This window comes from Rhizobium sp. TBD182 (assembly GCF_001950375.1).
Taxonomy (GTDB): domain Bacteria; phylum Pseudomonadota; class Alphaproteobacteria; order Rhizobiales; family Rhizobiaceae; genus Agrobacterium; species Agrobacterium tumefaciens.
Map to the genome: position 1 here is coordinate 165,963 of NZ_BDLN01000005.1, position 82,826 is coordinate 248,788.

An 82,826-nucleotide genomic window follows, 5' to 3' on the forward strand; every position below is an offset into this window, starting at 1 on the left:
CGCCCTTTTGAACCGCCCGGCCTTTGGCCCCTATATGCAGCTGCTTGGCGCCAACCGCGCCTATGAACCGGCTGCACTTGCCGTGATCTCCTTCGGCATCACCTGGGGTTGCCTTGGGTTGATCCAACTCGTTTCACGCTACCAGAAGGGCGCGCCTCCCAAGGCCTGAGGACAAGATTTTCATGAGCTTTTTGACACTTAGCAATATCAAGAAATCCTTCGGCTCCGTACAGGTCGTCCATGATTTCAACATGGCCATCGAAAAGGGCGAGTTCGTCTCCTTTCTAGGCCCGTCGGGCTGCGGCAAGACCACCGTGCTGCGCATGATCGCCGGTTTCGAAATCCCGACCGGCGGATCGATCGTCATCAACGGCAAGGACCAGACGACGCTCAGGCCCAACCAGCGCAATATCGGCATGGTGTTTCAGGCCTATGCGCTGTTCCCCAACATGAACGTCTACGAAAATGTCGCCTTCGGGCTCAAAGTCGCCGGCAAGCCGAAAGCCGAGATCGATGCACGCGTGAAGGAAATGCTCCAGCTCATCCATCTGGAGCATTTGGCGGATCGTTACCCCTACCAGATGTCAGGCGGCCAGCAGCAGCGCGTGGCGCTTGCCCGCGCATTGGCCCCGAAGCCGGAAGTGCTTCTGCTGGACGAGCCGCTTTCCGCGCTCGATGCCAAGATCCGCGTATCGCTGCGCGAAGAAATCCGCCAGATCCAGAGAAAGCTCGGCATCACCACAATTTTCGTGACCCACGATCAGGAAGAGGCCCTGTCGATCTCCGACCGTATCGTTGTCATGAATTCCGGCCGCGCCGACCAGATCGGTTCGCCCTTCGATATCTACAACAAGCCCGCGACCCGGTTTGTCGCCTCCTTCGTCGGCACGCTGAACCTGATCGACGCAACCGTCGTCGATTCCTCTACCAGCACGATCCGTGTCGGGGAGCAGAACGTGACGCTCCACAAGCCGGTCGATGTTGCAAACGGTGAAAAAATCACCCTGGCCTTGCGCCCGGAAGCAGGAGCTCTCGGGGCTGACGCAAAGGGAGACGTCGCTATTTCCGGTATCGTCACCTCAAGCCAGTTCCTGGGTTCGGTCATCCGAACCCGTCTTGATCTTGGCGGTTCGACCTTGTCTTTCGACATGTTCAACGATCCCGGCACCGCACCGCCCGCCCTTGGCGAACAAGTAACGCTTAAATTCGCGGCTGGTGATCTTATGGTGATCAAAGATTAAATGGCTTTTCTCCAGCGTCGGAAGCAGATAGAGCAGGTATAATTCAAATCTGCTTACCGACGATGTGAGGCCAGGATGCGCGCGCTTTTTTACGAACTGTTCGGCGAGACCCCGATTGTGGCATCCCTGCCTGATCCGGAACCGACCGATGGCGGCGTGGTCATCGAAGTGAAGGCGACGGGCCTCTGCCGCAGCGACTGGCATGGCTGGATGGGCCACGATACGGATATTCGCCTGCCGCATGTCCCCGGCCACGAATTCGCCGGCGTTATCGCTGCGGTCGGAAAGAACGTTACCAGGTTCAAGACAGGCGACCGTGTCACCGTTCCCTTCGTTTCCGGCTGCGGCCGTTGCCATGAATGCCGCTCCGGCAATCAACAGGTGTGTGAAACGCAGTTCCAGCCCGGCTTCACCCATTGGGGTTCTTTCGCCGAATATGTCGCCATCGATTACGCGGACCAGAACCTTGTTCATCTGCCTGATACGATGAGCTACGCCACTGCCGCCGGTCTCGGCTGCCGTTTCGCCACGTCCTTCCGGGCTGTGACGGACCAGGGTCGCCTGAAAGGCGGCGAGTGGCTGGCGGTACATGGCTGCGGCGGCGTCGGCCTCTCCGCCATCATGATTGGCGCAGGCCTCGGCGCTCAGGTCGTCGCCATCGACATTGCGGAAGACAAGCTCGAACTTGCCCGCCAACTCGGCGCAACCGCCACCATCAACAGCCGCTCGGTTGCCGACGTCACGGAGGCGGTGCGCGGTGTGACCGGCGGCGGCGCGCATGTCTCTATCGACGCGCTTGGCCACCCGCAGACCTGCTGCAATTCCATCAGCAACCTGCGCCGGCGCGGGCGCCACGTTCAGGTAGGGCTGATGCTGGCCGATCACGCCATGCCAGCCATCCCCATGGCCCGGGTGATTGCCCACGAGCTGGAGATTTACGGCAGCCACGGCATGCAGGCATGGCGCTACGAAGACATGCTGGCGATGATCGAGAGCGGTAAGCTCGCGCCCGAAAAACTGATCGGCCGCCACATCACCCTTTCCGATGCCATCACCGCCCTTCCCGCCATGGACCGTTTCCAGGAAAGTGGCATCAGCATCATCGACCGGTTCGAATAACAGTCACAGCCGGAACGTCCCGGAAAATGCCGTTTGTCTAGACGGCATCAGGCATTCCTGCGTCCGAACGGCCGGACTGCCATCCCCGCGCGATTTGGCGCGGCCTCCGGTCTTCTGGTCGGCGGTGCAACCTCATTGAGAGCGGGCGTATAATCCTGGGTAACTGGAGCACGTTGCTGACGTATGGTCGGCGGACGGGGTTCCGGTAATTCGACGACCTCCTCGATATCTTCACGCTCGAGACGAGCGTTTCTGCTACCCGACCGATAGTACCAGCGAATGCCCCTGCGCAGGAGCACGAACAGGCCCACGAGCAGCACAAACCCACCTATCAGTCTCCCTATAGGCTTAGCCGCCTCCGAAGCCGCCGCACGTTTTTTGCGGTCCTCGACGGTAGGGTCAAATCCAAGCATACTGGAAATGCCCTTAAGGCCCACCTCGTCCAACTTCACGTATTGGTCGCCATTATAAAGAACATAAGCGTCGCCACTACTGCTGTTCAGATAGCCGAGGTCAAAGAACTTCCCTTCCACCACGAAAGTCGTTTGATTGGGCAAGTCGTAGACCCTGTCGATCGTCTCACCGCGACTGAAGCCAGGCACCGCAAAAAACCGAAAACGCTTGGCATCGGCATCCACAGCAGACGCGAACAAAAATATCATGGCGACGTAAACCAGCGCAATCTGATTCATATCTCCCCCGCAATACAAAAATATCGGGATATATTTCTACAATCGCCTTAATATAAAATTTAATCGATGACTATTCATTTAATTACTTTGAAAATACACAGATGTAATTTTGATACTTATAATATACACCAATATAATATACTCCTCTTCCGCCGCAAACGGACGCACAGAAAAAGAAGCATCGATAAAGAGGATTGAAAATGCTGTTTCTCGACAGCGTGACCATGAAGGAAACTCCGGACCGAAGGGACGAATACCCCTTTACCGTTCCGGCGCTGCGCCAGCTGGAACGCCTCGAATTCAAGACGCCGATCACCTTTTTCGCCGGCAATAACGGCTCCGGCAAATCCACGCTGCTGGAAGGGCTGGCGGCCGGAATGACGGCCTATGCCATCGGCAATCATGGACAGGTTGCCGGCGACCTCTATCTTCAGCATGCGGAAACCGTGGCCAAGGCATTCTATTTCGCCCGCAAGAAATACCCGAAAATCCGCATGTTCATGCGCGCAGAAGACGTGCTTGGCTACATCCGCAAGCAGAATGAAGAAACCCTGGATGACTTTCGCTGGGAGCGGGAAAAAGCCCTGAAAAGAGGCGAAGATTTTCCCGAGGAAACACCGGACACTTTCAGGCATATCGTTAGAAGCAACGTCATAGACCGGCGTTCGCATGGCGAGGGATTTCTCGATATCATGCAGCAGCGCCTGCACGGCGCCGGCCTTTATTTTCTCGATGAACCGGAAAGCCCTCTTTCACCGCAAAAGCAGCTGGAGCTTGCAGCCCTCGTCCGTCACACGGCAGATAGTGGCGGGCAGTTGATCATCGCAACCCATTCGCCGGTACTCTTGGCCATTCCCGAAGCGACGATTTATTACTTCGACGAGAGCGGCATCACCGAGCGTCTTTATGATGAGCTGGAAAACATCAGTTTCCTGCGGCGCTTTCTTGATCGTCCATCAAAATTCCTGAGCGATTAGGAGCTGATAAGGCTTGAAATCGCGCATCGCTTGCCGCATGCCCATTAGCAACATGTGAATTAGAAAAAGAAGCAGGCTTATGTCTCCCACCACCACACCGGCAGCTGCCCGGCCCCTGAACAGGCAGGACTACAGAACTCTCGGCCTTTCGGCCCTCGGCGGCGCGCTGGAGTTCTACGATTTCATCATTTTCGTGTTTTTCGCCACCGTCATCGGCCATCTGTTCTTCCCGCCGGAAATGCCCGATTGGCTGGTGATGATCCAGACCTTCGGCATCTTCGCCGCCGGTTATCTGGTGCGGCCGCTGGGCGGCATCGTTCTCGCGCATTATGGCGATCGTTATGGCCGCAAACGCGTCTTCGCCTTCTCCATCCTGCTCATGGCGCTTTCGACGCTCGGCATGGCGCTGATGCCGACCTATGCCACCATCGGCGTTGCGGCCCCCATCCTGCTCATCGTCCTGCGCATGCTGCAGGGTGCGGCCATCGGCGGCGAAGTGCCGGGTGCCTGGACCTTCGTTGCGGAGCACGTGCCCTTTCGCCGCGTCGGGCTCGCCTGCGGTTTTCTGACGTCCGGCCTCTCTTTCGGCATCATGCTCGGTTCGCTGATTGCCTTTGCCATCAATTCCCTCTTCTCGGCAGAAGATGTGGCGGCCTATGCATGGCGCATTCCCTTCCTGCTCGGCGGCATATTCGGCCTGATTGCCGTCTATCTGCGCCGCTGGCTGGAAGAGACTCCGATCTTCATGGAGATGAAAAAGTCGAAGTCGCTGACGGACAAGCTTCCGCTTGGCCTCGTGCTGAAGCACCATATGCGCGGCGTGATCATTTCCGCGCTGCTGACCTGGGTTCTGTCCGCAGCCATCGTCGTTACCACGCTGATGACGGCAACCTTCCTGCAGAAGCTCTATGGCTACACACCGACGCAGGCGCTGGCAGGCACCAGCTTCGGCACGCTGTTCCTCATCTTCGGCGTCATCATCGCCGGCGCATTGATCGATCGTGTCGGCTCCGGCATTTTCTTCATGGCCGCCAGCATCTTCTTCGGCATCGCCACCTTCACTTTCTACAGCTATGCCGGCACATCGCTAGAAACCATGTTCGTGCTTTACGGCGTGATGGGCCTGTCGGTTGGCATGGCGGGTGCGGTGCCCTATGTCATGGTGCGCGCCTTCCCGGCCTCGGTCCGCTTCTCGGGCCTCTCCTTCGCCTACAACGTCTCCTATGCCATCTTCGGCGGGCTGACACCGATTGGCGTAACGATGGCGCTAGCCGTCAATCCAATGGCGCATGCGTGGTATCTGGTGTTCATCGCCGCCCTCGCCTTCTGCATCGGCGTTTACCTCTATCTGCGCGGCAGCGAAATCGAAAGCCATGTCGGCATAGAGGAACTGGCGGCCTTAAGGTCGTAAGCCCACCGACGACACAAAAAAGCGCGGGCAGGACCCGCGCTTTTTATTGCAAAAACGGTGGCCGAAACGTCAGGCCGCGCTGTCGATCTCCTCGGCACCGTTTACCGGTACGTAGTTGAGCACGGGTCCGAGCCAGCGCTCTACCTCTACCAACGGCATGTCCTTACGACGCGCATAGTCCAGCACCTGATCGCGTTCCACCTTGGCAACACCGAAATAGTAGCTCTCGGGATGGCCGATATAGAGGCCGGAGACGGAGGAGCCGGGCCACATGGCGTAACTCTCCGTCAGCTCCACGCCCGCCGCGTTGGTAGCGTCGAGCAGGGAGAACAGGGTTTTCTTTTCGGTATGATCAGGCTGGGCCGGATAACCGGGCGCAGGGCGGATACCGGCATAGGCCTCGCCGATCAGCTCATCGCCGGCAAGAGCTTCTTCGGGCGCATAACCCCAGAATTCCTTGCGCACCCGCTCATGCATACGTTCGGCAAAGGCTTCCGCAAAACGGTCGGCCAGCGCCTTGACGAGAATCGACGAATAATCGTCATTGGCCCGCTCGAAGCGTTCAGCAATCGCCACCTCCTCGATACCCGCCGTCACGACGAAGCCGCCGACATAATCGGCAACGCCGCTATCGACAGGCGCGACGAAATCGGAAAGCGCCACATTGGGGCGTCCGTCACGCTTGGAAAGCTGCTGGCGCAGCGTGAAGAAGGTCGCCAGTTCTTCGGAGCGGTTTTCATCCGTGAACAGCCTGATGTCGTCGCCCACCGCATTGGCGGGCCAGAAGCCGATAACAGCCCGCGGCCGGAACCATTTTTCCTCGATGATCTTCTTCAGCATCGCCTGCGCATCGGCATAAAGCTGCCGCGCAGCCTCACCCTGCTTCTCGTCTTCAAGGATAGCGGGATAACGACCCTTCAGCTCCCAGGTCTGGAAGAACGGCGTCCAGTCGATGTAACGGGACAGCTCCTCAAGGTCATAGGTCTCGAACACCTTGGTGCCGAAGAATTGCGGCTTCACGACACTATAGGTCGACCAGTCGATCTTGTGCGCATTCTCGCGGGCGCGGGAAAGCGGCAGACGCTGCTTTTCGCGCTCATTGCGGGCGTGCGCCTCCGCCACCTTGGCATATTCAGCCCGGATGCCGTCGATATAGGCTGGCTTCTGCTCGGCGGAGAGAAGTGCGGAGACGACGCCCACCGCACGCGAGGCATCGGTGACATAGATCGCCTGGCCCTGTTCGTAACGCGGATGGATTTTCACCGCCGTATGCACGCGGCTCGTCGTTGCGCCGCCGATCAGCAGCGGGATGTTGAAACCCTGCCGCTCCATTTCCGCCGCCACATGCACCATTTCATCAAGCGATGGCGTGATGAGACCGGAAAGACCGATCACATCGACCTTTTCGGCAATGGCCGTCTCAAGGATCTTCGTCGTCGGCACCATGACACCGAGATCGATGATCTCGTAATTGTTGCAGGCAAGAACAACACCGACGATGTTCTTGCCGATATCGTGCACGTCACCCTTCACGGTCGCCATCAGCACCTTGCCGGCGGCCTTGTTCTGCTCACCGCCATTCAGGCGCTTTTCCTCTTCCATGTAAGGAAGCAGCACGGCGACGGCCTGCTTCATCACGCGGGCGGATTTCACCACCTGCGGCAGAAACATCTTGCCAGAGCCGAACAGGTCACCGACCACGTTCATGCCCGCCATCAGCGGCCCCTCGATAACGTGCAGCGGGCGGGCGGCCTGCTGGCGCGCCTCTTCCGTATCGGCCTCGATGAATTCGGTAATACCGTTGACCAGCGCGTGTTGCAGCCGCTTTTCGACGGAAAGCTCGCGCCAGGAAAGATCCTGCACCTTCGCCTGTTTTTCACCCGTGCCGCGGAAACGCTCCGCCACGTCAAGCAGCCGCTCCGTCGCGTCGTCGCGGCGGTTCAGCACCACATCTTCGCAGGCCTCGCGCAGTTCCGCATCGATGTTGTCGTAAACCGCAAGCTGCCCGGCATTGACGATGCCCATATCCATGCCGACCTGGATGGCGTGGTAGAGGAACACGGCATGCATCGCCTCACGCACCGGCTCATTGCCGCGGAAGGAGAAGGACAGGTTGGAAACGCCACCGGAAATATGCGTCAGCGGCATGGTTTCGCGGATGGTCTTGGTGGCTTCAATGAAGTCCACGCCGTAATTATTGTGCTCCTCGATACCCGTGGCTACCGCAAACACGTTCGGATCAAAGATGATGTCTTCCGGCGACAGGCCCGCCTTTTCGGTCAAAAGCTTGTAGGCGCGCGTGCAGATCTCCACCTTGCGCTGATAGGTATCCGCCTGCCCGACCTCGTCAAATGCCATGACCACGACCGCAGCACCGTAATTGTGGACGAGCCGCGCCTGCTGGAGAAACTTCTCCTCGCCTTCCTTCAGCGAAATAGAATTGACGATCGATTTGCCCTGCACGCATTTCAGACCGGCTTCGATGATTTCGAACTTGGATGAGTCGATCATCACAGGCACGCGGGCAATATCAGGCTCGGCGGCAATGAGGTTCAGGAACTCCACCATCGCCTTTTGCGAGTCGATCAGGCCCTCATCCATGTTGATGTCGATGATCTGCGCACCGTTTTCCACCTGATCGCGGGCGACAGCCAGCGCCGCCGTGTAATCGCCGGCGGTGATCAGCTTTCGGAAGCGGGCCGAGCCGGTGACGTTGGTACGTTCGCCCACGTTGACGAAAGGAATGTCCTTGGTCAGCACGAAGGGTTCGAGACCCGAAAGCGACATGAAGGGCTTGTGCTCGGGAATCGGGCGCGGCTTGTAATCCTTGACGGCTTCGGCAATCGCCCGGATATGCTCGGGCGTCGAGCCGCAGCAACCGCCGACGATGTTGACAAGACCGTCGCGGGCAAAACCCTGCACCTGGCGCGCCATCATTTCGGGTGTTTCGTCATATTGCCCGAATTCGTTCGGCAGGCCGGCATTCGGATAGGCGCAGACGAAGGTGTCGGCCACATCCGAAAGCTCCTGCAGATGCGGACGCATGGCATCTGCACCAAGAGCGCAGTTGAGGCCGATGGTGAAGGGGTTGGCGTGTCGCACCGAGTTCCAGAAAGCAGACGGCGTCTGGCCGGAAAGCGTGCGGCCGGAAAGGTCCGTGATCGTGCCTGATATCATCACCGGCAGACGGATGCCCTTGGCCTCGAAGCGCTCCTCACAGGCGAAGATTGCTGCCTTGGCGTTCAGCGTATCGAAGATCGTCTCGATGAGGATGATATCCGCGCCGCCATCGATCAGACCGTCGATCTGCTCGCCATAGGCGATGCGCAGATCGTCGAAACTGACGGCACGGTAACCAGGATTGTTGACATCAGGCGAAATCGAGGCGGTGCGGTTGGTCGGGCCGATAGCGCCCGCAACGAAACGGCGGCGGCCATCTTCGCGCTCAGCCCGCTGGGCAGCACGGCGGACGATCTGCGCCCCTTCGCGGTTGAGATCGTAGACGGCATTTTCCATCTCGTAGTCCGCCTGCGCGATGCGCGTCGACGAAAACGTGTTGGTTTCGAGAATATCCGCGCCCGCCATCGCATAGCGATAATGGATTTCTTCGATGGCATCAGGCTGGGTCAGGATCAGAAGGTCGTTATTGCCCTGCTGGTGACAGGCGCAGCCGATAAAACGATCACCGCGAAAATGATCTTCATCAAACCCCAGCCCTTGAATCTGCGTGCCCATTGCGCCGTCGAGAATGAGGATACGTTCGCTGGCGGCCTGGCGCAGCGCGCGCAAAATTTCCGCGCCGTCGCGCTTTGCCCCTTTAGGGCCGAACAGATCGTCAAACACGGGCGCACTCCTCATTTCGATTTGCAAGATCGCAAGCCGTCAAGTCACATAAAGATATGTTTATGTCAATATATCTTCAAGGTATAGGTATGGCTTTGCGTCGTTGCGGCAGACTACGAAATTTCACTGACAGATGACAGGTTTATGCAGCAAGGATATAAGCCGAAGCAGCAAACCGTATGGAGGACGAAATGCCCGAGGACGACCACAACAACCGGAACTGGAACACCTTGCCATGGCATCGCCAGTGGCTGGTCAAACAGGCCGATGGGCTTTTCGACTTCTTCCAGTACCGCGCCATCAATCCCGCCGGCGGCTTCTTCGATCTCGACGCCAAGGGTGCGCCGCTGCAGAAAAACGACCCCGTGCGCGGCATCCATGCCTCGGCACGCATGGTGCATTGCTTCTCCATCGGCCACCTGCTCGGACGGCCGGGCTGCGGCGATATCGTCGACCACGGCATGACCTACCTCTGGAACAATCATCGTGACAGCGAGCACGGCGGTTATTTCTGGCAGGTCAACGATGGCGGCCCGGTGGACGCCACCAAACAGGGTTATGGCCACGCCTTCGTGCTTCTGGCCGCTTCCTCCGCCAAAACTGTCGGCCACCCGCTTGCTGACAAGATGCTGGCCGACATCACCGAGGTTCTGGAAACGCGTTTCTGGGAAGAAAAACACGGCGCTATCGCCGAGGAATTTAACCGCGACTGGTCACCCATCGACAATTATCGCGGCCAGAATTCCAACATGCATCTGACCGAAGCGCTGATGGCCGCCTACGAGGCGACCGGCGACAGCCATTACCTGACAAAGGCCGAACGCATCGCCGATCTCGTCATTCGCCGCCGCGCCGGTGAGCTGGATTTCCGCGTGCCGGAGCATTTTGACGAGAACTGGACGCTCGACAAGGAGTATCGTGGCAACGAAATGTTCCGCCCCTCCGGCTCCACTCCCGGCCACTGGCTGGAATGGGCGCGCCTCATACTGCAATTGTGGGTGCTGGGCGAACGCCGCCATGACTGGATGCCGGTGGCGGCAAAATCGCTCTTCGTGCAATCCATGGCGCTTGGCTGGGACCGCGAAAAAGGCGGCTTCTTTTATACGCTCGACTGGCACGACAATCCCGACAAGACGGCAAAGCTCTGGTGGCCCATGTGCGAGGCGGCGGGTGCAGCCCACTTCCTCAACGAAAATCTGCCGGCGGACGAATTCTACGAAGACAGCTACCGCCGCATCTGGAGCACGATCGCCAACAATTTCATCGACCACGACAATGGCGGCTGGCACGAGGAGCTGACGGAAAATCTGATTCCAGCCAACACGCTTTTCCCCGGCAAGGGCGACATCTACCACGCGCTTCAGGCCTGCCTGATCCCGCTATTTCCGGCAACGGGAAGTTTGACGAAAGTGATCAAGGAAGGCGGCGGCTCCTATTGAGGCCGCTGCAAGAATGAAGCATCTGACACGCTCCGTCATACCGGACGTGATCATGCTGACACCCCGGATCAAATCCGGGGTGTCGGCATATCGAGGCGCCTCAAAATCCGATAGTTTCCTCGAAATCATCCCAGGACTGGTACATTTCATAACGGCCGATACCCGGGATCGGCACATGTCCGTAATAGGGTGAAAGCTGGAACTCGGCGGCAGCCTCGCTTTTGCCGGCAACGGCGCTCACATAGATCGCGGAGGCGAGCCCGGTTCGGTTGGCGCCGTGTTCGCAATGGATGAGGATCGGTTTTTCAGCGTTGCGCAGCACGGCGACGAGCGTTTCCGCTTCCTCCACCGAGACCTTCTCGCTTGAACTCAGCGGATAATCGACAAGCCGGACACCGTTGTTTTTCGCTGCCTGGCTTTCGGCGTCATACCAGCCTTCACGCTTTTCATCGCGCAGATTGATGATCGTCTTGATGCCGTAGGCCTTGGCATAGGCCGTGATGTCCTTACCGCTCGGCTGGGCCGAACGATAAAGTTCGCCGGGGATGACCTCGTGAAAATTTCCGGTCAGCTGGCCAATGCCCATATGCGCGCCGGCCAGAACCGGCAGAGCCACCAGGCCAATGGCGGCAATTTTCAGAAACTTCAGAACTATACGCAAAACCTAAACCCGCAACATTCATCGGACGGGTGGGCAGGTGGCATTGCAAATCGGCGAAAACAAGTCCCGCAACGGCGAAAGCGGCCTCGGCGTGGCCGGCAACGACGCGGGCACCTTTACGAACCCCTTGCGAAACAAGGGGTTCAGGCGACAGCACGAAAATGTTCAAGAAACCGTGAGGGTCGGAAGCAGCGACAGCCGTTCAATCGAATTCTGCAGAAACGATGGTGACGCGCCATTCCAGCCGTTGCGGATCTACCGTTTCATTGTTGCGCAGTCGGAAAGAGCGGCAAGCGGCAAAGGTCTCTCCAGCCTCGATCCGCCTTTCACTCACCTGATAGGGATCGAAGGCGACGGAGGCGCGGAAGGCAGGCTCGAACCCTTCAAGCGTATAGGTCAGGCGCTGCACGGCAACATTATTGTCGTTGCGGAAGCTGACGCGGATCGGCAATGCCGCATCCGTGCACGCCGCATCGAAGCTAGCCGTCGCAATGACATGGTCGAGCCGCTGGCTGCCGCGCTGCCAGTCGTAAATGACAAAGGCGGCGGTGGTTCCCCAGATCAACAGCAGGCAGATGACGACCGGTTTGAGGTGCCGCGGAAACGCGATGAGGGTGAGAAGAAGAATGGCACTGAGAACGGCTCCGACAATCACGTCGCCCCTCCCCCATGAAAACTAACCCGCATGCGATCCTGTCCTCCCTTGCCCATTCCTGCCCGCAACATCAGCCCTATCCAGGTGCCGAAACACCGGCATTGCCGCAGACCGGCACAACTCTATGGTCGTGCCCCTCGCTGTCAAGACAACCAAGCGTGACCCCGCTTCCGTCGCTTTGACAAGGCGGCGAAAGGAACCAAACGCCGTTGAAGGCGTTCGCCGCATCAGAACAGCATGACGGGGCGGTAAAAAACGTCGCGATTTGGGCAAGGAAGGCCGGCAACTCAAGGGAACAGTCTGCCCCTTGGAACCGCCGATCTCCAACCCATATTAAATGCACCTAATATATGTTATAGAAGTCAATCAGCTCAGGGAGAAAAACGATGAAAACGCTGATCGTAACGTCACTCTTGGCCCTGTCCGCCAGCACCGCGATGGCTGCGGATGCCGTCTACGAAACCCCGGCGCCTCCGGTCGCGCAGGAAACCCTGCCGGTATTTACCTGGTCTGGTCCGTATCTTGGTATTCAAGGCGGCGCAGGCTGGGCGAACGGCGATTTTTCGGCTGGCGGCCCCGTCGCGTCGGATAGTTTCGATGGCGGCATTCTGGGCGCTTTTGCCGGTTACAATTACCAGTTCGACAATAATTTCGTCCTCGGTATCGAAGGCGATGTCGATTATAACTGGAACGACAATGACTATGCCGGCGTGAACATCGGCACCGACTGGCAGGGCTCTGTTCGTGGTCGTGTCGGTTACGCTTTCGACCGTGCCTTGATCTATGGTACCGCCGGCTGGACAGCGACGCGCGGTTTCATAGAAACGCCTGGCGCCGGCAAGGATAGCACCACGTTCAACGGTTACACCGTCGGCGCTGGCCTGGACTATGCCTTCACCGACAATGTGTTCGGCAGGATTGAATATCGCTACAATGACTATGGCGACAAGGACATCTTCGGCGTCAACACCGATTTCGACCAGAGCACCGTCAAGGTCGGCCTTGGTGTGAAGTTCTGATAGCGTCGACAAACGTCAGCAAAAGAGCCCGGCCAAGTGCCGGGCTTTTTCTTTGTCGGAACGCCGCACCAGCTTCGCCCTGAGACTCTAAAAACGTGGAAATGTGAACATCGCAAAAATGAGATATTCACGGACCGTTCAGCCGGCCCGTGCCATCATGCGGGCATAATGAGCCTCTATCTCCCGAAGCAGGCTTATGGAGTAGCCCTCGATGAAAAAGATCATTCTTACAACCCTTGCCGCGCTGGTTGCCACCGGCAGCGTCTTCGCGTCCTACGGCACCGCTGCCGCGCAGGACTATCCCTATCGTCCGCGCTACGACCGTGGCGGCCCGCCCCCACCGCCCTATCGCGAACACCGCCGCCACAATGATGGTGCTGCGATTGCCGGCGGACTGGCTGCAGGCGTTATCGGCGGCCTGATCGGCGGCGCAATCGCTAACGGCGGCAACAGCGGTCCCCGCTACTACGAGCCACCGCCGCCGCCCCGCCCACGCTGCTGGTTCGAAGACCGCCGCGTTCCCAATTCCTATGATGGCGGCTGGCACACCGAAAGCATGCGGGTCTGCGACTGACCCCATAGCTGAAAGTCCGTAATGAACAATCCGATCAGTCTAAATGGCTGGTCGGATTTTTTGTTCGATGAGCAAAAACCAAGGAATGCGCAATGATCGATGACGTGTCGACTTGCTATACGGAATCGCACCAACTCGTTCAAAATATAAGAAAAATGGTGGGCCCGGAGAGACTCGAACTCCCAACCAAGCGGTTATGAGCCGCCGGCTCTAACCATTGAGCTACAGGCCCTTTCGGAAAAATTATCCGAAACACCGGCTTCGCAATGGTTCGAATCCGGTGGGTCACGCTCTAACGTAATTTTTACGGCCCGACAAGCCATTGATGCTATCGCAAGCTGCCGTTGCCGTATTAGCTTCACAATCTAAGGCAATACCCTGCAAAGGGACACAATCAACGAGGAAACACCATGACGACGACAAAGGCCCGCCTTTTCGCACTTAGTGCATTGACCGCAGCAGCAATGATGCCGCTTGCCGGTAATGCTCTTGCGCAGGATGCCACCCCGCGCGAAGCAACCATCAGTGTTTCCGGCGAAGGCCAGTCGGCAATCGCGCCCGATATGGCGATCCTGTCATTCAGTGTCGTCAAGCAGGCGGAAACGGCGGCTGCGGCTCTGACAGAGAATTCCAAGGCGCTCGCCGAGGTTCTGAAATCGCTGAAGGCGTCCGCCATCGAAGACCGCGACCTGCAGACGAGCAATTTCTCCGTGCAGCCGCTTTACAAGCATTATGAGCCGAAAGACGGCGTTTACGTTGCACCGGAAATTACCGGCTATCAAGTTTCCAACGGACTGACCGTGCGCGTACGCGACCTGAAGAAGCTGGGCGAGATACTCGATACCTCCGTCAAGCTCGGTATCAACCAGGGCGGCGATATTACCTTTACCAATGACAAGCCGGAAGCAACCGTGACCGAGGCCCGCAAGCAGGCGGTTGCCGATGCGCTGGCCAAAGCGAAAACGCTGACGGAAGCGGCGGGCGTGAAGCTTGGACGCGTGATCCAGATCAGCGAGAACATGCAGCGCCCCATGCCGGTGCCGCAGACCATGATGCGCGCTTCGATGGCGAAGGAGGCCGACAGCGTGCCGATCGCTTCGGGTGAGAACAGCTACAGCGTGGTGGTCAACGTCACCTTCGCCCTGGGCGAATAAAACAGTCGGAGCGGCGGCACTGCCCGCCGCCCGCATTTGCCGAACGGCTGCGCGTAACCGCCACCCGAGAGGCCACAAAAAGAAACGCCCCCCGCCTGTCATAACAAGCGAGGGGCATTTTTTTTGATCCGCGCGAAGGGCGGGGGATTTCCGCGGATCAATATCAGCCGTTTAGCGACGGATCACCGGGCAACCACGCTCATTGGCGAAGAAGATGCGGTCAGGGCCGCGACGGTCGAAGCCTGCAACCACGACACGGCGCGGCGATACATCGACAACGCGCGCGCGGCGAAGACCCATGCGGCTAGCCTTTTCCTCCGCAAGCCGCGGCGAGCAACCATAACGCGGGCGGTCAGGACGGCCCCAGCCCGGACCAGGACGATCGGGACGACCCCAGCCCGGGCCGCGGCCTCTGTCATGACCGTATCCATCCTGAACCTGAACTCTGAGCTGAACATCCGGGCCAGCCGAAGCAGCTGGAGCGGTGACGGAAATTCCGCCAAGGGCGATGAGGGCAGCCAGGCCGGCTTTTGCGAAGGTGCTGAACATGAACTCACTCCGTTTGTTTCTGCGCCGGCAGGGACGTCCCCCGGCGATTGACGAGACCCTAGACCCGCCCGCCTGAACGCCGACAGAACCGCATGTTCAGCAGACGTTCAGAGACATTAACGGGAAAACGAAAGGAAAAGGCAGGGCTTTTGACGGGAATCATGGGGAGATATGCAGAACGATTTCACGGCGGTGCGGCCGGTCGCGATGTTCGAAAAGATAAAGGCCCTGCCATGTGCCAAGGGTAAGCCTGCCATCGCTGATCGGTACTCCGATGGAAACCGCGGTCAGGGCCGATTTGATGTGAGCAGGCATGTCATCAGGGCCTTCGAGCGTGTGGACGACCCAGCGCATGGAGACATCGTCGGAAGGTGGCACGAGGCGGGAAAAAAATATCGCCAGATCGCGCCGGACATCCGGATCGGCATTTTCCTGGATAAGTAGGGAGCAGGATGTGTGTCTGACGAAGACGGTCAAAAGGCCTTCGTCCACGCCTGCCTCCTTCACAAAGCGCTCGGCCTCGGACGTAAATTCGTAGAGCCCCTGCCCGTGGGTGGTGGTAATGGTCATTTTCTTCTGCGGCACGTTATTTCCTTTAGAAAATTCGGAACAAATTAGGCACTGCAAACGTTGGACCATGTCGAATTGTAACTGATGGCGAAAAGGCGTGCTTCCATGACATGGCGGCTGCCTTTAATAGAACGGAATACCGGCGTCACGGTTGCAAAAAACGGGGAAGGATTGGCACTATCAGAATGAACCATTCAGGCTTTCCCGTCTGCGGACGACTAAACTATTTTCAGTGCAAGACAGGCAGAGGGTGCGAGAGATAGATTCATGGCATCCACTGATTATAATGTCGACCTGACAAATTGCGACCGCGAACCCATCCACATTCCAGGTTATATTCAATCGCACGGCTGCCTGATCGCTTGCGACAACGCCATGCGCATGGTCCTGCGGCATTCGGAAAACTGTCGCGAGATTTTGCGCGTCGATGGCGATATCAACGGCAGGACCGCCGAAGAGGTGCTTGGTAAAAATCTCGTCCATGACCTTCGCAACGCACTCACGGTAACCGGCAGGACTACCCGCCCTGCCATGCTGCCCAATATGGAACTGCGCGATGGTCGCAGCTTCGATATTGCGCTCCACCGCTATAAATCCACGACGATCATCGAATTCGAACCGTCAGGGAGCGAGACCCAGCCGCTTGGTACCGCACGCAAGATGGTGGACCGCATTCGCGAGGCGGACACGGTCGAAAGCCTGATTTCGAGAACAACCCGCCTGGTAAAGGCGACCTTGGGTTACGACCGGGTGATGATCTACCGTTTCGAGGATGACGGTGCAGGCAAGGTCGTGTCGGAGGCAAAGCAGCCGGAACTGGAAAGCTTTCTCGGACAATATTTTCCGGCAAGCGACATACCGCAGCAGGCCCGCACGCTCTATCTTAAAAACACACTGCGCATCATCTCCGACGCCAGCGGAATACGAGTTCCCGTATTGCCCGCCATCGATGTGTCTGGTGAACCGCTTGATCTGTCATTCGCGCATTTGCGCAGCGTTTCTCCCATCCATTGCGAATATCTTCGCAATATGGGCGTTGGTGCCTCCATGTCGATTTCGGTGATCGTCGATGGCGCCCTGTGGGGTCTTATCGCCTGCCACCATTATTCGCCACGCGTTCTGACGATGTCAGTCAGGATCGCCGCAGAAATGTTTGGAGAGTTTTTCTCCATGCATTTGCAGGTCCTTAAGCAGAAGCGCAAACTCGATACCGTCAACCACGCCCATGCCGCTCTAGACCGCTTCCTGCGGCTCGCCGCCCATCACGCGCACATCGAGGAACTGCTGATCGACAGTTTCCAGGATTTTGCCGATCTGATGCCATGCGACGGCGTCGGGCTTTGGGTGGACAACAACTGGCACGGCCACGGCGCAACGCCGCCCGCGGATGCCATTCCAAGGCTGGCGCGCTTCGTAACCTCTGTCAGTGAGGGAAGGGTCTGGGCAACCCATGCCGTCTCGCAAGCCATACCGGAAGCGGAGATTTATGCAGATATCGCAGCCGGAATGCTCGCCATTCCGCTGTCACAGGTCAAAAACGACTATCTGCTGTTTTTCCGCAGGGAGATCGTGCAGAACCTGAACTGGGCCGGCAACCCGGAAAAATCCTATGAGACCGGTCCGCTCGGCGATCGGCTCACCCCGCGCAAGAGCTTCGCGATCTGGAAAGAGACCGTGCGCCTGCAGGCGCAGCCATGGTCCGATGCGGACCGGGAAATTGCCGAAGCCGCAAGAATAGCGTTGGTCGAGGTCGCATTCCATCACAGCGAGCTGATGGCGGGCGAAAGGGAGCGCGCGGAAGTGCGCCAGCGCATGCTGAACGAGGAACTCAACCACCGCGTCAAGAACGTTCTGGCCATTATTAAATCGCTGGTCGGCAATCCCTCGCAAGAGGGTAAAACGCTGCAGGAATATGTCGGTGCGCTGAAGGGTCGTATCCAGGCATTGTCTTTTGCCCATGACCAGATCATTCGCGGTGAAGGCGGCGGGTCATTGCGCGACCTGCTGGACGCCGAATTGTCGCCGCACCGTTCAGCCGAGGCTATTGTTGATCTCGCCGGACCACAGGTCACGCTCGATTCGCGCGCATTTTCCGTCATGGCTCTCGTACTGCATGAACTGGCGACGAATGCTGCCAAATACGGCGCGCTTGCTCAGACCGGCGGAAAACTGGATCTGCGCTGGGAAGTCGACGAAAACCGCGATTGCCTGATACATTGGCGCGAAACTCTGCCTACCAAGCTGCCCACACCATCACGCTCTGGGTTCGGCACGGCGCTCATCAGCCGCAGCATCCCCTACGATCTGGGTGGACGCAGCACCATTCGGTATTTGCCTGATGGGCTGGAGGCGGAAATTCTCCTGCCCTCCCGCCATATCTCAGCAGTCATGACAGCTTCCGAGATGAAGACGGAGGATGACACCGTACCACAACCCAGACGGTCCAACCGGGAGGAAACGTTGAAAATATTGCTCGTAGAAGACCAGATGCTGATCGCCATGGATGTGGAAAACATGCTGGAAGACAACGGCATCAAGACAATCGAAACCGCGACCTCCTCGGCAATGGCCATCGAGAAACTGAAGAGCTACGTTCCGGATGTGGCTATCCTCGACATCAATCTCGGTTCCGACACCTCCATCGCCGTCGCACGCGAGCTTCACCGCCGCGGCATCCCCTTCCTGTTCGCCACCGGCTATGCCGATGCCAGCATGGTGCCTGACGACTTCGGCAACGTGCCTGTTATCAGGAAGCCTTACGACGAAGATGCGCTGATGGCGGGTATCGGGCTGTTGGTCGGTGATACGGAGAGGGTGTAAGCTCCCAGCCCTGCTGACCGACACATGTCCAGACTGGACGTCATCCTTGGGCTTGTCCCAAGGATTTAAACACGTCTACGAAATCAGTCGGTTGCATGTCCTCGGGACAAGCCCGAGGAAGACGGAGTGGCGGACGGAAACCTTCGTCAGCAAACCAAAAGTTTAAAAAACTAGCCTTCATTGAAATCGAGTGAAGCCCCGCTTTTTCGCCTCATCCGGTGTTAAGGCGTTCCCAATCTTAAACCGGAATGCCGTTACGGCGTAGTTATCCAGATCGACTTCGCACTGAAAAGACACATCGTGCCAGCTATTGCCGGTATTGAATGCGCCGCCGGAAGCATCAATCGAATTCCCCGATATCCTCCCGCCCGTATCCGAATAGGGTATCATGCCACGGGCGGCAAAACCCGCGCCCTGAATTTGCGCCAGAGCCTCCGTGCTGCAAAGCTGAACAATGCGGCGGCGGGGCGGCAGATCACCAAACATCTGGCGTCTTTGGGCCGGAGAAAGCAGCGACGAAGACAATAATTGTTTCGCGGCCGGAAGTTTCGCGGGCTTCTCCTTTGCCACCTCGGCAGGTTTTTCGTCAGCCGGTTTCTCCTGCGGCACAGGCGCTTTTTCCGGCTCAGCCTCTTGCTTGACGGGTGAAACCGCAATTTCTCCCTGTTCGGCGGACGCCTTGAGATCGCCGTTGGCGGCAGATGGCGCGGGCTTGTCCTCAGCCGTCTTTTCAGGCTGGCTTTCAGGCTCCTTGGAAGGCTCGGTCTTGTCCGCTTCCTCCGCCTTACCTGGCTTGTCTTCTGGGTCCGCCTGCGTCTCCTCCGGCCGCATGGCGATCGCCGGCAGCGTCGCCTGCAAGGGCGGCGAAGGTTTCGGCTCCTCTGCCGGCGGAGCGGGCGGCGGCGGTGGAGGCTGCGGCTTTTCTTGCTTTGCCTGCTCGGCGGCGGGAGGCTTGGCTTCCTCCGGCTTCTTTTCCTCAGGCGGCGGCACCAGATCGACGCTGATGCTTTCCGGCTCCTGCGGTTCGGCTATGCGTTCGGGCAGTTCGAAAAGAAAGATCGCGACCACAGCCAGATGCAGCAACACGGAGACGGGCACCGCCCATCCCTTCCCTCGCCATCTGCTTGCCGAAACCTGTTGCATGTTATCGAGCCAAATCGAACCTGAGCATTTCCGAAAAAGCGGAACGCTTTGTTTTCACACATAAGGCTTGTCGCAGAGATCGCCAGTGCAGGAAACAAAAAACCCGGCCAGAGGTGACTGACCGGGTTCAATTTTAATGCAGGCAAAGGCTTAGCTGTCGAGGAAGCTTCTGAGCTTTCTGGAGCGGCTCGGATGCTTCAGCTTGCGCAGTGCCTTCGCCTCGATCTGACGAATACGTTCGCGCGTGACCGAGAACTGCTGGCCGACTTCTTCCAGCGTATGGTCGGTGTTCATGCCGATGCCGAAACGCATGCGCAGAACACGTTCTTCACGCGGCGTCAGCGAGGCGAGAACGCGGGTCGTCGTCTCGCGCAAGTTGGCCTGAATGGCGGCGTCGATAGGCAGCAGCGCGTTCTTGTCCTCGATGAAGTCGCCGAGATGCGAATCCTCTTCGTCACCCACAGGGGTTTCGAGCGAAATAGGCTCCTTGGCGATTTTCAGAACCTTGCGCACCTTTTCAAGCGGCATGGCCAGCTTTTCCGCCAGCTCTTCCGGGGTCGGCTCGCGGCCGATCTCGTGCAGCATCTGGCGCGAGGTGCGAACGATCTTGTTGATCGTCTCGATCATGTGAACCGGAATACGGATCGTGCGCGCCTGGTCGGCGATCGAACGGGTGATCGCCTGTCTGATCCACCATGTCGCATAGGTCGAGAACTTGTAACCACGGCGATATTCGAACTTGTCCACCGCCTTCATCAGGCCAATATTGCCTTCCTGAATGAGATCGAGGAACTGCAGGCCGCGGTTGGTGTATTTCTTGGCGATGGAGATCACGAGACGCAGGTTGGCCTCGACCATCTCCTTCTTGGCGATACGCGCTTCGCGCTCACCCTTCTGTACCATGGAAACGATACGGCGGAATTCGGCGATGGAAATACCGGTTTCCGTCGACAGATTCTGGATTTCCTGACGGATCTCGCGGATCGTGTTGCTTTCCTCGCGGGCGAATTCCTTCCAGCCGCGGGCGGCCAGATTGGCAATCGACTTCATCCAGTTCGGATCGAGTTCCGCACCGTGATACTGCTCGAGGAAGCTGTCGCGCTTTACGCCATAGGATTCGGCAAGGCGCAGCAGCCGGCCTTCGTTCTGCATCAGACGCTTGGAAATATCGTAAAGCTGCTCGACAAGGCTGTCGACACGGTTCTGGTTCAGCGACAGCGACTTCACAGCCGTGATCAACTGGTCCTTGAGATCCTTGTAGCGGCGCTCCTGACCGGAGGACAGGGTCCCCGTGCAGGCAAGGCGAGCCTCGACCTGCTGGTCCTGAAGCTTGCGCAGCTTCTTATAGGTGTCGGCAATGGTGTCGAGCGTTTCCATGACCTGCGGACGCAGCTCGGCTTCCATCGCGGCAAGCGAAAGGTTGGACTCGTCGTCGTCCTCTTCTTCCTCTTCCGGCGGCAGGCCATCGCCACCCACGTCAGTCACATCCTCGTCACCGGAGGGCGCACGCAGTCTGCGGGTCTTTTCCTTCTCTTCGGCGGCCTTGCGGTCCGCCTCGATCTTTTCCGGGCTCTGGAACTGCGGGGCAGCCTTGGCTTCCGGGCCGGAATAGGTGGTTTCGAGATCGATAATCTCGCGCAGAAGCGTCGTGCCTTCGTTGAGTTCGTCGCGCCAGATGATCAGTGCCTGGAACGTCAACGGGCTTTCGCAAAGGCCGGAGATCATCGTTTCGCGGCCGGCCTCGATGCGCTTGGCGATGGCGATTTCGCCTTCGCGCGACAGAAGCTCTACGGAACCCATTTCGCGCAGATACATGCGCACAGGATCGTCGGTACGGTCGGTCGGTTCTTTTTTCTTCGCGGTCGCAAGCGCGGTACCGCCGGAAGGTGCCAGTTCGCCGCCTTCGGACTCTTCGTTATCGGAATCGTCGCTTTCGGCTTCGCCCGGTGCTTCCTCGGCATCCTCGTCCTCGATAACGTTGATGCCCATATCGGACAGCATCGCCATCGTGTCTTCGATCTGCTCGGACGTCACTTCTTCGGACGGCAGGACGGAATTCAGCTCGTCCATCGTCACATAGCCGCGCTTCTTGGCGGCCTTGATCATCTTTTTGACCGCGTCATCCGAAAGATCGAGAAGCGGACCGTCCGTCGCACCGTCGCGTTCGTTTTCTGCTTCTTCGTTTTCTTTGACTTTGGTTGCCATCTATCTCGTCGCTTTCCCTGACGCTAACACCTGTTCCGCCGCATCGCCGTTCGCCTTGAGAGCATCCGGCTGATAACAGCGAATCACTGTCAGACACCTAACGGAGTGATCTTTAATTGCCGATTAACCACGGCAGCCTCAGGCAGAATGCAAAGACAGTGCACCCGAAAATGCTTGCTCATGCAATTTCTATCCGCCAAGGCTCATTCCACCTTACTATTCCTGAATTGGTGATTCCCGCTATTTCCCGCCCCGTCAAGCCTTTGAGGGCGAGACAGCCACGGAAATTCATAAAAAGGGCCGCATTTTGCGAGTTATCACCAGACTACCCCCTATTTAGGGCGCTTGCAGCAAAAGGCAACCCCACACGTCTTTCTATTCTTGGCCGCAGTCCTCAGCCATGGCCGACAGCCGGACCCTTTACCCGGCCGGACATGACGCCGAAACCATCGATGATCGCTTCCTGATTTTCCATTCGGCCGATTTCCAGCTGAACTTCGGCCAGCGCCCGCACCAGAAGCGTGCCGCGTTCGTCGTCCGTCGCCTCGCCTATTTCCCGTTCCAGCTCGCGCTTCTGCCAGAGCAGGGATTTCGTCCTCTTGTGCAGGGAAAGCGCCTGCACATATCCCTCACGCGCATCTTCCAGCGCCGCCTGTTCCGTGGCCGTCCACAGGCGCGCATTGCGCACCTGCTGGTCCATGGTTTTCAAAAGCACCTCGAAACCCTGCTGCGACAGGCGCTCGATCAGCCCTGCCCGCGAAATCTCGGCCGCACTTTCCGCAGCAAAGGTCAGCACAGTCGACCACAGGCGTTGCAGATCGCGGTTTTCGTAATCGATCGCGGCGATCTCGTCATATTCCTCAAGGAGCAGTTCGGGATGGTTGACGATGGTGATTGCGAGAACGCTTTCGCGAAGTGAAGGCTTGGTCTGGTGCCCCCTGACCAGACCCGACTGGGTAAGCCGGTCGGAAATGTTGCTGGCCGGCGCAGCCATGGCTCCACCCCGTCCGGAAGCGTTCCTCTGGAACCCGCGCCCATTACCCTGCTGGCCATCGCGGCGGAAATTTCCACCCTGCGAACCGCCCTGCTGAAAACGAGGCTGGAAGAAGGCATTCAGCCTGTCGCGCATATCCTGCTGGTAAAAACGCCGCACGGCCTCGTCGCCGATCACGGCAACGATCTGCCGCAGCCGGCTTTCAAGCTGGGCACGCTTTTCAGGCGTATCGAAAGTCACCGAAGACGTCTCGCGGCTCCAGATCATCGCCGCGAGCGGTTTTGCCTCGGAAAGCACACGGTCAAAAGGCGCACGCCCCTCCAGCCGCACGAGATCATCAGGGTCTTTTCCGTCGGGCAAAAGCGCAAAGCTCACCGAACGATCAGGCTTGATATGCGGCAAGGCGAGATCGGCTGCACGGTTGGCGGCACGAATACCGGCGCCGTCGCCATCAAAGCAGAGGATCGGCTGCGGCGACATTTTCCACAGGAGATCAAGCTGGCTTTCCGTCAGCGCCGTGCCAAGCGGGGCGACAGCATTTTCGACACCCGCCTGATAAAGCGCAATGACATCCATATAACCTTCGACGGCAATGACGGTGCCGCCGGAAGCCTGCGAGGCGCGCCGCGCGCGGGCGAAATTGTAGAGAACATTGCCCTTGTGAAAAAGCTCGGTCTCGTTGGAGTTCAGATATTTGGCCACTGCATCCGCCGCCATGGCGCGGCCGCCGAAAGCGATCACCTTTTCGCGCGACGACAGGATCGGGAACATGATGCGGTCGCGGAAGCGGTCATAGGAAACCGGCACGTTTTCATGCACAACCAGCCCGCAGGCTTCCATCTGTTCGCGCGCCACACCCTTGCTCGCCAGATGCTCCTTCAGCGCATTGCGGCTATCTGGTGCAAAACCGAGCCTGAATGTCTCGATGGTGCGCCCAGTCAGTCCGCGATCGCGCAGGTAAGCCCGCGCCCGCGCACCAAGCGCGGTCTGCAACTGATCCTGAAAGAACAGCGTCGCCATTTCCATGACGTCCTGCAACGAGGTGCGCTCGCGCTCGCGCTTCTCAGCCTGCGGATCGGGCTGCGGCATGGAGATGCCGGCCATGTCGGCGATCTGCTGAACGGCTTCGGGGAAACTCAACCCCTCGAGATCGGTGAGAAACCGGAAATGATCGCCGGAAACACCGCAACCGAAACAATGGTATCGCCCCTTGCGATCCTCGCAATGAAAACTCGGGCTTTTTTCGCCATGGAACGGGCAGCAGGCCCAATAATCGCCCCGCGGCGTATTGGTCTTCTTCTTATCCCAGGACACACGTCTGCCGATCACATCGGAGATGTTCACGCGGTCGCGTATCTCATCGAGAAAAGAATTGGAAAATCGCATGGGTTACCTGTTCGAGGCCAGTCTTTCATATAAGCGCAGAAAGGGGTCAGTACCAAACCCAAAGAACCGGAATACCCGATATTCACAGGCCATCGCACTAAAACCGCATCGCCGCTGTCGCCCGCTTCGGGCAAATTTATGGCAGCGCATCATCACAAAAAATTATGTTTTTGTAATTTGAGCCAACCGTCGCCGAGGTATAAAACATATTCAAAGGCAGCGCCCGGACATTCTCATAAAGCTGCTGACGCCCGCAGGCACGTCCCCCGAAAAACGCCTGCGCGTGACCGCATTTTGATCCGCCGAAATGCGCCTTCGTCGGCAGCAAAAAGGCAGGGCAGCCATGGCTGCCCTGCCTTTACTTTTTCCGAACGGGCGAAACCTACTTCAGCAAATCCTTGACGACGCCGGAGGCTTTCGCGAAGTCGATCTGGCCGGGATAGCGCTCCTTGAGCGCATTCATGCACTTGCCCATGTCACGCAGGCCGGAGGCGCCGGTTTCGCTGATGACGGCCTGGCACAATTCGCGCACCTTTTCGGCCGGAATTTCTTCCGGCATGAATTCCTTGATGATGACGATTTCCTCGCGCTCCTGAGCGGCAAGCTCGGCGCGACCGGCACCATCATAGATGCTGGCGGACTCTTCCCGCTGCTTCACCATCTTGGTCAGGATCTGCATGATCTCGTCGTCGGTGACGGGGTCCTTGCCCACGCCGCGATTGGCAATATCGCGATCCTTGATGGCCGCCTGGATGAGACGCACGGTCGATGTACGCCGGGCGTCACGAGCCTTCAGCGCGTCTTTCAGAGTATTAGCGAACGTGTCGCGCATCATTTCTTCTTCTCCTTGGGAAAGTGCATTCCGCAGCTTCTCGACACGGAAACTTTCCACCTTATTTTTCGAAACGACATAACCGAGCAAACCCGCTCAAGCAAATCAAATGCATAAGCCTTTGAATGTGCGAAGGTTTAATTCCGCGTAAATCTCGAGCCTGCGGTTGACCGTTTAAGCAGCTTTCGTTATTTTCCGGCACCTGCACGAGATTTTAACGAAGGGTCAAAACGCGAGTTTTTCGCGCGCCCCTTTATGTCACGAAGCCTGCGACAAAAAATGGCCCCTCTCCCCCTGCCTTTCAAGAGGCGGGGTGCGAAGCGGCAGAAACGGAACGAGATGACCGAGACAGCGCCCTGGACTACCCGCAAACCGACCGCAATGCTTGTTCTTGCCGATGGCACAGTGATCGAGGGAACGGGGATCGGCGCAACCGGCAAGGTACAGGCCGAAGTCTGCTTCAACACCGCACTGACCGGTTACGAAGAAATCCTGACCGATCCGTCCTATCTCGGCCAGATCGTCACCTTCACCTTCCCGCACATCGGCAATGTCGGCACCAATGAGGAAGACATCGAAGACCTGACGCCAGCCGCCCGCCGGGGCGCAGTCGGCGTCATCTTCAAGGCCGACATCACCGACCCTTCGAACTTCCGCGCCGCCAAGCATCTGGATGCCTGGCTGAAAGCCCGCGGCGTCATCGGCCTTTGCGGCATCGACACGCGCGCGCTGACGGCATGGATACGCGAAAACGGTGCACCGAACGCGGTGATCGCCCATGATCCCAACGGCGTGTTCGACATCGAGGCGCTAAAGGCGGAAGCCAAGGCATGGAGCGGTCTCGTCGGCCTCGACCTCGCCATCGAAGCCACATCCGGCCAATCCTCCACCTGGACGGAAACGCCTTGGGTTTGGAACGAGGGTTACGGCACGCTGAATGAAGCCGATGCGAAGTACCATGTCGTCTGCGTGGATTTCGGCGTCAAGCGCAACATCCTGCGCCTCTTCGCCGGTCTCGATTGCAAGGTCACGGTGGTTCCGGCCCAGACATCCGCCGAAGACATTCTGGCATTGAAGCCGGATGGCGTTTTCCTTTCCAACGGTCCGGGAGATCCGGCCGCGACAGGCGAATATGCCGTACCGGTCATTCAGAACCTCATCAACAGCGACCTGCCGATCTTCGGCATCTGCCTCGGCCACCAGATGCTTGGCCTGGCCGTCGGCGCCAAGACTGAAAAGATGCACCAGGGCCACCACGGCGCCAACCATCCGGTCAAGGACTTCACCACCGGCAAGGTGGAAATCGTGTCCATGAACCATGGTTTTGCGGTTGACGCCAAGTCGCTGCCTGATGGCGTCGAAGAAACCCACACGTCGCTGTTCGACGGCACCAATTGCGGCCTGCGCATCGTCGGCAAGCCGGTCTTCTCCGTCCAGCACCATCCGGAAGCATCGCCCGGCCCGCAGGACAGCCACTATCTCTTCCGCCGCTTCGTCAACCTGCTGCGCGAGAGACAAGGTGAGGCAGCGCTCGCCGAGCGCTGAGACATCTTCGGAAAATCAGGAAAAATATACGGCCCGCTTTCAGCGGGCCGTTTTCATTTCACGCTTCACCAGAATGACGAAACGTATAGTCAGGAGAACGGCCGCCGTCGAAAGGCCGATCACGAAACCGAACCAGACGCCGCGTCCGCCAAAGCCGAGCGGAAAGGCCATGGTCCAGGCCAGCGCCAGCCCGATCGGCCAATAGGAAATCAGCGCCAGCATCGCCGGAATGCGCGCATCCTTCAATCCGCGCAGCAAACCTGCTGTCACGGCCTGGATACCATCGACCAGCTGGAAGATGCCGGCGATCACTACGAGGCTGCTTGCGTAGGCAAGCACTTCCGCCGCTTCCGGCAACTTCGCGTCAAGAAACCACTTCGCCAGAAATTCCGGAACAGCCGCAAACAGGATGCCGCCGCAAACGGCAATGCCGCAGGCAATCGCGTAGACCATGATGGCGGCGCGCACGAGGTTCCTGAAATCACCCTGACCAAACGCGACACCGACCCTCACGGTCGCCGCCTGCGACAGGCCGAGCGGGATCATGAAAGCGATGGAGGCAAGCTGCAGGGCGATGCCATGCGCCGCAAGCTGCACGGTGCCAATCTGTCCCATCAGGATCGAAGCGGCCGCAAACAGCGTCACTTCGGCAAGGATGGTGATGCTGATAGGCAGGCCAAGGCGCAGCACTTCGAACAGCGCATGCCAGTCCGGCCGCCAGAAGCGCACGAACAGCTCGTATTTCCTGGTTTCCTCACGCGTCTGCACATAAGCGACGATGAAGATGAAGCTGAAGGCATTGACGATGACGGCAACGACGGCCGCGCCGTTCATGCCCATCACCGGCAATCCGAAATGGCCGAAGACCAGCGCATAGGCCATCACGCCATTCAGCACCAACATGATGATGGTGACATACAGAATGATGCCCGCACGGCCGATGGCACTGACAAGCCCGCGCAGCACGTAAAAAAGCAGCGCCGGCAAAAGGCCGAACTTGGCGATGGCGAGATAATGGCCGGTCAACGCCGCAACTTCGGGGTTTTGCCCGAGATAGACCAGAATGCGCTCGGCGTTGAAGAATATCGGCAGGGCAAGAACCCAGTACGCGATTGCAACCCACATGCCCATGCGCAGCGAGCGGCGGGCAGCCGTCGCATCGCCCTGCCCGTAAGCCTGCGCTACCATTGGCACCACGGCCACGGAAAATCCCGAACCGAAAATGAAGACAACGAAGAAGAACTGCCCGGCCAGCACCATGGCCGCCAGCTTCTCAGCTCCGAGCTGACCGACGATGACCATATCTGTAGTGTGGATGCCAAGCTGCGCGAGCTGCGCACCGACAAGCGGAATTCCAAGCGCAAGCGTAGCCTTGAAATGCGAAAGCCACGACCCCGATCCAGAGGGAACGGTTTCTGCAACAACCGACGAAGACATTGTAATTCACCTGAATTTTGGCCATTGCCCGCGAATTGCGCAATGGCAGCAGGTGATGAATAAAATATTCCCTTCCTGCACGCAACCTTTGCGGATCAATGATCAAAATTTACGCAGAACGGCAATTTTACGTCCACTTGGGCCGAAACGGCGTGACATAAAACAAATTTAGCCGAATTTTACCATTTCACTTTACGCATTAGAATATCGCGAAGTTCTTTCAAACCATAAGCTGCATGACGCAGAATGTTCCCGCCATTGAGGCATGTCTTTCCCATTATTTTCCAAGATGAGCCGAATGGGCACATCTGGTTCCAAGGACGTGTAGCTTGCCCAAAAAAACCAATCTCATGACGCGCATTCTGTTTGCGGCGTCATCGCTTGTCGTCGCCGCTTTTGCCGGCTTTTCCTTCTATATCGACAGTCTTCAGCACCAGGTGACAACGCAAGCCGTGGCGGAAAATATCGATTCGTCCGGCAAGCAGGCAGCGCAAAGCATCGCCAACTGGCTGAACGGGCGCATCATGCTGACCGAAACGGTTGCAAAGACGCTCGCCAAGCTCCCAGATGACGACGCCAAGCTGCAGTTCCTCCAGAACGACGTGCTGACGGCTCAGTTCATGTCCACCTATTTCGGCAATGCCGAAAGCGGCAGTTTCACGACTTTCCCGAAATTGCCATTGCCGGAAGGGTATGACCCGCGCAAGCGCCCCTGGTATCTGGACGCCGTCAAGGCCGGCAAGCCAGTACTGACCGAGCCCTATAGCGATGCGTCGACCGGCGGCCTTATCATCACTGCCGCCATTCCCGTGTCCATCAACGGCAAGCTGGCCGGCGTGACGGGTAGCGACTTCTCGCTGGATTCGCTGGTATCGATGATCAAGTCGGTGGATGCCGGCAAGGATGGATACGCCTTCCTCGTCAGCAAGGACGGCAAGATCCTCATGCATCCCGATGCGAAATTCGTCGACAAGCCGCTGACCGATCTCTTCAAGGTTGATACACCGGCAATTTCTTCCGCGATTTCGCAAACCGAGATCGACGGCAAGGGCAAGATCACCAGCTTCATTCCCGTCGCCGGTCTGCCCTCGGTCGATTGGTATCTCGGTTTCGTTGTCGATTCCGACGTCGCCTACAGCGCGATCGGCCAATTTCGCCTCGCGGCAACCATCGCGACAATCCTTGCCGCCGCGATCATGATCGCCCTGCTGGCAACCGTTCTCAGCCGTTTCATTGTTCGCCCCGTCACGCAGATGACTGCTGCCATGGAAAGGCTTGCCGCCGGCAATCTCGATGTCGCCATTCCCGGCCAGGAGCGCAGTGACCAGATCGGCTCGATGGCTGCGGCGGTTGCCGTATTCAAATCGAACGCCACGGAACGTCTGCGTCTTGAAGGCGACGCCGAACAGAACCGCACGCTTTCCGAACAGGAGCGCAACGACCGCGAACGACTGGCGGCGAAAGACGCGGCCGACATCCAGTTCGCAGTCGATTCGCTAGCAAAGGGACTGACGCACCTTTCGAACGGCGACCTCAACTACCGGATCGAGACACCTTTCGTGACCCGCATCGACCGCTTGCGCGACGACTTCAACAACTCCGTCGCCAAGCTGAACGTTGCCTTGAGCACAGTCGGCCAGAATGCACGCGCAATCGATGCCGGTGCTGGAGAAATCCGCCAGTCTGCCGACGACCTGGCCAAGCGCACCGAGCAGCAGGCCGCCTCTGTCGAGGAGACTGCGGCCGCGCTTGAGGAAATAACCACGACGGTCAAGGATTCAGCCCGCCGTGCCGAAGAGGTAGGCCGTCTGGTCGACCGCACGCGCAACAATGCCGAGCAGTCCGGCATCATCGTCGAGGACGCTGTTCGTGCCATGGAAGGCATCGAAAAATCGTCGTCGGAGATCAGCAACATCATTGGCGTGATCGACGAAATCGCTTTCCAGACGAACCTGCTTGCGCTGAATGCCGGCGTGGAAGCCGCCCGCGCCGGTGAGGCAGGCAAGGGTTTTGCCGTCGTCGCACAGGAAGTGCGCGAGCTTGCCCAGCGCTCTGCAAATGCCGCGAAGGAGATCAAGACGCTGATCAACGCCTCAACATCGCAGGTGCAATCCGGTGTCGATCTCGTCGGCAATGCCGGCAAGGCGCTGGAAACCATCGTCCGCGAAGTCCAGGAGATCAACCGCCACATCGACGCCATCGTAACGTCGTCGCGCGAACAGTCCACCGGACTTCAGGAAATCAACACCGCCATCAACACCATCGATCAGGGCACCCAGCAGAATGCCGCCATGGTCGAAGAACAGACTGCGGCAAGCCACGGCCTCGCCTCGGAAGCGGCGGCGCTCAACGAATTGCTTGCGCAGTTCCAGCTCGCCACGGCAACACGGCGGCAGGCTGAATATGGGCGTGCTGCGTAGACCGAAAATAGCTCACTGGTGAGACAATCGCACCGTTACCCCGGATCCAGTCCGGCATGACGGAGGAGACGTTTCAGTATTCATTATGGCCGGAGCGATCCGGCCATTTTTCTTGTCCGCCCTCAGCACGCGAAAAACCCTGTTCACGCCACTCACACGATCAGCTAGAGCTTGGTCGATCATGATTTGCGGAGGGATCTATGCTGGATTTGATTTGGCGCGGTATTGCCATGGGGGTTGGTGGCACCGTGTTTATGGATATATGGGCGATTGTGCTGCACCGGTTTTTTGGCCAGTCCGCCCCGAACTGGGCGCCGGTCGGCCGCTGGTTCTGGCATGTGCCGAAGGGCAGGATATTCCACGATACTATAGCGACGGCCGCACCTTACGAGCATGAACTGGCGCTCGGCTGGGTCTCGCATTATGCCGTCGGCATTCTCTACGGCATCATTCTCGCCCTGATAGTGCCGGCCTCGTGGTTTTCAGAGCCGTCCTTCATTCAGCCTTGGATCGTGGGCATCGTCACGGTCGGCGCGGGCTGGTTCCTGCTGCAACCTGGCCTCGGCATCGGCTGGGCGGCATCGAAGACGCCGAACCCGAACAAGGTTCGCTTTCTCAACCTCGTTGCCCATACGATCTTCGCGCTTGGCATGTATGCCGTGGCGCTGTTGATGCGCTGAATAAAAAGGGGGCTGAAAAGCCCCCTCGTTCATTTGATTATCAGATATTCGCCGAAAAGGTGTCGCAGTCCTCGACGCGTCCGTTCTGGAAGCCGCGCTTGAACCATTCCATGCGCTGCGCCGACGTGCCGTGGTTGAAACTGTCAGGCACCACATATCCTTGAGTCTGCTTCTGCAGGGTGTCGTCGCCGATCTGGTGGGCAGCGTTGAGCGCTTCCTCAAGGTCACCGGTTTCCAGAATGCCCTTCTGTTCGGTGAACTTGCCCCAGATACCGGCATAACAATCGGCCTGAAGCTCCACACGCACCGACATCTTGTTGGCGTCCACCTGGCTCATGGACTGGCGGCGGCGGTTGAACTCCGGCAGGACACCGGTCAGGTTCTGGACGTGGTGGCCCACCTCATGCGCAATAACGTAAGCCTGCGCGAAATCGCCAGACGCGCCGAAACGCTTGTCCAGTTCACTGAAGAAACTGGTGTCGAGATAGACCTTTCGGTCACCAGGGCAATAGAACGGGCCGCTGGCCGCAGACGCAGAACCGCAGGCAGACGCAACCTGCCCGGAAAACAGCACAAGGGTCGGTTTCTGATAGGTCTCGCCGGCGGACTGGAAAATGCCGCTCCAGGTATCTTCCGTCTCAGCCAGCACGGTGCGCACGAAAGCCGTCGTCTCGTCGGACGATTGGCCCTGCGGCCGAGTGCCCGCCTGCTGGCCGGATTGCTGCGTGGTACCGCCCCCATCCAGTGAAATGTCTCCGCCCGAAAGCAGCGTCAGCGGATTGATGCCAAGCACCCAGCTGATCAGCAGGATCAGCAGAAGACCGCCAATGCCGATGCCGCCGCCGCGGCGCCCGATCGGCACGCGCATTCCGCCACGCGAAAAAGGATCGTTGCCGGATGGCCCCGATCCCGCCGACATGCCGCGCCGATCCTCGATATTGTCCGACTGGCGGCGCCCTCTCCATTCCATGCTTTTCTCTCCGCAAACGTCGCCTCAACAGGCAACCTTATAACGGCACTATAATACATCTTGTTCCGGAAGAAAGCGGAGGTGGGTGCATTCGTTCAGGAGGCTCGCCGCCTTTGCGTGAAGACGGTCAGAGACAGCAGGGCAAACACGAACACGCCCGCGAAAAGCACCACAAGACCCGGCTGACCGTCACCGAAAGCAACCTCGTGAATGATCCGCCCCGGAACGAAGGTGAAACCGCCTGCGATGACGATACCGCCGAGATAAACACTCTGCATGATCCTCATATGGCGCCTGATTTCGCCCCTGCGCGCGAAAAGGACCGATTGCAGACAGCCATATATGGTGAGAACCGATAAAAGATGGATCGGGCTGAAACCGTAAAGCATCCTCAATTCATGGATGAAGAAGGTCGAAACGGACGTCATGACCATCAGCGTCACCCAAATCCTGCCGAGTAGCCGGTGGATGGCTGTTCCTTTGGGGCGAAGGAAAATGAAGGCGCCGAGAATCGCGGCCGGAACAACGGTGGCGACATGGAATTGCACGGCAAGCGGTGCGTCTAGCAAAGGCTGAAGTGACATGGTGAAGCGTTTTGACCCGGTTGAAATTATCGCTAACTTCGGCAAAACATGCGCGAAAGAAAAACGCATTGGCGTCAACCGCAGGAAAACTTCGTGGATCACCTCTCTTTGCAGTCCACGCTTCGTGAAATGCACGCCATCCTGCAATCGCGCAGACTGTGGCTGACCTTCCTTGCCATATTGGCGATCTTCATTCTGACCGGCCCTTTCGGGACAAGTGAGACCATGAGTTTCGCCGACCGGCTGCTTTACTGGACAATCGTTCAGGCTGGCGCATGGACGTTCGCAATATCCTTTTCCATCCTCGCCAACACCATCCTTGCCAGCAGCATTGAAAATATGCTGACACGCATGATGATCGGCTCGCTGACGGCAGCCCTGCCCATCGGGCTGCTGCTTTCCATCATGAACCAAGTCTTTTCCGGCAGGGAAATGGGTTTCGCTGCCTTTCTGAAAAGCAGCCTGTCGGCCCTGCCGCTCTGCGCCATCTTTTGCCTGCTGAGCTACCTCACGGCCTGCCAGTCACGCGCAACGGCAACGGATGCCGTTGCGGACCCGAATGGAGATGCCAAAGGTGGGGTGAAAAGCATCGCGCCGCTGCTGGAGCGGCTGCCGCCGCAAAAGCGCGGAGAATTGCTGCGGCTGTCGGTGCAGGACCACTATACCGAAATCGTCACCACGCGCGGCCATCAGCTCGTTCTGCTGCGTTTTGCCGATGCGCTGAAAGAAATAGGCCTCACGGAAGGCTTGCAGGTGCACCGTTCTCACTGGATTGCCATTTCCGACGTCGTCTCGTTGCGTAAACAGGCTGGCCGTCTGCACGTCATTACAAGAGACGGCTCGGAAATACCCGTCAGCCGCTCCCATAGCGCGGCGGTGCAGGCCCGTTTCGCCGCGCATACACCGGCGGGTTAAGAGTTTCTGTCGATTCCGGAATTTATGGGGTTCCGTTCTCAAAAACATTTGCCTATAAGCCGCTTCTAGCCTGAAAACTTTGAATTGCGCGCCCCGGCCGGTGATCTTTCACCCTGGCTGGTGTTTTGCGCAACCAAAACGCGGAACGAGAGAGCCATGCCGAAGCGCCAAGATATCAAGTCCATCCTCATCATTGGCGCAGGACCGATCGTCATCGGCCAAGCATGTGAATTCGACTATTCCGGCACCCAGGCCTGCAAGGCGCTGAAGGAAGAGGGTTACCGGGTCATTCTGGTCAACTCCAACCCGGCCACCATCATGACCGATCCGGGCCTCGCCGACGCAACCTATGTCGAGCCGATCACCCCGGAAGTCGTTGCCAAGATCATCGCCAAGGAACGTCCGGACGCGCTGCTGCCCACCATGGGCGGCCAGACCGCGCTCAACACCGCGCTGTCCCTGAAGCGCATGGGCGTTCTCGACCGCTACAATGTGGAAATGATCGGCGCCAAGCCCGAAGCCATCGACATGGCCGAAGACCGCGCCCTCTTCCGCGAGGCCATGGCTCGCATCGGCCTTGAGACGCCGAAGTCCATGCTGGCCAACGCCACTGAAATCAAGGACGCCGATCGCAAGAAGCACGAAGCTGCCCGCGCCGAACTCAAAGCGAAGCTTTCCGGTGCGGAACTGGACAAGGCGCTGGACGATCTGGAAAACCAGTGGAACCTTGGCGAGACCGACCGCAAGCAGCGTTACATGGCGCATGCGATCGCAATCGCCGCCCAGGCGATCGACCATGTCGGCCTGCCCGCCATCATCCGCCCATCCTTCACGCTCGGCGGCACCGGCGGCGGCATTGCCTATAATCGCTCCGAATTCTTCGACATCGTCTCGGGCGGCCTCGACGCTTCGCCGACCACCGAGGTGCTGGTCGAAGAATCGGTTCTCGGCTGGAAGGAATATGAGATGGAAGTGGTCCGCGACACCGCGGACAATTGCATCATCATCTGCTCCATCGAAAACATCGATCCGATGGGGGTCCACACCGGCGATTCCATCACCGTTGCGCCAGCGCTGACGCTGACCGACAAGGAATACCAGATCATGCGCAACGCCTCGATTGCGGTGCTGCGTGAGATCGGCGTGGAAACCGGCGGCTCGAACGTACAGTTCGCCGTCAACCCGAAAGACGGCCGCCTCGTCGTCATCGAAATGAACCCGCGCGTTTCGCGCTCGTCTGCTCTCGCCTCCAAGGCGACCGGCTTCCCGATCGCCAAGATCGCCGCCAAGCTCGCCATCGGCTATACGCTCGACGAGCTGGAAAACGATATCACCGGCGGCGCGACGCCTGCCTCGTTCGAACCGTCGATCGACTACGTCGTCACCAAGATCCCGCGTTTCGCCTTCGAGAAGTTCCCGGGCGCCTCGCCGATCCTCACCACGGCCATGAAGTCCGTCGGTGAAGTCATGGCCATCGGCCGCACCTTCGCAGAATCGCTGCAGAAGGCGCTGCGCGGCATGGAAACCGGCCTCACCGGTCTCGATGAAATCGAAATCCCCGGCTTTGAAGAGGGCGAAGGCTCCAAGAACGCCATCCGCGCCGCCATCGGCACGCCGACGCCGGATCGCCTGCGCATGGTCGCCCAGGCGCTGCGCATGGGAATGACGGAAGAAGAAGTCCACGAAAACTCGAAGATCGACCCTTGGTTCATCGCCCAGTTCAAGGCAATTGTGGACATGGAAGCCCGTGTCCGTGAGCAAGGCCTGCCGCAGGACGCAGAGAACCTGCGCATGCTCAAAGCCATGGGCTTTTCCGACGCCCGCCTGGCAATTCTGACGGGCAAGCGCCCGAAGGAAGTGGCCGAGCTGCGCAACAGCCTCAATGTTCGCCCGGTCTTCAAGCGCATCGATACCTGCGCGGCAGAATTCGCCTCGCCCACAGCCTACATGTATTCGACCTATGAAATCCCCTTCGTCGGCGCCGCCCGCTCTGAAGCGCAGGTTTCCGGCCGCAAAAAGGTCGTCATCCTCGGCGGCGGTCCGAACCGTATCGGCCAGGGCATCGAGTTCGACTATTGCTGCTGCCATGCTGCCTTCGCGCTGAAGGATGCAGGCTTCGAAGCGATCATGATCAACTGCAATCCGGAAACGGTTTCGACCGACTACGACACCTCCGACCGCCTCTATTTCGAACCGCTGACGGCCGAAGACGTGATCGAGATCATGCGCGCCGAGCAGGAAAAGGGCGAATTGGTCGGCGTCATCGTGCAGTTCGGCGGCCAGACGCCGCTGAAGCTGGCCGAAGCGCTGGAAAAGAACGGTATCCCGATCCTCGGCACCGCGCCTGACATGATCGACCTTGCCGAAGACCGCGACCGCTTCCAGAAGCTGCTGATGAAGCTCGACCTCGCCCAGCCGAACAACGGCATTGCCTATTCGGTTGAACAGGCGCGCCTCGTCGCTTCGGAAATCGGCTTCCCGCTGGTCGTGCGTCCGTCCTATGTTCTGGGTGGCCGCGCCATGCAGATCATCCATTCGGAAGGCCAGCTCCAGACCTATCTGCTCGACACGGTTCCGGGCCTCGTGCCAGAGGACATCAAGCAGCGTTACCCGAACGACAAGACCGGCCAGATCAACACCCTGCTCGGCAAGAACCCGCTTCTGTTCGACAGCTACCTGACCAACGCCGTCGAAGTCGACGTCGATGCACTGTGCGACGGCGAAAACGTCTTCGTTTCGGGCATCATGGAGCACATCGAAGAAGCCGGTATCCACTCGGGCGACTCGGCCTGCTCGCTGCCTTCCCGTTCGCTGAGCAAGGAAACCCTCGACGAGCTGGAACGCCAGACGACGGCGCTTGCAAAGGCGCTCAACGTCGGTGGCCTGATGAACGTTCAGTACGCGATCAAGGACGGCACGATCTACGTTCTCGAAGTCAACCCGCGCGCCTCGCGCACGGTGCCCTTCGTTGCAAAAACCATCGGTGCGCCGATCGCCAAGATCGCTGCCCGCGTCATGGCCGGCGAAAAGCTTGATGCGGCGATTGCCGCTTACGGCAAGAAGCCCGATCCGCGCAACCTGAAGCACATCGCCGTCAAGGAAGCCGTTTTCCCGTTCGCCCGCTTCCCGGGCGTCGACATTCTGCTCGGACCGGAAATGCGCTCGACCGGCGAAGTCATCGGCCTCGACACCGATTTCGCACTCGCCTTCGCCAAGAGCCAGCTCGGCGCCGGCGTCGACCTGCCGCGCTCCGGCACCGTCTTCGTCTCGGTGCGCGACGACGACAAGGACCGCGTATTGCCCGCAATCCGTATTCTGGTCGAGAGTGGCTTCAGGGTACTGGCAACCGGCGGCACCCAGCGTTTCCTTGCTGAACAGGGCATCAACGCCGAGAAGATCAACAAGGTGCAGGAAGGTCGTCCGCATATCGAAGACGCCATCCGCAACCGGCAGGTCCAGCTGGTCATCAACACCACCGACAGCAACAAGGCGATTTCCGACTCGAAGTCGCTGCGCCGCGCAACGCTGATGCAGAAGGTGCCCTACTACACGACGATGGCCGGTGCCGAAGCAGCAGCCCTTGCCATCAAGGCGCTCAAGGCCGGCAACCTGGAAGTGAAGCCCTTGCAGAGCTACTTCCTGTAAAATCAGGCGCCAACGAAGATCATGGAAACGCCGCGGGTCGTGCCTGCGGCGTTTTGCATTGTCTCACAAAAAGCTCAAAAGCCTCACGCCGCCAAGGCTTCGCGCACGCAATTGCGCCCATCCGTCTTGGCGCGGTAAAGGGCGCGGTCCGCCATTTTCGCCAGGGTCTGAAGATCGCAGCGCATATCTCCGCTGGTTGCGACGCCGATGCTTATCGTCACGCCGACACGCAAACCGCCGCAATCGACTTCGGTTATCGCAATCGCATCGCGAATGCGTTCTCCGATCATGCAAGCCTTTTGAACACCGGCACCCGGCAGGAAGATGATAAACTCCTCGCCACCGTACCGCGCCAGCACGTCACCACCGCGTATGCTGCCGCCGATACGCTTCGCGACTTCCTGAAGAACGCTGTCGCCGACGGCGTGGCCGAAGCGGTCGTTGATTGATTTGAAGTGGTCGATATCGAGCAGCATCGCCGCATCGTTGCGACCCGGCACCGCCGGCATGGCCTGAAAGAAAAAACGACGGTTCTTGACGCCCGTCAAAGGATCGGTGTTGGCGAGAACCAGCAATTTGCGCTCTGACCGCTCGGCTACCAGCATCATCACGAACAGCGCAATGGCGAAGTTCAACATGATGATCAAGAAAAACGCATTGACCAGATCGATGGCGGCGTATTGGGGCAAAAGCACGCTCTTTGCCACCGACAACGAAATCAGGCCGGAAATACCCGCAATCGCGCCCAGCGCGAAGCGGGACAGGAGTGGCTCCTTGCGCCACCGCGCAAAAAGCCCGCCCGCTCCCGCAAGATAGGCCACAGCCGCACAACCGTTGAACAGGGCCGCACGATAAGCGTTATTGTCAGCCACCTGCTGTGCAAGGACAATTGCCAGCAAGGCAATCAAACAGACAGCTGATACTGTCCCCCTGCTGGCAGCACGTCCATCGCTCACGATTTTCAGGCCAAGCCAGATCAGCGCATAACCCACGATACCGAAGACGATGCTGCCGAATTGCCACAAGGCCGGAGACATTATTCCCCATTCGCCGTACCCAGCGAGCGTGGAGCCGGCAGCCATGGCTGCGAAGCCTGCTGCAAGAGCTGTCGGGCCGTGCAAACCACGATTTGTGAGCTTCAGATATATAAAACTCAGCATTCCAACAATGTAAGAACACTTTTGCATCAGTATCACTGTTGCAAGATCTAGCTCGCCGAGCATCATACATCCACGCAATGAATAAATATAAATATCTGAATTATAGTATCAAGTATAAAATTTCAATAAAAATAACCAATAAACAAAAATTTAATCGTATCGATGAAGACAGCGATGATCATCCAATATAGCATAGCAACACACAAAACAGTCTATTAGAATAATCTTATAAAATCAATTTCATTCCTGAAATTCTGCATTTCCGCCACCTTCTGCTGCGAGTCGGGAAGGCGAAGAAGATAGGAAGGGTGCACCGTGACAAAAAGCGTCCGCTCCTCCTGCATCGGTATCGGGCGACCCCGAACCTCGGACACCTTTTCCTTTCCGCCTGTCAGCGCATAAAGCGCAGTTGCACCCATGGCAACGATAAGCTTCGGCCGTACCAGCTCGATTTCCTTGTTAAGCCACCAGCGGCATTGCTGCACCTCGCCCGCATCCGGCCGCTGGTGAATGCGCCGCTTGCCGCGGGCCTCGTATTTGAAGTGTTTGACGGCGTTGGTGACATAAAGCTTTTTGCGGTCAATACCGACTTCAACCAATGTCCGGTCGAACAACTGACCAGCGGGACCGACGAAAGGTTTTCCGGCAAGATCCTCGTGATCTCCCGGCTGCTCCCCGACGATCATCACTTTCGCATCTTCAGGTCCCATGCCGAACACTGTCTGCGTTGCCTTGCAATGCAGGGCGCAGCGCGTGCATTGGCCAGCCTCCCGCGCCAATGAAGCGAGCGTACCGTCCGGCGCCGGTGGCGGCTCTTCACGCGCCGAGGCCGCGGCCTGCAGGCGGTGATGGAATGGTTGCGGCTGGCTCGCAGCCTTTGCCGCCATCTCCAGCACCCGCGCCTCGGCACCAAGAACGAGACCTGGAATAAGCTCGGCTTCCGGCAAATTTTTCCAGTATTTCTTTGGCATCTCTGCCGTCATCGCTTTTATCTTCAGACGCGCCGGATTGAATATGTTGGCATAATAGGTTCGCCACAGCTCGTCCGTTTCATCCGTCAGCTCAGGCTTGGACGCGGCCTGCCGCGATGTCTCCAGCACGTTTCCGTCCCACCGCGCGGAGCCGTTCGGTGTCGCGATCAGCCAGTCCATATCCGTGAACCGCCGCTGGAAAAACGGGGCCGTGCGCTCGACGATGAAGTGATCCGGCTCGAACCATGCGACGAAGCGCCGCCGCCCGCCCTGCCCCTGCGGCAAGGATAATTCCTTGAAGCGAACAAAGGCCGTCATCTTGTGACAATCGCGGCGGACCGATTTTTCAAGCTGCCGGGCTTCGAAAACATCCGCATCGGACTTGAACTGCAACAGGGCGCGCTCCCGCTTCAGCCGCCACACCAACCGGTAAAGCAGTGCGAAACGACCCGGATCGCTATGACAGATAATCGCTTGCGCCAAAGTCACGAAGGAGGCTGGAACGGACACCTGCACGTCATCCGCACGGGCCGCCGGCAAAGGCTCTCCGGCAAAATCGAGAAGCCCGGCTTTCTCATCCCGCAACCGCCAGTCAATCGCCTCCGGCGGCACATTGGCGGCGAGAGCCGCGCGCGCCGCATCACGCCACTCGCCGAAATCGCCCCGCCCTTCCAGAACCGGGCCGTACATCACAGCAGCGATAATTGTTCGGGCTGCGGAGCAAACATCGCTCGCAAATCCGGCCGTTCAGTCAGCTTGCCCGGCGTCCAGCCCTCGGCAACGATGAAGGCCTTCACCTTTTTCAGGGAAACGCCGAAGCGGGCGATATCCTCCAGCCGCAACCGTCGAAACCGGCGTGAAGACAGGATCGAGGCGACCGTCTTGGTACCGAAGCCGGGCACGCGCAGCAATATTTCGCGATCCGCCACGTTCACGTCCACTGGAAAACGGTCGCGATTTTTCAGCGCCCAGGCAAGCTTCGGATCTATATCGAGATCGAGCATTCCGTTACCGCCGATCGCGGTTATTTCACCAATGTCGAACCCATAAAAACGATAAAGCCAGTCGGCCTGATAAAGCCTGTGTTCCCGCATCAAAGGCGGCTTGATGAGCGGCAGGTTCTTCGACGAATCCGGAATGGGGCTGAAAGCCGAATAATAGACGCGCCGCAAACCATAGCTGCCATAAAGCCGAGCGCTCGTGGACAGAATGGTGCTGTCATCAGCCCCATCCGCCCCAACGATCATCTGCGTGCTCTGTCCTGCAGGCGCAAAACGTTTGGTCTTTCGCGTCCTGACGGTCGGCTCCCCCGCCTCCTCGATCTTCAGGCGGATATCAGCCATCGAGCGGCGAATATTGGCGGGCTGCTTTTCCGGCGCAAAACGGCTGACGCCGCTATCAGTCGGCAATTCGATGTTGATCGACAGCCGGTCGGCGTAAAGCCCCGCTTCCTCAATAAGCTTTGGCGATGCTTCGGGAATGGATTTCAGATGGATGTAGCCGCGAAAGCCATGCGTGACGCGCAGTTCCCGCGCCACCCGCACCATCTCTTCCATCGTATGATCGGACGAGCGGATAATGCCGGAAGAGAGAAACAGCCCCTCGATATAGTTGCGCCGATAGAACTCCAGCGTCAGCCACACCACCTCCTCGGCAGTAAACCGCGCCCGCTCGACATTGCTCGAAGAACGATTGATGCAATAGGCGCAATCATAGATACAGAAATTGGTGAGCAGTATCTTCAGGAGCGAAATGCAGCGCCCGTCCGGCGCATAGGCATGGCATATGCCCGACCCCTCCGTGGAGCCAAGTCCGCCGGATGCAGCAGAGCTGCGTTTCGTCGTGCCGCTGGAGGCACAGGACGCATCGTATTTGGCCGCATCGGAAAGAATGGCCAGCCGTTGCCTGATTGACTTCTTCATGGTTATGTTCACTATATGTTCTATTGAAAAATGTCAATCTCATCTGTTAAAGCCCTGAACGAATGCAAGAAAATGCCCGTCTCAAATTTGCTGGCATTTCGTTGTCGTCTTCTGATATAGTCGGCTTAGTTATGATTTTGGCATGGTTCCGGAGTTCCCCTCCGGAACCTGTTTCTTTTTGTGTCTGCAAGTAAAGCGACAGGACTGCGAAGGATAAAAAAATGGTAGAAAAAGTACCGATGACGCACGGTGGATTCATCAAGCTGCAGGAGGAGCTGCGCTTTCGCCAGCAGGAGGAGCGTCCCCGTATCATCGAGGCAATTGCGGAGGCGCGCGCCCATGGCGACCTTTCGGAAAATGCCGAATACCACGCTGCCAAGGAAGCCCAGAGCCATAACGAAGGCCGCATCACTGAACTCGAAGACTTGACCGCACGCGCGGAAGTCATCGACCTGTCCAAGATGTCCGGTTCCAAGATCAAGTTCGGCGCTACCGTCAAGCTGATCGACGAGGATAGCGACGAGGAAAGAATCTATCAGATCGTTGGCGACCAGGAAGCCGATGTGAAGGCTGGACGCATTTCCATTTCCTCGCCCATCGCCCGCGCCCTCATCGGCAAGGAAGTCGGTGACAGCATCGAAGTCAATGCACCGGGCGGCGCCAAGGGTTACGAGATTCTCGCCGTACAGTGGGGCTGATCTGCCCTTTCATGCAATGCGCCCCTCGGGCGCATTGCATTGATATCCTGAACTGAACATCCTGCCTTAGCCGCAAAGACGGAAGCCCATCTTGTCCCACGCCAGTCTGAAAGATGTGCAGGTGCTTGCGCCGAACTTCAAGCGCAGGCTCTCCGGCGTTACCTCCACCATCGTGCAGCTTATTCCGGTACAAAACCGGCTGGGTCAGAAAATGGGCGTCATCGGCCCGGGCCTGCCGCAGCATCTGCCACATGTTCGCTTCCGTGATCTGTGGCGGCTCTGGCAAAACGGCCCGCTCAGCGGTCCGCGCATCTGGCACGCCCGCCGCAATCTCGAAATGTTGCCGGGCATTCTCATGCGTGACGTGCTGCGCATGAAGGTGAAGCTGATGTTCACCTCGGCGGCGCAAAGGCGACATTCCGCCTATACCCGCTTTCTGATTTCAAAAATGGATGCGGTCGTCGCGACAAGCGGCCGCTCAGGCTCGTTTCTGGAAGTACCACACAGCGTCGTCATGCATGGCGTCGATACCGAGCTGTTTCATCCCGCAACCGGCCCGGAGGATACGATCGCTTCGACCGGCCTGCCTGGGCAATTTCTCATCGGATGTTTCGGACGGGTGCGCCACCAGAAGGGAACAGACCTTTTCGTGCGCGCCATGATCGAACTTCTGCCCGACTATCCCGAATGGACAGCCGTCATCTCCGGCCGCGTGACCGCAGAGCACAAGGCCTTCGCCGACAAGCTCGTGGCCGATGTCGCAGCAGCCGGCCTTGCGGACCGCATCGCGTTTCAGGGCGAGGTGGACGACATCAAGCCCTGGTATCGGCGGCTAACCCTCTATGTCGCACCGTCACGCAACGAGGGCTTTGGCCTGACGCCACTGGAAGCCATGGCGTCCGAGACGGCTGTCGTTGCCAGCAATGCCGGCGCCTATGAGGAAATGATCGTCAAGGGCGAGACCGGCATGGTCGTTGAGGCCGGCGACTACGCGTCCCTGCGGGATGCCATTAAAACCTATCTTGCCGATCCTGCTCTCGCCAGGGACCATGCCCGTGCCGGACTTTCGCATGTGCGCACTGCATTTCCGCTGGAAAAAGAGGCGACAAGCCTCGGCACGATCTATGACGCGTTGCGGCGCGGGTAAGCGCCGGCGCAATCACTCAAAGGTCCGGCGATCAGATTTCCACCAGACCGACGCGCTTGACCTGACGGATGGTGAGCATGGTGCGCACGGTGTCGACGTTTTCGTCCGCTGTCAGAACCTCGATGACGAAATCCTGAAACTCGGTCAGGTTTCTGGCGATGCAATGCAGAAGGAAATCGCTTTCGCCGGATACCATCCAGGCCTGGCGCACCAGCGACCATCCGGCCGTCGCCGCTGCAAAGGCTTTCAGATTGCTGTCCGACTGGCGCTTGAGGCCGACCATGCAGAAGGCAACGAGATCGAAACCGAGCTTCGGCGCGTTCAACATGGCGTGATAACCCTCGATCACGTCGGCTTCTTCCAGCTTGCGGACGCGCCTGAGGCACGGCGGCGCGGAAATACCGACCCTTTCGGCCAGCTCCACGTTGGTCATGCGCCCGTCGCGCTGCAATTCGCGCAGAATTTTCAGATCGATGGCATCGAGTTCGACGCTGGTCACGGAGAGGTTCCTCGTTAAGCCGGAGAACTTCCTTGTACTACCAGGCGCAGGATTCGCAACAATATGCCGCCGGCCGGTCACAAAATTGCGCACGCATCCACAACTGCCTTGTTGGTAACGCAAGGCTGCCCTTGAATAAAGGCACTAGACAACCTTAAATACCGGGCAACGAAGGGGTTGCGGCCCGTCCACCGTGCTGCGGCTGGAATGTTCTGCCGCCGAAAGGCCCCGCTACTTTAAAAAGGATTGTTTCCATGTCTGCCCGCCATACCAAGGTATTGATCATTGGCTCTGGTCCCGCCGGTTATACCGCGGCGATCTACGCGGCCCGCGCAATGCTGAAACCCGTGCTGATTGCCGGCATGGAACAGGGTGGCCAGCTGATGATCACCACCGACGTCGAAAACTATCCGGGCTTTGCCGATCCGATCCAGGGCCCCTGGCTGATGGACCAGATGCTGAAGCAGGCGACGCATGTGGGTGCGGAAATCGTCAGCGACCTCGTGACCGAAGTCGAAACCAACACGCGCCCCTTCGTGGTCAAGACCGATTCCGGTCAGGTCTGGACCGCCGACACGCTGATCATCGCAACAGGCGCAAAGGCCAAGTGGCTCGGTATCGAGAGTGAGCAGCACTTTCAGGGCTTCGGCGTTTCCGCCTGCGCCACCTGCGACGGTTTCTTCTATCGCAACAAGGATGTGATCGTGGTCGGCGGCGGCAACTCTGCCGTGGAGGAAGCGCTCTATCTCGCCCATATCGCCAAGTCCGTAACCGTCGTGCACCGCCGCGACAGTTTCCGCTCGGAGAAAATCCTTCAGGAACGGCTCTTCGCCAAGGAAAACGTCAAGATCCTGTGGAACACGGAAATCGCCGAAATCACCGGCGCTCCCGCCAAGCCGCCAATGCCACCCTCTGTTTCGGGTGTGCGACTGCGTGACACCAAGACCGGTGTGATCAGCGATACGCCCATCGACGGCGTCTTCGTCGCCATCGGCCACGCGCCGGCCGTCGAACTGTTCAAGGGCAAGGTGAAGCTCAAGGACAATGGCTACATGTGGACCGCGCCCGATTCCACCGCTACCGACGTGGAAGGTATTTTCGCCGCCGGCGACGTTACCGACGACATATACCGTCAGGCCATCACCGCAGCCGGTATGGGCTGTATGGCCGCCCTCGAAGCAGAACGGTACCTCACCGCGCAGCAGCCGCTTGCGGTAGCAGCCGAATAACCGAAAGGCAGGATAGGCATGGCAATGCCATTGGACTGGGATAAACTGCGCATTTTTCATGCCGCAGCCGAAGCGGGGTCTTTTACCCACGCTGCCGACAAGCTGCATTTGTCCCAGTCGGCCATCAGCCGCCAGGTCAGCGCGCTGGAACAGGATGTTGGCGTGAAGCTGTTTCACCGCCACGCCAGAGGTCTTATCCTCACCGAGCAGGGCGAACTGCTGTATCGCACCGCCCATGACGTGTTGCTAAAGCTCGAAACCGTCAAGATGCAACTGACCGAAACGACGGAGAAGCCGAGCGGCAAGCTGCGCGTGACGACGACGGTTGGTCTCGGTCAGGGCTGGCTCACGGACAAGGTGCAGGAATTCCTGCAGCTCTATCCGGAAATGTCGATCCAGCTCATCCTCGACAATGAGGAACTGGATGTGAACATGCGCCACGCCGATTGCGCCATCCGCCTGCGCCAGCCGCAACAGTCCGACCTTATCCAGCGCAAGCTGTTCACGGTTCACATGCACGTCTATGCGGCGCCGTCCTACATCAACCGCCACGGCGAGCCGCAGTCGATCGAGGATCTGGACAACCACCGCATCATCTCCTTCGGCGAACCGGCACCCAACTATCTGCTTGATGTCAACTGGCTGGAAAATGCGGGACGCTCGTCGGACAACACCCGCATTCCGCATCTTCAGATCAACAGCCAGACCTCGATCAAGCGCGCCTGCCTGCTGGGAATAGGTATCGCCTGTTTGCCGGATTACATCGTCGGGCGCGATCCGGGATTGATTCAGTTGTCGCTTGCCGCCGATATTCCCTCGTTCGACACCTACTTCTGTTACCCGGACGAGATGAAAAACGCTGCAAAACTGAAAGCCTTCCGCGACTTCGTCGTTGCCAAGGCACGGAACTGGAACTTCTGACGTTTAAATAGGCCAGCGCCACAAAATATCATACTAATTCATGGAGTTGGCCTTCCCAAGATGGCGGCGCGCCAGACGCGCCGCGCTTCAGCTTTGCACATAAATTATACCGGAAATATCCAGACCTGCATCGCACGCATGTCTGACCTGCACAAAAAAGAGTTGTTTCGTGCACAAAAAAGCACCATATCGCTCTCAGTTGATGCACACGGTGGCTTTTCCTCCCAGTTCCACCGCATCAGCTGTTCCCCTCTGGAGGTTTTTGACCTTCACACTTAAAGGGCCCTGGATTTATCCGGCGGCCCTCTTTTTTTACCCGCAAGAATTTTCTCCAATTTGGCGAAATATCGCATGATGCAACCTTGTTTTGCATTCTTGCCACTCCCATATTTCAATCAGCTGTCACGCCTGCCTATGCACGCGACAGCTGTTCCCCTCTGGAGGTTTTAACCTTCAAACTCATTGGCCGCGGAGAAATCCGGCGGCCATTTTTTTGCGCGCTGTTCTCGGCCCGGGCGACAACCTCACAGAGACGTGAATTGTATATCGGAAACTATCGATATAAATATCGAACATGTCAGATATTAGAGAAACGCAGATGAACCCGGAGGAAATCCTCAAAGCCCTTTCACACCCCGCAAGGCTGAAGTTCCTCGAGTGGCTGAAGAGCCCTGAAAGTCACTTCTGTCAGGACCATCCGCTCAGCATGGGCGTATGCGCCAATCAGTTCCAGATCAGCGGCCTGTCGCAATCGACGGTCTCCTCACATCTGGCGGTTTTGCAGGCAGCTGGCCTGATAAGGTCAAAGAAAGTTGGGCAATGGGTGTTTTTCGAACGCAATGAGGAAACCATCGACGCCTTCCGCAATTATCTGCAAGCCAATCTTTGAGCCTCCCAAGCTTATAAGACCGGGGCGTCGGACCGGAAACTGCAAGGCGGTTTTCTCTCCGATGCCCATACATTAGGAAAGCGCGCCAGCCGCGCAATTTCGCCAACCGACCAGAAAGTGAAGTCGCATGACAAGTCTTTTCGAACCGGCACAGGCCGGCGATATCGCACTCGCCAACCGTATCGTCATGGCTCCCCTCACCCGCAACCGCTCGCCGGGGGCAATTCCCAATAATCTCAACGCCACCTATTACGAGCAGCGCGCAACAGCCGGTCTGATCGTGACCGAAGGCACGCCGATTTCCCAGCAAGGTCAGGGTTACGCGGATGTTCCGGGCCTCTATAAGAAGGAAGCGGTTGAGGGATGGAAAAAGATCACGGATGGCGTGCATGTCGCCGGCGGCAAGATCGTCGCGCAGATTTGGCACGTGGGACGCATTTCCCACACCTCGCTCCAGCCGCATGGCGGACAGCCGGTCGCCCCTTCCGCGATTATCGCCAAGTCCAAGACCTATATCATCAATGATGACGGCACCGGCGCGTTTGCGGAAACCTCCGAGCCACGCGCACTGACCATCGACGATATCGGTCTTATCCTTGAAGATTACCGGACCGGCGCGCGCGCCGCACTTGAGGCCGGTTTCGACGGTGTCGAAATCCATGCCGCCAACGGTTATCTGATCGAGCAGTTCCTGAAGTCCAGCACCAACCAGCGCACCGACGAATATGGCGGCTCGATCGAAAACCGCGCCCGCTTCCTCCTCGAAGTCGTCGATGCGGTTGCGGAAGAGATTGGCGCAGGCCGCACCGGCATTCGCCTGTCCCCCGTCACGCCCGCCAACGACATTTTCGAGGCCGACCCGCAGCCGCTCTATAATTACGTTGCGGAAGAACTCGGCAAACGCAATCTCGCCTTCATCCATGTTGTTGAAGGTGCGACCGGTGGTCCGCGCGACTTCAAGCAGGGCGACAAGCCCTTCGATTACGCAACCTTCAAGGCCGCCTATCGCAGTGCGGGCGGCAAGGGCCTGTGGATCGCCAACAATGGCTACGACCGTGAGAGCGCCATCGAGGCGGTGGAAAGCGGCAAGGTTGATGCCGTGGCCTTTGGCAAGGCCTTCATCGCCAACCCGGATCTGGTGCGCCGCCTCAAGGACAACGCGCCGCTGAACGAGCCGAACCAGCCGACCTTCTATGGTGGCGGGGCTGAAGGCTATACCGACTACCCTGCTCTTGGCTGATCAGTGCTAAACTTGAAACGCCGCACCGCTCCACAGCGGTGCGGCGTTTTGCCGTTTCAGGAAAGGCCTCGCGCCTTCCGCGCAGCAAAGTCTGAAAATGCGCCCATTACGAAGGCGTTGGCCACATGCAGCGCCTGCAGAAAGCCACTGCCCGTTTCCCGACCGATGCTCATCAACGCCACCTGAAGGCAGTAGAGAGCGAGCAGCACGAGCGCGCGCCCAAGGTTTGGCCGGAGGTCATCATGACGAAGGGCGAGCACGACCAGAGATACAATGGGAACGGCGATCAGCATGCCAAGCCCTTTGTGAACCACAAGCAGCGATCCGTCATAATAGATCGACAGCCCGGCCAGCAGCACCTGCGCGAAAATCAACACCGGCACGCCTGCCGAAATCACGGCGAACATACGGCGCCGCCGGGAAAATCCATTAGCCACTGTAACCATCACACCCTACCCCCGGCATCGGTCGCATGATGAAGGCCCGCCGGTTGCTGCACCTCGGCGAGACACCCAAGGCTCGCCAGTGTTTCCGATACTGCCGCATCGATCGGCGTTCGCGGTTCCGCGCCGAGGAATTCCACAAGCTTGCGGTTGCTCATCCGGATCGGCATCTGCCACAGATATTTCATTTCCATGACTTCGCGGAACAGGGGAACGAACGGTGCAGCCAGCCCGACGGCTAACCACGAAAGCCGCCGCATCTTGACCGGATGGCCGACGGCCCGCTCGATTGCCCCAACCAGTTGCAGCCCGTCGAAATCCCAGACACCCTCCATGTGGTAGACGGCAAACGTCTGAAGCTCGTCCGAGCGATCGAGCAGCCGTCCGATTATCTCCGCAACATCCGGCAGATAGGCCCATTGATGCCCGGCATTCGGTACTGCTGGATTCTGAACGCTGCGAACCGGCTTGCCCGGTCGCACCAGCATCTGCGAAAACCAGTTGTTCTTCGCGTCAGGACCAAAGAAATCACCGGTGCGGACGATCAGGACCGGCACGCCGCGCATCGACGCCATTTTCAAACGCCGCTCCATTTCAACGCGCAAGCCGCCCTTGCGGGTGAAAGGCTTTTGCGGACTGTCCTCCGTCAGAAGCGGAAAGGCATCCGGGCCAAAATTATAGATGCTGCCTGGAAACACGATCCTTGCCCCGCAGGCCTCGGCAGCGGCAATGGTATTGTCGAGCATCGGCAGCACTTGGCTGTCCCAGTTGCGATATCCCGGAGGATTGACCGCATGGACGATGAGCCCGGCGCCTTTTGCCGCCTTCACCACATCCTCCCGGTTCATGGCATCGCCAATCACGCGCTCGATGCCATCGACGGCATCAACTGGTGCCGATCGGCGAGTCATCGCCCGCACCCGCCAGCCGCGCTGCAACAACATCTTCGAGACATGGCTGCCGACGCCACCATTCGCCCCAACAATCAGCGCCAGAGGCCGGTTATTCTCTGCTGTATTTGCGTGGATTTCATATATCATTGCCGTTACTCCTTCTTCTGGGCTGGAGTATCGGGCCATCAGGCGATATACGAAATTGTCCAAAAGAGTGGAGCCGCTATACAAAATCTTATAATCAGAAGCCGCGATGTCAGCTGGGATTTTTACCGCACCTTCCTCAGCGTGCTGCGCGACGGCTCGCTTTCCGCCGCCGCCCGCGAACTCGGCATTACCCAACCGACAGCTGGGCGCCATATCGGAGCGCTGGAAGAGGCCATCGGCTTTCCGCTGTTCATCCGCTCGCCGCACGGGCTGATGCCGACGGAAGCGGCGCTGGCGCTCCGGCCCTATGCGGAAAATCTGGCGGCGACGGCTGCGGCTCTTATGCGGGCGGCCTCCGGCGAGGTCGGCAAGATCGAAGGAACCGTGCGTATCAGCGCATCGGACATCATCGGCGTTGAAATGCTGCCGCCGATCATCGCTGCCATGCAGGAGATTCACCCCCGGCTTGAAATAGAACTTTCACTCTCCGACACGCTGGAAGACCTTTTGCGGCGCGAGGCTGATATCGCCATCCGCATGACCGAACCGCAGCAGGATGCCATCGTCATGCGCTATATCGGCAATTTCCGTCTGGGATTTCATGCCACACGCGACTATCTGGCAAGAGCCGGCACCCCGAAAAACATGGAAGAACTGAACAACCACCGTATGATCGGTTTCGACCGCAAGACGCCTTTCATCAGGGCGGCGATCCAGCGCATGCGCTCGCTCGATCCGGAAATACCCGATATCGAAGAAATTTCCTTCGAAATTCGCGCCGACAGCAACCTCGCCCAGCTTGCCATGATCCGCGCCAGCGCAGGCATCGGCGTCTGTCAGATCGGCCTGGCGCGCAAGGATCCGCGGCTTGTCCAGGTCCTTCCGAAAACCGACATCCCGCTGCACGCATGGGTCGCGATGCATGAAAATCTCAAGACCTCGCCGCGATGCCGTGCCGTGTTCAGCGCCCTTGTCGACGGCCTGAAGGCCCACCTGAAGGAAACCGATCCGGGCGCCCCGCCGCAACGACGCTAGCGCCATTACAGCATCGATGCCGCACGGCCTTGCGCCCGCAAATCCGCAAGACAGACCGGCGACGCATGGATGGTGATGCTGTTCTCACCGGAAATGTTGACGCACTCCATCAAAACGGTCTGGCCGGCGGTGAAATCTTGTCGACCACTTCCGCCTCCGGCCGGTCGCCGCCCTGGCTGTATTCCTCATGCCACTGGCCGCGTTCGTCCTGATAGCTGATTTCCTCGTCATCGCCGCCCACCTGCTGTTCGGCAGCAACGATGCGCGCGGCCTCGACCGCATCGGCATAGGTAGGAAATGTTTCGGAATAAGCGCCGTTCATGCGGTAGGCGAAGCCACCGTCATGTTCCACGACTTCATATACCACTTTTGTCATGCATGTTCCTCCTGTTTCAGTAGGCGACATGGCAACCACAACCGCGCTTCAAGCATTGCACCCAACGGGGGACAACACGGCATGAGCAGCATGTCCTTGACTGTACCACTATCCTACCAAAAGCACTCAAGCGCAAATCCTGCTTGATCTTAACGACGATACGTCACAGCCTCACACTCTCAGGGGAAGGGAAATCGATGGCGGGTTCTATTCTAAAGCAGGAGCGCATGTTGCTGCTGGCAATGCCGGTGGCAGTTGTCGCCTATATGGCCGAACATGCGATATTCGAGGCCGGCAAAACGGCGTCGCTGATTGCCGCGATCGCCCTGATCGGGATGATCGTTCTGGTGTCGATGCGGGTTGCCCACCACGCCGAAATCCTCGCCGCCAAGGTCGGCGACCCCTATGGCACGATGATCCTGACGCTGTCTGCCGTGGCGGTGGAAGTGTTGATCCTTGCCATCATCATGAGCGAATCCAATTCGCCGACGCTCGTGCGTGACACGATCTATTCCGCCGTGATGATCGACATCAACGGCATTCTGGGACTGGCCGCCCTGCTGGGAGGCCTTCGCCACGGCGAGCAGCCCTACAATGACGACTCAGGCAAGACCTACGGCGTCATGATCCTGACTGCCATGGGCATCTCGATGATCGTGCCGGAATTCATCCCCAAGGAAAGCTGGCACGTCTATTCGGCCTTCACCATCGTCGCAATGATCGCGCTTTATGCGCTGTTCCTGAAAATGCAGGTTGGTCCGCACAGCTATTTCTTCAGCTACGCCTATCCCCGCAAGGCTCATCCCAGCGGTCATCCATCCGGCGATCACACGGAGGACGAGGATGAGGGCAGCGTGTCCCTCTCCATCGGTCTCATCATCGCGGGCGTCGTACTGATCGGCGTGCTGGCGGAATTCATGGCGGCCTTCCTAAGCCAGAGCCTCGAGGGCACAAGCGCGCCACCGGCACTGATGGCCGTCGTGGTCGCGACGATCTCAGCATCACCGGAAATCCTGACCGCGCTCAGGTCCGCATTGCGCAACCGCATGCAGGCCGTGGTCAATATCGCCATGGGCGCATCGCTTTCGACGGTCATCCTCACCGTGCCTGTGATGGAGGGCATCGCACTCTACACCGGTCAGCCGTTCATCATGGCGATGACGCCGGTTCAGACGGTCATGGTCTTCATCACCCTCATTGCTGCCGCCATCAACCTCAATGACGGTGAAACCAACGCGATCGAGGGAATGACGCATTTCATCCTCTTCGCCACCTTCATCATGCTGTTGTTTCTCGGGCTTTAGCCGCAACAAAAAAAGCCCGGCATCGCTGCCGGGCTTTGTTATTCAATATCCTAGACCGATCAGCGGCAATCGGCGCAGAAGCGCTGGATGCGCTTGCAGGCCTCTTCCAGCAGTGCTTCCGACGTGGCGTAGGAAATGCGGAAGTTCGGGCCGAGGCCGAACGCCGATCCTTGCACGACGGCAACACCTTCGGCTTCCAGAAGCTCGGAGACGAAATCCACATCCGACTCGATGACCTTGCCGGACGGCGCGGTCTTGCCGATCATGCCGGCGCAGGACGGATAGACGTAGAATGCGCCTTCCGGAGCCGGGCAATTGATGCCTTTCGCCTGGTTGAGCATGGAGACGACGAGATCGCGGCGGCCTTCAAAAATCTTCTTGTTGGCCGGAATGAAATCCTGCGTGCCGTTCAGCGCTTCGACAGCCGCCCACTGAGCAATCGAGCTGGCGCCCGAGGTCTGCTGGCCCTGGATCATATCCATGGCCTTGATGAGCGGCAGCGGGCCGGCTGCATAGCCGATACGCCAGCCGGTCATGGCATAGGCCTTGGAGACGCCGTTCATCGTAAGCGTGCGGTCATAGAGCGAAGGCTCCACCTCAACCGGCGTGACGAATTTGAAGTCGCCATAGGTCAGGTGTTCGTACATGTCATCAGTCAGCACCCAGACGTGCGGATGCTTGACCAGCACGTCCGTCAATGCCTTCAGCTCGTCATGCGAATAGGCAGCGCCCGAAGGGTTGGACGGCGAGTTGAAAACGAACCACTTGGTCTTCGTCGTGATCGCCTTTTCCAGCGCTTCCGGCTTCAGCTTGAAATTGTCTTCGAGCGTCGTGTCGACGAAGACAGGCGTACCGCCGCAGATAGCCACCATTTCGGGATAGCTGACCCAGTAAGGTGCAGGAATGACGACTTCGTCACCCGGGTTGAGGGTGGCCATGAAGGCGTTGAAAAGGATCTGCTTGCCACCGGTGCCGACGATGGTCTGCTCCGGCTTGTAGTCCAGACCGTTTTCGCGCTTGAACTTGTCGGCAATCGCCTTGCGCAGTTCAGGAATACCTGAAACGGGCGTGTATTTCGTTTCGCCGCGCTTGATGGCGTCAATGGCGGCTTCCTTGATGTTTTCGGGCGTATCGAAATCCGGCTCGCCGGCGCCAAGGCTGATCACATCGCGGCCCTTCGCTTTAAGCTCACGGGCTTTCTGGGTAACAGCGATGGTGGCGGATGGCTTTACGCGGGAGAGAATGTCGGCAAGGAAGGCCATTTTTAATCGGTCCTGTTGTGGTTGACATCGGCAGAGGCGGAAAATCCTGTCTTCTGCGGCATTTTCTATGTCGAAAGACAGGCGCTCTTTCAAGGTCAAAAGCAGCATATGTGACACGGGGAAGAATTTAAACCTTCCTTAACCCGGAAGTAACGCTTGATGCGCTATATTCTCCGGCTAGAGGTCGTGTCTCTGTAGCTGGTTGAAAAATGGCGCCCAAAAGCATCTTTTCCAGTCTTGTCCGCGAGGTCGATGGCACATGGTCCACGGCCTATGGCACCTTCAACTTGAAATCCGCCCTGCAGCCCATCTTTCGCCGAACGATGAACGGCGCTCTCGACATCGATTCCTTCGAGGGCCTGGTGCGTCCCCATCGCAACGGCGAACCTGTGACACCCGGTGAATTCTTCTCGCTGGTGGCGCCAGAAGATATAGAGAATATCGACAGTATTCTGCGCACGATCCACATTCTCAATACCGGCAGGCTCAATCGTTCGCGCGCCCGCGTTTTCGTCAACTTCCATCCGGGCCTGTTCCAGACCCCGGCCAAGATGCGTCAGGAAGTGGAGCGCATGCGCCTTACCGCCCACGAGGCCGGCATGACGGCAGACCGCATCGTCTGCGAAATCTCCGAGAAAAAAGTCTCCGATACGCAGATGGTCGCCGACTTCGCCTATCATATGCACGACATCGGTTTTCGCGTGGCGCTGGACGATTATGGCGCGGGCGATTCCGACATTGACCGGGTGAAACTCATCAAGCCGGACTATGTGAAATTCGAGGCAGGCTGGGTGCGTGATTTCATGCAGAATTCGGCAGGGGCCGCCCTTCTGCGCGTCATCGTCAGCCAGTTTCGCGACGATGGGATAGAGCCGGTGTTCGAAGGACTGGAAACCGGCAGGCAGGTGGATATCTGCGAGGACCTCGGCGTCCTGCTGATGCAGGGATACGTGTTGGCAAAACCCGAACTAGCGCCGACGAGTTTCGACGCTCGCTTTCCCGAACTCGGCAGCGGATATTTTTCACCCTCGCCAAGGTCGGACAGAAGCGCTGCGACACCGGCATTCCCGCGTGAAGACCGCCCAGCCGAGCCGCATACCCTGCGCCAGACCAGAACCTTCGGAAAACGCGGCCTTTGAGGCGGTTGACAGCGAAATTGTCCCGAAATCGGCTTTGCCACGATATTGCCACAATAAATACTGCGGAACGCCTGAATTCGGTCTCCAAGCCGTCCATTTCGAAGCCTCTTTTATCCTTTGAGAACAGGGACAAGAGGCGATCGCCATGTTTACCAACGACAGGACATCAGTTGAACGGTTAAGGGCGCAGAGAACGCTGTTTTCCCTCTGGATGGCCATTGCCGCCTTTCTTGTCGTCGTCACCATGGCCGCCGGGATCGCAACCTCGGCCAATGCAGCCCCTCAGGCAGTCGACACCCTGCAGACATCCTCTATTCCGCAGGTGACGGCAACCGCGCGGGCAGGCGGCCACCTGTTGCTGGTTATCTTCTCCGCCGCAGCCTTCATAAGCCTCGGCATAGGCGGCCTCGCGCTCACCCGGCGAAGCCTGAAGGACGAGGCCCGCCGCCACAAGTAAGCCGCCCTCTCCTCGACTTGCGGCATCGGCGTGTTGCTGCTAAAGCACAGGGGAAGTCGTCAGAACGACGTTTCAAAAATCCCCGAAATGCCAAGGCCGCGACGGAATGATCTTCGGGCCCCTGCTGTGCTGGTGCCATTAATGACGCGTATTCAGGCCAACATGCTGCTTCTGCTCGCCGCGGCGATCTGGGGAGGCGGTTTCGTCGCACAATCATCCGCCATGACCTCGATCGGGCCATTTTGGTTCGTCGGTTTACGCTTCGCCATTGCCGCCATCGCCGTGCTGCCATTCGCCCTGATGGAAAACCGCTCGAAAAAATCGCCGCCACGTCGCAGGGAAATTGGCGGCTTCATCCTTGTGGGCCTCGCCCTGTTCGGCGGCGCGACGACGCAGCAGGTCGGGCTTTTGACTACAACCGTCACCAATTCCAGCTTCCTGACGGGACTTTACGTCATCTTCGTGCCCGTGATCGCCGTCGTTCTTTACCGGCGCCATCCCCACTGGATCGTCTGGCCCGGCGCCCTGATGATGCTGGGCGGAATATTCCTGCTCTCGGGCGGCGCACTCGAGACGCTGACGCAGGGCGATATTCTCAGCATCATCTGCGCCTTCTTCTGGGCAATCCAGATTACGCTTGCAGGTCGTTTCGTTTCCGAAAGCGGACGGCCGCTTGCGCTCTCATGCACTCAGTTTGCGATTTGCTCTCTCTTGAGTTGCATGATCGGCCTTGCGGTAGAACCCATCAGCATGGCGTCCATAGAAGGGTCGCTGGCGGAAATTCTATACGTCGGCCTCGTATCCTCCGGCCTCGCCTTCGTTTTGCAGGTCGTCGCCCAGCGGTATACGACCGCGCCGCAGGCTGCGATATTTCTGTCTTCAGAGGCGCTTTTCGGTGCCTTGCTGGCGTCGATTTTCCTGAAGGAAACCATTTCCAACGCCGGTTACATCGGCTGCGTGATCATTTTCGCCGCTATATTGATCGTCGAACTGGTGCCGGAACTGACGCGTAAACGGCAAAAAACCGTCGTTGGAACGGCCTGAAGCAGAAAGAACTGATTTTTCTGTTTCGAGGAAAAATCGTACCGCCGCATTCAAAATTTTGCCCGGAAACCGAAGGCAACCGGCAATTATTTCATCAATTATCAAATATGCGGAAAAAATGTGCGACTACGCGCAGGAATTCTACCGCAGGTTTTTATCCGACAAAAAGCCCGTGAAAACTTTTGCTTGCCAATTTTCCATAAACGCAGCAATCTACTGCGGTTCGGGCAATTTGCGAGCATGGGAAGGCCTATAAATTTGCGCACTGGGGACGCTATAAACCTCGGGCGGTGGGACGAAAAACGTTGGATGAGAACGCCATTACTTCCCGCTGTGAAGGTCCTTTTTCTCAATAGTCAAGAGCTGCCTGCCAACGCCCTCGCGGGGCAAAACTGTAATGCTGCCTGTAGCTGAACGCGGGCAGAGCGAAAAGGACCTGATGCATGGCCGAAACTGGCACCGTAAAATTCTTCAACACAGACAAAGGCTTCGGCTTCATCAAGCCAGACAATGGTGGCGCTGATATCTTTGTTCATATCTCTGCCGTACAGGCTTCCGGCCTGTCCGGACTTTCAGAAAATCAGAAAGTGAGCTTCGACACGGAACCGGATCGTCGCGGCAAGGGCCCGAAGGCAGTCAATCTGCAGATTGCTGGCTAACCCTAAAACGGCTTTCATTTCTAGTTGAAGCCCGGCAGGAATGCCGGGTTTTTTTATGCCCAATCCGGAGGCGTCAATACGCGCCCGGAAACTCAGATCCCCTTGAGATAGGGGTTGGTGCGCCGCTCCTCGCCAAGCCGCCCGCCGGGGCCATGGCCGCAGATAAATCCGACATCATCACCCAGCGGCAGCAGCTTGTCGCGAATGGACGCCATCAATTGCTCGTGGTTTCCGCCCGGCAGGTCGGTACGCCCCACCGACCCCGCAAACAGCACATCGCCGACATGGGCGAATTGCTGGTCGCGATTATAATAGATGACGTGACCTGGAGCGTGCCCCGGGCAATGGTAGACTTCAAAGACATGATCCCCGAACGATACCGTGTCGCCCTCATTCAGCCACCTGTCCGGCAAAACGTTCTGAAGACCGCTGATGCCGTATTTCTCGGCCTGGGTCTCGATCCTCTCGAGCAGCGGCCGATCGTCCTCATGCGGGCCGATCACCGGCAGGGAAAGCTTCTCGCGCAGTTCCTTGGCGCCGCCGGCATGGTCGAGATGGCCGTGCGTCAGCCAGATTTCCTTGAGCGCGATGCCGTTTTCGGAAACGACCTGAAGAATGACATCCACATCCCCACCGGGATCGACGACAACGCCTTCCTTCGTATCCTCATCGAAGAGAATGGTGCAGTTCTGCTCGAACGGCGTGACCGGAATAATGCCCGCCTGCAACTTTCCCATATCCCGTGTCTCCCTGTCTGACAAATCCCGCCTCCTATAACCTGCGGCCGGTTCCGGCACAATGGCGGAGGCAAAAGCAACGGTTTCCGGTGACCTTGCCACCCCCAAAAACTATGAGTTAATTCAATTAGATATCGGAAATGTTCCCGCTCGAGACGGGAGGTATCTGTGAAAAATGTGGAACGCCCTGAAGGCTGCGACGTTGTAGGTCCAGTCTTAAAAGGAGTGAGACACATGGACAAGACGCTTAAAATGCTCATGGCTGGCGGCGCTTTCGCCCTGATGGCCGGTTACGCAAACGCCGCCATGGTCGCCACAACAGCATCGGACGTTTCCGTTCGTTCGGGCCCAGGCGAGGATTATCCCGAGCTTGGCCTTGCCACCCGTGGCAGCAATGCGGTTCTTGATGGTTGCATGGACGGAAGCAGCTGGTGCCGCATCGAAGTCAACGGCCTGCGCGGCTGGGCACATGCGGATTATCTGAATGTCATGTATGAGGGCTCTCCCGTCATTCTCGAACAGCGCCGCTCCGATATCAGCGTGCCGGTCGTGACTTACGAGAAGACCTCGAGCGTACAGGCAGAACCCAACCCCGGCGATCCGAACCTTGGCCGCGTCGGTGAAGTCAATCCGCCCGAAACAGTCATCTCCTATATTGACGAGCACCCTGCGGACACTGTCACCTTTGATGGCGAGGTAGCGGTCGGCAGCACCCTTCCCTCCGATACCCGGCTCGTGGAAATCCCTGATTACCAGTATCGCTACGTTCAGGTGAACGACGTGCCTGTTCTGGTGGAGCCATCGACGCGCCGGATTGTCTACGTCTACCAGTAGACGCGAACTCGATACCGGCAGCATGAAACCAATGAAGAGCGCGGGCTTTCCGCGCTCTTTTCTATTTCCGGTAAAGGCCAGTCAGGATTCCAGTTGCACCGGCACCCGCAGCATATTATCCACCGCAACAGAAAATGATCGCGGCATCCTCCCGAGCGGACGCATTTTCGGCTATGTTTACAGAATATTGGCGCATCGACGCATGTCAGCCGCAGAATATGAAGGAACCGCAGTGCCACCGCAATCGCTCAAAACCGCAGCCGCCAGGCAGACACCGGCACTCCCGAAGGTTGACGACGGCAAGATCGACTTCGATACGATAGAGGCGCTGTTCTTCGCGTATCGCGATTTCGTCTCCGATCCAGATGTCATTCTTTCGAAACTGGAATATGGGCGCGCGCATCACCGGGTGGTCTATTTCGTCAGCAGGCAGCCCGGCATGACGGTGGCGGATCTGCTCGACACCCTGCAGATCACCAAGCAGAGCCTTGCCCGCGTGCTCAAGCAATTGATCGACGACGGTTATATCCGCCAGATGGCTGGCCCGGAAGACCGCCGCCAGCGCAGGCTCTATCCGACGCTGACAGGGCGCGAACTGGCGCTGGCGCTGAGCGAGCCGCAGTCGCGCCGGATCGACCGTGCGCTGGAAGGGCTTGGACCCGACGCCCGCGCTTGCGTTCGCAAGTTTCTGGCGCAGATGCGCAGCCCGACACCGGGGGAAGGCGACTGACGATGGCCACGGCAACGACAAAACTCCCGCCCGCTGATGACGATGCGGCCCACCTTCTGATCGTCGATGACGACGCCCGCATTCGCAATCTTCTGCAACGTTTCCTCGGCGACAAGGGATACCGCATCTCCGTCGCAGCCGATGCGGCAGAAGCCCGGCGCAAGATGGTCGGCATCCGTTTCGACCTTCTCATTCTCGACGTGATGATGCCGGGGGAAAACGGGCTTTCGCTCACCCGGTCGCTGAATGAGAACAAATCCGTGCCGGTCATTCTCCTGACCGCCCGCTCGGAGGCGGATTCCCGAATTGCTGGGCTGGAAGCCGGCGCGGATGATTATCTCGCGAAGCCTTTCGATCCGCGCGAACTTGTCCTTCGTATCAACAACATCCTGCGGCGCAACACTTCGCCGGATACGCCCAAGATCGAACAGATCATGTTCGGCCCCTACAGCTTCTCTATCCCCAGGAAGGAATTGCGGCGCGGCGCTGAAACGATCCGCCTGACGGATCGCGAACAGGAGATCATGCTGCTCTTTGCGCTTCGCGCCGGCGATACCATTCCACGGCACGAGCTGGTCGAGGCGGAATCCGAAGTGGGCGAAAGAACAATCGACGTGCAGATCAACCGCCTTCGCCGAAAGATCGAGGACGACCCTGCCAACCCGGTCTATCTGCAAACGGTGCGTGGCATCGGCTACCGCCTGAGCGTGGATTGACAAGGACAAACGAAAGGCGGGCGCACAGCCATGGCGAGCCTCGATTTTCTAATCACTGTCAGGAATAGCGGCGTAGCGAAGACCTGGCGCGCATTTACCAGATGGCTTCGCCACTGGCTGCCCACCGGGCTTTATACGCGCTCGCTGCTGATCATCATCCTGCCGATGATCCTGCTTCAGGGCGTTGTCGCGGCCGTTTTCATGGAGCGTCACTGGCAGCTGGTTACCGAGCGCCTTTCCTCAGCCGTAACGCGCGACATCGCAGCGATCATCGAGCTTCTGCAAACTGATGAGGAAGAAGACGACTATCAGCGCGTCATCCGCATCGCTCGCGAGAAGCTGGGCCTCAGCATCTACATCGAGCCGAAGGCCGATTTGCCGGCCCCGAGACCAGAACCGTTGTTTTCCATTCTGGATACGATCCTCGCCAATCAGCTGACCCAGCAAATCGGCCGGCCATTCTGGATCGATACTTATGGCAACGGCTCCTTGGTGGAAATACGTGTCCAGCTCGAAGACAAGACGCTCCGCGTCTTTACCAGCCGCAGCGCCGCTTATGCCTCCAACACGCATATCTTCCTTGTCTGGATGGTCGGTGCATCGCTGGTCCTGATCGCCATTTCCATCCTGTTTCTGCGCGGGCAGATCAAGCCTATCGAAGCGCTTGCCAAGGCGGCCGAAAATTTCGGCAGGGGCCAGAAGATCAGCGCCTATTCCCCACGCGGCGCAGACGAGGTGCGGCGGGCGGGACTTGCCTTCATATTGATGCGCGAACGCATCGAGCGGCAGATGGAACAGCGCACTGCCATGCTGAACGGTGTCAGCCACGACCTGCGCACCATCCTCACCCGTTTCAAGCTGCAACTCGCGCTTGCCGGCGACAATCCTGATCTGGAAGGGTTGGACAAGGATGTCGAGGATATGCAGTCGATGCTGGAGGCCTACCTCACCTTTGCCCGCACCGATGTCGAGGAGGATGTCGGCACGCTGGAGCTTCCGGCACTTCTGGAAAAAATCGACTATGATTTCGAGCTGCACGGCAAAAAATTCAGCTATGAGCTTTATAATATCGACCAGATCATCGCGCGCCCGAATGCCCTCTCCCGCCTCGTCGCCAATCTCGCGGAGAATGCCCGGCGCTATGCCAGCAAGCTCCATATCGACATCCGCAAGGCGCCACGCTCCATCATCATGACGTTTGATGATGACGGGCCGGGTATCCCGGAAGCGTCAAGGGAGGATGTCTTCAAGCCGTTCTTCCGGCTGGACGAGGCACGCAACCTCAACGCCTCTGGCACCGGGCTCGGCCTCTCCATCGTCCGCGACATCGCCCGCAGCCATGGCGGTGACGTATCGCTGGACGACAGCCCGATGGGCGGATTGCGGGTAATCGTCAAAATTCCGGCGTAGAGCAGCGGAGAGAAAAATGTGATGCGGCTCGCCCGCATCCGTCATTCCAGCCTTGAACCGGAATGACGGAGAAAGAGTGTCAGCCTGCGCAATCTTCGGGTTGCGTGTTGTTGCGCTTTCTCAGCACATTTTCTCGCCGTTCGGCACCGGCCGCTCGACCGCGGCAAGCACGATGTCGCCGTTGCCATCGGCAAACCCCAGTGTCAGAACTTCGGAGCGGAACGGGCCAATCTGGCGCGGCGGAAAATTCACCACACCCAGCACCTGCCGGCCGATCAGACTTTCCGGTGTATAGTGCACCGTGATTTGCGCCGAGGATTTCTTGATGCCGATCTCGGGGCCGAAATCGATCTTCACCTTGATCGCCGGCTTGCGTGCTTCCGGAAAAGGCTCTGCCTCAACGATCGTGCCGACACGGATATCGACCTTCTCGAAATCGGCATAGGAAATTTCACTGCTCATGCCCTGCTCCCGCCAGCCTGCTCGTCTTCAACCAGCCAGTTCTTCGGCGCGATTTTTCGCCGCAGCGATCGCCTTGTCAAACAGGGGCTGCATACCGTCTTCGGCCATCAGCACCGAAAGTGCGGCGGCCGTTGTACCGCCCGGCGAGGTCACGTTCTGGCGCAGGCGCGCCGCCTCGTCAGAAGACTGATGCAGGAGTTCGCCCGCACCGGCCACGGTTTCACGCGCCAGCCGCATGGCTATATCCGCCGGCAGACCTGCCTTGCGACCGGCTTCCGCCATGCATTCAACCAGATAGAAGACATAGGCCGGACCGCTTCCCGAAACCGCGGTAACCGCGTCGATATCGCTTTCGGTTTCCACCCATTCGACCGGACCGCTGACCTTCAGCAATCCATCCACCACGGCCTTTAGCGCCGGCGTCACCAATTCGTTGGCATAGGCGCCCGTCACGCCACGGCCAACCATGGCCGGCGTGTTCGGCATGGCCCGCACGGCGGCGACAGAGCCGAAATGCGAAACGAAAGTGCCGATGGTGGTGCCGGCCGCAATCGAAACCACGACGGTCTCGGGTCCGAGCAAGGGCTTGAGGGAGGGTAGCACTGCTTCCATCATCTGCGGTTTTACCGCGACAAACAGAATGCCCGCCTTCACGCCGTCAGGCACGCTTTCGCTATGCGTGGCGCCCGCTTCCGCAATTGTCGTGCGCATGGCGTCGGAGGGGCGCGGATCGATGACGATAACCTGCGAACCCGGCACGCCCTTTTTCAGCCAGCCCGAAAGCAAAGCGCCGCCCATATTGCCCGCCCCAACGAGGACGAGAGGACCGGAAGCCCTGTAGACCATTTTCAAGCTTCTCCGACGGTCTCGAACATGACCGCTTCAATTGCACTTTTCGCATCCAGCCCCGACCATACGACGAACTGGAATGCCTGATAATATTGTTCGCATGCCTCAAGCGCGCTGGAAAGCAGCACTTCCACCTGCTGGTTGTTAGGCTCCGCACCGCCAGCCAGAAGCAGCGACTGGCGGAAGATCACAACATCTTCCTGCCGCCACAGATCGAAATGCCCCATCAGTACCTGGCCGTTGACCTGAGACAACAGGCGAATGACTTCGTTGACGCGCTGATCGGGCACCTTGATGTCGAAGGCGCAGGCCAGATGCAATGCCTCGAAATCTTCCATCCAGGAAAAGGAAACGTGATAATCGGCCCAGTGGCCCGCCACCGTCATGGCGACCTCGTCTTCGCCGGAACGTTCGAACGACCAGTCGTTCGAGGCGGCGACAATCTCGATCATGTCCACGGGATTGGACTGGCGCTCAATTTCAAATTCTATCAGGCTCATGCGGCACCTTCTCATCCGGTATGGATGTTCTGTTTTGAACGCCGGGCACAAAACGCACACACAAACCGGATTCAACACTTGAGACGATTGCCCGACACCAACAGAGTTACACATTCACCCTGTGTGGAGCTTACCAGGTTCGTTTCGAATCATCATTTAAAATCAGTGTATAATGGCCGAGTCCTGCTGCCACCCCTCGGGCAGCATTTTTACTTTTTGAACAGTGGATATCTTCTCCCCCATCACCTCAGGCGAGATACATAAGCGACTCTGGCAATTGCGTTTTTTGGAAGTGTCCACAGGCCTCAAAAAATTAACGATGGAGGCAGGTCCGGATCGACAGGGAATAATTTCGGGTTGCATGGCCCGCAAACAAAAAGTCCCGGAATCGCAGGCGATCCGGGACCTCTTGATGAAAAAGCGCGAAAAGAATCAATCCTTGGCAGCAGAAAGCTTTGCTTCCAGAGCCTCGATGCGAGCGCGCAACGCATCGTTTTCATCGCGCGCCTTGATCGCCATCTCGCGCACCGCGTCGAATTCCTCGCGCTTGACCACGTCGAGGCTGTTCAGCCAGCGATCCGCCTGTGCGTGCAAGGCAGCCTCGGCCTCCTTGCGCATTCCCTGCGCAGCGCCCGCCGCATCGGTCATCAGCTTGGCGAATTCATCCAGAAAACGATTGGTGCCTGTCGTGCTCATGGCCCTGTTCCTTCGTCGGTTCAGGGAGCGTTCCGTTCCCTGCTGTTGATGCCTTTCAGGTAGGCACTCGACAGCCGCCTTGCAAGCAAAATCGAAAAATCCACATGGCCTGCAATGGCCTTCGGCATCGCAAAGCCTCCCTTGAAGAATAATCTTGACCGGCGCTGCGGCAATCGCCATTTTCCTCGCGTAAAGAGACCGGAGAGCATCATCGCCCGGCTCCTTGAGGCAATGGGTCATTCTGTTGTCCGCCCAGCAACGATGACGGAATATACGGATTGTTAGCCGCTCCCACCCAACTTGCCATCATGCCATTTCCGAATATCGATCCGGTTGCCCTGTCTCTCGGGCCTCTGGCGATCCATTGGTACGGCATTGCCTATGTCGCCGGCATCATGCTCGGCTGGTTTTATGCCCGCCGCCTTGCGCTTACGCCTCGCCTGTGGCCAAACGATACATCGCCAATCTCGGCGCAGCATCTTGACGACTTCATCCTGTGGGCAGCCGGCGGGATCGTGCTTGGCGGGCGCATCGGCTACATCCTGTTTTACGATCTTGGCGCCGTCGCCGCAAACCCTATAAGAGCACTTGAGATATGGAACGGCGGCATGTCGTTCCATGGCGGCCTGATCGGCACGACCATCGCCATGATCCTCTTCGCCCGCAAGAACGGCATTCCTGTCTGGAGCATGTTCGATATCATCGCAGCCGTCGCACCTGTCGGCCTGCTGTTCGGACGCATCGCCAATTTCATCAATGGCGAATTGTGGGGACGTATCGCCGACGTTCCCTGGGCCGTCGTGTTCCCGACCGGCGGGCCGTTTGCGCGTCACCCCAGCCAGCTTTACGAAGCGGGACTTGAAGGCCTCGTTCTCCTCGTCATTCTGGCGGTCACCATCTACGTTTTCAGGGCGCTCAAGACACCTGGCATCGTAACCGGCATCTTCGTTTGCGGTTATGCGCTGTCGCGCATCTTCGTGGAATTCTTCCGCGAGCCGGACGCCCAGATCGGTTATCTCGCGGGCAACTGGCTGACCATGGGCATGGTACTCTCCACGCCGATGTTCCTTCTTGGCCTCTGGGCCGTCTTGCGTGCGCGACGCGCGAAAATACGCGCTTAAGCGGAATGGCCTGCCATGACGACACCGCTTGCGCAACGCATCAAATCCCTCATCCGCCTGAACGGCCCGCTCAGCGTCACCGATTTCTTCTCGCTTTGCCTTGCCGATCCTGAACACGGTTATTACCGGAGCCGCGAGCCTTTTGGCCGATCGGGTGATTTCATCACCGCTCCGGAAGTCAGTCAGCTTTTCGGCGAAATGCTCGGCGTTTTCGTGGTTCACGCCTGGCAGCGCCATGGCGCACCCGCAGATATTCGTCTGGTGGAAATCGGCCCCGGCCGCGGCACCATGATGTCTGACATGCTGCGCGTCATCCGCCGCATCGCCCCACCACTTTACGAGACGATGCGGGTGCATCTGGTGGAGACCAGCCCTCGCCTTTGCGCCATCCAGAAAGAGACGCTTGTTGCGCATGCCGAACGGCTGACATGGCATGACAGTTTCGATGCGGTGCCGGAAGGTTTCCTGCTCCTCGTCGCCAACGAGCTTTTCGACGCCATCCCAATCCGCCAATTCGTGAAAACGCCGCAGGGTTTCCGCGAACGGGTGGTCAGTCTTGGTACCGATGGTGAACTGGTCTTCTCGACTGGGCTTGCCGGCATCGACCCGGCTCTGCTGCCGCCCGGCCCGGAACGGCAGCCGATAGGCAGCATATTCGAGATATCACCCGCCCGCGAAGCCGTAATGACCGCAATCTGCCTGCGCCTGGCCGCATATGGCGGCACCGCACTCGCGATCGACTACGGCCATCTGGTCGCCGGATATGGCGACACATTGCAGGCCATGCGCAACCATGCCTTCGACCCACCGCTTTCTCATCCCGGGCAAGCCGATCTGACCAGCCATGTCGATTTCGAAAGCCTTATCAGGACGGCTGAGGCAAACGGCGTTCATGTCAACGGCGGCATCAGGCAGGGCGACTTTCTTTATGGTCTTGGCCTGAAGGAACGGGCAACCGCCCTTGCCGCGAAAGCTACACCCGACCAGACGCTTGAAATCGCCGAAGCGGTCAACCGTCTCGCTGGCGAAGGGGCTGGGAGGATGGGGGAACTTTTCAAGGTCATCGCCGTTTCAAGTCCCGCGCTCCATCTCATGCCGTTTCGCGCGGTGGATTGACAGTGCAATCACCTCTGGGCCAACATCGGCCCAGAACGAAGCAAGCGAACGCAGACACACTGCACCAGACAAACGCCGCGCAACGCCGCGGCAACAGGAAACATCTCGCTTAACGCATCCCACTGGCCAACAGCGACATTCTCCAAGGAACTCCCGCACCATGCAGAACGAAACGCTGCCGCTCCCCATCCAGAGCCCCCTGCTTGCCGCCTTGAGTGAAAACCGTGTCCGTCACGGTTTCTTCACCCGGCAAGGCGGTGTCTCCGAGGGGCTTTATCAGGGCCTCAATGTCGGCCTCGGTTCGAATGACGAGCCGGAACTGGTGCAGGAAAACCGCCGGCGCGTCACGCAATGGTTCGGCTTGTCTCCGGAACGTCTCGCCACCGTGCATCAGGTCCATTCTCCTGATGTCCTTGTGGTCGATGAAAGCTATGACGGCAGCCGCCCGCAGGCCGATGCGATGGTAACGTCGACACCGGGTTTCGTGCTCGGCGTTCTGAGCGCCGATTGCGGCCCGATCCTTTTTGCGGACGCTGAAGCGGGCGTTGTGGGTGCCGCCCATGCCGGCTGGAAGGGTGCATTGTTCGGCGTGCTCGAAAACACGATCGAGACCATGAGAAAGCTGGGCGCCAGCCGCGAGCGCATCTCCGCCTCCCTCGGCCCCTCCATCAGCCAGGCCAATTATGAGGTCGGGCCTGAATATGTGGCGCGCTTCACCGATTTCGATCCTGCCTATGCGGTCTATTTCACCGCTTCGGACAAAGGCGGCCATGCGCTATTCGACCTCAAGCAATTTACGGTGGACCGGCTGGTCAATGCGGGCGTTAGAGCGGAAAACCTCGGCCTATGCACCTATCCTGATGAAGAACGCTTCTATTCCTACCGCCGCACGACCCACCGTGCCGAGCCCGACTACGGGCGGCAGATTTCCGCAATCGCAATTCTGGAGGACTAAATGGCCCTGCACTTCGAGCTCTCGGAATTCGATGCCCGCCGCGAACGGCTGATTGCGAAGATGGCGGAAGAGAAGCTGGACGCCATTCTGCTTTTCGCCCAGGAAAGCATGTACTGGCTTACCGGCTATGACACCTTCGGCTACTGCTTCTTCCAGACGCTGGTGGTCAAGTCGGACGGCTCCATGATGCTTCTGACCCGTTCGGCGGATATGCGGCAGGCCCGGAATACTTCGACGATCGAAAATATTCTCGTCTGGGTCGACCGGCCCAATGCCGACCCGACGCTCGATCTTAAGAACCTCCTCAGCGATCTCGATCTCCTTGGCGCCAAGATCGGCGTGGAATACGACACCCACGGCATGACCGGGCGCGTCGCCCGCTTGCTGGACAACCAGCTTGCCAGCTTCTGCCAGATGATCGACGCCTCCTATCTGGTCAGCAGCTTGCGGCTCATCAAGAGCCCAGCCGAGATCGCCTATGCGAGGAAGGCAGGCAGACTTGCGGACGAGGCTCTGGACGCTGCACTGGAACTCATCAAGCCCGGTGCGGACGAAGCCGCGATCCTCTCGGCAATGCAGGGAGCGGTTCTGGCCGGCGGCGGTGACTATCCCGCCAATGAATTCATCATCGGCTCCGGCGCGGACGCGCTGCTGTGCCGTTACAAGGCCGGGCGCCGCAGGCTCGATGACAAGGATCAGTTGACGCTGGAATGGGCGGGTGTCAGCGCCCACTACCACGCCGCCATGATGCGCACGGTGGTGATCGGCGAACAGGACTTCCGCCAGAAGGAGCTTTACAGCGCCTGCCTGCAAAACCTCACCGACATCGAAGAAGTGCTGCGGCCCGGCAAGACCTTCGGCGATGTCTTCGACGTGCACGCCCGCGTCATGGACGAGCGTGGACTGACCCGCCATCGCCTGAACTCCTGCGGTTATTCGCTGGGCGCGCGTTTCTCACCGTCATGGATGGAGCATCAGATGTTCCATGCCGGCAACTCTCAGGAAATCGCCAGCGACATGACCCTGTTCGTGCACATGATCGTGATGGATTCCGATTCCGGCACCGCCATGACCCTCGGCCAGACCTACCTCACCACGCAAGGCGCGCCGGAACCGCTCTCGCGCCATAGCCTCGATCTTCTCACAGCTTAAATCTGCACCGGGTTTGACAGAGCGGGAAAACCGGCCCTACATTGCCGCCACCTTGGGCAAGAAGGAGCGGAACATGAGAGGAAACGTCGCATGAGCCGGACGGGGTTTACCCGCCCTTTCCAGACGTTTGTCGTTTCGGTCCTCGTCATTCCGGCGCTGGCGTTGACCCTGTCGGCCTGCAACACCACGGAGGCGCTGACGCCGCAGGTGAATGTCGGCCACAATAGCTCGCAATCGACACCGGTGACGCAGGGCGATCTCGACCAGATGGCTGCCGCCGCCGACCGCGCGCCCGCAGGCGCACCGGCAACCGCCTCTTCCGTGCCCGCTTACGCACCGCAGAACTCCCTGCAGGCGCAGGCACAGGCGCTTTCCAACGGCAATGAGTACGGCGAACCTCTTGGTCAGACCCAGTCTACCGGACAATCTGCAGGCCACTCACCCGCCAGCACCCAGCCGCCGCCTCCACAGCAGACGGCTGCACTTGCCCCCGCCGCTTCCGGCAATACCATCCGCTTCCTGCCGATCATCGGCGCGCCCGTTCAGGCCGTTACGCCGCTTTCGCGGCAACTGGGCGCCGAGGCGCGGGCAAAGGGGCTGACAATCCGCGCCTCTAACGACAATTCGGCAGAGAACATCCTCAAGGGATATTTCTCCGCCTTCGCCGATGGCAGCAAGGTCAACATCATCTACGTCTGGGACGTTCTGGATGCCAATGGTGTCAGGCTCCATCGCCTGCAGGGGCAGGAAACGGTGGCAGCCAAGGGCAGCGATCCCTGGGCCGCCGCGACCGACAGGGTCATGCAGGATATCGCCGCAAAAACGCTCAACGAGTATTCGTCATGGAAGCAGTCTCAAAGGGGATGAGATGAAACGGCGGAAGAAGTCACAGAGATTTCATGAAAATCATTGCGAAAGCACGGAGTCCTCTTGCAATCGGAAGCAACAACGCTATTAAGGCGCGCATGGCAACAAGGCGTATCCGGCAAAGGCTTTTCAGCCGGATGTTCCTCCCCTTGAACGACGCTTGGTTACGGCAGACACTTTCCCGTGGCGCAAGGCGATTGCATGGAAACAGGCGGGCGCAATGAAGGTTTTCGCAGGCAATTCGAACCGGCACCTTGCCGAAGCGATCTGCAAGTATCTCAACGTTCCCTTGGGAAATGCCACCGTAAAGCGGTTTGCTGACCAGGAAATTTTCGTAGAAATCAGTGAAAACGTACGCGGGGAGGACGTTTTTCTCGTCCAGTCCACTTCGTTTCCGGCAAACGATCATCTGATGGAACTGCTCATCATGATCGATGCCATGCGCCGCTCCTCGGCAAAACGCATCACGGCAGTACTTCCCTATTTCGGTTACGCCCGCCAGGATCGCAAAGCCGGCCCCCGCACACCGATTTCCGCCAAGCTCGTCGCCAACCTGATCACCGAAGCCGGCGCCGACCGCGTTCTGACGCTCGATCTTCACGCCGGCCAGATCCAGGGCTTTTTCGATATTCCGACCGACAACCTCTTCGCAGCGCCCATTCTGGCCCGCGATATCAAGGACCACTACGACACCAACAACGTCATGGTCGTTTCGCCTGACGTTGGCGGTGTGGTGCGTGCACGTGCCCTGTCGAAGCGTCTGGACTGTCTGCTGGCCATCGTCGACAAACGCCGTGACCGTCCGGGTGAATCCGAAGTCATGAACGTCATCGGCGACGTATCCGGCAAGGACTGCATCCTGATCGACGATATCATCGATTCCGGCGGCACGCTCTGCAATGCTGCCGAAGCGCTGTTGAAAAAGGGCGCAACCAGCGTCACCGCCTATATCACGCACGGCGTGCTTTCCGGCGGCGCCGTTGCCCGCGTGGCCTCATCGAAGCTGCGCGAACTCGTCATCACCGACAGCATCCAGCCGACCACCAGCGTCCAGTCCGCGCACAATATCCGCGTGATCAGCACTGCGGGCCTTCTGGGCGAAGCGATCAACCGCACCGCGCAGGAACAGTCGGTTTCCGGCCTGTTCGACTGAAGCAATCGTTTCTCTCGTACATCTGCAAAATCACGGCATCCGCATACCGCCACCCCGGATTTAGTCCGGGGTCCAGTTCGATCAAGCCTTTGATCGCGTAAGATCCTTTATTACGGCGCGTCCGCGCCGTGGCTGGATGCTGGTTAAAGTTTGGCATGATGAGAAGAAAGCTTATCAATTTTGCCAGCTATCTCAGCATCCGCAGAGATCGCAGCACTCCATCTGCACCACTCAGGAAGATGCCGTGCCCGCATCCGGCGGTCGTTGCAGCCGTGTGGCGGCGGCCTTGATTTTCGGCCACCAGCGCCGAGCGCGGGTGCGAACAGCATGGCTGCCATTGCGCCAAAGGCTGATGGCATCGGCCGTAACGGCATCGCCGGTAAATAGATGACGATGACGGGCAATTGCCAGCGCCCGGTAAAGGAACAGCGTCGTCAGTGCGGAAAACAGCACGGACATCACCACATCGCTGAGAAAATGCCCGCCAGCTGCAATACGCAGACCGGACATGAGGATGATGGCGCCGGCGGCAGTGCTGCCCATGAAAAGACGCCCGCCCCATTGCAGGCGGTTCCAGACAAGCGCGCAGAGCGGCAGGAAAAAGCTCGCTATGAGCGCCGTTTCCCCGGAGGAAAACGAACAGTTTGAATAACATTGCGTGCTGAACTGGAAAGGCGGCGTAAAAAGCTGATGTCCACCGAAATCGCTGACGCTGAACGGGCGGGCGCGGCCGATATTGGCCTTCAGCACCCCGTTTACCAGAAGCCCGGCGCAGAGCACCACAGGCCCGCAGAGAAAGGCCCAGACGCGCCAGCCGGTGCGCTGCAGCGCGCCCAGCCTGATGTTGCCGACCAGAACGATGAAGGCCAGAAGTGCGGCCAGTTCCGTTAACTCCCGCAACGTATCGCGAAACCATTCCGGAACCGGCAGGCTTCCAGCCCACAGGCGCGCTTCGGGCGAGAAAAACAGGGAAGAAAACTCGAGGTCGATGGACGGGAAGGTCGCGAACAGGATGACGAGCGCCAATGTGGCGAACGTAACCCAGATCGTGATCCGCATATGCGAAAGATCATTGTCCATCGGCAACCCTCGGGATGCATTGTGGCGGCAGACGCCAGAGACCAATTTCCTTGCCCTCGAACGAGCCCGGCCCGGCAACCCAGGTCGACAGCGGCGCCTCGCCATTGAGACAGCCCGGCAGGCTGTCCGCCCTCGCAAGATAGACGGGATTTGTCGCCTCTCCGGCTTTCAGCGGGTAAAGAAGCGCGTAGTGGCTGGAAGGAACGCCGGTTTCAGGCAGAGCGCGCGGCATGAGCAGCTTTTCGTCCCGCAGCTGATAAAAGAGTTCGGCCAGAATGGAGCGATCTGCAGCGACGATTGCATCCGCCCCCGCCTCTCGCGCCCTTGAAAGGCCGGTCGACACAAGCTCCGAGCTGCCGAGATAACGCTTCATCGCCAGGTCGCCATTCGGCAAGCGCAATTCCGTTCCGGCAATCGTCATCAACGGCAGTGCGATGGCAACGATGCCGCCGAGCACAAGGGTGGAGACGGTAAGCCAGCGCCGGGATGCCAGGACAGGCACCGCCAGAAGCACGCCCGCGGCATAAGCCCCCACCGCCCAGTTGGCGAGCGCCCGCGACATCAGCCCCTGTGCCGTGATCAGAAGCACGATCGGTACCGAAAGGGCGACAAGCGCCCGGGTTTCAGCGGTTTTGGCCCTGAACGTCGCGACGATCATGCCGATGAAGACGAACGGCCCGACAACACCCGCCTGCGAGAAGAAGAACTCGAGCGCCGGACCAATTTTCAGCTTAACGCCATGCCAGTTGGCATTGTCCGCCGTGTGGCGCGCGGTCATGAAATCATGCGCAGCATTCCACCAAAGATTGGGAGCGATGACGGCGGCGCAGACAACTACAGCAATACCGGCGTCACGCCAACGGATGCGCCAGCCCACGCACAGCCAGCCGGCAGCGATGAAGCAGGGCAGAAAATAGATCATCGCATATTTAGACATCAGCCCGAGGCCGAAGCTTAGACCGAGCGCAATGCTCCAGAGCATCGCGGACACACCGGCAGCGCGTGCTTCCGCAAGCTTGCGCACGCAGATCATCGACAGCACGATGAACAGCATCATCGGCGTATCGGTCGAGATCAGAAGACTGCCGAGCGTCACGGCGGGCAGCGTCAGATAGATGACGGCAGCCAGCGAGGCGAGCTTCGCATCATAGATCATGCGCCCGAGCGCAAGGATCGCCGCGGCCGCTATGCCATGGATGACCGGCGCGGCGAGCCGCACGTCGAAGGTGCTCTCGCCGCCGCTCAGAGTGGTGGCGGCGCGAATGATCCAGCCGATCAGCGGTGGCTTGGAATAGGCGCCGAACGCCATCTCCCGGCCCCACAGCCAATATTGCGCCTCATCAACGAAAAGATCGGTGCGGTTGAAAGCAAGCCCGACGACGCGCAGCACGGTGACGAGCACGATTGCCGCAAGCGCAAACGTCATCCATTGGCGCTGCTCATTCGCCTGCGCGTAAGGCAGAGCTGCGGCCTCATGCATGCTGGCGGCGTTCTGCATGGATCAACCAGAGATTTCGGGCATAAATGAACAGGCCGGAGGCCTGTCCCAGAATGAAAACGGGATCGCGACGCCAGATCGCGTATAATAGCAGCACAAGGCCGCCGACGATGGAGAAATACCAGAAGGCTACCGGAATGACCGAGCGGTTCGCCCGTTCCGACGAAATCCATTGAACCAGAAAACGCATGGTAAACAGCATCTGGCCCATAAAGCCGGTGCAGACCCAGAGAAATTCCTTCCAGCTGTTCACATGCAGCATGGACCATAAGGCCGGTGCGTTCACGGCGATGTCTCCGTTTTGAAGGTTTCGGCCCAACTTGCCCGCTTGCGCCGCCGCAACAGCCAGGCAACGCCGATCAGGTCGTGGATGCCGACAAGCGCGCGGCCGATATTGGTGTAATGGGAATTGCCATGAAGGCGCGCCCGGTGCGTGACGTCGACATGGGCAACCTGCCAGCCGTCGCGATTGAAGAGCGCCGGAAAATAGCGGTGGTGGTGATCGAAATAGGGCAAGGCGAGATAGGCGTCGCGACGGAAAGCCTTGAGGCCGCAGCCGGTATCCCGCGTGCCGTCCTTCAATATCCGCGCCCGCAAGCCATTGGCGAAGCGGGAGGAAAGACGTTTTGCAAGCGTATCGCGCCGGCCGACGCGCTGGCCGGCCACGAGCGCAAGCCGGCTCGGCGCGTTCGTGGCAAGAAGCGGCGCAAGAAGCGCCGGCAGATTGTCCGGCGGGTTCTGCCCGTCTCCGTCAAGCATACAGACAACCGGCGCGCGCGCTGCCTGCACACCGCTGTGGATCGCAGCCGATTGCCCGCCCTGCCGGTCATGCCGCACCAGCCGCAGCATCGGATAACGCCCGGCAAGCGAAAGCGCCACATCCGCCGTGCGATCGGAAGATGCGTCGTCCACCACGATAATCTCGAACGGACCGACCGGCTGGCAGGCAGCAACGATTTCAGCGACAAGCGTTTCAACGCTCGCTTCCTCATTGTGCATGGGTACGATAACCGCGAAATCCGGAATCGATCTCAAAGGGGCTCCGTCATATCCATCCGCGGGTGTTCCGCAAACATCGTCGATAGTGGCAAGAGCAGGAGCGCGAAAAGCTTGCATGAATATGAACAGCCGTTGAACTTCGCACGGTATGCGCCCGTTCCATTGCAGTTTTATTACGGAGAATGGCCGGCCAGGGCCTTGGATTTTTTCACGGTATGCGGGAAATAATCATACAATTCCCCGCCAAGCTTAACCCGACCGTAAACAATTGTTGCGACGGTACCGCAACGTTCTTTTGGGGGGAGGAAACAGGATGCCGGGTGCAAATCCGACTGCTGTCAAAGCTAAATCATTGTCAATCAAGGCCAAATTCGCAGCGCTCGTCACGGGCGCGACGCTGGTTTCGTGCCTGGCCGTTGGGCTGCTGTCATACGAAATGGGCAAGTCCGGCCTGATCGACGCCAGCAAGATCAGGCTCGAGACGGTTGCGGGAAACCAGTCCAAACAGCTTGATGCCTATACGCTGCGCGTCGAACAAAGCATTTCCGAGCTGTCGCAGAACGCTGCGATCGCTCAGGCGCTGGAAACCATGACCACGGTCGTACCGACGGAAAAGGATGCGATCATTCAGGCATTCCGCCGCGAGGGCGTATCCGAGGAGGAGCGCGCCTCCTTCAACGGTGAAGGCTTGCGGCTGCTCTATGCCATTCGCCACGCCACGATCAACGCGGCCATCGCCAGCGTCTGGCGCAACACCCGGGTCAGCGACATCTACGTCATCGACAAGGCAGGCCTCATTATCTATTCCGTGACCAAGGGCAAGAACTTCCTGACCAATGTGACGGAACCGCAAAACAGCGCGATCAAGGAATTGTTCGACCGCATCGAGGCCGGCAAGGACGGTGTCATCAGCACAACTGGGTTTAGCGATGGCGGCACCAATGACTCGGCCCTGATCGGCATGCCGCTTGCGGTCTCGAACTGGGGCCAGTTGCAGCGCAAGGGCGCCGTCGTCATGCGCATTTCCGCAGACCGTATCGGTGCGGTGGTAACACCTGAGGAAACCGGCAAGTCCATTGACGACGCCGTTCTTCTGAGCGCTGAAGGCAAACTTCGCGCGGGCGTGCTCTCCGGTGGGGCTGGTGTCGCCGTTTCCGAAAGTCTCGTGGCACTTACAGGTGCCAGCGAAGCCGGAACGGTCATGGCGAAGACCCCTGCGGGCAGCATCTTCTACGCCTATCGTCCGGTCTCCGTTTTCGGACAGAAGCATCTTCTGGCCATCGGCCAGCAGGAGGGCAAGGTGCTGGCAGCGGCCAATGATCTCGCCTTCTGGGCAACGCTTGCAACACTTGCGGTGCTTGCCGTCATGACACTCATCGGCATTTTCGTTTCCGCCAGCCTGACCAAGCCGCTGACCGGCCTTGCCGGGTTGATGGAACGTCTGAACGGTGGTGACCATAATATTGAGATCAAGGCCGTTTCCCGTGGCGACGAAATCGGCACCATGGCGCGCGCACTGGAATCCTTCCGCCAGGGCATTCTCGACAAGCAGCGCATGGAAACCGAGTCCCATCGCAAAAGCGAGGAACTGGACGAGGAACGTGCCCAGCGTGAGATGGAAAAGGCAAGAAGTGCAAAGGAGCTGGAAGAAGCAGTCGATGCGCTTGCGACCGGCCTTGCCAATCTTGCTGCGGGCAGGCTCGATCTTCGCATTGAAAAGCCTTTCGTGCCGTCGCTCGACCATCTGCGCGTCGATTTCAACAACTCCATAGCGGGGCTGGATGCGACGATCTCAAGCATCGGCGAAAGCGCCAATGCCATCCGCTCCGGCTCCGGCGAGCTGAAAAGCGCATCGGAAGATCTGTCGCGGCGCACGGAACGCCAGGCGGCCGCCCTAGAGGAAGCAGCCGCCGCACTTGGCGACATGACGCAGGCCGTCAACGTTTCCCTCTCCCGCTGCGACGTCGCAGTCGGAACGACGGCGGAAACCATGCAGGATGCCCATAAATCCACCGCTGTCGTCAAAGAAGCAATCGTCGCCATGGAGCGTATCGAGACGTCGTCGTCCAAGATCCGCCAGATCATCGACGTCATCGACCAGATCGCCTTCCAGACCAATCTCCTGGCGCTGAACGCCGGGGTTGAGGCCGCCCGCGCCGGTGAGGCCGGAAAGGGCTTTGCGGTCGTGGCACAGGAAGTGCGGGAACTCGCGCAGAAATCGGCGGCTGCCGCACGGGATATCACGACGCTCATCGCCACCTCTGCCGGCGATGTGGAAAGTGGCGTGGCACTGGTGCTGAAAACTGGAGAAAGCCTCGAGCAGATCCAGAAACGCATCCAGTCGGTCAACGATCAGATCGGTGAAATCGCCACAGCATCGCGCGAACAATCCGGCCGCCTCGGCGAAATCAACGCCTCCGTCAACGAACTCGATCATGTAACGCAGCAGAATGCGGCGATGGTGGAGGAAACGACGGCTGCGGCCTTCTCGCTCGCAAGCGAAGCTGATGGCCTGACCGAACAGGTGGGCCAGTTCTCCGTAGGTGCCACCCGAAACCGCGACCAGCGTTACGCGGCATAGTCCGCAGTAAAAAAGGCCGGAGGCAAAACCTCCGGCCTTTTATTTTTGCTGAACTTCATCCGGGTTCCCAGGGACCGAAGCCCCTGGGAACTCGCCGGCGGCCGGAAATCAGGACGATCCGTCGCCGGCTTCCGGGGAGGAACTCAGAAGAAGCCAACCTTGTTCGGGCTGTAGGATACGAGCAGGTTCTTGGTCTGCTGATAGTGATCGAGCATCATCTTGTGGGTCTCGCGACCAATGCCCGACTGCTTGTAACCACCAAAGGCGGCACCGGCCGGATAGACGTGGTAGCAATTGGTCCACACGCGGCCCGCTTCGATGCCACGGCCAGCGCGATAGGCGATATTGGTATCGCGGCTCCAGACGCCAGCGCCAAGACCGTAAACCGTGTCATTGGCGATTTCGAGCGCTTCTTCCACCGTCTTGAAGGTGGTGACCGAAACGACAGGACCGAAGATTTCCTCCTGGAAAACCCGCATCTTGTTGTTGCCTTCGAAGACCGTCGGCTGAATGTAATAACCGTCCTTAAGATCGCCCGTGAGCGTCTTGCGGTCACCGCCAGTCAGAACCTTTGCGCCTTCCTTCTTGCCGATATCCAGATAGCGCATGATCTTGTCGAACTGTTCCTGCGAGGCCTGCGCACCCAGCATGGTCGACGGATTGAGCGGGTCGTCCTGGCTGATGGCCTGAACGCGCTTGATCGCCTTTTCCATAAAGCGGTCGTAGATCGATTCATGCACCAGCGCACGCGACGGGCATGTGCAGACTTCGCCCTGATTAAGCGCGAAGAAGGCGAAACCTTCAAGCGCCTTGTCAAGGAAAGCGTCGTCTTCATTCATCACATCGGCAAAGAAGATGTTCGGCGACTTGCCGCCCAGTTCCAGCGTGATGTTTGTGACATTGTCGGCCGCATAACGCATGATTTCCTTGCCAACCGGGGTGGAGCCGGTGAAGGCGATCTTGGCGATGCGCTTGCTCTGCGCCAGCGGCTTGCCCGCTTCAACACCAGTGCCGTTGACGATGTTGAGCACGCCCGGCGGCAGCAGGTCTTCGATAAGCTCCATCACCACCAGAATAGAAGCAGGCGTCTGTTCCGCCGGCTTCAGTACCACGCAGTTGCCGGCGGCGAGTGCCGGCGCAAGTTTCCATGCGGCCATCAGGATCGGGAAGTTCCACGGAATAATCTGGCCGACGACGCCGAGAGGCTCATGGAAATGATAAGCGACCGTGTCATTGTCGATTTCGCCGATCGTGCCTTCCTGCGCGCGGATGCAGCCCGCGAAATAGCGGAAATGGTCGATCGTCAGCGGAATATCCGCATTGGTGGTCTCGCGTAGCGGCTTGCCGTTATCCCAGGTTTCGGCCCGTGCGATGAGATCTAGATTGTCCTCGATGCGCTGGGCAATCTTGAGCAGGATGTTGGAACGTTCGGTAACGCTCGTCTTGCCCCACTTCTCCCGCGCCTGGTGGGCGGCATCCAGTGCGAGTTCGATATCGGCCGCATCGGAGCGCGGAACCTCACAAATCTTGTGACCCGTTACCGGCGACAGATTGTCCATGTAGCGGCCGGATTTCGGCTCCACCCATTTGCCGCCAATGAAATTTCCGTATTTCAGCTTGAAGGGCGCTTCGCCAGCTTTGTGCTGAACCTGAATATTCATGATTTCATCCTCCCTGATGAAAACGATCCGCGACGGACCGCATGACAGGAAGGTGGGCCTAGATGATCGTGGCGGGTAGTGGCACCGCGCGGTTCCGCAGCGCACATTGTCTCACATCTGCGACAAACCCGCTCCGATCCCGCTGAATTGAGCGGGTATCGTCTCGGGTAGCCTCAATGCACGTCGAATTTCTTCATCTTGCGATGAAGCGTGGCGCGGCTGATGCCGAGCAGGGACGCGGCCTGCGTGACATTGCCATTGGTGCGCGACAGAACCCGGCGCAAAGCCGAACGTTCCGCCTCCTCAAGATCGGAACCGCCGTCGTGACGCTGTTCCTGCAAGACATCGGCGGCGGGCAGCCCCTGCGCAATGCGATGGTCATCGAGCTTCAGCGCAAGCCGCGCCGCGCGCGTCGCCCCAAGCACGAGATCGTCCTGATCGACGGCAAGCAATGAAAGTGCCGGACTGAAACCCGTAGGCACCACGACGATGCGCGCGCCGGGAAAGGCCCGGCGGAAGAGATTGCCCTCGATACGCTGGGCCGCATCCCGCACCGCCTGCGTGACGAAAGAAAACGTCATTTCGTTGATATCGTCGCGGCACGTGGAAATATCGAGAGCGCCCGTCACCCGGCCGGTATGGTCGCGGATCGGGGCCGTGGTGCAGCAGAGTTCCGTGTTCGATGTGAAGAAGTGCTGATCGCGATAGACCACCACCGAACGCTCGTCGGCAAGTGCCGTTCCAATACCGTTGGTTCCGACGCTCGCTTCGCTCCAGACGGCGCCGGACCAGAGACCGAGCGCCCGGAAATCACGATCGTCGCCGGCAGCACCCCGGCGCTCCAGCGCGACGCCCTGGGCGTCGGTCAAAAGCAGGCAGCAGCCGGATTTGCCGACACTGTGAAAAATGCGGTCGAGTTCATCCGTGCTTTCGGCAATCAGGCCCGCCGCACTTTCGCGTGCGCGGCGGAATTCGACGTCGGTAAGAAAGATCGGCTTGCGGTTTTCCTCCGGCGCAAGACGGTGCGTGACCATGCAACGGCGCCATGAGGCGATAATCGGAGAACTTGCGGCTGCGGAACGTTGGCGCGCTGTTTCATACACGCGGTCCGCATGGGCGATGTCTGTCGGCATTCGCTCCTCCCAAAGCTTTTCGGCAATGGTGCGCTGGAAGCGTTCACGTTTCAACTAAAAACTTTGCGACCTGCATCCGTCAGCGCAACCGCGGGCTGCGCCTGATATCATACCGCCTTGAAATAGCGTTGGCCGGTGGTGGTGACCTCCGGCTCGTCCTCCGTCGAGAGGAACGTGTCGTCGACGAGATTGGCGATGGAGGTCAAGGGACCGGGCCTGCCGAAGAAGAAGCCCTGCACCTGCAGGCAGCCTTCGCGGCGAAGGAACTCGATATGGGCCTTCGTCTCGACACCTTCCGCAAGCACCGGAATATTGAGGCTATGCGCCAGAATGAGCGTGGAGCGAACGATCGCCTCCGACTGCACATTGGTCGACAGGCCATCGATAAATGCCCGGTCGATCTTGATCTTGTCGAAGGGAAAGCTCTGCAGGGTCGACAGGGAGGAATAGCCCGTGCCGTAATCGTCCATGGCGATCTTGACGCCGAGCGCCTTGAGTTTGCGGATCGTGATCAGCGCGTGGCGGTGGTCGGCGATGATGCTGCCTTCGGTGATTTCAAGCTCAAGCCTCTCAGGCGCAAGCGCCGTCTCCCTAAGAATCTTCTCGACCTTCTCGGGGAAATCATTGTCCGCAAGCTGCTGCGGGGCGACATTGACGGCGATGGAAAGCGATTTTTTCCAGAGAGCCGCCTGCGCGCAGGCTTCGCGCAGAACCCATTCGCCCAATTCGACGATAAAGCCGGTCTGCTCCGCGATCGGAATGAATTCGACGGGCGAGATCATACCGCGTTCCGGATGTTTCCAGCGCAACAGCGCCTCGAAACCGACGATGCTGCCGCTCTTGGTATCATTCTGCTGCTGGTAATAAAGCTCGAACTCGCTGTTGGCGAGACCGCTGCGCATGGCCACGGCAAGCGCGTTGCGTTCGCGTGCGGCTTCATCCATGGACTTGTCGTAAAAGCAGATCGTGTCGGAATTCCCGCCTTTTGCCCGATACATGGCGACATCGGCCTGCGCCATCAGCGTGTCGGCGTCAATGGCGCCGGTATTGCGCACCGATATGCCCACACTCGCGCCGACCGAAAATGTCTGCCCATTCCATTCGACCGGCCTGCTGATCTGCTCGATCAGCCGCTGGGCGAATTCCGCACCATCGGCGCGGGTATAATAGGAATGGGTCATCGCCACGAATTCATCCCCGCCCATACGCGCCAGAAACTCCCCGGCTTTCAGAACGGAACTTGCGCGGTCGGCAATGGCGCGCAGCACGGCATCGCCCGCCGCATGGCCGTGAACGTCGTTGATTTCCTTGAAGCGGTTGAGATCGATGGACAAAAGCGCCGTGTGCGCGCCCATGGAGAGATGGCGCGTGCGGCGGTTGAGATGTTCGATAAATGCCGCGCGGTTCGGAATGCCCGTCAGCGGATCGTGCAACGAAAGATGACGATAGCGGGCGACCGCCTGCTGGGTGGACTGGGCGTCGATGACATAGGTGGAAAGCCCGAGCGCCAGCAGGAGAAGCGTCACGGCGATGGCGCCCCCACCCATGATGGCGGGCGGCAGCAGACTTTCCGAAATGACGATGCGCGGATCGAACTCGAACAACATCGAGGCCATGCCGGTGTAATGCATGGAGGCGATGGCCAGGATCAGGAACGCAACCGAGCTATATTGGCAAAACCGGTTGACTGGGCGCGCGATGCGATTGACCGCGAGCGCACCGAATACAGCCCCGAGCACCAGCGAAGCGATGACGTAGGTCTGGTTCCAGAAAATCATGCCCTGTATCTGATAGGCAGCCATGCCGGTATAATGCATGGCCGCAATACCGAGACCGACTGTCGCACCACCCGCTTCCACCAGGGCTGTGCGTCCGCCATAGGCGGAAATGGCAAAGCCGGTTGTCGTTGTAGCAATGGCGATAAGAAGCGAAAGCCCGGTCAGATAGGGATCGTACCCCACCTCCCCGGCAGCGACATAACCCAGCATCGCCACGAAATGGGTGGTCCATATCGCCGACCCACCATTGACACCAGCCAGAAACAGCCAGTTGACCTTTTGCCAACCCCTCGCCTGACGCGCCCTCGAGAAAAGACGCATCGTGACGAAGCTTCCCAGCATGCAGACGAGGACCGCTGCTGTGGTGTATCGGAAGTCATGATCGACGGTAAGGCACTGGAGAACTTTAAGCATTGTCATCTACGCAATTGGAATTCCAGGCAGCCTTATCACTTGCCAAGTTTGCAGCCGGTTTATATGAATGGATAAGCATATATTAAAAGTTGCAATGCACGAGTGAATTAGACAAGTCTAATAAAATCACAGCATAGCATCCGTGGAAAACGGCCGCTCTTGTCTTTGTCTTCCGTTTGTATTATAGCGCCCGCACCCGTGTAGACACCCTTGGAGGCAACGCGGGCGAGATGGCTTTTAGCCTCTCCAGTTCAGCGCCCGCGGGCATGAACTCTCCATATAACCTCGAAAGGAATTGCCATGAGCAAAGAATCGTATGAGCTCAAGGCCGAGGCGCGCGAACGAGTTGGTAAGGGGTCCTCTCGTGAACTTCGCCGCAACGGTTTGATTCCCGCTGTCATCTATGGTGACAAGCAGGCCCCCATTTCCATCGCTCTGTCGACCAACGAAGTAACCAAGCGTATCCACGCTGGCGGCTTCATGACGACTGTGGCGGTAATCGACGTCGACGGCAAGAAGATCAAGGTCCTGCCGAAGGACTACCAGCTTGATCCGGTCCGCGACTTCACCATGCACGTCGACTTCCTGCGCGTTTCGGGCAACACGCTCGTCAACGTTGAAGTTCCGGTTCACTTCGAAAACGAAGAAAAGTCGGAAATCAAGATCGGCGGCGTTCTGAACATCGTTCGCCACACGGTGGAATTCCACTGCCCGGCCAACGACATTCCGGAATTCATCACGGTTGATCTCTCCGGTCTGAAGATCGGCGACAGCGTTCACATTTCGAATGTGAAGCTGCCGAAGAACATCTCGCCTGTAATCGCCGACCGTGACTTCACGATCGCAACGATCGTTGCTCCGGCTGGCGGCGTTGCTGAAGAAGAAGAAGAAGCCGGCGAAGCTTCTGAATAATAATCTGCGGCCATAAAGCCAGATAGATTTGAGCTAAAAGGCCCGTTCCGTTTTTCGGTACGGGCCTTTTAGTTTTTATGAACTTTAAAAGCAAAAACCTCTCGCCGCGTGCAGGATGCCGGTCCCGTTTCAGCGTGAATTAACAATTCCATGAAACGATGCCCATTGCGTTATCGTGAAAACACCGGACGGGTTGAAGAAATACAGTGAGGATACAAGGCCGTTGCCGAAAACCTCAAGGATGTCTCTCCGGACGGGGCGGAAACGGGGCGCAGTTATCTGGGGTAGAGGGTACTGCAATAGAACATGGCTCATTCCGTCGAAAGTCGCTTTATCGCGATTGTTTCCGGTGCACTTCTCACAGTGGTCGCCCCGCTTTTCACCCTTTTGCTGACCCTCTCCTATCACGAGGCTATCCGTAGCCAGCGCAATCACCTTGAGATTCTGCTGTCAACCAATGCGCAGGCGCTTGCCCGCCCGCTATGGGATCTCGACGACGACACCATAAATCAGATTACCGGCACCCTCGTTTCCGACCCCGTGATCCGCATGGTCGA

General features: G+C 58.7%; 72 protein-coding genes, 1 tRNA gene and 2 pseudogenes. 40 read left to right on the top strand and 35 right to left on the bottom strand.

Annotated elements, in window-relative coordinates; translation table 11 throughout:
- The 3 genes and pseudogenes from T18_RS27755 to T18_RS16740 form a co-directional block, all read left to right on the top strand.
- A pseudogene (locus tag T18_RS27755) lies at positions 1-169 on the top strand (ABC transporter permease); the annotation flags it as partial.
- A 13-nt stretch (positions 170-182) separates the two neighbouring features.
- Positions 183-1,241, top strand: a complete 1,059-nt coding sequence (locus tag T18_RS16735; RefSeq protein WP_003513332.1) for an ABC transporter ATP-binding protein — start codon at positions 183-185, stop codon at positions 1,239-1,241.
- Between the two features lie 75 nt (positions 1,242-1,316).
- On the top strand, positions 1,317-2,360 hold the full coding sequence (locus T18_RS16740) for a zinc-dependent alcohol dehydrogenase family protein (protein WP_038491686.1): 1,044 nt from the start codon (positions 1,317-1,319) through the stop codon (positions 2,358-2,360).
- Between the two features lie 47 nt (positions 2,361-2,407).
- Here T18_RS16740 and T18_RS16745 read toward each other — a convergent pair whose 3' ends face one another.
- A complete protein-coding gene (locus T18_RS16745; protein WP_038491689.1) occupies positions 2,408-3,052 on the bottom strand; it encodes a hypothetical protein in 645 nt (214 codons plus the stop codon).
- A 200-nt stretch (positions 3,053-3,252) separates the two neighbouring features.
- On the opposite strand from T18_RS16745, the gene T18_RS16750 reads away from it, so the two are divergent.
- Together T18_RS16750 and T18_RS16755 are read left to right on the top strand one after the other, a co-directional pair.
- Entirely contained in the window at positions 3,253-4,029 is a 777-nt protein-coding gene (locus T18_RS16750) for an AAA family ATPase (protein WP_038491692.1), read from the top strand.
- Between the two features lie 79 nt (positions 4,030-4,108).
- Positions 4,109-5,440: an MFS transporter gene (locus T18_RS16755; protein WP_035198632.1), complete on the top strand. Its 1,332-nt coding sequence runs from the start codon at positions 4,109-4,111 to the stop codon at positions 5,438-5,440.
- A 69-nt stretch (positions 5,441-5,509) separates the two neighbouring features.
- On the opposite strand, the gene metH is transcribed toward T18_RS16755, so the two are convergent.
- On the bottom strand, positions 5,510-9,283 hold the full coding sequence (metH, locus tag T18_RS16760; protein WP_038491697.1) for a methionine synthase: 3,774 nt from the start codon (positions 9,281-9,283) through the stop codon (positions 5,510-5,512).
- 179 nt (positions 9,284-9,462) lie between these two features.
- On the opposite strand from metH, the gene T18_RS16765 reads away from it, so the two are divergent.
- Positions 9,463-10,722, top strand: coding sequence for an AGE family epimerase/isomerase (locus tag T18_RS16765; protein ID WP_038491700.1), 1,260 nt, complete (start codon positions 9,463-9,465; stop codon positions 10,720-10,722).
- Between the two features lie 100 nt (positions 10,723-10,822).
- On the opposite strand, the gene T18_RS16770 is transcribed toward T18_RS16765, so the two are convergent.
- A complete protein-coding gene (locus T18_RS16770) occupies positions 10,823-11,383 on the bottom strand; it encodes a dual specificity protein phosphatase family protein (RefSeq protein WP_003513343.1) in 561 nt (186 codons plus the stop codon).
- A gap of 202 nt (positions 11,384-11,585) precedes the next feature.
- Positions 11,586-12,038, bottom strand: coding sequence for a hypothetical protein (locus T18_RS16775; RefSeq protein ID WP_003513344.1), 453 nt, complete (start codon positions 12,036-12,038; stop codon positions 11,586-11,588).
- Between the two features lie 386 nt (positions 12,039-12,424).
- On the opposite strand from T18_RS16775, the gene T18_RS16780 reads away from it, so the two are divergent.
- Both T18_RS16780 and T18_RS16785 read left to right on the top strand, forming a co-directional pair.
- Positions 12,425-13,057 carry an outer membrane protein gene (locus T18_RS16780; protein ID WP_003513345.1) on the top strand — a complete coding sequence of 211 codons (633 nt, stop codon included), beginning with the start codon at positions 12,425-12,427 and terminating at the stop codon, positions 13,055-13,057.
- 211 nt (positions 13,058-13,268) lie between these two features.
- Entirely contained in the window at positions 13,269-13,631 is a 363-nt protein-coding gene (locus tag T18_RS16785; protein WP_003513347.1) for a hypothetical protein, read from the top strand.
- 156 nt (positions 13,632-13,787) lie between these two features.
- Here the strand turns inward: T18_RS16785 and T18_RS16790 are convergent.
- Positions 13,788-13,863, bottom strand: a tRNA-Ile gene (locus T18_RS16790).
- A 178-nt stretch (positions 13,864-14,041) separates the two neighbouring features.
- On the opposite strand from T18_RS16790, the gene T18_RS16795 reads away from it, so the two are divergent.
- Complete coding sequence (locus tag T18_RS16795; protein ID WP_003513348.1) at positions 14,042-14,785, top strand: SIMPL domain-containing protein; 744 nt, start codon at positions 14,042-14,044, stop codon at positions 14,783-14,785.
- Positions 14,786-14,956: 171 nt separating this feature from the next.
- Here T18_RS16795 and T18_RS16800 read toward each other — a convergent pair whose 3' ends face one another.
- Together T18_RS16800 and T18_RS16805 are read right to left on the bottom strand one after the other, a co-directional pair.
- Complete coding sequence (locus T18_RS16800; RefSeq protein WP_003513350.1) at positions 14,957-15,334, bottom strand: hypothetical protein; 378 nt, start codon at positions 15,332-15,334, stop codon at positions 14,957-14,959.
- 159 nt (positions 15,335-15,493) lie between these two features.
- The gene (locus tag T18_RS16805) at positions 15,494-15,919 is read right to left on the bottom strand and encodes a secondary thiamine-phosphate synthase enzyme YjbQ (protein ID WP_038491704.1); all 426 of its coding nucleotides are present in this window, start codon (positions 15,917-15,919) and stop codon (positions 15,494-15,496) included.
- 252 nt (positions 15,920-16,171) lie between these two features.
- On the opposite strand from T18_RS16805, the gene T18_RS16810 reads away from it, so the two are divergent.
- Positions 16,172-18,724 carry an HWE histidine kinase domain-containing protein gene (locus tag T18_RS16810; protein ID WP_038491707.1) on the top strand — a complete coding sequence of 851 codons (2,553 nt, stop codon included), beginning with the start codon at positions 16,172-16,174 and terminating at the stop codon, positions 18,722-18,724.
- A 177-nt stretch (positions 18,725-18,901) separates the two neighbouring features.
- Here the strand turns inward: T18_RS16810 and T18_RS16815 are convergent, their stop codons facing one another.
- From T18_RS16815 to T18_RS16835, 4 genes are all read right to left on the bottom strand, one after another.
- A complete protein-coding gene (locus T18_RS16815; RefSeq protein WP_038491710.1) occupies positions 18,902-19,822 on the bottom strand; it encodes a DUF930 domain-containing protein in 921 nt (306 codons plus the stop codon).
- Between the two features lie 195 nt (positions 19,823-20,017).
- Positions 20,018-22,072 (bottom strand): RNA polymerase sigma factor RpoD, encoded by a 2,055-nt coding sequence (gene rpoD, locus T18_RS16820; protein WP_003513359.1) that lies wholly within the window; start codon positions 22,070-22,072, stop codon positions 20,018-20,020.
- A gap of 394 nt (positions 22,073-22,466) precedes the next feature.
- Positions 22,467-24,452: a DNA primase gene (gene dnaG, locus T18_RS16825; RefSeq protein ID WP_013636554.1), complete on the bottom strand. Its 1,986-nt coding sequence runs from the start codon at positions 24,450-24,452 to the stop codon at positions 22,467-22,469.
- Positions 24,453-24,834: 382 nt separating this feature from the next.
- Entirely contained in the window at positions 24,835-25,284 is a 450-nt protein-coding gene (locus T18_RS16835) for a GatB/YqeY domain-containing protein (RefSeq protein ID WP_026330775.1), read from the bottom strand.
- A gap of 339 nt (positions 25,285-25,623) precedes the next feature.
- On the opposite strand from T18_RS16835, the gene carA reads away from it, so the two are divergent.
- Complete coding sequence (gene carA, locus T18_RS16840) at positions 25,624-26,829, top strand: glutamine-hydrolyzing carbamoyl-phosphate synthase small subunit (protein WP_003513375.1); 1,206 nt, start codon at positions 25,624-25,626, stop codon at positions 26,827-26,829.
- Between the two features lie 39 nt (positions 26,830-26,868).
- On the opposite strand, the gene T18_RS16845 is transcribed toward carA, so the two are convergent.
- Positions 26,869-28,266, bottom strand: a complete 1,398-nt coding sequence (locus T18_RS16845; RefSeq protein WP_038491715.1) for an MATE family efflux transporter — start codon at positions 28,264-28,266, stop codon at positions 26,869-26,871.
- Between the two features lie 329 nt (positions 28,267-28,595).
- On the opposite strand from T18_RS16845, the gene T18_RS16850 reads away from it, so the two are divergent.
- Positions 28,596-30,686 (top strand): methyl-accepting chemotaxis protein, encoded by a 2,091-nt coding sequence (locus T18_RS16850; protein ID WP_013636557.1) that lies wholly within the window; start codon positions 28,596-28,598, stop codon positions 30,684-30,686.
- A gap of 200 nt (positions 30,687-30,886) precedes the next feature.
- A complete protein-coding gene (locus tag T18_RS16855; protein WP_038491718.1) occupies positions 30,887-31,366 on the top strand; it encodes a DUF2938 domain-containing protein in 480 nt (159 codons plus the stop codon).
- A gap of 40 nt (positions 31,367-31,406) precedes the next feature.
- On the opposite strand, the gene T18_RS16860 is transcribed toward T18_RS16855, so the two are convergent.
- Both T18_RS16860 and T18_RS16865 read right to left on the bottom strand, forming a co-directional pair.
- On the bottom strand, positions 31,407-32,336 hold the full coding sequence (locus T18_RS16860; protein WP_003513383.1) for a neutral zinc metallopeptidase: 930 nt from the start codon (positions 32,334-32,336) through the stop codon (positions 31,407-31,409).
- 95 nt (positions 32,337-32,431) lie between these two features.
- Complete coding sequence (locus T18_RS16865; RefSeq protein WP_038491721.1) at positions 32,432-32,920, bottom strand: DUF2306 domain-containing protein; 489 nt, start codon at positions 32,918-32,920, stop codon at positions 32,432-32,434.
- A gap of 48 nt (positions 32,921-32,968) precedes the next feature.
- Here T18_RS16865 and T18_RS16870 point away from each other — a divergent pair, with 48 nt between their 5' ends.
- Both T18_RS16870 and carB read left to right on the top strand, forming a co-directional pair.
- Entirely contained in the window at positions 32,969-33,835 is an 867-nt protein-coding gene (locus tag T18_RS16870; protein WP_038491724.1) for a LytTR family DNA-binding domain-containing protein, read from the top strand.
- 156 nt (positions 33,836-33,991) lie between these two features.
- On the top strand, positions 33,992-37,480 hold the full coding sequence (carB, locus tag T18_RS16875) for a carbamoyl-phosphate synthase large subunit (RefSeq protein ID WP_038492894.1): 3,489 nt from the start codon (positions 33,992-33,994) through the stop codon (positions 37,478-37,480).
- An 83-nt stretch (positions 37,481-37,563) separates the two neighbouring features.
- Here the strand turns inward: carB and T18_RS16880 are convergent, their stop codons facing one another.
- From T18_RS16880 to T18_RS16890, 3 genes are all read right to left on the bottom strand, one after another.
- Positions 37,564-38,703, bottom strand: a complete 1,140-nt coding sequence (locus T18_RS16880; protein ID WP_038492897.1) for a GGDEF domain-containing protein — start codon at positions 38,701-38,703, stop codon at positions 37,564-37,566.
- 152 nt (positions 38,704-38,855) lie between these two features.
- Positions 38,856-40,301, bottom strand: a complete 1,446-nt coding sequence (locus T18_RS16885; protein WP_038491727.1) for a UdgX family uracil-DNA binding protein — start codon at positions 40,299-40,301, stop codon at positions 38,856-38,858.
- Entirely contained in the window at positions 40,301-41,533 is a 1,233-nt protein-coding gene (locus T18_RS16890; RefSeq protein WP_013636565.1) for a putative DNA modification/repair radical SAM protein, read from the bottom strand. Before T18_RS16890 ends, T18_RS16885 begins: the two co-directional genes overlap by 1 nt.
- 221 nt (positions 41,534-41,754) lie before the next feature.
- On the opposite strand from T18_RS16890, the gene greA reads away from it, so the two are divergent.
- Both greA and T18_RS16900 read left to right on the top strand, forming a co-directional pair.
- On the top strand, positions 41,755-42,231 hold the full coding sequence (greA, locus tag T18_RS16895) for a transcription elongation factor GreA (protein WP_003513396.1): 477 nt from the start codon (positions 41,755-41,757) through the stop codon (positions 42,229-42,231).
- Between the two features lie 91 nt (positions 42,232-42,322).
- Entirely contained in the window at positions 42,323-43,378 is a 1,056-nt protein-coding gene (locus T18_RS16900; RefSeq protein WP_038491730.1) for a glycosyltransferase family 4 protein, read from the top strand.
- A 31-nt stretch (positions 43,379-43,409) separates the two neighbouring features.
- Here the strand turns inward: T18_RS16900 and T18_RS16905 are convergent, their stop codons facing one another.
- A complete protein-coding gene (locus tag T18_RS16905; protein ID WP_003513401.1) occupies positions 43,410-43,877 on the bottom strand; it encodes an Lrp/AsnC family transcriptional regulator in 468 nt (155 codons plus the stop codon).
- 254 nt (positions 43,878-44,131) lie between these two features.
- On the opposite strand from T18_RS16905, the gene trxB reads away from it, so the two are divergent.
- The 4 genes from trxB to T18_RS16925 all read left to right on the top strand — a co-directional run bounded on the left by trxB (position 44,132) and on the right by T18_RS16925 (position 48,156).
- Entirely contained in the window at positions 44,132-45,106 is a 975-nt protein-coding gene (trxB, locus tag T18_RS16910; protein WP_003513403.1) for a thioredoxin-disulfide reductase, read from the top strand.
- 24 nt (positions 45,107-45,130) lie between these two features.
- Complete coding sequence (locus T18_RS16915) at positions 45,131-46,027, top strand: LysR family transcriptional regulator VtlR (protein WP_003513405.1); 897 nt, start codon at positions 45,131-45,133, stop codon at positions 46,025-46,027.
- 598 nt (positions 46,028-46,625) lie between these two features.
- A complete protein-coding gene (locus T18_RS16920; protein WP_003513408.1) occupies positions 46,626-46,916 on the top strand; it encodes an ArsR/SmtB family transcription factor in 291 nt (96 codons plus the stop codon).
- Positions 46,917-47,043: 127 nt separating this feature from the next.
- On the top strand, positions 47,044-48,156 hold the full coding sequence (locus tag T18_RS16925) for an alkene reductase (protein WP_038491733.1): 1,113 nt from the start codon (positions 47,044-47,046) through the stop codon (positions 48,154-48,156).
- Between the two features lie 56 nt (positions 48,157-48,212).
- Here the strand turns inward: T18_RS16925 and T18_RS16930 are convergent, their stop codons facing one another.
- Positions 48,213-48,602 carry a DUF6220 domain-containing protein gene (locus tag T18_RS16930; RefSeq protein ID WP_038491736.1) on the bottom strand — a complete coding sequence of 130 codons (390 nt, stop codon included), beginning with the start codon at positions 48,600-48,602 and terminating at the stop codon, positions 48,213-48,215.
- Positions 48,602-49,639, bottom strand: a complete 1,038-nt coding sequence (locus T18_RS16935; protein ID WP_038491739.1) for an NAD-dependent epimerase/dehydratase family protein — start codon at positions 49,637-49,639, stop codon at positions 48,602-48,604. The genes T18_RS16930 and T18_RS16935 overlap by 1 nt, the downstream gene beginning before the upstream one ends.
- A gap of 90 nt (positions 49,640-49,729) precedes the next feature.
- On the opposite strand from T18_RS16935, the gene T18_RS16940 reads away from it, so the two are divergent.
- Positions 49,730-50,674, top strand: a complete 945-nt coding sequence (locus T18_RS16940) for a LysR family transcriptional regulator (protein ID WP_035251909.1) — start codon at positions 49,730-49,732, stop codon at positions 50,672-50,674.
- A gap of 109 nt (positions 50,675-50,783) precedes the next feature.
- Here the strand turns inward: T18_RS16940 and T18_RS16945 are convergent, their stop codons facing one another.
- Positions 50,784-51,050, bottom strand: a complete 267-nt coding sequence (locus tag T18_RS16945) for a DUF2188 domain-containing protein (RefSeq protein WP_003513427.1) — start codon at positions 51,048-51,050, stop codon at positions 50,784-50,786.
- Between the two features lie 197 nt (positions 51,051-51,247).
- On the opposite strand from T18_RS16945, the gene T18_RS16950 reads away from it, so the two are divergent.
- Entirely contained in the window at positions 51,248-52,354 is a 1,107-nt protein-coding gene (locus tag T18_RS16950) for a calcium:proton antiporter (RefSeq protein ID WP_038491742.1), read from the top strand.
- A 59-nt stretch (positions 52,355-52,413) separates the two neighbouring features.
- Here the strand turns inward: T18_RS16950 and T18_RS16955 are convergent, their stop codons facing one another.
- Entirely contained in the window at positions 52,414-53,616 is a 1,203-nt protein-coding gene (locus T18_RS16955) for a pyridoxal phosphate-dependent aminotransferase (protein ID WP_038492900.1), read from the bottom strand.
- Between the two features lie 209 nt (positions 53,617-53,825).
- Between T18_RS16955 and T18_RS16960 the strand changes: the two genes are divergently transcribed.
- The 4 genes from T18_RS16960 to T18_RS16975 all read left to right on the top strand — a co-directional run bounded on the left by T18_RS16960 (position 53,826) and on the right by T18_RS16975 (position 56,915).
- Positions 53,826-54,755 carry an EAL domain-containing protein gene (locus tag T18_RS16960; protein WP_038491745.1) on the top strand — a complete coding sequence of 310 codons (930 nt, stop codon included), beginning with the start codon at positions 53,826-53,828 and terminating at the stop codon, positions 54,753-54,755.
- 145 nt (positions 54,756-54,900) lie between these two features.
- Entirely contained in the window at positions 54,901-55,212 is a 312-nt protein-coding gene (locus T18_RS16965; RefSeq protein ID WP_075807739.1) for a hypothetical protein, read from the top strand.
- Between the two features lie 141 nt (positions 55,213-55,353).
- Entirely contained in the window at positions 55,354-56,256 is a 903-nt protein-coding gene (locus tag T18_RS16970; protein WP_038491748.1) for a DMT family transporter, read from the top strand.
- Between the two features lie 443 nt (positions 56,257-56,699).
- The gene (locus tag T18_RS16975; protein WP_003494703.1) at positions 56,700-56,915 is read left to right on the top strand and encodes a cold-shock protein; all 216 of its coding nucleotides are present in this window, start codon (positions 56,700-56,702) and stop codon (positions 56,913-56,915) included.
- Between the two features lie 92 nt (positions 56,916-57,007).
- On the opposite strand, the gene T18_RS16980 is transcribed toward T18_RS16975, so the two are convergent.
- Positions 57,008-57,652, bottom strand: a complete 645-nt coding sequence (locus T18_RS16980) for an MBL fold metallo-hydrolase (protein ID WP_025594124.1) — start codon at positions 57,650-57,652, stop codon at positions 57,008-57,010.
- 234 nt (positions 57,653-57,886) lie between these two features.
- On the opposite strand from T18_RS16980, the gene T18_RS16985 reads away from it, so the two are divergent.
- The 4 genes from T18_RS16985 to T18_RS17000 all read left to right on the top strand — a co-directional run bounded on the left by T18_RS16985 (position 57,887) and on the right by T18_RS17000 (position 61,342).
- Positions 57,887-58,486, top strand: coding sequence for a DUF1236 domain-containing protein (locus tag T18_RS16985; RefSeq protein ID WP_003513439.1), 600 nt, complete (start codon positions 57,887-57,889; stop codon positions 58,484-58,486).
- Between the two features lie 202 nt (positions 58,487-58,688).
- The gene (locus tag T18_RS16990) at positions 58,689-59,216 is read left to right on the top strand and encodes a MarR family winged helix-turn-helix transcriptional regulator (RefSeq protein WP_003513440.1); all 528 of its coding nucleotides are present in this window, start codon (positions 58,689-58,691) and stop codon (positions 59,214-59,216) included.
- Between the two features lie 2 nt (positions 59,217-59,218).
- The gene (locus tag T18_RS16995; protein ID WP_003513441.1) at positions 59,219-59,932 is read left to right on the top strand and encodes a response regulator; all 714 of its coding nucleotides are present in this window, start codon (positions 59,219-59,221) and stop codon (positions 59,930-59,932) included.
- A gap of 30 nt (positions 59,933-59,962) precedes the next feature.
- Positions 59,963-61,342 (top strand): ATP-binding protein, encoded by a 1,380-nt coding sequence (locus T18_RS17000; RefSeq protein ID WP_003513442.1) that lies wholly within the window; start codon positions 59,963-59,965, stop codon positions 61,340-61,342.
- Positions 61,343-61,462: 120 nt separating this feature from the next.
- Here T18_RS17000 and T18_RS17005 read toward each other — a convergent pair whose 3' ends face one another.
- From T18_RS17005 to T18_RS27265, 5 genes are all read right to left on the bottom strand, one after another.
- Positions 61,463-61,804 (bottom strand): tRNA-binding protein, encoded by a 342-nt coding sequence (locus T18_RS17005; RefSeq protein ID WP_003513443.1) that lies wholly within the window; start codon positions 61,802-61,804, stop codon positions 61,463-61,465.
- A gap of 27 nt (positions 61,805-61,831) precedes the next feature.
- A complete protein-coding gene (proC, locus tag T18_RS17010) occupies positions 61,832-62,650 on the bottom strand; it encodes a pyrroline-5-carboxylate reductase (RefSeq protein WP_013636581.1) in 819 nt (272 codons plus the stop codon).
- A gap of 2 nt (positions 62,651-62,652) precedes the next feature.
- Positions 62,653-63,153, bottom strand: coding sequence for a YbjN domain-containing protein (locus T18_RS17015; RefSeq protein ID WP_038491753.1), 501 nt, complete (start codon positions 63,151-63,153; stop codon positions 62,653-62,655).
- Between the two features lie 432 nt (positions 63,154-63,585).
- Positions 63,586-63,849, bottom strand: a complete 264-nt coding sequence (locus T18_RS17020) for an accessory factor UbiK family protein (protein ID WP_003513446.1) — start codon at positions 63,847-63,849, stop codon at positions 63,586-63,588.
- Between the two features lie 20 nt (positions 63,850-63,869).
- On the bottom strand, positions 63,870-64,061 hold the full coding sequence (locus T18_RS27265; protein ID WP_139322513.1) for a hypothetical protein: 192 nt from the start codon (positions 64,059-64,061) through the stop codon (positions 63,870-63,872).
- 96 nt (positions 64,062-64,157) lie between these two features.
- On the opposite strand from T18_RS27265, the gene lgt reads away from it, so the two are divergent.
- The 6 genes from lgt (at position 64,158) to T18_RS17050 (ending at position 70,213) form a co-directional block, all read left to right on the top strand.
- Complete coding sequence (lgt, locus tag T18_RS17025) at positions 64,158-64,970, top strand: prolipoprotein diacylglyceryl transferase (RefSeq protein WP_029658791.1); 813 nt, start codon at positions 64,158-64,160, stop codon at positions 64,968-64,970.
- Between the two features lie 15 nt (positions 64,971-64,985).
- Complete coding sequence (locus T18_RS17030; RefSeq protein ID WP_038491756.1) at positions 64,986-66,086, top strand: class I SAM-dependent methyltransferase; 1,101 nt, start codon at positions 64,986-64,988, stop codon at positions 66,084-66,086.
- 160 nt (positions 66,087-66,246) lie between these two features.
- Positions 66,247-67,041: a peptidoglycan editing factor PgeF gene (pgeF, locus tag T18_RS17035; RefSeq protein ID WP_038491758.1), complete on the top strand. Its 795-nt coding sequence runs from the start codon at positions 66,247-66,249 to the stop codon at positions 67,039-67,041.
- Positions 67,042-68,193 carry a M24 family metallopeptidase gene (locus tag T18_RS17040; protein WP_038491760.1) on the top strand — a complete coding sequence of 384 codons (1,152 nt, stop codon included), beginning with the start codon at positions 67,042-67,044 and terminating at the stop codon, positions 68,191-68,193.
- A gap of 90 nt (positions 68,194-68,283) precedes the next feature.
- Positions 68,284-69,060: a hypothetical protein gene (locus T18_RS17045; RefSeq protein ID WP_038491763.1), complete on the top strand. Its 777-nt coding sequence runs from the start codon at positions 68,284-68,286 to the stop codon at positions 69,058-69,060.
- Between the two features lie 220 nt (positions 69,061-69,280).
- The gene (locus T18_RS17050; RefSeq protein ID WP_003513466.1) at positions 69,281-70,213 is read left to right on the top strand and encodes a ribose-phosphate pyrophosphokinase; all 933 of its coding nucleotides are present in this window, start codon (positions 69,281-69,283) and stop codon (positions 70,211-70,213) included.
- Positions 70,214-70,444: 231 nt separating this feature from the next.
- Here T18_RS17050 and T18_RS17055 read toward each other — a convergent pair whose 3' ends face one another.
- The 4 genes from T18_RS17055 to T18_RS17070 are packed head-to-tail and all read right to left on the bottom strand — an operon-like array spanning position 70,445 to position 73,913.
- The gene (locus T18_RS17055) at positions 70,445-71,293 is read right to left on the bottom strand and encodes a phosphatase PAP2 family protein (RefSeq protein ID WP_003513468.1); all 849 of its coding nucleotides are present in this window, start codon (positions 71,291-71,293) and stop codon (positions 70,445-70,447) included.
- A complete protein-coding gene (locus T18_RS17060) occupies positions 71,283-72,791 on the bottom strand; it encodes an ArnT family glycosyltransferase (RefSeq protein WP_038491766.1) in 1,509 nt (502 codons plus the stop codon). The genes T18_RS17055 and T18_RS17060 overlap by 11 nt, the downstream gene beginning before the upstream one ends.
- Positions 72,766-73,053 carry a lipid-A-disaccharide synthase N-terminal domain-containing protein gene (locus T18_RS17065; RefSeq protein ID WP_019565216.1) on the bottom strand — a complete coding sequence of 96 codons (288 nt, stop codon included), beginning with the start codon at positions 73,051-73,053 and terminating at the stop codon, positions 72,766-72,768. Before T18_RS17065 ends, T18_RS17060 begins: the two co-directional genes overlap by 26 nt.
- A gap of 20 nt (positions 73,054-73,073) precedes the next feature.
- Positions 73,074-73,913, bottom strand: coding sequence for a glycosyltransferase family 2 protein (locus T18_RS17070; RefSeq protein WP_038491769.1), 840 nt, complete (start codon positions 73,911-73,913; stop codon positions 73,074-73,076).
- A 190-nt stretch (positions 73,914-74,103) separates the two neighbouring features.
- Here T18_RS17070 and T18_RS17075 point away from each other — a divergent pair, with 190 nt between their 5' ends.
- Positions 74,104-76,371, top strand: coding sequence for a methyl-accepting chemotaxis protein (locus T18_RS17075; protein WP_038491772.1), 2,268 nt, complete (start codon positions 74,104-74,106; stop codon positions 76,369-76,371).
- A gap of 143 nt (positions 76,372-76,514) precedes the next feature.
- On the opposite strand, the gene adh is transcribed toward T18_RS17075, so the two are convergent.
- The 3 genes from adh to T18_RS17090 form a co-directional block, all read right to left on the bottom strand.
- On the bottom strand, positions 76,515-78,032 hold the full coding sequence (adh, locus tag T18_RS17080) for an aldehyde dehydrogenase (protein ID WP_003513477.1): 1,518 nt from the start codon (positions 78,030-78,032) through the stop codon (positions 76,515-76,517).
- A gap of 173 nt (positions 78,033-78,205) precedes the next feature.
- Positions 78,206-79,165: a helix-turn-helix domain-containing protein gene (locus T18_RS17085; RefSeq protein WP_013636592.1), complete on the bottom strand. Its 960-nt coding sequence runs from the start codon at positions 79,163-79,165 to the stop codon at positions 78,206-78,208.
- A 107-nt stretch (positions 79,166-79,272) separates the two neighbouring features.
- On the bottom strand, positions 79,273-81,357 hold the full coding sequence (locus T18_RS17090) for a putative bifunctional diguanylate cyclase/phosphodiesterase (protein ID WP_026330768.1): 2,085 nt from the start codon (positions 81,355-81,357) through the stop codon (positions 79,273-79,275).
- 300 nt (positions 81,358-81,657) lie between these two features.
- Between T18_RS17090 and T18_RS17095 the strand changes: the two genes are divergently transcribed.
- A complete protein-coding gene (locus tag T18_RS17095; RefSeq protein ID WP_013636594.1) occupies positions 81,658-82,269 on the top strand; it encodes a 50S ribosomal protein L25/general stress protein Ctc in 612 nt (203 codons plus the stop codon).
- Positions 82,270-82,575: 306 nt separating this feature from the next.
- A pseudogene (locus tag T18_RS27760) lies at positions 82,576-82,826 on the top strand (diguanylate cyclase); the annotation flags it as partial.

What these genes read in the sequence shown, in the direction of transcription:
- T18_RS16735 (WP_003513332.1), top strand. Translation starts at nt 183, where the DNA reads ATGAGCTTTTTGACACTTAGCAATATCAAGAAATCCTTCGGCTCCGTA.
- T18_RS16740 (WP_038491686.1), top strand. Translation starts at nt 1,317, where the DNA reads ATGCGCGCGCTTTTTTACGAACTGTTCGGCGAGACCCCGATTGTGGCA.
- T18_RS16745 (WP_038491689.1), bottom strand. Translation starts at nt 3,052, where the DNA reads ATGAATCAGATTGCGCTGGTTTACGTCGCCATGATATTTTTGTTCGCG.
- T18_RS16750 (WP_038491692.1), top strand. Translation starts at nt 3,253, where the DNA reads ATGCTGTTTCTCGACAGCGTGACCATGAAGGAAACTCCGGACCGAAGG.
- T18_RS16755 (WP_035198632.1), top strand. Translation starts at nt 4,109, where the DNA reads ATGTCTCCCACCACCACACCGGCAGCTGCCCGGCCCCTGAACAGGCAG.
- T18_RS16765 (WP_038491700.1), top strand. Translation starts at nt 9,463, where the DNA reads ATGGAGGACGAAATGCCCGAGGACGACCACAACAACCGGAACTGGAAC.
- T18_RS16780 (WP_003513345.1), top strand. Translation starts at nt 12,425, where the DNA reads ATGAAAACGCTGATCGTAACGTCACTCTTGGCCCTGTCCGCCAGCACC.
- T18_RS16785 (WP_003513347.1), top strand. Translation starts at nt 13,269, where the DNA reads ATGAAAAAGATCATTCTTACAACCCTTGCCGCGCTGGTTGCCACCGGC.
- T18_RS16795 (WP_003513348.1), top strand. Translation starts at nt 14,042, where the DNA reads ATGACGACGACAAAGGCCCGCCTTTTCGCACTTAGTGCATTGACCGCA.
- T18_RS16800 (WP_003513350.1), bottom strand. Translation starts at nt 15,334, where the DNA reads ATGTTCAGCACCTTCGCAAAAGCCGGCCTGGCTGCCCTCATCGCCCTT.
- T18_RS16810 (WP_038491707.1), top strand. Translation starts at nt 16,172, where the DNA reads ATGGCATCCACTGATTATAATGTCGACCTGACAAATTGCGACCGCGAA.
- rpoD (WP_003513359.1), bottom strand. Translation starts at nt 22,072, where the DNA reads ATGGCAACCAAAGTCAAAGAAAACGAAGAAGCAGAAAACGAACGCGAC.
- dnaG (WP_013636554.1), bottom strand. Translation starts at nt 24,452, where the DNA reads ATGCGATTTTCCAATTCTTTTCTCGATGAGATACGCGACCGCGTGAAC.
- T18_RS16835 (WP_026330775.1), bottom strand. Translation starts at nt 25,284, where the DNA reads ATGCGCGACACGTTCGCTAATACTCTGAAAGACGCGCTGAAGGCTCGT.
- carA (WP_003513375.1), top strand. Translation starts at nt 25,624, where the DNA reads ATGACCGAGACAGCGCCCTGGACTACCCGCAAACCGACCGCAATGCTT.
- T18_RS16845 (WP_038491715.1), bottom strand. Translation starts at nt 28,266, where the DNA reads ATGTCTTCGTCGGTTGTTGCAGAAACCGTTCCCTCTGGATCGGGGTCG.
- T18_RS16855 (WP_038491718.1), top strand. Translation starts at nt 30,887, where the DNA reads ATGCTGGATTTGATTTGGCGCGGTATTGCCATGGGGGTTGGTGGCACC.
- T18_RS16860 (WP_003513383.1), bottom strand. Translation starts at nt 32,336, where the DNA reads ATGGAATGGAGAGGGCGCCGCCAGTCGGACAATATCGAGGATCGGCGC.
- T18_RS16865 (WP_038491721.1), bottom strand. Translation starts at nt 32,920, where the DNA reads ATGTCACTTCAGCCTTTGCTAGACGCACCGCTTGCCGTGCAATTCCAT.
- T18_RS16870 (WP_038491724.1), top strand. Translation starts at nt 32,969, where the DNA reads ATGCGCGAAAGAAAAACGCATTGGCGTCAACCGCAGGAAAACTTCGTG.
- carB (WP_038492894.1), top strand. Translation starts at nt 33,992, where the DNA reads ATGCCGAAGCGCCAAGATATCAAGTCCATCCTCATCATTGGCGCAGGA.
- T18_RS16880 (WP_038492897.1), bottom strand. Translation starts at nt 38,703, where the DNA reads ATGCTCGGCGAGCTAGATCTTGCAACAGTGATACTGATGCAAAAGTGT.
- T18_RS16885 (WP_038491727.1), bottom strand. Translation starts at nt 40,301, where the DNA reads ATGTACGGCCCGGTTCTGGAAGGGCGGGGCGATTTCGGCGAGTGGCGT.
- T18_RS16890 (WP_013636565.1), bottom strand. Translation starts at nt 41,533, where the DNA reads ATGAAGAAGTCAATCAGGCAACGGCTGGCCATTCTTTCCGATGCGGCC.
- greA (WP_003513396.1), top strand. Translation starts at nt 41,755, where the DNA reads ATGGTAGAAAAAGTACCGATGACGCACGGTGGATTCATCAAGCTGCAG.
- trxB (WP_003513403.1), top strand. Translation starts at nt 44,132, where the DNA reads ATGTCTGCCCGCCATACCAAGGTATTGATCATTGGCTCTGGTCCCGCC.
- T18_RS16915 (WP_003513405.1), top strand. Translation starts at nt 45,131, where the DNA reads ATGCCATTGGACTGGGATAAACTGCGCATTTTTCATGCCGCAGCCGAA.
- T18_RS16920 (WP_003513408.1), top strand. Translation starts at nt 46,626, where the DNA reads ATGAACCCGGAGGAAATCCTCAAAGCCCTTTCACACCCCGCAAGGCTG.
- T18_RS16925 (WP_038491733.1), top strand. Translation starts at nt 47,044, where the DNA reads ATGACAAGTCTTTTCGAACCGGCACAGGCCGGCGATATCGCACTCGCC.
- T18_RS16930 (WP_038491736.1), bottom strand. Translation starts at nt 48,602, where the DNA reads ATGGTTACAGTGGCTAATGGATTTTCCCGGCGGCGCCGTATGTTCGCC.
- T18_RS16935 (WP_038491739.1), bottom strand. Translation starts at nt 49,639, where the DNA reads ATGATATATGAAATCCACGCAAATACAGCAGAGAATAACCGGCCTCTG.
- T18_RS16945 (WP_003513427.1), bottom strand. Translation starts at nt 51,050, where the DNA reads ATGACAAAAGTGGTATATGAAGTCGTGGAACATGACGGTGGCTTCGCC.
- T18_RS16950 (WP_038491742.1), top strand. Translation starts at nt 51,248, where the DNA reads ATGGCGGGTTCTATTCTAAAGCAGGAGCGCATGTTGCTGCTGGCAATG.
- T18_RS16955 (WP_038492900.1), bottom strand. Translation starts at nt 53,616, where the DNA reads ATGGCCTTCCTTGCCGACATTCTCTCCCGCGTAAAGCCATCCGCCACC.
- T18_RS16960 (WP_038491745.1), top strand. Translation starts at nt 53,826, where the DNA reads ATGGCGCCCAAAAGCATCTTTTCCAGTCTTGTCCGCGAGGTCGATGGC.
- T18_RS16965 (WP_075807739.1), top strand. Translation starts at nt 54,901, where the DNA reads ATGTTTACCAACGACAGGACATCAGTTGAACGGTTAAGGGCGCAGAGA.
- T18_RS16970 (WP_038491748.1), top strand. Translation starts at nt 55,354, where the DNA reads ATGACGCGTATTCAGGCCAACATGCTGCTTCTGCTCGCCGCGGCGATC.
- T18_RS16975 (WP_003494703.1), top strand. Translation starts at nt 56,700, where the DNA reads ATGGCCGAAACTGGCACCGTAAAATTCTTCAACACAGACAAAGGCTTC.
- T18_RS16980 (WP_025594124.1), bottom strand. Translation starts at nt 57,652, where the DNA reads ATGGGAAAGTTGCAGGCGGGCATTATTCCGGTCACGCCGTTCGAGCAG.
- T18_RS16985 (WP_003513439.1), top strand. Translation starts at nt 57,887, where the DNA reads ATGGACAAGACGCTTAAAATGCTCATGGCTGGCGGCGCTTTCGCCCTG.
- T18_RS16990 (WP_003513440.1), top strand. Translation starts at nt 58,689, where the DNA reads ATGTCAGCCGCAGAATATGAAGGAACCGCAGTGCCACCGCAATCGCTC.
- T18_RS16995 (WP_003513441.1), top strand. Translation starts at nt 59,219, where the DNA reads ATGGCCACGGCAACGACAAAACTCCCGCCCGCTGATGACGATGCGGCC.
- T18_RS17000 (WP_003513442.1), top strand. Translation starts at nt 59,963, where the DNA reads ATGGCGAGCCTCGATTTTCTAATCACTGTCAGGAATAGCGGCGTAGCG.
- T18_RS17005 (WP_003513443.1), bottom strand. Translation starts at nt 61,804, where the DNA reads ATGAGCAGTGAAATTTCCTATGCCGATTTCGAGAAGGTCGATATCCGT.
- proC (WP_013636581.1), bottom strand. Translation starts at nt 62,650, where the DNA reads ATGGTCTACAGGGCTTCCGGTCCTCTCGTCCTCGTTGGGGCGGGCAAT.
- T18_RS17015 (WP_038491753.1), bottom strand. Translation starts at nt 63,153, where the DNA reads ATGAGCCTGATAGAATTTGAAATTGAGCGCCAGTCCAATCCCGTGGAC.
- T18_RS17020 (WP_003513446.1), bottom strand. Translation starts at nt 63,849, where the DNA reads ATGAGCACGACAGGCACCAATCGTTTTCTGGATGAATTCGCCAAGCTG.
- T18_RS27265 (WP_139322513.1), bottom strand. Translation starts at nt 64,061, where the DNA reads ATGATGCTCTCCGGTCTCTTTACGCGAGGAAAATGGCGATTGCCGCAG.
- lgt (WP_029658791.1), top strand. Translation starts at nt 64,158, where the DNA reads ATGCCATTTCCGAATATCGATCCGGTTGCCCTGTCTCTCGGGCCTCTG.
- T18_RS17030 (WP_038491756.1), top strand. Translation starts at nt 64,986, where the DNA reads ATGACGACACCGCTTGCGCAACGCATCAAATCCCTCATCCGCCTGAAC.
- pgeF (WP_038491758.1), top strand. Translation starts at nt 66,247, where the DNA reads ATGCAGAACGAAACGCTGCCGCTCCCCATCCAGAGCCCCCTGCTTGCC.
- T18_RS17040 (WP_038491760.1), top strand. Translation starts at nt 67,042, where the DNA reads ATGGCCCTGCACTTCGAGCTCTCGGAATTCGATGCCCGCCGCGAACGG.
- T18_RS17045 (WP_038491763.1), top strand. Translation starts at nt 68,284, where the DNA reads ATGAGCCGGACGGGGTTTACCCGCCCTTTCCAGACGTTTGTCGTTTCG.
- T18_RS17050 (WP_003513466.1), top strand. Translation starts at nt 69,281, where the DNA reads ATGAAGGTTTTCGCAGGCAATTCGAACCGGCACCTTGCCGAAGCGATC.
- T18_RS17055 (WP_003513468.1), bottom strand. Translation starts at nt 71,293, where the DNA reads ATGGACAATGATCTTTCGCATATGCGGATCACGATCTGGGTTACGTTC.
- T18_RS17060 (WP_038491766.1), bottom strand. Translation starts at nt 72,791, where the DNA reads ATGCAGAACGCCGCCAGCATGCATGAGGCCGCAGCTCTGCCTTACGCG.
- T18_RS17065 (WP_019565216.1), bottom strand. Translation starts at nt 73,053, where the DNA reads ATGCTGCATGTGAACAGCTGGAAGGAATTTCTCTGGGTCTGCACCGGC.
- T18_RS17075 (WP_038491772.1), top strand. Translation starts at nt 74,104, where the DNA reads ATGCCGGGTGCAAATCCGACTGCTGTCAAAGCTAAATCATTGTCAATC.
- adh (WP_003513477.1), bottom strand. Translation starts at nt 78,032, where the DNA reads ATGAATATTCAGGTTCAGCACAAAGCTGGCGAAGCGCCCTTCAAGCTG.
- T18_RS17085 (WP_013636592.1), bottom strand. Translation starts at nt 79,165, where the DNA reads ATGCCGACAGACATCGCCCATGCGGACCGCGTGTATGAAACAGCGCGC.
- T18_RS17090 (WP_026330768.1), bottom strand. Translation starts at nt 81,357, where the DNA reads ATGCTTAAAGTTCTCCAGTGCCTTACCGTCGATCATGACTTCCGATAC.
- T18_RS17095 (WP_013636594.1), top strand. Translation starts at nt 81,658, where the DNA reads ATGAGCAAAGAATCGTATGAGCTCAAGGCCGAGGCGCGCGAACGAGTT.